The organism is Chitinophaga sp. CC14 (genome assembly GCF_048957795.1).
Classification (GTDB): Bacteria; Bacteroidota; Bacteroidia; order Chitinophagales; family Chitinophagaceae; genus Chitinophaga; species Chitinophaga ginsengisegetis.
The window spans coordinates 346,028-461,370 of sequence record NZ_JARBFY010000001.1; the positions used below are offsets into that span (position 1 = coordinate 346,028).

The window sequence follows — 115,343 nt, forward strand, 5'->3', positions numbered from 1 at the left end:
TCGCAGATTGGGTTCAAACGTCAGGTTCTTATTTGTAAATAATTCAGCGCCAAATATCTTCCTTCGTTTAATGTCCGAGGGACTTACATTTTGCCTGAATAAATCAACCTTACTTGTATCCGAATCATTGAATGATCTTCCTGAATATTGGTTATCCTGCTGAAAGATCTCTGTACTTTTCTTTTTATCCAATGATTTATCCAACCCAAGCATCTGTATCCGGCTCTTCAACTTTTCCGCCTCACTTGACGGAATACCTTTCTCTTCCGCATAGGAATCTATATCATCCATTCCCAGATTGTTCTGTTTCATCTCAGCAACAATCCGCCTGATCTGATCATCTGATAAATTATCTACGTTTACTTGCTTTATCTGAGCTGGGGACGGTACCTGTGCCATTACACAAAACCCTACAAACAGGAACAGTTGGACCAACAGTATTTTTCTTAACATGTATAATAGGATCTAAACTTTCTCGAATACCTTTTTGGAAACAATCTTATCCGGCGCCGGCCAAATAAGGTGCAAATCTATTAAAAATAACATATAAATGTTAGTTCCTAACACTTTTAACCTGAAAACCTTATGAGCTGTCTGATATACGTTTAAACATCTTTCCGGGTGTTGGACTCACCCTTACGCAAATAAGGGTCCAAATATCACCTGGCCGCTAATTTTAAGTTATTTATAATATGTGAATATTGTTAATACAATAACCCAATCTTTTTTTCTCTCTTTTACGTTAATGTATATAGAGAGTCACCTGTATTTACCTGTTTTAGAAAATTTGGATCACAACTTAAACTACCACCTGTTTTACCGATCTAAGTACTGGCATAAGACGAATTGCTTGAGAATCAATTAAAATAACGGAAAAAAAATCATGTATTAACTGCCCCCAAGGCATCCTTAGAAAACGTCTTTTACCCCCTTTTTTGTTTAAATTAGTTAAGGCAAAACTTAAACATTATGTCGTCTGTTGAATTTAACACCTTGCTTGTCGGAAACGCTGATTTCCTGAAACCCTTTGCTTTTACACTCACCAAAGATGCCGAACAGGCAAAAGATCTTTATCAGGAAACCCTTTTCAGAGCCCTGTCCAACCGGGAAAAATACCTGGAAGGCACAAATATCCGCGCCTGGCTATTCACCATTATGCGGAATATCTTTATAAATCATTACCGGAAAAAATTGAAACATCGCACCGTCGCAGAACCCAGCGCCAGCGAATTCTTTATAAACCACCAACAGAATATAGTCAGCAATAAAGCGGCCTCTAACTTACAAATGAAAGATATCCATGTGGCGGTTTACCATCTGCCGGGCATCTTTAAGAAGCCATTTATGCTTTACTATGAGGGTTACAAATACTTCGAAATTGCCAATATGCTGAAAGAACCACTGGGCACCATCAAAAGCAGAATACACTTCGCCCGGAAAATTCTCAAATCACAGGTCCCCAGGCAATAATCCCCTACCAGTACCGGAAATCCCAACACGCAGCTATCCAGCCCAAAACGCCGGAACAGCACTGCTATGAACGGGGATAACCATACACCAGCCGCAGATAATGCTCTTTGAGGTGCGACTGGAAATAAAAAGCAGTAATCATTATAATAGCAGCTGCACAGAGAAATGCAGGATGAGGCCAAACATAATAACCCGCCAGGCAAAATACCAGGTAACGGGCATACTCCAGGTAAAAGACCCATTTCTTCTGCTCCATAATTGCTCCGCAGTTGATCAGTGTAAGCAGGATCAGCAGGGTTACGCATACCTGTATAAATACCGGCACATAATGCTCCAGCAGCAGGAAGGAAAACAATACAATCAAGGTGGCCACAATCTGCCACAACACATAATTAAATAGTTTGGGCGCTTCCGTGATATGAGGATTACGCAGCAGGAACTTTTCTTCCAGGATCTGCCGCGCCCCGGGATCTACATTATCCGGTTTGCCAAAAACGATCCGCAACTTGTTCCTCCAGCCTTTCGCCTGCCGGGCGGAATACAACATCTCCAGGATAAAGTGGAAATGCTGCCATAAAAAGCTATTACTTTCCAATGGCTTGGTTAAACCATACACCGGCTCCTCTTCTTCCTTTACAAAAGTGCCAAATAATTTATCCCATATTATAAATACATCACCGTAATTCTTATCAAGGTATTGCGGATTGCTCGCATGATGCACCCGGTGATGCGAAGGCGTTACCAATATATATTCCAGTATCCCCAGCTTGCCAATGGTGCGCGTGTGAATAAAAAAAGGATACAATCCATGCACCAGCAGCATACTGGTAATCATGGCAGGAGGAAATCCGATCACCGGAAGTATAGCCCAGAAACCGGTACGTATGAAAGCCTGGAACACCGTAATCCGCGCAGATACCGTGTAATTGAACTCCTCACTCTGATGATGCACCACATGCGCACACCAGAACACGGTCACTTCATGCGCCAGCCGGTGATACCAGTACCAGATAAAATCCGTACAGATCAGCAACGCCACCCATAACAATACACTGGATTTAATATCAAAAATGGCAAAATGACGATACAGGTAGTCGTATACAAAATAAAAAAGACCTACTGTAAACATATCCAGTAAGCGCTCTGCAATACCCACACTCAGGTTGGTAATAGAATCATTAAACTTGAAATAAGTCTTTCCGTTTTTTCGCGCCACCAGGTATTCTAACCCAATAAAAGTCAGGAAAAAAGGAACTGCCAATGCCAGGTAGTTTAAATGCACTTGATATAATTTTAAATCCGGAAATCCAAATAGTAAGACATAGGCTAATACACGGTGCCAGCCCATGCATAGGTTTACTGGTAAAAACTGGTGGTGGTAAATTACCACAATGATAAGCAATAAAATTTAATTATCCTACTATTTTAATAGACTAATAAAAACGAAAGGCGGAAACAACTTTCGCCGTTATCCGCCTTCGCTTCATTGCATATATTTTCATCAGTCTTCCGGAGGTCCGCCATCAGCCATCCGCACCACTTTGGGCACAAACTGACCAATCACTTCCACCAGCGCTGTTTGCGCGGCCATTACCGTATCAATATTTTTATACGCGCCTGGCGCTTCATCCAATCCGCCTCCGATCAGTGTTACACCATGTTCCTGTAACTGCTGTTTCAACACTTCGTTAGTGATAGATGACTTTGCCTTCGTACGCGACATTAATCTTCCGGCGCCATGCGAAGCCGATTGTAAACTACCCTCTTCACCCTTTCCACGCACAATGAATCCCGGCGCTGTCATGGATCCGGGGATTACCCCCAGTACTCCCTTTCCGGCTGGTGTAGCCCCTTTCCGGTGTACAATCACTTCTTTCCCCTGGTACATTTCTTTCCAGGCAAAATTATGATGATTCTCCACCCTTGCCAGCAAAGTGGCGCCCATCGCATTAATCAGCCGTTTGTGAATCAGGTGGTGACAGGCAGACGCATAGTCACCCGCCAGGTTCATCGCCAGCCAGTACTCCTGCCCTTCCGCTGTATCCAGATCCAGGTAAGCCAGGTGCTTTGCATGTTCCGGTAACGGGCAGATCTCTTTTGCAAGCTGCGTATAATGCCCCGCTATCTGCGCACCCATTCCGCGCGAACCGGAGTGGGATAGTAATGCCACATACTCACCGGGCGCCAGCTGCCATTCATTCTGCGGATCAGTAATCGTTGCAATTCCCCATTCCACGAAATGGTTGCCGGAACCAGATGTTCCAAGCTGCCCCGCCGCTTTATCAAACAGGTTCTTAACAAACTTTATCTCCTTAAATTCACTTCTCTCCAGCACCGGGTCCGCCTCCCGTTTCTTCCACTCCGCACCGGCGCCGAATTTGGTGAAAGTCATCAGCTGCTTTGTATACGATGTTTCGTTCATCAACAACGTTTGCACCGGCAAATCCAGTACGCTCAAACACATACGGCAACCAATATCCACGCCTACGCCGTATGGTATCACCGCGTTATCTGCAGCCAATACACCGCCTATCGGTAATCCATATCCCTGGTGGGCATCCGGCATTAAGGAACCAGCAACGGCAACGGGTAAACGAACAGCGTTATTCAACTGCTTCACCGCGCCTTCTTCTATATATGATTCTCCGTAAACGGAATAAGGCACAGGCGTTTCACGCAAGGCAATCACTGCCGGCGCAGCAGGAACCAACAGTTCCTGTGCTATTTCGCCCAGTATAGCGTCATCTGCATATGCGGCAGGATCCGCCAGCACTTTGGTTAACAACGCAATTGCTTCTTCTTCCGTATAGTGTCCGTAATGTTTTTCTATAACATCCATAGCTATACGAAAAACAGGGCTTTGAGGGTAACCTATCTCCAGTAATTTTTTACCATTGATTTTTAAACTTGACATAAAGGGTTAATTTTATTCGTACCATTCTTCCTGCAGCAGCTGCTGCAGGGTATACTGCTTAAATTGATATTTTATCTTATACTCCGGCAACCATTTTCTCCAGCCAGCCTGCTTGCTCCTCGTAAGGCTCCAGATCTTAGGTTCCAGCTGATTGCGTTTCAGGAAATTATCCAGCTGATCTATCTCAGAACGCAGCTCCGGCGCCGTTACCCGCTGTTTGGTGATCATATTGGGACGCACCTGTAATACAAATCTCCAGGGTTCTTTTACAACAAAATACTTAATCTGATCAATACCGTTTTTACAATAACGTACCCGTTCTTCAAAACAATTCCTCTCTTTTGGGGTGAGTTTCATTTTCTTAAAATGATAATCCACGGGTTGCAACAATTGCTGTTCTCTCAGCACATGTATCTTTCTCCCTCTCCTTCGTTTTTTAACCTTAAAATCTTTACGGTGACTATAATCATACGTATTGATTTTTTTTAACAGCTCCTGGAAAAATTCACCATCCCGGCTTCTGGCCACATCCCCCCGTAAAACAAAGTAACGCTTGTAACCTTTCATTACCGGTGGATCCAGCTCTGTATAGCCCCGCCGATTCCATGCCTGCCACAATTCCTTTTTCTTTCTGTTGTATTGCAGTAGTTGTTTGTCGTATTGTTTAAGCGCATCGCGCTTTCTGCGCCTGCACGTTCTTATCCGTGAGGCAGCCATATAATTTTCGATCTCCTGATTGTCCATAATCAGTAATTAAATTTTCAATATTGTTTACGCTGCTGATATATATGGACAATTGATTTCTTTTCATTTTTATTAATTTTTTAAGATGAATAAATAATATTACGCGATCTCTTCCAGCATTTCCCGCCTGAACCCGATCACATGTTGCCTGGTTTCAAAAGAAGGCTCATGCTGATTTGCAATTTCTGCAATGGTCATCGCCTTGTTGACTACCGTATCAAAACCCATGTGTTTTGATAACGCCTGTGCTTTAGCGGCAGACAAGCGTTTGAACTCATACTTTGCGATCAGCCTGCCTTTGCGTAGCAAGGCGCTGTCAATAGCGGATAAATCACTGTTGAAAGAACATACCAGTTGTATATTCAAACAATCTGCCAGTAATCCATCCGACAGGTTCAGCAGGTTGGAAACGGAGGAGTTTCCGGAAAACTTACGATCCATTATTACATTTTCGGCATCTTCAATGATCACCACGCAATTGGGATTATCGATCAGCAGCTCCATGAACTCAGGATTCATAATGTTGTTCGCCAGGTCCGGTGAAACAAAAAGCACGCGCTTTTTTATCCGGCCTATCAGGTAACGCAGGTAGGTAGTTTTACCTGTTCCCGGCAAGCCATGCAGCAACACGATCCCCTTGTCTTTATCCTTCTTCAGCCGCTGTTGTATCACCTTATCTATCTCCTTAAAATCATCTTCATAAAACTTACCTATATCCAGCTTGGTGCGTTTTATTTCCAGGCTTTTAAGCTCCAGTCCTTTACGTCCGCTGGTGATCAGGTTAATTTCATGCGGCTCCCTGCGTTGTTTCTCTTTATATCGTGTAGCCATTTCCGTTACTTCAGATACAAATGCAGGAATAGTGCCGTTATGCAATATCTCACACCACGATTGCCAGAACGCCACCACGCTGTTATTATTCAGTACAAACAGCGTCTGGTTATGTTTATACTTTTTCTTTTTATTATCGTAATCAGTATAGCGGTGTGTATGCACAATCATACTTTCATATTTCTTCGCAAAAGCAGCGGTGGCTTTATCACCATCTACTTCATAAATGTTATTGATATCGGGAATAGCATTAAAATTAACAGTATATACTCCCTTCGGGGCAAAATGTTCGCCGTCTGTTATATCGATGTTATTATTAACTATATGCTCCATATTTCTTGATCTCTTTAATGTGATTGCCTCCTGATGATAAAGATTTCCCGGAACCAGGCCGGTCCCGGGTAAATCGTATTTATCATGGGGTAAATTACAGGTTATCCTTCTGATAACCTGATGATAAGGGGTTAAAAATGCAAACAGAGACGAAAAAAAATATCTTAAAAAGGAGATGAAAGCGGAGCAGGATTACTCCGCCTGCCTGTTTTTTATGTACCTCCTCAAATAATCTTTATACTGCCGCATAAAAAAACCCGGTCTGTTTAAAACGGACCGGGTCATATAACGTTAACGCATACACTACGTTAAGACATACCTCGTCCGTTTAGCATTAATTGAATTAATGCTATCTCTAAACCATTTGCTGCGGCGGATTTGAATCCGTTCTGTTATTTCCGGTAAACTCATCATTTCAATAAATCGATAACAAAAAAGCCCGGATCCAAAGACCCGGGCTTCTGTTATACTTACAAATATTTTTTATCTACCTGTAACCATAAAACGCCCGGAATCCGCTGCCATCTTGCCCGAGGCAGGATGTTGCGTTGTCCATATGTAGATTAATGCGTTTCATGTTTATCAATTTGTTTTATTATCAATTTTAACGATGCAAAGATAACAGGATATATTTTGAATTTGCAAATTTTTAACAAAATATTTTCAACTATTTTATTTATGCTTTCTTAAACAACACTTTCTGATTTTCAAAATCCGCGGCTGCATCTATGACCTGGAGCAGGTCTGCAAAATACAAGAGCACTAAAAAGCCGGAAGTCTTTTCACTTCCGGCTGTAGTTATGATCAGGATTAACAAAAACAGATGGTGGTGGTCGACCTAAGTTATATTAACACCGCACTTTCTTCGAATTCCTTCTGAAGACGCTGCATCTGGCGGATATGCCGCTCAATATGCTTGGTGAGGAAATAGATGTACTGATAGATATCCAGCTTACCCAGCTGATTCACAGACATATTTGTAAATACCAGCACCCCTTCGCCGTTTTTCAGTAAAGACAGGTTGTACATGCACTGTGCATACTGTTGCTTCAGGAGGGCTTTTACTTCCTGCATATTTTTAAGTCCGGTAGGTTCCATATGTTCGGGTCTTACCCAACCAAAGGATTTACTGCCGATGACGTCTATCTGTTCTAATTTATTGGCATAATCTGCCGGGAGTATCACGGAGTGTCCGGTTTTCTTACGTTCCAGCGCACGGCGGGTACTCTTATTGATGATCAGCAGCAAAAAGTAATTGGTGAGCGTAATATGCTCCAATACTTCCCGTATGCTCCATTGATCACGGTCTGGTTTGAAATCCAGTAATGCCGGTTCTTTTTCAAACCACTGATCCAACTCCCTGAAATTGGTGAGTAAGGCCTCTCTTACAACTTGAATAACGTTTCTCATCATCTAACGTTTTTGGGATTATGCACTTTACTTTTTTGCTAATCAAACGGGTTAGCGCATAACATCTTTGAATAAATATTTTGTTTGCCATTTTTATGCCGGATTTGGCCACAAAAAAACCCGGCCGTATTTACGGACCGGGATAAATAATGTAGAGGGTTATCTCACATTACCGCATACCTTGTCCGTATGGCCTTTTTAAGGCAAGACCATTCCGTTTACACCATGAGGTGTATTTTTTTTGCATTACAGTTATCGCTTGAAATTCTTTCAATGTCGTCATTTCATTACTGCTTCAAAAGCAAAAAGTCCCACACTTTTCTCTAGTGCGGGACTCTTGTTTATATCGTTTGATAACTTTTTCTATCGTTAACAATCGGTGCAACATGCCCGCATTCCGGCCTTGACCTGCTTGTGTTGGCAGGCCATCGCTGAAATCTCGTATGTTGATATAAGTTGCACAGTTATTTTTGTTCTTGAAGCAAAGGTAATTTTTATTTTTTTTATTACACAAAAAAACACCCTACTTTTTTCCTAGACTTAACAATTAGTTTAAAGTGCAACCAAATATCATTGATTATCAGAACAGACTTAATTGTGAATTGGGCCGGCGGAAGGCTGCTGTATTGAATTCAAAGCGTTCCTGATTCAAACCGTTCTTCTTTGTGTGAATTTTAAACTGCTGCTTTATCAGGTCTGCGATGTTACCTTCTCCCCTCATTCTCCGCCCAAAATCGCTGTCATTCACCTTTCCACCGTGCATACTTTCTATATGATGCCATACTTTATCCGCCCGGTCAGGGAAGTTTTTATAGAGCCAGTCGTTGAAAATGACCTTCACCGCGTCATTGAGCCTCACCACCGTATACCCTGCATACTTAGCCCCATTGGCCGCTGCAGCTTCCAGCAGGCGGGGAATTTCATGGTCATTGAGCCCGGGGATAAGCGGGGCTGTCATAACGCCAACGGGTATCCCAAGATCACTCAGCTCCTTCACTACCTTCAGCCGTTGCACCGCCGTGGCAGTGCGGGGTTCCATTTTTTGCCGCAGATCTTCCTGGAGGGTGGTCACAGACAGGTACACGCACACCAGGTTCTCCTGCGCCAGCTGCTGTAACAGGTAACGATCCCGCAATACCAGTGAGTTTTTTGTGATGATGCCTACCGGCTGTTTGTATTCCAGCGCTACTTCCAGCAGCTGCCGGGTGAGCCACATCTTACGCTCTACCGGCTGATAGCAGTCCGTATTCCCCGAAAGGGAAATCGGCTTGGGATCCCATTTCTTATTATCCAGGAACCTGCGCAGCAGTTCCGGGGCGTTATGTTTTACAATAATCTTTCTCTCAAAATCCAAACCCGCACTCAAACCCCAATACTGGTGGGTGTTACGGGCATAACAGTAAATGCAGCCATGCTCGCAGCCCTGGTAGGGATTCATGGAGTACCACATTCCCACATCGGGACTATCCACCTTATTGACGAGGTTTTTAGCATGTTCCTCAAACACCTGGGTAGGTACATCTGCCTGCCACCATTCATCAATACCTTCTGCATGCTCCTGCGCATATTCGTCTGCCAGGTATTTATTCTTGGGATTAATCTGTGCTCCGCGCCCTTTATAGTATGGATTTTCCGGTGCGCCCTCCTGGAATGGCAAAGTCATAGACTAAATATTTTAGTAAAAATACTAAAATATTTAGGATTTAAATAATTTCCATTTGCTTCATCAGGAAAGTGGCGTTTTTATTCCGGGCAATGCCCACCCGGATGCGGTAATCGAAGAAGAGATGATTATCCTGTATGGTGCTTTCAAAGCAGTAGTTCCTGATCTGACCGGGATAGGCCGCTTCCAGTTGCCCCAGCTCCAGGTCGTGCGTGGCAATCATGCCCAGGCAGTTATATTGCAGGAAATGCTCTATCAGGCTGCGTGAGCCCGATAATTTATCTTCAGAATTGGTGCCTTTGAGAATTTCATCTAACAAAATAAATACCCGCGCACCGGTTTTCAGGTGACGGATAATATGTTGTAACCGCAGCAACTCCGCCTGGAAATAAGAGGTGTGACTGGCGATAGAATCCTTGATACGCATGGAAGTCATGATACGCATAGGGCTGAACACAAAACGGTCGGCACACACCGGTGCGCCGCACATAGCCATCAACAGGTTGGAGCCTACGCTCCGCAGGAAGGTACTTTTACCGGACATATTAGACCCGGTAATGATCAGGAAATGATCCTTGCTGCCGGCGGCGCCATCGTTCTTCACGCATTCGCCGGCCGGGATCAGGGGATGCCCAAGCGCCGTAGCCTCCAGGATGCGGCCTTCTGCCTGCGGCGCAGGCCACGAAAATTCCGGATGATTAAAGGCATAAGTAGCCAGGCTATTCCACACTTCCAGCTGGGTAATCACATCAAACCACTGGGTGATGTGCTGCTTATGCTGCTTTTTCCATCGTTCCAAACGCAGGATGCAATGGAGATCATACAGCATCAGGGAATTGAGCCCCAGCGCCACCAAAAGGTTCAGCCGCTGGTCAAATGCATTGCATACTTTAGATAACTGCCGCAGTGCTACATCGGCCTCTTTGGCCATATCCTGCTGCTGTTGCAGTAAAGCGGATTTTTTGAAACTGCCGTTTTTTATAAGATGTAATAAGATAGAGAACTTATCCAGTATCCGTTCCTTGTGGGAAATCAGGACATATTGCGCCATGATCTTTTTCTGACTGCCGCCCAGCAGCAACCAGTTCAACATAATCAGTATTAACAACGGGTAATACTTGCCGGTGGTGGCATACACCACAATGGAGCCGGTTACCAGCAAAGGACTCAGCCAGATAACCACATTTATAAATTTGTTGTGCAGAAAATGGAAAGGCATTTCCAGCCAAGCGCTGATTTCCCTGCGATCGCTTTCTTCCTCTTTTGCCAGCGTGGCATTGGCGGTGAGCAGCTGCCGGAACTCCAGCTCCGGTGTAAGCACCTGCAAAGCCTCCTGTGTGGCCAGTATAGCGGGAGCATCTTCCAGCGGGTTTCTCAATGCGGCGGCCAGCTGCCGCCTGCCGGACAAAGTACCCGTGCGGTTAATATGCTGAAAAATAGAAGACGGCCCGAAAACATCCAGGTCGCTGCTGAAATCATGCTTGTCGTCCACAAACTCATTCCCGTCGTCAAAGGCCGATTGCCAGGTAGTTACCACCTGCAATTCCTTCTCATTCAGCTCCAGCAGGGATTTGAAGAGCTGCAGCTTCTGCTGTGCCCTGGAATACAACACCAGTAATACTATAAACGCAATCATACCGGCAGCTGTAACCAGCAACCACGGCGCCTCCCAGCCGCTCCGGATAAAAAACACGATGCCGGCTACTATCGCCAGGAAACAGATCAGCCGTGCCCACGACAGGCTGGCGGTTAACCGTTTCTCTTTTTTTATCGCTTCCCGGAACTGGTGGATCTTTTGCTGGTACGTATCTGCTGGTGTCATTTATCTGGTATTTATAACTAAAAAAATCAGGGATTTCATGGTGTATGTTCGCAATATATTGAACATAAACCACAAAATCCCTGGTAGAAATATCTGGATTATCTATGCGTATTGCCTCTTCAGCAGATCAGGATACTCCTGGCTTACTTTCAGGATCAGCTCTCCAAAAAGTGTATTCACCCAGGCAAACCACGGACGGGTAAACTTCGACGGATCATCTTTATGATAAGATTCATGAATAAACCCGGTTTCACCATCGGTATTGCGTAAGGTTTTAATACAGGAAGCTATTTCCTCCTTATCATGACTGGTTAAAGCTCTCATGATAATGCTCATCGGCCAGATATAGTCGTTACCGGTATGCGGGCTACCTACTCCATCACCATATTTGCCCCTGTAAAACCAGGGCTGGAAATTGCTCCATACAAAGTGGCGGGAAGCCTGGTACAACGGATCATCAATGCCGGTATAGCCCAGGTAAGGAATAGACAGGAGACTGGGCACATTGGTATCGTCAAGGAATAAACGGTTGCCGAAACCATCTACCTCGAAACCATACATCATACCCAGCTTGGGATGTTCCACAATAGCATGGGCCTTAATAGCGCGGTCTACTTCATCTGCCAGCGCAATACATTCATGTGCAAAGGCTGGATCTTTATAAATGGTTTCGCTGATTTCCGCCAGCTGACGCAGAGATACTACGGCAAACATGTTGGACGGAATCAGGAAAGGAAATACCGTAGCATCATCAGACGGACGGAAAATAGAAACGATCAGCCCTACCGGGGAAATGGGATTACCCCAGCCTCCATTGGCAACGGTATCCGACTGTACGGGTGAGTTACGCTGAAATTTATACGGACCGTGACCGTCTTTACGTTGCTGTTCCTTAAATGTTTTCACGATGAGCTGAGCGGCCTGTTTGTATTTATCATCAAAGGGCGTATTGTCACCGCTGATCTTCCAGTAGTTATAAGACAGGCGAACCGGGTAACAAAGAGAATCAATTTCCCATTTGCGTTCATGCAGTTCAGGCTTCATGGTGGTCAAATCCTTATCCCATTCGCTGCCGGTAGGACCTTCATTGAAGGCATTGGCATACGGATCAATGAGGATACATTTTGTTTGACGGTTGATGACGCCCACCACCATTTCTTTCAGCTTTGCATCATCCTTTACCAGTGGCAGGTAAGGCCATACCTGGGCAGAGGAGTCGCGCAGCCACATGGCGTTAATATCTCCGGTGATCACGAAAGTATCGGGCCGGCCGTTTTCTTTCTTAAAATTAACCGTTGTGTCGAGCGTATTAGGGAAACAGTTTTCGAACAGCCATCCCAATTTGGTATCCGCAATCTGGGATTTCACCTTTATAATTGTCTTTTCCACCGCCTCACTGGTGAATTTCCGCTTTGCCAGGGGCGGACGTTGGGAGGTATACCCACTCCAGCCAAACACTGTTTTGGGCAATCCAAGCCCAACAACGCCTGCTACCAGGGCGCTGTTCTTAAGAAAATCTCTCCTTGCAACCATAACGTTTTTGAATTTAGGAAACCCTAAAATAGAAAAGTTTTGTGGATTTGCTTAATCGATTTATCAGTCGTCCTCATCTTCAGCGGCCTGCAACTTCACAAAAGCGCTTCTTCTGGGCGCCGGCATCACCGCCTGCTCGCCACGAATGGCCTTCCACACTACCTCATTCAGCTCCAGGTCCGGCACCCTGTCTTCATGCGCCAGGTCGAAGCTGGCAGACCGGCGGGCACTTTCATTCCAGGCAGTATTTCTTTCGTTGATATCCACATTCGCAGATAATACCGTGTACGGCCGGAGATCGGGCGTAGCTGAAAATAATTCCCACATCGGAGTAGCAGCAGCATCGTACTGGCTCATAGGCGGCAAACCCAGGATCAGCTCCATTGTACGCAGCATGCCGGATGTGGAATACATGGTATGATTTACGGTATTTCTTTTTACATACGGACTAATCACATAAGCAGGAGAACGATGTGCATCCACATGATCAGGTCCATTCTGTGCGTCATCTTCCAGTATAAAAATGGCGCTCTCCTTCCATATTTTACTATGGGAGATGTATTCCACCAGCCGGCCCACTGCCAGATCATTGTCGGCCACAGAGGCATAAGGCGAATAGGCGCCCTTCCGCATACCGCTGGTATGATCATTCCCTAAACGGATGCTGTTAAAATGCGGCACAGCATCTATCGCCAGCAACGAATCGAAATCACGCTGCCAGATTTGTTGCCGCGCAACATCCTGTATGGTAAGATCGAATGAAGGATAGTCAGTGCAGAAATACTTTTCCAGCGATTTCAACGTCGCCTTTCCCTTCCCCGCAAACTCGCCGTAGGTGCGGTAGCTAACACCGGCGCGCTGACAGTAATCCCAAATGAATCCTTTCTCCGGGTAAGCCACCTTGCGGCTGCCTTCATAGTCATAAGTACCACCCCGGCCACCGTAGCTGGTGGGCCACGTTTTTTCCACATAATCGGTGGCATAGGCTGCCATGCTCCAGTTATGCCCATCGGCGCTTACTTCTGCATCTACATAAAAATTATCCAGCAATACAAAATCATTGGATAAACGATGCTGGTTAGGCGTAATGCGTTCCGGGAAAATACATAAGCTGCTGTCGCCGTTGCCATGCGGCATATCACCTAACACCTGGTCATAAGTACGGTTTTCCTTGATGATATAAAATACATACTTAATGGGAGATGATTGCCCTGCAGCTCGTGGAATAGGGTTCCCTGCTTCTCCGGCAGCATGCTGTTCTTTCTCTTTTGTGTAAGGCGTATTCTCATACACCTGCTTGGACCAGCGGCCCAGCAGCGCTTCTCCGGGTTCGTTGAACATCGACAGGGTGCCTTTGAATAAACCGGCGATATACTGCACCGGCCTATCCTTACGGGTATTCGCCAGGTGCGATCCGCTTTCATCCTTCCTGCTCACCGGGTTGGGGCCTTCCGGGTTGGCCATAGAAGTAAATCCCTTGCCATTGGCCACAAATAATTTTTTGCCGATCCTTCTTACACAGGTAGGATACCAACCCACCGGGATAAACCCCTCCGATCTGCTCTTTCCCGGTGTTTCCACATCAAAAACCGCCAGGCAGTTATTATCTGCATTGGCAATATAAAGCGTGTTGTTATTGGCAGATAATGCCAGGCCATTAGTGGTGGAGCCCGCCGGCGCATCCGGATACAAGGCCGTTTGCAGCGATTCAATAACCCGTTGACCGGCAGTGCTGATCACCGATACCGAATTGTCATTGGCATTGGCTACATATAAATATTTTTCATTGGCAGACAAAATCATTTCGTTAGGATGACTGCCCGTTTTGATAGTATTGGTAATTTTACTGGAGGCAACATCAAATACCGCCACCGCATCGCCTCCCCAGAGAGAGATGTATAACAGGTTCCTGTTTTTAGATAAAGTAACGGTGTATGCTTCCGCTCCCAGCGCTACTTTGCTGATTACCTTATTGGTGAGCAGGTCGATAATATACAAACTGTTGTCTTCCTTGGTTACTACGTATAGCCGGTTACGTGAGTAGTCGATAGTCATCCCGGTAGGACAGATTTTTTCTTTTGGCCACGACAATCCCAACCGGATACTATCTGTTACCAGTAATTTATTATGGCTGATAGTATACTGCCATATTACGTTATCATTGGCGCCGGAGGCATACAGTTTCTTTTCGTCCCTGCTGAACGCAAGTCCCAGCCAGGCTTTGGGGATACTTACTTCATCGAGTACAATCTCCTTTCCGGCATCTATCAGCTGTATGGTTTGTTTGCTTTGACCATTGTTGGTAACCGCTATCAGTTTTTCTGATGGAGATACCACCATATTCAGGGGTAAATCCCCCAGCGGCAATGAATGCCCCACCGGCGTTAAAGCCCAGCCATTGGGCAGCAACACCCGCTTTGCGGCGGTATCTGCTGTTTGGGCATTTGCCTGCAAAGCGCCCAGTAAAGCCAAACCAACAAGTATTCTTTTCATAGTAATTCCGATAAGTGAAGCTGTAAAAATAGGACAGACAGACCCGGCTGATAACGGCCATCAAAAAGGTAATACTAATATAATACAAAAAGCCTGTATCAGTAGCTGATACAGGCTTTTATAACAGTATTAAGATTACATATTTCTCCGGTACTGCCCTCCTACTTCATACAGTGCATGCGTGATCTGCCCTAATGAGCAATGCTTCACCGTTTCCATCAGTTCCGCAAAGAGGTTGCCATTGCTAACAGCCACCTGCTGTAATTGTTTAAGTGCAGCGGCGCTCTTATGCTGATGCCTTTGCTGGAAGGCTTCGAGGGTATGGATCTGGAATTCCTTTTCCTCTGTGGTAGAGCGGATCACTTCTGCCGGGATAATAGTAGGCGATCCGTTTTTATTCAGGAAAGTATTTACGCCTACGATCGGGAATTCACCGGTATGTTTCAGCGATTCATAGTACAGGCTTTCCTCCTGTATTTTGTTACGCTGATACATTCTTTCCATAGCGCCTAATACGCCGCCACGTTCGGTGATGCGGTTAAATTCCGTTAACACGGCTTCTTCCACCAGGTCGGTAAGTTCTTCGATGAAGAACGCTCCCTGTACCGGGTTTTCGTTTTTAGCGGTACCCAGTTCACGGTTAATGATGAGCTGTATGGCCATTGCCCTTCTCACACTTTCTTCCGTAGGTGTGGTAATGGCTTCATCATATGCGTTGGTGTGCAGGGAATTACAGTTATCGTAAATCGCATACAGTGCCTGCAGCGTAGTGCGGATATCGTTAAAATCAATTTCCTGTGCGTGTAAACTGCGACCGGAAGTTTGAATGTGATACTTCAGTTTCTGGGAGCGGTCGTTTCCTTTGTATTTATACTTAATGGCCTTAGCCCAGATACGGCGGGCCACACGTCCGATCACCGCATACTCAGGGTCCATACCATTGCTGAAGAAGAACGACAGGTTGGGCGCAAAATCATCGATGTTCATGCCGCGGCTCAGGTAATACTCTACGTAGGTAAAACCGTTTGCCAGGGTAAACGCCAGTTGCGTGATAGGATTGGCGCCGGCTTCTGCAATATGGTAGCCGGAAATGCTGACAGAATAGAAGTTGCGGACTTTTTGCGTAATGAAATATTCCTGTACATCTCCCATCAGTTTTAATGCAAATTCTGTAGAGAAGATACAGGTGTTTTGCGCCTGGTCTTCCTTCAGGATATCTGCCTGCACGGTGCCACGAACTGTGCTGAGGGCATGCGCTTTGATCTTTTCATATACATCTTTGTCCAGTACTTCTTCTCCCGAAATCCCCAACAGCTGTAAACCCAGGCCATCGTTACCTGCCGGCAGATCGCCGCTGTAGTGTGGCAGCGGATGATCTTTGAATTTAGTTTTGATGAGGGCCTTTACTTTTTCGGTAAGACCCTGCTCTTTGATATATTTTTCGCATTGCTGATCAATGGCTGCATTCATGAAAAACGCCAGCAGTATGGGCGCAGGACCGTTGATGGTCATGGATACCGACGTTTTCGGATCGCAGAGATCGAAGCCGCTGTATAACTTTTTGGCGTCGTCTACGGTGGCGATGCTCACGCCGGAGTTGCCTACTTTACCGTAGATATCAGGACGCACTGCCGGATCTTCGCCGTAAAGGGTAACACTGTCGAATGCAGTAGACAGCCGCTTTGCCGGCTGGTCGAGTGATACGTAGTGAAAACGTTTGTTCGTCCTTTCCGGACCGCCTTCCCCTGCAAACATGCGGGTAGGGTCTTCTCCTTCGCGCTTCAACGGGAACACGCCTGCCGCATAAGGGAATTCACCGGGCAGGTTTTCGGTGAGCTGCCAGCGCAGAATATCGCCCCAGTCTTTATACTTAGGCAGCGACACCTTTGGAATACGGCTGTGGCTGAGGCTTTCGCTGTACAGCGGTAGTTTGATCACTTTGTCCCTTACCTGGAACTCGTAAAAGTCGGCGGTATATTTCTTCACCAGTGCAGGCCAGTCCTCCACCAGTTTTTTACATTCCGGGTGTAATGATTTTTCCAGGTGTGCTTTGATGTCGGCCAGTGCGGCGGCAGATGCCGGATGCAGGGCCATTACACCTTCCACCTGGTATAGCTGTGTAGCCAGTTTGCATTGCTCATCCACCCATTTGCTGTAATCGCCGATGGCTTCGGAGATCTCCGCCAGGTAACGTACCCTCGCCGGTGGGATGATCTGTGATTTGGTAGAAGTGGACTTAATGCTTTCATGCGCCATAGGTCCGAAGCTGGCGCCGGTTTTCTCTTCCACTTTTTCCATTACTTTTTCAAACAGCAGGTTGATGCCTGCGTCATTGAACTGGGAAGCAATGGAGCCTACCACCGGCAATTCTTCTTCTTTGGCGTTCCAGAGGTTGTGGTTACGCTTATATTGTTTACGCACATCGTGCAGGGCATCCAGTGCGCCGGCCTTGTCAAATTTGTTGATGGCAATTACATCGGCATAGTCCAGCATATTGATCTTCTCCAGCTGGGAAGCGGCGCCATATTCCGGTGTCATCACATACAGCGAAACATCGCAATAGTCTGTGATGGCGGTATCGCTCTGACCAATACCGGATGTTTCCAGGATAATAAAATCGTATGCTGCCAGTTTGCAGATATCGATGGCTTCCTGGATATGTTCGCTGATGGCTTTGTCGCTTTCGCGGGTGGCCAGTGAGCGCATGTAGGCGCGTGGGTGGTGGATGGAATTCATCCGGATCCGGTCGCCCAGCAAAGCGCCGCCGGTCTTCTTCTTGGAAGGGTCCACCGAAATCACGGCTACGGTTTTATCGGTAGTATGATTGAGGTAGCGGCGAACCAGTTCATCTGTTACGCTGCTTTTACCGGCGCCGCCTGTTCCGGTGATACCGAGTACAGGCGATCTTTCAGGATCTGCGGCGGTGTGGGTAATGTGAGTGCCGGCCGCTTCATCTACTGTAACAGCAGTTCTTGCTTTTTGCCCGGTGAGCATAGCCACCGGCATATCGTTTTCTGCCAGGCTGATGGCCCTCGCAATGATCTTAGGATTTTTGTCGGCCTGCAGTTGCGGGATGTCTTCCACGCCGGCGCCGGCAGCTAATGGTTTGATAGCAATATCGCACTGGCTGATCAGGTCTTCAATCATGCCTTCCAGTCCCATTTGCCGGCCATCGTCCGGTGAGTAGAGGCGGGCAATGCCGTAGGCATGCAGTTCTGCTATTTCTACCGGGAGAATGGTACCGCCACCGCCGCCAAAGATTTTGATGTGGCCGCAACCTTTTTCCTGGAGCAGGTCGTACATGTATTTAAAGAATTCCACGTGGCCTCCCTGGTAGGAGGTTACGGCTATACCCTGTGCATCTTCCTGGATGGCACAGTCTACGATTTCTGCTGCAGAGCGGTTATGTCCCAGGTGAATCACCTCGGCTCCTTTTGCCTGCATAATGCGCCGCATGATATTGATGGCCGCATCATGCCCGTCGAATAAAGCTGCTGCTGTTACAATGCGAACCTTATGTTGTGGTGTATAAGACATATCAATTACCGGATTTTTGACCAGGGGTTTCATGCTTCCTGCATGAAATCCGCGAAGAATGCAAGTTACGGAAAAACCAGCTGAACTGCCGGTATAGCGTGGGTTTGCCCAGAATTAGAATTGATTGAACAGGCGCCGGATCTTATTGCAAAATATTTAACTGATCCCGGATCAGGTTAGTATTTCCCTAAAACAACTTTCCCCTGTACATTACCTGTACAAGGGAAAGCGTAAAGTAAGACACAAGGCATTAATGCTTAGCAGTCTTATGTTTCATAACGTGGAACTATAAAATCAAACTAGTGATAAATGATTTATAGTCTTCAAATCTGTTAAATGGAATTTTCTACATACGGCAATAAAACAAACGAAAAAAAATGCTTTTGGCGAACAAGTTAAATTTTGGTTTTATAACTGACGGTTGTTTGCTTCTTAAGATGTGTATATCTTACACAATCTTACTTAAAATTTTGTTAAAAACAAACTTTTTTTTCTATTTAGATAGAAAATTAACACAGCTGTTTTTGGGCATGCGAGAGCAATGTCAAATCCTCCGTGGCAGAGGATTTTGGTCTCACTTAAATTAACCGAAATGGCAGAGATTGCAAAAGTGAAGGAGAAAAAAATATTACAACAGCAGTTTTAGAAGCCTATCCCGAGATAACGCTTCTTTCTTTGGTCATATTTATCAAAATTAAATTTATAGAGCTTCGCCGGACGATGAGGCACATCTTCTTCTTCTTCATTCAAATCCATCAGTAAATCCATCGATAAAAACTTCTTCCTGAAATTACGACGGTCCAGTTCCATATCCAGGATAGCTTCGTACAAATTCTGTAATTCGCGGAGGGAAAACTTGCGGGGCAACAGGTTGAATCCAATAGGCTGTACCAGCACCTGCTGTTTAAGCCGCTCGTGACAGGTATCCAGGATCTGTTTGTGGTCAAAGGCCATTTCATGCAGCTCTTTCACGCTGTGCCAGTGCAGTTCATTATTACTCATTTTCAGCTCCACATGCTCAATGTTCACCAGCGAATAATAGGCCACGGTAATCACCCGGCCCGCAGGATGCCGCTCCACTGCCCCAAAGGTTTGCACCTGCTCCATGTATACATTATCCAGCCCGGTGCGCGCTTTAAGCACCCGGTAAGCTGCTTCATCCAGCTCTTCCTCCGGCCGCACAATGTCGCCCAGCAACGACCACTTCCCCTTAAACTCTTTGAGATCCGATTCTATTAACAGTACTTTCAACTCATCGTTGTTGAATCCGAAAATGACGCAGTCAACCGAAATGGCTACCTTGAAATAATCCTTTATTTCAACGAGGTGCGTGTTGAGGTTCTTGGTGTACATAGACATCATAAAGACGTGGAATTACAGTAAACTCAGTTAATTCGATAACGCGTGGAACTATATTCAAATGAAAGAAAAAAATATCACATTTAAAACAAAAGTGCCCGGATTTTTTTCAACAGATATCCCTAACCTGAAAGATAAGTTTAAATTTACGGCTCAGTTATACCAATTATGTACACAAAGGAGATAGAAATAACCCTGACGCAGCTGGCCAAAAAGCTGCTCAGCCATTTACAGCAGGAAAAACTACTGCAATCCATTGATGAAACCCTGGATGCCCTTCGTCGTGTAATCAGTTATAACGACTGGCGCTACTACGTGGAAAGTGAACCCGTGATCAGCGACTATGAATACGACCAGTTGTTTGCCTGGCTGAAAAAACTCGAACTGGAACATCCGGACCTCGTTACATCCGACTCTCCCACCCAGCGGGTAGCACAGGGACTCACCAAAGAATTTATCACTGTACCACACCTGGTACCCATGCTCAGCCTGGAAAACTCCTACAATGCAGATGACCTGCTGGATTGGGACCGCAAAGCACGCGAAAGCGCCGGCCTTGCTGAAATTGAATACTGCATTGAACCCAAGTTCGATGGCGCCAGTATTTCACTGATCTATGAAGACGACCGGCTGACACGCGGCGCTACCCGCGGCGATGGCGTTGCAGGAGAAGACATCACCACCAATATCAAACAGATCCGCTCTATCCCCCTGTCGGCCTCCTTCTCAAAATATGGCATTCACCAGATAGAAATACGCGGGGAAGTGCTCATCAATAAAAACACCTTCAAAGCCTTTAACGATAAACGCATCGCCGACAACCAGCCCCCGCTGGCCAATCCGCGTAATGCCGCCTCCGGCTCGTTGCGGATGGTAGATCCCAATGAAGTAGCCAAACGCGGACTGGAAGCATTCCTCTATCACATGAGTTACCATAACATGAACCCGGGAAAAACAGAACCCGATGCACTCAAAACGCATAGCGGTACGCTGGAACTGTTATCTACCCTCGGTTTCCGCAGCCCGGCCAAAGAAAAGAAAGTGATAAAAGGCATACAGGGCGTTATTGACTACGTGCTGAAATTTGAAACAGAACGAGATAACCTGCCTTATGAAATAGACGGCATGGTGATCAAAGTAAACGACTATAACCTGCAGGACCGGCTGGGTATGACCACCCATCACCCGCGCTGGGCCATTGCCTATAAATTCAAGGCACGGCAGGCCACCAGTAAACTCCGCAGCGTAGAGTTCCAGGTGGGCCGCACCGGCTCTATCACGCCCGTGGCAAAGATCGACCCTGTGCCCATTGGCGGCGTAACCGTAGGGTCTATTTCTCTTTTTAATGAAGAAGTAATTAAAGAGAAAGACCTGAAACTGGGAGATACCGTGCTGGTGGAAAGAGCAGGAGACGTGATCCCTTATATCGTGAAATCCGTGGCCGACCTACGCGATGGCAGCGAGCAGGACATCATCTTTCCTACACACTGCCCCGTGTGTCATGATAAGCTCGTAAAGCCGGAAGGGGAAAGCGTTTGGCGCTGCACCAACATCAGCTGTGAAGCACAGGTAGTAGAAAGAATGATTCACTTCGTGAGCAAGGATGCAATGGATATCAAAAGCTTTGGCGAAAGTAATGTGCGCAAATTCTTTTCATTAGGACTACTAAAAGATATACCCGGTATTTATGAACTGGATTTTGAGAAGATAGGCGCGCTGGAAGGCTTTGGTAAAAAATCACTGACCAATCTTCAATCGGCTATTGAGCAATCAAAAACGCAGCCGCTGCACCGCCTGATATTTGGCCTGGGTATCCGTTATGTAGGTGAAACCACCGCCAAAACACTCGCCAATGCAGTGAACCATATCATGGACCTGCAAAACTGGACGGAAGAACAGATCCTCGCACTGGAAGATATAGGACCGAAAGTAGCGGGCTCCATCCGGCTGTTTTTTGCCAACAATGATAATATTGAAATGCTGAACAAGCTGGCAGCCTTAGGTATCAGCATGACGAATACAAAAAAGGAAACACATACCTCGGGTAACCTCAACGGGCAAACGTTTTTGTTCACCGGCACCCTGCATAAGCTGAAACGCACCGAGGCAGAGGAAATGGTGGAACAGGAAGGTGGTAAAATAGTGAGCGGCGTGAGCAGCAAACTCAACTACCTGGTAGTAGGCGATGATGCCGGCAGTAAGCTGGAAAAGGCCAAGAAAATTAATACCATTAAGATCCTGTCGGAAGATGAGTTTCTGGCAATGATCAACAAATAATTTTTAGCCTTTGGTTGTTTTGCAATCAAAGGCTGAATACTAACAGTTATGACAGACGAACATTTTATGCGGCAGGCGATGCAGGAAGCACGCAAAGCCTTTGAAGACGGAGAAGTACCCATTGGTGCGGTAGTAGTGCTGAACAACCGCATTATTGGCCGTGGCTATAACCATGTGGAAAGATTGAACGACTGTACCGCACACGCAGAAATGATTGCGCTGACGGCCGCATTCAATACGCTCGGTAGTAAATACCTGATGGAAGCTACTTTGTATGTAACAGTGGAACCCTGCCTGATGTGTGCCGGGGCGCTATACTGGAGTAAAATAGGCAGGATTGTTTATGCCGCGGCAGATGACAAGAACAGCTACCGGAGAGCTACCGGCGACCGGTCCCCGTTTCATCCCAAAACAAAACTGGAGGCCGGTCCGTGCAGCGAAGAAAGTTTACAGCTGATGAAAACCTTCTTTGAACAAAGGAGATAATTACTTTTTGGTGGAATCCATCAGCTTATTCATGCCCATCATTTGCTTCATGGTATGATCCATCCCTTCGGAAGAACCGTCCAGGAAGATGACGTTTCCTTTTGAGTTTTCGGCAAAGTGTTTAATAGCTTCAGTCCACATGGAGAAGAGGATTACCGAGGTATCCAGGTTGGCCTGCTGCATTTCTTTGGCGGCCATACTCATACCCTTGGCTACTTCTTCACGGAACAAAGCCACACCCATACCACGCAACTGCGCGGCCTGGCGCTCTGCTTCTGCTGCGATCTTGATCGCATTACCATCTGCTTCTGCCGCTTTTGTTTTGGTGATCAGTAAAGCCTGACCTTCATTTTCAGCAGCTGCTTTCAGGTTATTGGAAGCCACTACCTGTGCCATCGACTTCATGATCACTTCATCAAAAGTGATGTCATTCATCTGCAGATCCAGCAGGTGGAAACCCCATTCTTCCAGGGTTTTGTCGATCTGTTCTTTTACGTGTTCCGTAATATCTTTACGGAGTCCTAACACCTCTGCCTGTCTTTTAGTAGCTACAAATCCACGGATAGAACCTTCAATGGTGCGAACCAGCGCCTGCATAAAGCTTCTTTCATCCATAAATTTGAATGCCACATTCTTAAGCGTTTCTTCTTCCTGATTCCACACGGCATACAACAGCATGGCCTTGAAATACACATTCGCCTGGTCAATGGTGATGGCCTGGAATTCCAGTTCCACAGATCTGTTCTGGATGGATACCCTTTTAAATACCTTTTCAATGATGGGTATTTTCCAGTTCAGTCCGGGGAAAAGCACCCGGTTGTATTTTCCGAAGATAGTAGTGACAGCAATGTTTCCCTGCTGCACCGTTACAAACGATGATAGTATGACGACTAAAGCCAGTACTATCAAAACGATCAAGATAACATTCATAGAATGATTGTTTAGGTAGGGTTTAGGCTGGTAAATATAATGAATTAAAGCCAACGGGCAGATGAGGGCATAGTTTTCCCTGTGGATATATAAAGGAAGAATACCGGTGGTTCTTTTATATTCTTTGTTTCCTTCTGAAATATATAAATACGTCGTCCAGTTCTATTTGTTTCAACTGGTACGCCAGCCGTGTTCTCAGGTCTTCCGTTTCATCTTTTATTTTTCTGTATTGATCTTTAAGGATTTCGTAGCGTGCCACAATTTCGTCCGCAGTTGCAGATTCTTCCAGTTGTAAGATGTCAAATGCTCTTTCCTCGGTTATCATAGTCATAGGGGTGTTTCAGCTAATAATCATAGCGGATGTTTAAAAAACACATATAATATTTAATTCACTAAATTAGTGGAGTTTGAAAAACGAGCAAATACCCAATGTTGGGTATTTTTGAAATATTTAGCAATTTTTAGCAAATATTCTGCAACCAGATATTTCTCCTTAAAAGTTGGCTATCAGGAAAATACAATTTTATTCAAATCCTATCTTACGGGCAATTGCTACCAGTTCTGAGGTGTTACGCACTTTCAGTTTCAGCCGGATGTTTTTCCGGTGGGTTTCCACGGTATAACGGCTAAGGTTCAACGATTGGGCTATTTCTTTGTTGTTCAGTCCTTTTACAGCCATTCCTAATACATCTTTCTCCCGCGGGGTGAGTTTGTTGAAAAGGGTTTCATTCTGGCGGCGCATGATGGCTGCCAATGCTTCAGACAGTTGAGCATTGGTATCAATGGCATTGGTAAGATCTAAAAAGGCACAGATGATTTCCACCACCCTTCCGTTCTTATCGTGCGTAAATGGCACTTCCAGCCCAAGCAGCCACCGGTAGTCAATTTCTCCTTTTTTGCGGATGCGGGCCAGGCCGCCAAACTGTGCTTTGTTATTGATAAAGGATTGCTGTGCTACAGCTGCCAGTTTAAAGTCTTCAGGATGCATGATGTGCCGGAAAAATTCTATTCCCATCCCGGTCATCTCATCAGCAGAAAATCCAACCGTTTCTGCGAGACGGTCGTTGCACCATGTCACACATTTATTATTGTTATCGTAACTGTAAATCATGGCGGGTACATGATGTAAAACGCTCTCCAACCAATGGATACGATTTTTTAAATGCTCATTTTCCTTCTGTAAGGCATTGAGGGAAAAATGTAGCCCCGAGTCCGAGCCTGTCTGCATACTATAAGTTTTAAACAAACAATAGGTAAACAACAACCGGGCATACCTGAAAAATATGCCTGATGTTACGTCCTGTTAAACCGAGTATCCGTAAATATAAAATAATTTTCCATATGATCAAGCCCAGGCATTGATTGATTTCACTAATTATCCTGTTACCCCATTCCCTTTTTACAGTCGCCTGCAGAACATCTGGTTAACTTAATAATAAATATCTAAATTTTAACGGATTGGCAGTAAATTTGGCGACTATCAAGAAATCATATTTTAAAACCCATAAAAATTAGAGTTATGGCATTTACACTTCCGAGCTTACCCTACGCTACCGATGCGTTAGAGCCGAATTTCGATAAACTGACAATGGAAATTCATCATGGTAAGCACCACCAGGCTTATGTAGACAATCTGAACAAAGCAGTAGCAGGCACAGAAAATGAGAACAAATCGCTGGAAGAACTGGTAGCTAACGCCGGTAAAATCAGCCCGGCAGTAAGAAACAATGGCGGTGGTCACTGGAATCACAGTTTCTTCTGGACCAGCCTGGCGCCAAACGCCGGCGGTGCACCAACCGGTAAACTGGCAGATGCTATCAACAGCACCTTTGGATCTTTCGAAGCATTCCAGGAAAAATTCAGCACTGCCGGCGCTACCCGCTTCGGCTCTGGCTGGGCATGGTTAACCGTAAAGGATGGCAAACTGGAAGTTTCTTCCACGCCAAACCAGGACAACCCGCTGATGGATGTTGCTGAAGTAAAAGGCACGCCTATCCTCGGTGTAGACGTATGGGAACATGCTTACTACCTGAAATATCAGAACCGCCGTCCGGAATACCTGAAAGCATTCTGGAACGTTGTAGACTGGAACGCCATCAGCAAACGCTACGAAGCAGCTGTATAAGCTCTCCCCGGTTCATCAAACTGTATAAAAAAATCCCGTCAGGTAAACCTTGACGGGATTTTTTATATGCTTGACCAATTGTTTATAGTTCCCTGATCTTTAAATTTTTGAACCATATTTCGCTGCCATGATCCTGCAACGCAATGTGGCCTTTTTTAGACAACCCATAACCTTTGGCATCTTTCCATTTGCCTTCCTCCTTGTGTTTCTTCCATTCAGGCGTCCACAACTCGTAGTCGGCCGTTTTCTTCCCGTTCAGCCAATGTTCCACATGACCTTTGTTCACAATGATCTTTGTCGTGTTCCATTCACCAATGGGATTGGCAGCATCTGCCAAAGGAGGATTCATAGCGTAGTTGGCGCCTGTGCGCTGCCAGGGCTCCAGCTTCTCCGGGAAATTTTTATCATCAATGATCTGGTATTCCGGACCACTCAGCTGAGGGGTTTCAAATTCTTCCGTTACCATATACATGATGCCGCTGTTGCCTTGCGGCGACAGCCTCCAGTCGGCTGTCAGTTCAAAGTTCTCAAACTGTTTATCTGTGATCAGGTTACCCCGTTTATCAGACTTGTCTGTTTTATTACCCAGGCAATGCAGGATCCCTTTCTCCGCCACCCACGAATCTGCCGGTTTATTTTTGTAAGTCCGCCAGCCTTCCAGTGTATGGCCATTAAACAACAGTTGCCAGCCTTCCGCCTTTTCCGCCTCACTTAATACGGCTCCTGTAGAATCCGCAAGCGCAGTGCTTACAAGGGAATCCGCCACCGCAATGGCGTTCTTGTTATCGTTACTTACCGTATTGCTTCCGCAAGACGCGGCCGCGATAGTTAACACCGACAACGCAGGAACCAAAAGGTGCTTCATATATACCGTGTTTAATTACTTGTTCACTACTTTCAGATTCTTCGGATCCCAGTGGATGATCTTATTATCGAAATAGCTTTCGTTACACAGCAGCGCCGGTGCGGCAGCACGGAAACCGAAGGTAGGATCTTCCGCTACTTTGCCATTGGTACGCATTGCATTAAACAGGTTGTAGAAGTGATCAAAGTGCGCGCCTTTGTATCCTTTCTCTGCTTCATAGATCATCTTTTCAGGATCCAGCATGTTCGCACGGTGATAGGCGTACGATTTTCCATTGTTGGAAGCAGCTGCATTGGCAGCAGCCAGCGGATCGTTTTCATCTACCTGTACGTTATTGCGGAACAGGGTTACCTTATCCCATTCTACCGTCATGGAGCCTTCGCTGCCTACCATGCGCAGGTAGTTGGTACCGCCGGTACCATCCACAAAGTTTACGCGGAGCGACAGGTTGAATGCAGGATGTATTTCTGTTTCAGGATAATCAAACATCCCCAGCATAATATCCGGTACTTCCCTGCCGTCTTTCCAGTAACGTAATCCACCCGTAGCCATTACTTTGTTGGGCCCGAGGGAACCGGTTACCAGGTGAAGACTGGAAAACAGGTGAACGAACAGATCGCCGGAAACGCCGGTACCATAGTCTTTATAATTACGCCAGCGGAAGAAACGTAACGGGTCAAAATCGCGCTTGGGCGCATTTTTGAGGTAAGCGGTCCAGTCTACTGTTTTAGTGGAAGCATCCGCAGGAATAGGATATTGCCATGCGCCGGTGGGCGACATACGTGCCCAGAAGCCTTCTGCATAATTAAGTTTACCGATAGCGCCATCTTTCAGCAGCTGCCGGGCTTTTTCATTACCCAGGGAGCTCATGCCCTGGCTGCCTACCTGGTATACTACCTTTCCGTTGCGTTGCTGCGCTTCCACTACTGCGGGGCCTTCGGTGATATCATGTACCATCGGTTTTTCGCAATACACGGATTTGCCTTTATTCATGGCTGCCACAGAAATATCTTTGTGCCAGAAGTCCGGCACTGCGATGATCACGGCATCAATGTCTTTTCTGTCCAGGATATCCTGGTAGCTGCGGGTAGTGTAAATATCATTACCCCATTTCTTTTTTGCATCAGCCAAACGGCCATCATACAAATCACAGGCGGCTATCAGCTTTACACCGGGCACGGTGATCGCCGTATTGGCATCTGCTGTTCCCATACCACCCGCACCTATCAGTGCAATCTGTATCTGGTCGTTCGGACTGTATTTTTCTTTCAGGCGGGAAAGTGATTGAATGTTTCTTTGTTTATCAGCTGCGGTCAGGATACTTGGCAGCAGTGATGCTCCTACTACTCCTTTGGCAAATTTACTGATGAAACTCCGGCGAGAGTCTTCATTGGAATTTACTGGCATGATAACCCATTTAGATTGAGAAATGATATGTGTTTATTATTCACTGGACTCTCAAAATATAATTATTCTACCGGAATTCATAATTTATATGAGAATTGGAAAAGGAGGAATAATGAAGCCTGCAAACAAACTCCGGTGGCAACCGGGGCATGTTTGCAGGCTTCAATGTTATCAGCAACGGGGGCGATTACTTCGCTACCGCAAGCAGTTGCTTATATTTTGATGGATTATGCAATAAGTCGATAGCGGTATTTACTTCATTATCCCATTCGAGCGACCTGATAATACGGCCTCTCTGCAAATAATAGCGGTTCACTATTTCTTCTTCCAGTAACCGTTTTATTTCTGTTTTATTCTTCAGCAGATCCTGCTTCTTATCGTGTTTCATTTTCGCTTCGAGTGTTTCCAGCTCTTTGGCGATGGCATCATAATACTTCTCTTTTTTTGCGGTGCTTTTGAAAGAATCCAGGGCTTCTTCGCTACGTGTTTTGTAGCTGTAATCTTTGTTCTCAAGATAGCGTTCAAAATCTTCGAAGTCGCTTTCAGAGAGCGCAAAAGAGCCGGCAGCAGCTATTTTCGGATGACGATAGTAGTAGCTGGTGGCGTAATCAAAAATAAATTGTTTGCGGATGAGAGTAATGGCTACCTGGCTGATGTAGGTAGGATCTACCTTTGCATCCGGTTCAATGCCGCCGCCATCTTTTACGGCGCGGCCACCTGCGGTGGTAAATGATTTACGGAGGGAATCCGGCACATAGTCTACACTGCCATCATCGTTGCGGTGTGAGTAGTCGATAGCCTGGATACAGCGGCCACTTGGCGTATAATATTTAGCAGTAGTTACTTTCAGTTTGGTATTGTAGGGCAGCTGACGGGTGGTTTGCACCAGGCCTTTCCCGTAGGAGCGTTGTCCTATTACCAGTCCGCGATCGAGATCCTGTACGCTGCCGGCCACTATTTCAGCGGCAGAAGCAGAGGAGTGATTGGTGAGCACAGTCAACGGGAGGTGCAGGTCTACCGGTTGTTCGGATGTTTCGTAGTTGCGGTCCCAGTTCTTTACTTTTCCTTTGGTGCTTACAATGAGTTTATTTTTATCTACAAAGATGTTGGCTACCACAACGGCTTCATCCAGTAATCCACCGGGGTTGCCGCGCAGGTCGAGGATCATGCCTTTTAAAGCGGGGTTGGTTTGTTTCAGTTGTTCCACTGCTTTGCGTACCATAGCGCCGCTGTTCTCTGTGAACTGGGTCATTTTGATATAGCCGATATCATTTTTCAGGATGCCTGCATAGCTGACAGCCTTCACATTAATTTCCTCGCGGATGATCTTTTTAGGGGTTTCCACACCGGTTACCGGGTTGCGGAACACCATGTCCAGCGGGGTACCGGCAGCGCCTTTAAGCTGCCTGCTGATTTCTTCCTGGGCTACATTTTTGCTGGACTTGCCATCCATGCTCACGATGATATCGCCTGGTTTTACGCCGGCCCTGTCCATAGGGCTGCCTTCGTATACATCGGTGATGGAGGTCCATTCACCGCTGGTGTTGATGGAGGCGCCTACACCGCCGTATTTACCGGTGGCCATAAATTTAAGATCGTCCAGGTTTTCTTCGGAAACAAAATCTGTAAATGGATCTGTTTCCTCCAGCATAGCTTCAATGCCTTTCCGCATCACTTTTTCAGGAGGGAGGTCATCTACGTAATACGTATTCAGTTCCCGGTAGAAAGCGGCGAATATGTCCAGGTTTTTGGCAATCTGGAAATACTTATCGTTTTCATTGAAAGCGAAGATCCCTGCTGTTGTAATGATCAGGAGCAGGGCCGCTGTCAGTTTCCTTCTTTTATTAAAAAACGCACGCATGCAACGAGTGTATAAGATGAATGATAGTAGTTGGCAACCGGTAATAATTATGGTACCGGATCATATCCATGTCCACCCCAGGGGTGGCATGACAAGATACGCTTTATGGTGAGATAGCCGCCTTTGAAAGGGCCATATTTTTTAAATGCTTCCAGCCCGTATTGTGAGCAGGTGGGGGTATAACGGCATTTACTGCCCAGGAGGGGCGAGATAAACCATTGATAAATTTTTATCAGGAAGATAAAAGGGAAACTAAGCCAGCGCACAACACGATTCATAAGCAGCTTTTAGCAGTTAGCTTTTCGCCAGTAAAAAATAAGCAGGCCATTTAACGGAGTGTCAAATACCGGTTTTGCTGCAATCAGCTAAAAGCTAACTACTAAGTACTAAATGCTGGTTTGCAGCTTTTTTAAAATTACCGAAATTTTGTCTTTCAGGGTAGAAAAACCGGCGATTTTTTTGTCGGTGTAGATGAGGAAAACGGCGATCTGTTTTGATTCAGACCGGAGGTGATCGTAGAGTTCCTGCTTTTGCAGGCGCCAGGCTTCACGGCCCAGGCGTTTGATGCGGTTCCGGTCTACCGCATGGGGAAACCGGCGGGTAGCGGCGCTAAAGCCTACCTGCACGGGGTATTTACCCGGTTCTTTTAACGGCATGTAAACAACCCGGTAGGGAAAAACAGAAAACGCTTTTCCTTCACGAAAAAGCGTTTCAATAAGTTTTCTGCTTTTTAACCTTTCTTCCTTAGTAAAAGAATAAGTTTTTATGGCAAATAGTATTTAGCTACTACAATTATTTCAGCTTACGCTCGTCAGAAACAGTCAGCTTCTTACGACCTTTTGCTCTACGGGAAGCCAATACCTTACGGCCATTAGCAGTTTCCATTCTCTTTCTGAAGCCGTGAACGCTCTTTCTGCGTCTGTTATGCGGTTGAAAAGTACGTTTCATTTCTTTTTTTTGTTTTTACCTGTACTATACTAAAACTCCCGTGTTAAAGGATTGTGGTTTTTAAAACGGAAGGCAAAGGTAGCAGAAAATATTTGAAAAGTAAAATTAAAATACGAATTCTTAAATGTAAAGGTGGAATGCAGCTTTCACCACATTCCACCTTTAAGTATTAAGAATTTTAATTATTTAACTCCCAGTTTGGTCTTTACAGCAGCCAGGATATCGTCTGCAGCAGGAGAAACCAGCAGCATACCGGCAGAGCTGTCGATTACGTAGTTGTAACCTTTTTCTTTTGCTACATCTTCAATTGCCTTACGGGCTTTATCGTAGATGGGTTTCAGCAGTTCCTGCTGTTTAGCCTGTACTTTCTGTTCAGCGCCTTCACGGTAGTCCTGGATACGTTTCTGGGCATCCTGGATTTCACGGCCTTTGATTTCTTTCATGTTGTCGGTCATAGTGGCCGCTTTATCATCGAATTCCTTCATTTTCTTCGTATACTCATCTACCAGTGCTTTTCCATCACCTTCCAGTCCCTGTGCAAAAGTTTGCAGATCAGTTTCTGCCTTTTTGGCTTCCGGCATGCTTGCTACCAGTGCCTGTGCATTGATATGCGCTACTTTGGATTGTGCCATTGCATTCACGCTGAACAAACCGGTAACCGCCACAAAAGCAATAATTACGTACTTCTTCATGATGTTGTCTGTGTTTAAAAAAATTTAAATACTTATAGTTAAAAAATAGGTACGGGTTTATTTCTTGACTCCCAATGATTTCAGGATTTCTTCGCTTTTATCCAGCTTGGGATCAGAAAATATAACGGTGGCGCCTGCAGCCTTATCCAGTACAAAATCATACATCCTGCCCGCAGAAAGCTTCTGCACCGCATTGTAAATCTTATCCTGAATGGGCTTTACCAGTTCTTCCCTCTTTTTGAAAAGATCACCTTCGTAACCGAAACGCTTCTTCTGCAAATCCTTTGCCTCTTTTTCCCGGGCTACTATTTCATCCTCCCGTTTACGTTTCAATTCTTCTGTGAGCATTACCTGTTCTGCCTGGTAAGACTTATACATCTTATCCACTTCCTGGAACTTAGCGTCAATTTCCTTCTGCCATTGCTCCGCAACTGCGTCCAGCTTTTTCTGTGACTCCTTGTATTCCGGAATGCTTTCCAGGATATATTTTGTATCTATCACGCAATAGCGCTGTGCACTTGCTGCACCGCCCATAGCCAGCACAATAGCGGCTGTAATAAATAATTTCTTCATGCTACAATAATTTTTCGCAAAACCAAATGACGGTTAAACTTGCAATATATAATTATTTTCCACATTATTCTGGTTCAAACCCGAGCATAAATGTAAACTTAGCAGCGTCTTTTAAACCACCACCCGGCTGGAGACGGTCAAACCCGATACCATAGTCAAATCCAAGCAATCCAAACATCGGCAGGTAGAAACGCATACCAATACCGGCAGAACGGCGTAATCTGAACGGGTTGTATTCATTCAGGTCTTTATAACCGTTGGCTGCTTCCAGGAAGGCCAAACCAAAGATGGTGGAGCTGGGATTCAAACTGAACGGATACCGCAGTTCCATCACATACTTATTAAATACGGTAAAGCCGGAATAGTTGGCAGGCTGACCGTTTTCAGGATTGATGCTCGGATCGGAGGTGTAATACACCGGGTAACCTCTCTGGGAGATGATATCACGGTCGTAGATAGCGAAGTTACTCAAACCATCACCACCCATTTCAAACCGGCCGAAAGGCGACAGGGTTGTACGGTTGTTGTAACGGCCGATGTAACCAAATTTCGCAGCTACTTTCAATACAAACGTTTTGTTATCGCTACCCATCGGACGGCTCAAAGGCACGTACCACTCTGCGTTAAAGCGGTATTTCTGGTACTCAATAAATTTAAACTGCTCTGAAGCCGGCTCCTTGGAGTAATCCTTGTCGGGATTAAACAGGGAGTATGGTGGCGTATACTGCGCAGATACCATGAAGTTGGAACCACTGCGCGGGAAGATCTGCTGATCCACAGAAGAACGGGACAGCGTCAGTTTGATGTTGACGTTGTTGGACGTACCGCTTTCAAACCCGGGAATACCAAAGTAGTTATAGTTCTTCAGCTTATACTGCTGATAGTTCACGGAATAGATCAGGGTGAAATAGTCATCCGGCCATTTCAATTGTTTACCCAGTGATACAGAGGCGCCCAGCACTTTAAAGTGACCATTTGTAGAGGTGGTGGTATCGCCCGGCAGCTTATAATAATCGTTGTATGCGTAAGGGTTCTGGTAACTGCTGTAGAGACTTACCGAAAACTGGTTCCTTTTTTTACCTCCCAGCCACGGTTCTGTGAAGGAGAAGTTGTAGGAACGGTATGCTTTACCATTGGAAGATACACGTACAGACAGTTTCTGTCCGTCGCCGCTTGGCAATGGATCCCAGGTTTCTTTTTTGAAGATATTACGCAGGGAGAAGTTGTTGAAGGTAACACCGAGGGTACCGGTTAAACCGATATAACCACCCCAACCGGCTGATAGTTCCAGCTGGTCATTGGCTTTTTCTTCCACGGTATAATCAATATCCACGGTACCATCCTGAACGTTTGGTACGGGGTTCATGCCGATCTTTTCCGGGTTGAAGAAGCCGAGATTGGCAATTTCACGGTTGGAACGGATCAGATCCTGGCGGCTGAATTTTTCACCCGGAATGGTACGCAGTTCACGGCGGATAACGTGTTCGTTGGTTTTTTCGTTACCGGCTATACGTACTTCCTTGATGGTTGCCTGCGGTCCTTCACGTAAACGGATTTCGTAATCGATGGTATCGCCACGGATGCCGACTTCCACCGGATCAATCTGGAAGAAGAGGTAGCCATAGTCCATGTAGTAGCCGCTGATATCGCCGCCTTCCTGTGACATTTGTTTACCGATTCTTTTTTCCAGCAGTTCCAGGTTATAGATATCTCCTTTTTTGATGCCGAGGATACGGGTCAGTACGGAGTCGGAATAACGGGTATTTCCTTTCCAGGTAATATCACCGAAATAATATTTTTTACCTTCAGAAATCTGCATGTCTACATTCAGATTCTGTGAGTGGGTTTTATAGGTGGTATCTCTTACAATCACCGCATCACGATAACCTTTGGAGTTATAGAGCCCGATCACTTTACCTTTATCTTCGAGGTATTTGTTTTCGTTGAATTTGGCAGAACTGAACAGTTTAAAGCGGAAATAAGGATCCAGTTTCTCAAATGCGCGTGTAGGCTGCAGGAAGCCATAGGTTTGCCAGAAATCATCCGGCTGGGCCAGGGAATCCACATATACGTGTTCCATGTCCGGGTGAAGCGTGAAGCGGGAACGTTCTTTGGTTCCTTTCATCTTCTTCTTGATCTTGGAGTCGGCTATGCTTTCGTTGCCTACTATGTTGATATCCTGGATACGTACTTTACTGCCTTTGGTAACGTTAAAGATCAGGTGTTTGGAGTTTACCTGGCCGGTATCCCCTCTTTCCTCGATTTTCACGGTAGCATTTCCAAATCCTTTATCTGCATAAAATTTATGAACTACCCCGATTACGTTTTGTTTCAGGGCCTGTGTGATCACATTTCCTTTACGTAAACCGGCTTTGGTAGTAATATCGTCTGCTTCTGTTTTTTTGATTCCCCTGAAAACGAAGGAGGACATGCGGGGCATTTCCGTTAATCCTATTTCCAGCCAGATCTTATTGTCTTCTATTTTGGTCACATAAATGGTTACATCGGCAAACAGTCTTTGTGACCAGAGGCTCTGAATTGCCTTTGTGAACTGGTCACCGCCCGGATAAGTAACCTTATCGCCGACAGTGAGGCCGGAGAGCGACAACAGCAGTGATTTATCCAGGTATTGAGTACCGGCAACGGTGATATCGGCAATTTCGTACTGTTGCGGAATACCTGTGTTGATAGGAGAAACGGCCGGCGGATTAGCAGGGGGCTGCGTAGGAGGCACGGTATCTTTTTGCTGAGCGGATACACGAATGCCTGCACTGCAACATAATGCTATAGCCAGAAGGCCCTTAGGAAATAATTTCTTCATTCTGCTGAATTTGTTCGCTTGTTTTGCCAAAGCGCCGTTCTCTGGTTTGGTAATTTAAGATGGCTTGGTAAAGATGTTCATTGCGGAAGTCCGGCCAGCGGGTATCTGTAAAATACAGTTCCGCATAGGCCAGTTGATATAGTAGAAAGTTACTGATCCTGCATTCTCCACTGGTACGAATCATTAATTCAGGGTCCGGCAGGCCGGCGGTACAGAGATATTTTTCCCATACCTCTGGCGTCACAGCTACCGGGTCCAGGGCTCCATTTTTCACATCCAGGGCTATTTTCCTGGCTGCATTCACGATTTCCCACCTTGCACTGTAGCTAAGAGCCATAATGAGATTGAGGCCGGTATTCTGGCTGGTAAGGGCAATGGCCTCCTCCATTTCCCGCTGGCATTGGGGAGGTAACATTTCCATGTCGCCTATTACGCTCAGCCGGATATTATTTTTTGATAACGTATTCACTTCCATGCGGATAGTGTTTACGAGTAGTTCCATAATGCCATTAACTTCATAAACCGGGCGGTCCCAGTTTTCAGTAGAAAACGCGTATAGGGTCAGATAACCTATTCCCAGTTCTGCACAGGTGGTCACTATATTACGCACACTTTCTACCCCTTCGTGGTGCCCGTACAGCCTGTCTTGTCCCCGCTCCTTTGCCCAACGGCCGTTCCCGTCCATAATAATGGCTATATGGCGCGGCAACCGTTGTAAGTCCAATTTTTCCTTCAAGCTCATTTGTGTCAGGCGTATTATAACAGATTATAACAGATTAACTAAAAGGGTGCAAAGATACAAAAATAGAGTAATGACTTTTTTGGCAAAGCCTAAGAAGTTGTTTTAACGTAGTTTTAACAGCGAATTCAATACCAGTGGGGATTTTAGCAAATTCGGAGACTTATCATGGCGGTTGGCAGGTACGGAAAGGCCACCCGCAGAAAGGATTTTTTATTGTAAATTAAAATTTACAGTTGTAAGAAGTGAAAAGAATGCTGATCGTTAATTCGATGGTCACGAACTGATCCTTATCCCGGCTGTTTCCTCTTTGCCGCCCTATCACCCCGATGGGACTGCCTTTTACAGACGACCTGTCCTGCAACTGAGCCGCCACCGTGGGCTGGCTGCTGGGAAGCGCAGGAAAAGCCGCAGGGCCGGCATAAGTAGTGCTTACGTCGTCGAGATAATCCGTTTGGGTGAAGCGGTATAAAGCTTCCAGGCCCACATTTACTTTTTTGGAAATATTATATTTAAACCCTCCCCCGATCAGCCAGGCATAGGAAACCAGGCTATAGGGCTTCCGGTCCGGATACAGGGCCGTGCCCTGCCCCTCCGTGCCCAGGGGCTGCAAAAAATATTTAACCCCATTCAGATAGGCATATGGGTTATAATGAAAAATACTGGCGCCACCCGTCAGATAGGGCGAAAAACGCTCATATAAGCTGCCCGGTTCAAACCGGAAAAAATTGAAATCCCCCTGGAGCGACAGCTCCCATAAATTAGTATTGAAACTGAGATTACGGCGGTTCTGGAACTCATTTTTATTGTAAACGTCGGAATAGCCAAGTTGCATAAACCGGGCATGAGCGCGGAGGCCCACATAGTCGTTCATGTATTTGCGGTAGTAAATCCCAATGGCAGGCTTCAGGGTGTTTAAAGCCCCCCGGGTGTTCAGGTCCCCGAAATATTGCGCGCCTCCCACGGAAAAACCCAGCTCTCCCACATATTCCAGCTCATTTTGTGCCGCAGCACGTTCCGCAAACAAACAACCGGCCGACACCAGCCATATAAAAACGATGTATTTGGAATATAGAATAGGTTTCAGCATAAATCAGTTCTACTTAAACGCTAAAATGCCGGATTTATTTAATGTATGGCTGATGATTATGCTTACTTATTTGGCGTTTGCTTTCCTCACGGGGCATAATTTCTATTACAATCAGCATGAAATGTATTTGTAAATGTAACAATATATTTTACATTTCTATATTTTAATCGTGTTCCGGGCGTCAATGCCCCAGAGTAATTTATTGCGGAGGGTATGCAGGAAATTGCTGTCGTCCAGCCGGAGCAGGCTCAGTTTGAACTCTTCTTTTTTAACGGCCAGCTGCACTCGGTTATCGATGGTTTCCATGCGGCTGTCGAGGGTACAGAGAAACTGATCGCTGCGTCCTTCCACTTCAAAGGAAATGATATTGTTGTTGGGAACAATGATGGGCCGTACGTTCAGGTTATGCGGCGCCACAGGCGTGATCACAAAGTTGCCGGCGTCGGGGAATACGATGGGGCCGCCGCAGCTCAGGGAATAGCCGGTGGAGCCGGTGGGGGTGGCTACAATTAATCCATCAGCCCAGTAGGTGTTCAGGAATTCGCCGTTCAGGTAAGTATGGATCTTTACCATGGCGGAAGTATCCTTTTTATGGATGGTAAACTCGTTGAGGGCGTAAGGTACATCGCCAAATAAGGGGATGTTGGCATCCAGGTGGAGCAGCGACCGCTGGTCTACCACATACGTGCGGTTCAGCAGTGCCTGTACCAGTGCATGGATCTCTTCTTTACCGATGCTGGCCAGGAAGCCGAGGCGGCCAAAGTTGATCCCTATTACGGGAATATTGGTATCGCGTACATAACAAACGGTATCCAGCAGGGTACCGTCTCCACCGAGGCTCACCAGGAAGTCTATTTTTCCCGGCAGGTCTTCCGCGGAAGAAAACAGCGTTGGTGCGTTATCGAAAGGAATGTGTTGCTCCAGCGTATGAAAAAAAGGCTCATAGATGATGGCCTCTATCTCTGCCCGCTTTAATTCCTCCAGCAATAAGCGGATGTTTGAAATATCTTCTGTAATAAATCCCCTGCTATAAAGTGCTACCTGCATAATTTTTTAAGCTTTTTACGATCGGCTCTGAAGTGCTACATATCCACGCTCGTGTGTAAAAATAGTCCTTTTTGCCCTAACTGGTTAAAGCTGTATTCGATCCGCAGGCAGGTATCATAGAAGGAAACGATGTCCAGTCCGATGCCGCCGGTATACAGGAAACGGTTATTGAGGAAGCTGTCGCCGGGGAATTTGTTATAGGCGTAACCGGCGTCGCCAAAGGCTTTGGCGAAGATACGCACCGGAACGGTATTAAATTTCTTTGGAACAATGGGCAGCTTTACTTTAAAAGAAAGGAGTTCCTGCCGGAGCGTTGATTTGAGAATGGCAAAGCTGGTACCATCTATCACGTAATATTCCAGTCCGCGCAGGTAATCATCGCGGTAGCCCAGCGCCTGCTGGTTAATATACGGCTGTTCATTGGAGAGTTTGGCCACGCTGCGGATACCCAGTGCTGCAAAGGTTTTGGGCCGCAGCTGCCAGTATTTGGCCATATTGAGCCGGAAGTGAACATCATCCACATCATTGAGGGAGCCTATTCCTTTTTTACCTGCTTCTGCCAGTATCCGGAATCCTTTGAGGGGATACACCCAGCTATCTGCCTTAATATAAGTAAAACGGTAGGTGATATCTATGAAACGTACGTTGGTGCGGCCTTTCCCCAGGTAGTTAGGGTTGATGATGGCTACTGAATCCGCTACTTTTTCATAGTTATAATTTACAAATACCTGGTGCCGGGTGTTGATGGCCCGGCGGTAGCTATAGTTAAGCCCGATGATGTATACCTGGCGCAGGAAATCATCTTTCCGGAAAAACTGCTGTTTATTATTGCTGGTACTGTCGTTCACCTCACGGTTACGGTTATAGGACGCGATGATACCGAGGCCGTGACGGAAACGTTTATCGATATACGGTATATTATACTGGAGGGCGAAGCGCTGGGTGTAACCGAACTGCAGCGCGGCGTTCAGCGCATCGTTGCGGCCGGTCAGGTTTTCCTGGGTGCCGCTTACGCCAAGATTGATGCGGCTAAGGCTGTGATTTTTTTCCACCCACCACTGGTTGAAGTTACGGTCTGCCAGTTTGAAAATGGGATAGGCGAAGGTGTACCAGCGTTCCCATACTTCAAATACGAGGTCGGCTTCGTTACCGGTCCAGTTTTTTACGTTGGCGGTAACATTGAGGAAGAGGGAGGTATTAAGTAATTGTTTTCTTCTTTCTTCCAGGGTAGCGGAGAGGTCGCGGAGATAGATGGTATCTCCTGGTACGGTGCTTATTTCCCGGAGAATGATGGAAGTCCGGGTTTTCTTATTACCGGAAACGAGGATGTTACGCACTACCAGGTAGCTGGTATCCATTACAGACACAGACTGTCCTTCAGCATTTTCCGGTATCACAATTCCCAACAGGCAGACCAGGGCCAGCAGGTAGTAACAGCATCTCAGCATGTAGGTCCTTAAAGCATTTTAAAAGTTGACAATGCGGATTTTGTCTTTCTCAGGATTAACCTGATTATACTGATTTTTTTTTAAGATTAGGGAAGATATAAGCAGAATACATCTGCTTATATCTTCCCTAATCTTCTTTAATCATTTATAAAATCCAAAAATCAGTATAATCAGGTTAATCCTGAGAAAGACAAAATCCGCTTACATACCGATATAATTCATCAGCAGGTCGTAGTTTTTCTTCAGCAGTTCTTCTTCCGGCTCTTCTGCAAAAATGTATTTGATCACATAGTTGAAGCGTTCGAAAGTGGCTACCAGACCTTGCAGTTCCTGCCGGTTTGTTTTCAGCACTACTTCAAGTTTGCCGGTAACGGGGTTGGTGATGGTGTTTACGCTCAGGAGGGTCACATCATTTGATTCAGCGATACGGGCAATTTCGCTGAGGGCGTAATCGCGCGGATCTACTTCAAACGCGATGATACCACCGGGTTCCTTCACCCCGTTATATCTTGCTAAAGCTGCCAGCAGGTTATCTTTGGTAATAATACCGAGGTATTCATTTTCCTTGGTTACTACCGGGAGGGCAGACAATTTAAAGTCGTAAAAAAGTTTGAGTGCTTCAAATAGATGAGCGTATTCCATGACAGCCGGGCGGGTACTGCTGTACTCCATAGATTCCAGGGGTACATCCGGATCTTCGAGATCCATGATATCGTCTTCTTCCACCAGGGCCAGGTATTTGCTATCTACAACCATCGGGAGCTGCGTAAGATGATACTCGTTCATCAGGCGCAGTGCCTTTGTTCCTGAATCCGAGGGATGCAGAACAGGTACTGAAGATATGAGTTCTCTGGCGATCATGTTAGCGTATTCTGATACAATAATAGTAAAGAATATGCCAACAGAAAAAGAAATTACATGTACGCGAAATCACTGCACCTGTTGGTACAGTTACCGTGATGCCGGGAAAGTGCCGGTTTAACTGGCAGGTTGAAACTTCAGTTTCTCCAGGAAAGCGTGCAGAATTTTGTTGAATTCTTCCGGCACCTCCATCATGGGAGCGTGTCCGCATTTGTCAATAAACTGCAGTTCAGAATTAGGTATCAGCTTTTTAAATTCTTCGCCCACCATAGGAGGAGTAACGGTATCGTTCTGGCCCCAGATCAGTAAGGTTGGTTGTTGGATATCTTTCAGTTCATCTCCCAGGTTGTGGCGGATGGCTGATTTTGCCAGTGTGATGATCTTGATCACTTTCAGGCGGTTGTTCACTATCTCAAACATTTCGTCTACCAGTTCTTTGGTAGCTATTTTCGGATCATAGAAAGTAAGTTCTGCTTTTTTGCGGATGTATTCATAGTCGCCGCGTTTAGGATAGGTTTCGCCCATTCCATTTTCGAACAAGCCGGAGCTGCCGGTAAGGATCAGGGATTTTACGGGTGCTTCAGGGTGTTTTAACAGGTATACGATGGCTACGTGACCTCCCAGTGAATTGCCCAGCAGGTGTACATTTTTGTATCCCCTGGCTTCAATAAACTTGTGCACATATTTGGCCAGTCCGCCTACCGATGTTTCCAGGATGTTTAAATCGTACAGGGGTAACATCGGAATCACAACCTTGTTATACTGCCGGAAATATTCGATCATGTGCGAGAAATTGCTCAAAGCACCAAAAAGTCCATGCAATAATACCAGTGGTTCTCCTTCTCCTTCTTCTATAAAATTAAACTTACCCTGTGTTTTGATTTCGTAATCCATTGCCAAATCTTGAAAGTCAATTTTACGCTAAAATAATTCTTTTTATTAATCTAAATAATCTTTGGAACGAGTTATCCAGGTTGAATATGCCGGGCTGCCTGCTCAAAAAAAGATTGTAACTCAGTGAACATATTCTTAAAAACCGGGATCACACTTCCTATATGATCCAATACCCACGGGCCAATATTCTCAATATAAGGATATACCACAGATTGCAGCTTTGTTTCAGGACTCAGCCAGTATACCTGGTTGGCCATCCACAGCACTACACTATAAATTATTATAAATATAACGCTATACAACAGTATTCCGCCCAGTTTATTCAGCCAGCCCAACATTACCAGCTCTACCAACTTCTGTAATGCCCCGGCTCCCAACCTTACAAGTAATATTACTCCCAGGAAAAGGCACACGAAGCAGATCACAGGTACCCAGCGGGAATGCATTTCCCAGTGTTCCTGTACATATAAGGCGGTAATTGCTGTTAGTTTCAGGGCCGCCGCTAATCCCAATATGGCGGCTACCAAAGAAAATAAGGCTACTATCAAACCCCGGGTGTAGCCCCGGTAGATGGCAAAAACCATGATGATAGCAAAAATAATGTCTATAGGCATGATAGAAATATAGGGAATCTGGTATTTAACTACCTGATTTTTTAGTTTCCGGGAGATGTTTACCTGCCCGGTTACCGCTCTTCAACCAGTTAAATACCAGACAGCACTATTTAGTAAGCAGTTCTTTCACCAGGGCGGAAATGGCCTTTCCGTCGGCTTTACCGGCCAGTTGTTTGGTGGCAACGCCCATTACTTTACCCATATCAGCGGGTGAGCTGGCGCCGGTGGAAGCAATAATATCTGTAATGGCTGTACGTAGTTCTGCTTCATCCATTTGTTTGGGAAGGAAGCGTTCAATTACTACCAGCTCCTCTTCTTCTTTCACGGCAAGGTCTTCACGGTTCTGGGCACGGAAAATTTCGAGAGAATCCTTTCTTTGCTTGGCGAGCTTCTGCAACAGTTTGGACTCGTCCGCTTCGGTAAGGTCTCCGTGGGCGCCTTCTGCTGTTTTGGCTACCAGGATAGCCGCCTTGATAGCACGCAGTGCACGCAGGTCAGCTTCCTTTTTACCCAGCATCGCAGCTTTGATTTCTGCGTTGATATTTAGTTCTAATGACATATGGTTAGGTTTAATGGATTATTTACCTGCTTCTTCGGCAGCCTGCCTGTCCTGGAATTTCTTAAAGAAATCCTTTGCAAAAGCACGCATATCGTCTGCCTGATCTTTATAAGGGGTGGCCCTTCCGTAGGTGTCAGCCATTGTCATCATGGTCTGAAAAAAGAAATCCGCCATTTCATCCACCATCATGTCTTTTGTCCACAGGTCAATACGCAGCGCAACCTTTTCAGCCGGATCCCAGAAAGATACGATCATGCCTTTGGCCTTGACCATTCTTTCTTCCTTACTATCTGTAGCGCTCCACTCTATCGACTCGGGCACCTTCTGATCGTCCAGTCCAACCTGGATCTTTATGGTAGATACTTTACTCATGATTTTCAATTAAAGCGCAAAAATAGCCATCATTTACTGATTTTGGAAAAACCCGTGCCGGTGAGATGATTCCACAGCTGTTCCGCAGCATGTTCCCAGCTGCTGAAAGGCTTCGCCGCAGGGATCTTAGCCAGTAAACGGGATCTTAATTGTTCATCTTTATATAAAAGACTCATTTTTTCTGATAAATCGTCCAAACTCGCCGGATCAGCGTATAATACCGCGTCTCCGCCTGCCTCCCGGGCAGCTGCCCCCTCCAGGGCAATCACCGGCACCTCACACCGCTGCGCGGCATATACCGGCAGGGCAAGCCCTTCCAACCTCGACGGATACACGACGGCATAAGCGCCACCGGTGAGCCGGGCAAGGGTATCTTCGTCCGCATCTTCTATACACACCACATCCTGCCTGAACTTATAGCTCTGCAAAGCAGTGGCAATATCCGCTCCCGCCGGGGTTACACTCCCCGCCAGCACCAGTTTGATATTACTCCGCTGCCGTTTCTTCAGCGCTGAAAATGCTTTCAGCACCGGTATAATATTATTCCGGGGATGCATACTGCCCGTTACCAGGAAATACTCCGCCCCACCGGAAAAAGCCCGCTTCACGGTTTCGCGCTGCTCCCACTCCAGGGGCTTATACAGCTCACTGATACCGGTTTCCAGCCGGACCAGCTTATCTTTTACGCCGGGTGCGTAACGCAGCACCTCATCCTGTGCTGCATCCGACAACACGGCTATACGCCGCGCCCGGTCGAGATACTTCGTGATATTGTTTTTAAGCGACCGCTGTTGCACACCCGGCTGCAAACCGGCATCACGTAAAAACGAAAGATCTCTCAGCAACAGTCCCGCAGGGATTTTACTACGCAAAGGCAGCGTGCCATCCAGCCCCAGGAACAGGTCCGGGCGGAATGGCTTCATAGCCCGCACCAGCTGCCACTCCTGCCACCAGTACAAATGCCAGGGCTTATTGCCTTTCAGGGGCAATACCACATTGGTCACATTGGCCGGTACCTTCAAACCGGCAGGTACTTTTCCGTCAAAAAAAAATGTGAACTGATGCGCTGGCTGCTGCCGGCACATCGCCAGTATTATTTCCGTTGCCACATTCCCGGTATCGGCAGGCATGTCCTGTCGTAAACAAGCGGCATTAACAGCAATTTGCATAAACGATTCCTTTGTCTGCGAGCTTGCAAACCTACACAATTTTAGATTCGGGACTGATGGATTTTAATCGCCCGCCTATTCCGCAGACTTATTGGTAAGGAAAAACACCTGTGGGGGAGTTACATTGCCGGTGTTACCCAAAGACGCCAGCCTGATAGTTACCTCGTAGGTTTTTAATGGCTTCAGATGACGGAGCGTAATAGTAAAGGGAGTAGTGCTGATATCCGCTATATCGTCCTGCGGCAGCGGGATAAGACCTGTTTCTGTGGCTACATTCAGCGTTACCTTCACCCCCTTCTCTGGCAGTTTGCTGGTAACATTTACTTTCAGGGCATAGGTGCTGTCCTGCGCCATATTATATTTCCCTACCTGTACTTCGGGCAGTTCGAAAGCCAGTGTTTCTTCCTGCACATTGGGTGCAGGATTATCTTTTTTCTTCTTTTTACAGGAAGAAAAAGTAAGCATTGCAATAGCTAAGAAGGCAGGGAGACAGGTTTTCAATAACATATTTCTAGTTATATAGGAGCATGAAATTAGCTTTTTTTAATATGCAAATCAAATTTTACTTCTTACATCCAGCGCATCCCGCAATCCATTACCTAACAGGTTGAAAGCCAATACCAGCAGCATAATCGCAACGCCCGGCGCCAATGCCAGCAGGGGATTATGCGTGATAATGAAATTGTAGTTCTCTTTGATCATCAGCCCCCACGATGGCTGTGGCGGCTGCACCCCCACCCCCAGGAAGCTGAGTCCTGCCTCCACCACAATAGCGGTGGCAAAATTACCGGCGGCTACTACCATCACCGGCCCCATGATATTTGGCAAGATATGTTTCACAATAATCCGTACATGTCCATAACCCAATGCCCTCGCGGCTTCCACGTATTCCAGCTCCCGGATGCCCAGCACCTGCCCGCGGATAATACGGGCAACGCCCACCCACATAGTGAGTCCCACGGCAATGAACACCTGCCAGAACCCCTTTCCCAGCGCCAGCGTAAGTGCAAATACCAGCAGCAGCGTTGGCATGGACCATACCACGTTCACCAGCCACATCACCACATCATCGGTACGGCCTTTGAAATAGCCGGCTACGGCACCCAGCAGCACGCCAATGCTCAGGGAAATGACTACAGCAATACAGCCTACGCCTAAACTTACCCGCGTGCCAATCAGCAGCCGGCTCAGGATATCCCGGCCAAACTTGTCGGTACCCAGCCAGTAAGTGCGGGAGAAAATCCGTTCGGCCAGTATCTTCTCCTGTAACGCTTTTGATGACAGGGGGTTGGCCGGCGCATTGCCGTACCAGATCTTCGTGAGAGCATAGGTTTCTTCCCGGCTGGTAGATTCATCCACATACCGCTGCACTACCAATACGCTGTCCCTGAACTGCCACGACCGGATAGGTATCCAGCTGAGATCGGATTCCTGGCCGTACAGCAGTCGCTGGTAAACGGATACCTTTTTTACGGGCTGCTCTTTCCACACCGCCAGCATATTGATCCGGAAACCAGGGTGTTGCCCCTCTATTTCCAGCACCATCCTGTTGGCATTGGGCGTATGATCCGGCGCAATAAAATAGGCGGTGATACTGATAAACACCGCCACCGCAATAACCAGTAAACCGGCCACTGCACCTTTATTCCGGTATAACTTTTTCCAATAAGGCTGCATGTCTGACAAAGGAACCAGGATTTAATTTACCTGCCGGCCTTTCCACTGATAACTGCCAAACTTCCCAAGCCACCCGGCAACAACAATATAAGGAATATGAAATATCTGTCCCGGAATAAACCATAACAGCAGTTCTGTTTTATTAAAAAACCTGGCTACGGGGAGCAGGAAATAAAGCTCCAGGGTTATTTTGAATAGTAAAATGATAAGGAACCACGGCCACCATACCGGCAGAAACACGGCCATTACCGCCAGCGCCAGCAAGCCGGCGTTGAACAGGTATACCAGCAGCAGTACCCAGGTGAGTCGTTTATCCTCATACTTATCTGCTTTCGACGACCAGCGGATCCGCTGGTTCATAAAGTCTCTCAGCGTATCCACGGCGAGTGTACGCACTACTGCGTCTTCACACTTCAGGTAGCTCACCTTATCGGGATATGCGCTGTAAATTTTATACATCAGCAGCATATCATCGCCGGAGGCGATATTATCGATGCCATTGAAGCCGCCTACTTCCAGGAAGGCTTTTTTCTCATAGGCGAGGTTAGCGCCATTACACATGGTACCGGAAGCCAGTTGTGCGGCTGCGCCGGTAATACCCTGCATGGTCATGAAATCGAGCGACTGTAAGCGCTTAAAAAAGTTATGTTCTTTATAGAAGCTGACCGGTGCGGCTATAAATTTAGGTTGATGATGTTCGTAAAACTGCACCAGTGTTTCAATCCAGCGCGGCCCCATTACACAATCGGCATCGGTGGTTACAATAAGGTCGCCGGTGGCTTTTGAGATCGCAATTTCTATAGCTTTTTTCTTGAAAGAATTCAGCCGTTCTTCTTCATTGAGATACTGTTTTAATTCCAGCAGGTGAATATTTTCTGCCGGGAAATTGCGCACTACCGCCGCTGTTTCATCTGTAGAAAAATCATCTATTACTATCACTTCCAGCAAGGCCGGGTTATAGGTTTGCTTCTTCAATGCTTCCAGCAGGGCTGGCAGATTGGCGGCTTCATTCCGGGCAGGAATGATCACGGTAACGGCAGTACGGCAGGCCGATGGCGCTGCCGGTGAAAAACTTTTCAGGCGCTTCCAGCCCAGGCTATACCATAACATCAGTATACCATACCCTAAAGCCAACACCAATAATATAATTACAAAAAGATACATCCGGGTTAAAGATTTGTTTTGATGATAAGCCCCAGTTGAGCAGAAATCAGCTGATGGCCTTTTTCCATTACCAGTATTTTGCAGGGAAAAGAACCATCTGAAAAACGGGTACCCAGCACAGGTGGAATTACACGGTCGTATTTCCCGAATATCAGGAGAGTTAGAACGTTATATCTGGATAATAATTGTTTACACAATTTTTTATCCGGCATCATCCGCCGCAAATTGGTCCATACGTTGTACACCAATTCCCTTTTTTCCGTTTCATTCATACGGTGCAGCGCAAATTTGTACACGCTCTGGTTCAGCAACCCCAATCGTCTCCAGGTATGCAATAACGTAAAAAACAACCGGGGATGGTAGGTATTATATTTAAACAGCCTGTTTCCGGCAGTGGTTTGGGTTACAAACATATGCCAGGGGTTATTTCTCAGGCCATCTCCGGCAGCAATGATCAGGTGATTGATTCTGTCTGCCATCCTTTCCACGAGGCAAAGCGACAGTCGCCCGCCCATGCTGTAGCCGAGCAGGGAAAAGCGCTCCTTCCCGTGCTGCTGCAGTAATAACTCCACCAGCGCCACCAGGTCGTCTTTCTCCAACACCCGGTTTTCCTCCCATTGGGTGCTGCCGTGCAGGGGCATGTCCAGCGCCACTAAAGTGAAGGTATCCCCCAATGTGGCGGTTAACGGGTGAAAATGGGCCGCACTTTCGCCAAAACCGTGTAAACAGATCAATAGCTCCTCCCCGGCACCTTCCACGGTGCCGTGAAACCGGCTTTTCAAATATGACAGATAAAAATCAGGCATAAAGGGCAACAATGATACAGAATAAATGCCTAATGGCGATGGATATGATTATAGGGAAAGGCATTGATCCGGCTATAAGGCGGCACACATCCGGGATTGTTACTATGTGACTTCCCTGGTTGCATTCATATTATACCAGTAATAAAGACAGTGATAAGCCATAGATAACCAGCATCTTTATAGATACGGGTTATCTACGGCTTAAATACGGCTCATATACGGCTTATCTACGGCTTATCCCTAAATGGCGGGTACCTGGCACCCGGCAGTCTATTTATTTTTTGTTAAAAATAGCGGCCTCCCAACAGGAGTGCCGCATTTAACTTACATTCAGTAAGTTAATACAGCAGGTATCAGGGAAATCAGTTTAGCCCTCCCGGTGACCGGTTTTGCTTAATGCTTTTTTCAGTAAATTACAGAACTACCAAAAATACAGTAACATGGACGCAACAGTTGAAAATAAGACTGCGTTAAAAGGCGCAGAGTTCCTGGTTAAGGAGAGTGCTCCTGAGGAAGTGTTTACTCCCGAAGATTTTTCGGAAGAACAGCTGATGATTAAAGACATGGCAGATCAGTTCATCAGTAAAGAGATAACACCGATAGTGGAGCGGATAGATAAGCTGGAAGAAGGATTGATGCCCTCGTTGTTGGAGAAAGCGGGCGAACAGGGATTGCTGGGCGCTTCTTTCCCGGAGGAATATGGTGGTTTAGGTAAAGATTTTGTGACCGCAACAATCATCAACGAAGGACTGGGTGCTGGTCACTCTTTCTCCGTTGCTATGGCGGCCCACACGGGCATCGGCTCTTTACCGATCCTTTACTTTGGTACTGCAGAACAAAAACAAAAGTATATACCCAAGCTGGCTACCGGTGAAATGAAAGGCGCTTATGCCCTCACAGAGCCTGATTCCGGCTCTGATGCACTGGGTGCTAAAACCACCGCCAAATTAACGGACGATGGTAAATACTATATTTTAAACGGGCAAAAAAGCTGGATCACCAACTCCGGTTTCGCGGACGTGTTTACCGTGTTTGCAAAAATTGACGGGGACAAGTTCACCGCCTTTATTGTGGACAAAGGAACACCCGGATTCACGCTGGGTGCAGAAGAACACAAAATGGGGATCAAAGGATCTTCTACCCGCCAGATCTATTTCCAGGACGCCAAAGTACCGGCAGAAAATGTGCTGGGCGTAATTGGAAAAGGCCACCTCATTGCTTTCAACATCCTGAACATAGGCCGTTTGAAACTTTGTGCAGCCGCTCTGGGCGCCTCCAAAAAATGTATCAATACCTCCGTACAATACGCCAATACCCGTACACAGTTTAAACAACCGATCGCCAACTTTGGCGCTATCAAACATAAACTGGCGGAAATGGCTATCCGTACCTGGACATCAGAATCAGCCCTGTTCCGTACAGCACAGCTGATCGATGAAAAGGAAAAAGAACTGCTGGCAGAAGGCAAACCCTTCAACGAAGCCTTACTGGGCGCCGCGGAAGAATATGCAGTGGAATGCGCCATCCTGAAAGTAAACGGCTCTGAAGTGCTGGACTACGTAGTGGATGAAGGCGTACAGATTCACGGTGGTAACGGTTTCAGCGATGAATACATCATTTCAAAAGCCTACCGCGATTCCCGGATCAACCGCATCTTTGAAGGCACCAATGAAATCAACCGGTTACTGACCCTGGATATGACACTGAAACGTGCCCTGAAAGGTAAACTGGACCTGATGACGCCTGCCATGAATGTAATGAAGGAACTGATGAGTATTCCCGACTTTGGCAACGATGATGAAAGTGCTTTCAGCAAGGAAAGGAAGATGATCGTTAACTTCAAAAAAGCCATCCTGATGGCTGCCGGCGCCGCTGCGCAGAAGCTGATGGTGAAGCTGGAAAACGAACAGGAAATCCTGATGGATATTGCCGATATGGCCATTGAAACCTTTGTGGCTGAAAGCGCCCTGCTGCGCTTAATCAAGCTTACCAACAGCAAGGGCGAAAGCGCCGCTTCACTCCAGGCAGATATTGTACGCACCTTTATTTACGATGCGGCCGACCGTATCAATAAATCCGGTAAAGATGCCATCAATGCCTTTGCAGAAGGCGATGAACAACGTATGATGCTGCTGGGCCTCAAACGCTTTACCAAAGCAGAACCATTTAATGCAAAAGATGCCCGCAGAAGAATTGCGGACAAACTGATTGCAGATAATAAATACAGCTGGTAACAACCAGCTTAAGCACTTGAAAAAATGCAGCGGAGTACTATATTTCGCTGCATTTTTTCTAAATGCTTTTTTCCTATTCCCCTCACCTGCTTATCTTTACCATCTTTCAAAGATATTGATGACAGGGTATGACGCTATCAGCAAAGTTTTTTTCTACGTTTCTTATTACCATTGCTATCCCCTTTCTTGCAAGCAGTCAGGCAACACTGCGTATCAGTCAGCCTTCAAGGGATCAGAATAATGTAAACACACCCAGGCAATTTATTGCCGGCCGCACCTGCGTTGGCTGTACGGTGAAGATTAATAACGATACCGTACACGTTTATACCACCGGCACTTTTGCTGCAAAATATGAACTGACCACCGGCAGAAATTCCTTTTCCGTTACCGCTACCACACCTAACGGAGAAACATATACGAAGAACATTACCTATTACTATAACCAGCCTCCGGCGCCTGCTGCCACCAGTATTTTCCGGATAGATTTTATGGAGATATCGCCCTCCGGGAACCTTCAGCTTTCCGAAGGAGATACGCTGCGGATAAAGATGAAAGGCTATCCCGGCCAAAGCGCCAGCTGGTTCAACGACGTACCCCTAAAGGAAATGCCCGTTTCGCAAACAGGCGGGGTACCGGGCTATTACAGCGGCAGCTATATCATACAGCCACGCGACTCCCTGCTGAATGGAAAAATTATGGTGCGCCTCCGCAAACAAAGCGGCGAAACTGCTATCCTGGGTAGCACCTACCGCTACAGCGTAATGCACAATGAAATACCATTCACCGGCCGTACCATCGACAATATGACCTACCTCACTGCCAGTCCGAATGGCGACCGGCTGGGACCCGACAAAATCGGTTACCTGGATAAAGATGTGCTTTTACATATTGTGGGCAGACAGGGAGACTATTACAAAGTAAGGCTATCCTCCCGCACCACCGCCTTTATTCCGGAGCCGTTATTGGACACGGAGATCCCCCAGGAAGAGCTTCCCGTAAGCATTGCAGACGATGCCAAAATATGGGGAGATGAAAAATATGATTATGTGTCGGTAGCCTTATCTGATAAACTGCCGTATACTTCCACGCAACTGGTTTCTTCCAAAAAGATCATCATCGATATACATGGCGCTTATGCAGAGAAAGGACTAAACTCTTTGCTGCAAAACACCAAAGAAATTACGTCTGTAGCATGGGGGCAGCCATCGCCCGATGTATGCCGCATGGTAATTTCCCTGCAACATGCGCCCTGGGGCTACCAGGTGTATTACGATAATAACCGTATAACGGTAAAGGTTAAACGTGTGCCGCAAAACTTATCGCTGAAAAACCTGGTGATAGGCCTGGACCCTGGCCACGGTGGCGGCAACCCCGGAGCTACCGGTCTTACCGGCGCGGTGGAAAAAAACATGACCCTGGTGCTTTCGCTGCAACTGAAAGCGCTGCTGGAAAGAGAAGGAGCTACCGTAATCATGTCGCGCACTACAGAAAAATTTGTTGCCAACGAAGACCGGCTTTCTTTTTTCCGCAGGGCCAACCCCGACCTGCTGCTGAGTATTCACCTCAATGCTTCCGGCAACCCTGTTGATGTGTATGGCACTGCCACCTACTATAAACAACCTTTCTGCGAACCGCTCAACGCAGCCATCCATGAGCGTTTGCTGCAAACCGGCCTTTATGATTTCGGCAATAACTCCGGCTTCAACTTCATCCTTAACAACCCTACCGAGTTCCCCGACGCTTTAGTGGAAACGCTTTTCCTCAGCAACCCCGGCGACGAAGAAAAAGTGCTGGACCCTGCGTTTCAGCGGGAACTGGTTACAGGCATCGTGGAAGGCGTGAAGGATTATCTCCGCGAAGCAGTGAAATAGTGCGGAGGACCGCCTTCGGCGGTGGTAAATTGTCTTGGAGCAGGATTACACTGACTAACCGTGATTAACCTGATTTTTATTATAATGATTAAGGGAGATACAGGCGAATCTATTCGCTTATATCTCCCTTAATCTGTTAAAATCAAATATGATCAAATCTTAGTAATCAGTATAATCAGTGTAATCCTGCTCCAAGACAATTTACCACCGCCGAAGGCGGTTAATGAATGTTCCCTAAGTAAGCAGACAGCCGGTTGATGGCCGCAGCTACTATTCCAATCTGTTCCTGTGCTTCCTTCCAGCGGCGTTGCTCAATGGCTTCTCTTACGCCAGGAATGGTTTTAACGCCATAGCCGGTATAAAATCCGGGAGCATACAAGGTATGCTTATACCAGCTGCGCGCAGGCAGACCGGCATCGTTAAGCAGTTGTTGCTCGCCCTGGTACAGCGCTTTGTTGGCAGCAGCGGAGAGTTGCTTCTTCGCAGCAAGCGATGCGGTAACGGTGTCTAAACCGGTGAGGGCATTCTGCAAAGGAGAAAAATCGAGATATGGCACTTCTGATTTGAGAAGTGGAGGCGACAAATGTTTGGCTGTATCCGTAGTGAGCTGGTATTTGCGGTCACGGATCAGCTGATTTTCGATAGTGGTGGACTCGCGCAGGCTGCTGGTGAGTTCCGTTAACTCATTCACATAACCGTTTACGGTTTCATAGAGCTTGCGGTAATCGAATGGCAGGTTAACGGTGTTGGCTACACGTAAAGCCGTATGACCTGCAGTTTGTGAAAGTGCCACGCCGTAATTAAAGCCGGGATCTTTAAACCGGGTATAGTCGTCGTAGGAATCGTAGATGGAGTGGTATTCGCCGCCTGCATCTTCTCCCCCAAAACCAAAATCAAGAGAAGGTACGCCCAGGTGCTGGAGAAAAGAAGAATAGTCAGAACCCGAGCCCATAGCGCCGATTGCGATGCCTTGCTTCGCCAGCTTTTCCTTTTTCAGTTTAGGAGTAGCAGCCTTTAACACCTCTGACGCCTGTTTGCGGGCAAGGATGCTGACCTGTGTTTGCGGATCAGTAATATCACGCGCCACTTCATTCACGAGGGTTTCCAGGGCATGAGAGCCACTGGCATTGAGGAAACCACGGCCATTGTTATCAGAGTTGATGTATACCACTGCTTTTTCCTTCAGTTCGGCGGCATGGTCTTCCACCCATTCGGTAGAACCCAGCAGGCCGGGTTCTTCTCCGTCCCAGGCGCAGTAAACCAGTGTACGTTTTGGCTGGTAGCCTTGCTTATGAAGCGCGCCGATGGCTTTGGCTTCTTCCAGGAGAGCGGCCAGTCCGCTGATAGGATCGGCGGCGCCATTTACCCAGGCATCGTGGTGATTACCGCGGATCACCCATTGATCGGGTTGTTCGCTGCCTTTCAGTTTGGCGATTACATTATAGCAGGGGCGTATCTGCCAGTCGAATGACAGCTTCAGGTGTACCCTGGCTTTACCGCCGCCGATATGATAGGTAAATGGCAGGGCGCCTTTCCATTCGTCCGGTGCCACGGGACCTTCCAGTGCCTGCAGCAGTGGCGTGGCATCGTGGTAGCTGATGGGCAGCACCGGTATTTTCAGGAGATTGGGCGCCTGCAGGCGATCGAGCCGTTGCGCGTTGGCGGTAGCGCCGGTGTTGGGGGTGAGCGGGTCGCCGGGATAGATCACGATATCCATTACGGAGCCACGTTGCACGCCGTATTCATTTTTGAACGCTCCTTTGGGGTATACGTCACCGCTGTAGTAGCCATCGTCTTTCGGGTCAGAGTAGATGATGCAACCGGCGGCGCCGTGTTCCTGCGCTACTTTTGGCTTGCTGCCGCGCCAGGAGCGGCCGTATTTGGCGATTACTATTTTGCCTTTTACGTTGATGCCTGCGCGGTCGAGGTATTCATAATCTTCCGGGAGGCCGTAATTCACGTATACCAGTTCCCCTTCCACGTCGCCATCGGCGCTCCAGGCGTTATAGGTAGGCAATTGGCCTTCCTGGCCGGAGGTGGCATCTTCTTTCAGGGCGGGTTCTTTCAGCAGGGCTTTGTAGGCGACAGGTCCTTTAAGTTCTACCAGGCGCTCTTTCGGGGTGGGGAAAAGTACCTGGTAGGTTACAATTTCCGCGTCCCAGCCGTAGCTTTTGAAGCGTTGCAGGATATCTTCCGCTACGGCTTTGCCGCGGGCGGAGCCAATGTGATGTGGTTGGGAAGATAATGCTTTGATGGTTTCGCCTATGTGGCTGCTGCTTAACTGTTTATCGAAGCGGTTTTCCAGTTCCAGCTGTTGGGTGGCGACATTGCCGGTATACCCGGTGAGCTTTTTGTCCTGCGCCCGTGCTGCCCCGCCTGTGCACAGTAGCAGCGCCATGAGCAGGGAGAAGTTGGTTGTTGTCATAATTTCGATCCAGATCTTGTTGAAAAAGAGGGTTTATCCACTCAATATACAAATAGTCTATTATATCAATAGACTAATTTGACGAATGCTTTTAGCGCAATAACTTTTGGTTATGATCCATAAATATAGGTTATAGGCCAAATAGTCTACTTAACCAGTAGATTAATCTATATTTGTAAATCCTTTCATAGCTTTATTGGGTGAAACGATAAACATAACACATAAACAGCAGTTATATGGCCAATGCGATTCAGGAGTTTAACGACTACCGGGCTAAGATGAACGAGGTAATACTTGGAAAGCAGAACAAAGTGATTAACAGGCTTTTCAACCTGGATACCAACACCTATGCAGAAGGAGCGCTGAGCACCAAAACGAAAGAGATGCTGGGATTGGTAGCTTCTATGGTACTCCGTTGTGACGATTGTATCAAATATCACCTGGAGAAGTCGTTTGAGCAGGGTGTTACCACCGAAGAAATGTATGAAATCTTTGCAGTAGCCAACATTGTAGGCGGCACCATAGTGATTCCGCATACCCGCCGGGCGGCAGAATTTTGGGAAGAATTACAGGCACAGTGAGCTGATAATTACAGCTATCTATCGTAACTTTACGGACTCTATAATATATTATTTTAACTCATACTAATGTCAACAGCAACTATAGCCCCGCAGGCGCCACTTACGTCGAAAGACTTTGCAACGGACCAGGAAGTACGCTGGTGCCCTGGCTGCGGCGACTACTCTATACTTAAGCAGGTACAAACTATTATGCCTACGCTGGGCGTACCCCGCGAAAACATTGTGATCGTTTCCGGTATCGGTTGTTCTTCGCGCTTTCCATACTATATGAATACCTATGGTATGCACTCTATCCACGGCCGTGCCACGGCGATTGCTTCCGGTTTGAAAGCAGCCCGCCCCGAACTGAGCGTGTGGATTGTAACAGGCGATGGTGATGGCTTATCCATTGGCGGTAACCATACCATTCACCTGCTGCGCCGTAACTTTGATGTGAACATCATGTTGTTCAACAACCAGATCTACGGTTTAACAAAAGGACAATACTCTCCTACTTCAGAAGAAAATAAAGTAACCAAATCTACCCCGATGGGTAGTATTGACCATCCGTTTAACCCAATGGCCCTGGCCCTGGGAGCAGATGCTACTTTTATTGCCCGCAGTATGGACCGCGACCCCAAACACCTGCAGGAAATGCTGAAACGCAGCCATGCACATAAGGGCGCTTCCTTCCTGGAAATATACCAGAACTGTAATATCTTCAATGACGGCGCTTTTGAAGCCTTCACAGAAAAAAGCAGCAAAGCCGATGAAACCATTTTTGTGGAACACGGCAAACCACTGGTATTTGGCGCTACCAAAAACAAAGGTATCCGCCTCGATGGTTTAAGGCCAGTGGCAGTGGAACTGGGCAGTGAGTATACGGAAAGCGACCTGTGGATCCATGATGAAAATGATTTCTACAAAGCACAACTGCTCACCCGTATGTTTGATGATGTGCGTATTGAGGGACATTTACCCCGTCCGTTCGGTATCTTCTACGAGGCTTTCCGTCCTACTTATGAAGATATCATGGGCTTCCAGTTAACAGAAGCGCTGGCTAAAAAAGGCCCCGGCGACCTGGATAAATTACTGGCAGGCAGCGAAACCTGGACTATCAAAGGATAATAAACACCTCCAATAAAAGAAAAAGCCTTCCGTGATACACGGAAGGCTTTTTTGTATGTCAGTATTTTTAGTGTCCCATAGCGCCTACGTCGAACAGTACTTTATAAAGCAACACCACGCCAAAAATGATCATGCTGGCCCCGGCAATACGGTTCAGCCATTCTACATTGGCAAGCGTTAATTTATGACGGATTTTATCAGATACAAATACCTTCAGGATATCTGCCGACAACACCAGGCTTAGGCAAACTGCGTACATGATGATCCGGTGCCCGGCTGTGGTAGCACTATTGGCCACACAAACTCCTAACCAGAAGATGATAACACCGGGATTCAGGGTGTTCATTAAAAACCCGGCGAGCCATATCTTGAGGTAGTCGTGGGTGCGGAACATTTCCGGTTTTTCATCTCCCGTACTGATCTTTACCTTTTTAAACAACAGTCCGTATACACCCATGCCTATCAGCAAACAACCTCCCACAATACCTATCGATCTTTTATATTCTTCCAGGCCGCTGATAAAAGAAGTGGCCAGGTTACCTGTCAACACAAAAATGATATCGCTGAAAGACACGCCCAGCGCGAAACTGATCCCTGCCTTAAAGCCGTTATTGATGCTATATTTTATAATTGCGAATATTACCGGGCCTACTGATAAAGAAAGAAATAATCCCAGTCCCAGTCCCGCTACAATTGATGCTATCATGCGTATAATTTCCGTGTCACAGGTGCAACTTAACTCTTAACGGTTTTTCCCGCAAGAAATTTCTCCCAGTCTTTCAGTTTCTCGCCTTTCATTACACGGGGAAATTTATTCATGGCGCCTTCCTTGCCTTTGCAACGGAGGTAATCTATAAATGCATCATTGGGTAATATCTCCACAAATACTTCCTTCAGCGCAGCAGAACGTTCCACAGCATAGTCATCGTTTACCTCTGCGAGGGTTTGGTCGATGATTTCGCGTACTTTTTCCGCATCCACACCTGGCGTATCCGTACCTACATACCAGCGGTGGGCAAACAGGTTCTGATAAGGGAACCCGGCTACCGTAAACTCACGGACGTTTATACCCAGTTTCTTCTGAACGTTATCTATCGCTTTGTTCATGTTGTCGATACTCATGTGCTCCCCGCAAAGGCTGAGGAACTGTTTGGTACGGCCAACAATCACTATTTCATGTTCTTTTACGGAAGTAAATTTCACCACGTCACCGATCAGGTAACGCCATGCTCCTGCACAGGTAGACAGCATCACTGCATACTCCACATCTTCCACTACCTCATGGATCATGTAAGATTTAGGATTGGGTTTTACTTCTCCTTCGGCATCAAAGTTTTCTTCATTAAAAGGAATAAACTCATAGAAGATCCCTGCATTCAGGACCAGTTTAATACCTTTTGTACCCGGGCGCGCCTGGAAGCCAAAAGAACCTTCAGAAGCCATATAGGTTTCAATGAACGCAATGGGCTTTCCGAGCAGCTTCTGGAAGCTGTCGCGGTACGGTTCAAAAGATACGCCGCCATGAATATATACCGCCAGATTTGGCCATATTTCATGGATATTTTTAACCCCGTGATATTTGATGATTTCTTCCAGTACAATCTGTACCCAGGCAGGTACGCCGCAAACAGTACCTACGTCCCACTCCTTCGCTTTGCGCACGATTAATTTGATACGCTGCTCCCAGTTGGGTTTGCGGGATATTTTACCACCCGGCTTATAAAAACGGCGGAACCATTTCGGGATATTCTTGGCCTGGATGCCGCTCATATCACCTTCATAATAGTCGCCTTTCTCAAACAATGAAGTAGTACCCCCCAGCATCAGGATGCCTTTTTCAAAAGATCGGGGCGGGATATTAAAGTTGGCCATAGAATACAGCTGCTTCACGCCCACCTTCTTCACTGTTTTCAGCATGGCTTTGGTAACAGGTATATGTTTACTGGCAGATTCAGAAGTACCTGAACTCAATGCAAAGTATTTGATCTTCTCGGGCCAGCTCACGTTTGCTTCACCTTCCAGGCAGCGGTACCACCACTCTGCGTGCATTTTGGTATAGTTATGCACGGGAACATTTTCGCGGTAGTGACTAATGAAATTAGCCCCATCCAATACTTCCTGAAATTGGTAGTGGCGGCCAAACTCTGTATCCTTGGCCTTCTCCAGCAACCGATGCAGCACCTGCATCTGGTATTGGCGCGGTGTTCCTAATTTAAATGTGAACTTCTTCCTGATGCGTAGTGACCTGGAAATAAGATTACCTATGATGGCCATTAACTTTCCCTCTCTTTAATTGAACTACAAAAATAAGTGGAATATTGAATATAAGTTGACTGATAATTCGGAATTACAGATTATGTAGTATCATTAAGTCATCTATACATATAAAATATCCAAAACATGTAGGTTATAATTCGCAATTCATAATTCGTAATTCGTAATTACCTTTGCGGCATGTTAAAAACAACTTTACTCAAAGCTACTGAAGCCAGCGGAAAAATACTGCAACAATATTTCAACGGTCCTTTCGAGGTGAGCAGTAAAAGTACGATTAACGACCTGGTAACGGAAGTGGATAAAAAATCTGAAACCGCTATCATCAACATTATCAGGGAAACTTATCCAGATCATTTTATCCTGAGCGAAGAAGTAGGGGAGATGAAGACGGATTCTTCCGTGAAATGGATCATTGACCCTATCGATGGTACGGTTAACTACGCCAATGGTATTCCCCTCTGTTGCGTATCCATAGGCGTGGAAAAAGACGGAGAAATGATACTGGGAGCCGTATACAACCCTTTTATGAACGAGTTGTTTGTGGCAGAAAAAGGACAGGGCGCTACGCTGAACGGCAAGCCGATCAATGTTTCTGTCAAAGCCGATGTGTCAACCTCCTGCCTGGTAACAGGTTTTGCCTATCAATGGCAGGATAGTGCCAACAATCCCTTACAGGTACTTGAGCGCGTTATCAAAGAGGGCATTCCCGTTCGCAGGCTGGGTTCTGCAGCCATAGATCTTTGCTGGGTGGCCTGCGGCCGCTTTGATGGATTTTATGAACACCACCTCCAGGCATGGGATTCCGCCGCCGGCTACCTCATTGTAGAAGAAGCGGGTGGAAAGGTAACAGACTTTTCAGGCAACCGTTACTCCCCCTATCAGAAAGAAATACTGGCCACCAATGGCCGTATCCATAGTGCATTACAAGATCTTGTTAACGGTAAATAAGTATTGGGAAGATGGAACAGGAAAGAACTGAAATACAGGACCTGGGAGAATTCGGATTGATCGATTATCTCACCAGGAACATAGAAATACAAAACGCCAGCACCGTACTCGGTGTGGGCGACGATGCCGCTGTGATTGATCACTTCGGCAAACAAACGGTGATCAGCACCGATATGCTGGTGGAAGGCATTCACTTCGACCTGATGTACACGCCGCTGAAACACCTCGGGTATAAAGCGGTAGTGGTAAACCTGTCGGACATCTACGCGATGAATGCCACGCCAACGCAGATCACGGTCAGCATTGCCTTCTCTAACCGTTTCTCCCTGGAAGCGCTCAACGAATTCTACGAAGGCGTGTACGCTGCCTGCGAAAAGTATGGCGTAGACCTGATCGGCGGCGATACCAGCAACTCACAGAAAGGTTTTATCATCAGTGTTACCGCCATCGGCGAAGTAACCCCCGACCAGTTTGTAAAACGGTCCACCGCTGAAAAGGGCGACCTGCTCTGCGTTACCGGCGACCTGGGCGCGGCCTACCTCGGCCTCACCCTCCTGGAAAGAGAGAAAAAGATTTACCTGGAAAGCCCGGAAGTAAAGCCCGACCTGGAAGACCAGACCTATATCATAGGCCGCCAGCTGAAACCGGAAGCCCGTAAGGATATCATCGAATTCCTGCAACAGGAAGATATTAAACCTACTTCCATGATGGATGTAAGCGATGGCCTCAGCTCCGAAATACTGCATATCGCCAAACAGAGTAACCTGGGTGTTGTGCTGTACGAAGAAAAGATCCCCATTGCCCAGGAAAGCAAGGAAATAGCCATGAAATTTGGCCTGGACCCTACTGCCTGTGCGCTGAGTGGCGGCGAAGACTATGAGCTGTTGTTTACCATGAAGCAGGCCGACTACGACAAAATTGTACTCAATGAGCAGATCAGCGTGATCGGCTACATGACCGATATTACCGAAGGAGCACATATCCTTACCAAAGGCGGCAACAAGTATAAACTGGTGGCGCAGGGCTGGAATGCGTTTCAGCAGTAAAGCACGGCATCATACAAAAGAGAAAGGCGCATCGGTGATGCGCCTTTCTCTTTTATTTTTCTACAATCACCGGTATCACCGGGCTGTTGTGCGTGGGTGGCAAATCGCCTGCAAACACCGAGAATTTCAGCTGGTAATTACCTGGCTTGTCGGGCATTACCACTTCCAGGTTGATGAGACGCCTTAGCACGGCCCTTTCCAGGGTCATGGAGGATTTCACCGGTGGCAGCGCTTCATCTTTCGCCATAAATCCGTAGCCAAGCACCGGTTCATTGGACCTGTCCAGCCGGATAGGCTGGTGGTAACCGTTGGTAGGTTGCAGGATCACATTTACATGTTCGCCACGTTTTGCCCGGATGCTTTTCAGCGCGGGTTTCAGCTGTATCAGTGAGTAAGAGTAATAATCGGATTGAATGTAATAATCCCATGTGCCATGAACCGTTTTCAGGCTATCCGTGATAGGTATTCCTGAACCCGGATCAGATACCACCATTACAGGCTTGCCCCAGAGCTGCGTTTCGGTATCCCAGAAATTATACTGGCTCCTGCGGGAATAGCGGCTGTTGAGGCTATAGGAAAGTTGCCCGGTATAAAACATGTACTTCGAGGGCCGCTGATAGCTGTTCACAAAAACCACTGGCTTGCCCTGGGCACGGGCGGCTACCTGTGAAGTCCATTCTTTGTTATGATGAATTTCAGGTCTTATTTCCACTCCCGGCATAAAATCCCACACCATGTATACCCGCACCACCAATACCAGCAGCAAAGTAACCGGCAATGTATACAGCAGCCATTTCTGCGACCACCCTTTCCTTACAATGGCCTGGTGCGCCAGTATTACCACCGGTGTAAAGAGCATCACCGTCCAGTTGGCCTCTACCCTGCCTTTGAAAGTACTGAGCAGGAAAAAGGACAACACCCCTATCACGCAAAATTTCAGGGCGCGTTCAAAGGAGTTGGTGATCGGGCTGCGGAACGCATAATACAGTATGAGCCAGCCCAGCAAAGGACCGAATAATAATAGTTGCCCTCCGAGATAATCGAGCGAGTAATTAATGCTATAGGAAGATGCGTTCCTGTCTACCAGGTGATATTGCAGCGAAGGGAAGCCGTGGGTATATTGCCAGTAAATATGCGGCAGAAACAGCACTGTAGTGAGTATGCAGGCCACATAAAACTTAAATACCTTTAACAGGTTCACGTTGGATAATACGGTGAAAAATACCAACAGAATGCCGTGGTATTTACTATAAAACATCAATGCCATTGAAATGCCCAGCAGCAGGGTGTTTCTCCAGGTTTGCTCGTTCACGAAATTCCGGTAGACCCAGAAAAATACGGCTGCAAAAAAGATCAGGGGAACATCCGGCACTGCCAGTATACCACCAATCTGCATGGCGCCCATAGATCCTATGAGCAGGTAAAAGAGTTTATTGTCTTTTGAAGCAATCAGTTTAGCGGTAATCCACAGGGTGAGTGTATTTACCACCACGATGAGCAGCCTTACTCCCAGTTCATTATGAAAGATCCCGTATCCTATTTTGATCAACAGCGCAATCATAGGCGGATGATCAAAGTAGCCCCAATCCATATGACGTGAATACACCCAATAATAGGCTTCATCATCCCATAGTTCAGAGAAGCATGCCTGTAGCAGGCCCAGTACCAGCCAGGAGAGCAGGAACAGATTTTTATACCGGTCTTTTTTCAGGAAGCGAGTTAGTGCACTCATGCGGATATACAGTATTATTAATCCTGCGAAGATAGGGCTATTAACAGTATACTGTAGTTTCCCAGTTAGAGTCGATGGCAACCAATGCCGCGTCGTAGCCTACTGCAATACGGCCTAATGCCTGCTCACGGCCAATTACACGGGCCGGATACAGGGATGCCATGCGTAAAGCTTCCTCCAGCGGAATGCCTACCTGCTCCACACAGTTGCGGACGGCTTTAGTCATTGTGAGCCGTGAGCCGGACAAAACACCCGAGGCGCTTACATAGCGGTCTGTCTCCTTAATATATACATACCCGCCTTCTTTATTCTCCTCTACCGCGTCTGTGATCAGGAACAAACGATCTTTCATGATCTTTTTGCTGATCCTGATGGAGGCAAAGTCCACATGTACGCCATCCGCCACAATGCTGGCGGATACCCGCGGGTGATCATAAATGGCTCCTACCAGGCCGGGAGCGCGGCTTTCCAGCGGTGACATGGCATTAAAAAGATGCGTGGCATGGTGAATACCACTGTCGAACGACGTATAGGCCTGCGCGTAAGTGGCGTTACTATGACCTGCAAATATCACGATACCGGCTGCTTCCAGCTGTCTTACCAGTTCGGGATCACAGCATTCCGGCGCCAGGGTCATGATCTTCACCACATCGCGGCCGTTTTCCAGGATCCAGTTAATATCCTCCTGGGTAGGGGCATGAATATATTGCTCGAGGTGTGCGCCTTTTTTCTTAGGGTTGATAAAAGGTCCTTCCAGGTGCAGTCCCAGCACGCCTTGTCCGCCCTGCTCCCAATAAGCCTTTACTGCATTCATGGCTTCCAGCATAATTTCGGGGCTGATGGTAGCCACGGTGGGCATGATCCACGCCGCGCCGCCGCCTTTGCTGTACGCCACGGTAGCCGCCAGCGAAGTAACTGAAGGATACATGGAAAACACGTGGCTGTTGCCGCCATAGATCTGCAGATCTATAAAAGCAGGGGCCAGCAGGCCTCCTTTCAGGTCTGTTTCACTACCGGTTTTTTTCCATTCGGAGACAGGAACAATACTGGTAATTTTCCCTCCTTGTGTAATCACTGCATGATCATCCAATATCTCTTCCCCGGTAAAGATCCGGGCATTGATGTAGGCAACAGACATAGCAATAAAATTTTACGGGTGTTAAATGACTTCGTATAACTCTAAAGGCAGCCCGTCGGGGTCTGCAAAAAAGGTAAATCGTTGTTGGGTATGGGGATCAATGCGCAGGGGTTCGGTACTCACCCCTTTTTGCTGTAGCTGCGCAACGGCAGCTTCGATATCAGCCACCGCAAAAGCCAGGTGGCGAAGCCCGCAGGCCTCCGGGTGACTTGGCCGTGGTGGCGGGTCCGGGAAAGAAAACAGCTCAATAATGTACTGGTTGCCCAGTGCCAGGTCCAGTTTCCAGGAGTCCCGTTCTTCCCGGTATACTTCACGTATTACCTGCAGGCCCAGCACATCGGTATAAAATGCTTTACTCCGGGAGTAATCTGCACAAATAACCGCGATGTGATGGACTGCCTGTAACAACATATCAGAATTTGTTTAGTTAGTTATCCCTTTGGGAGAATTGTAAATGCGTCGGCATCCTTCAGGAAAGGAATATTCTTTCTCACTTCTTCCAGCCGCTCACGTTGAAGGGTATACGTAAATACATCTTCATCGTGCGATTTGCGGTAGATGATTTCTCCCATCGGATCAATAAGACTGGTTTCCCCGCTGTGATAAATATTGTTACCATCGTTGCCTACCCGGTTTACACCGATGGCAAATGCCTGGTTTTCAATAGCACGGGCCTGTAGCAGCGTGGTCCAGGCGGTTTTACGTCTTTCCGGCCAGTTGGCTACATACACGAGCAGGTCGTACGCGGCTTCGTTGGTATCCGGCTGGATGGTATTGCGCGCCCATACCGGGAAACGCATATCGTAACAGATGTTCAGATTGATTTTCCAGCCCTTTACCTGTGCAATGAGGCGTTTATTACCGGGTGTGTAGTGCTCGTGTTCTCCTGCATAACCAAACAGGTGACGCTTATCATAAGTGCCATAGGTGCCATTGGGCAACATCCAGATCAGGCGGTTCAGGTATTCGCCGTTTTCCTCAATGATCAGGCTGCCGGTGATGATGATATTCTTCTCCGCCGCCTTCTTCTTCATCCACTGCACTGCGGTTCCATCCATTGTTTCAGCCAGGAGCGCTGACTGCATACTGAAGCCGGTACTGAACATTTCGGGTAAAAATACCACTTCAGTCCTTTCCTTGATGCTGTTGATTTTCTCATCAAACATACGGAGGTTGGCTTCCTTATCTTCCCAGTGCAATTGGGTTTGTATGAGTGTTACTTTCAGATCTGACATTATCGGTTATTGTGGTCACAAAATTACGGCCTGACGGGTTAGAAACTTTTCAAATTATTGCCCGCTTAAGCCTCATTCTTTGCGATTTGTTCAAGTGCTTCGTTGATGAGTTCAGATTCAAAGCCTCTTTGCAGGAGGTATTGCATGGTCTTGTACTTCCGTTTCATACCTGTTTCTCCTTTCAGCGACAGGTATTTTTTCTCTGCCAGCTTATGAAGTACCGCTATATAATCATCTTCATCAATTTCTTCCATTCCTTTTTTGATGCAGTAAGCAGACACCTGTTTCTGCTTCAGCTCCATCATAATCTTTTTGCGTCCCCATTGCTTGATCCGGAATTTACCGCCGGCGTAGGCTTTGGCAAACCTTTCCTCGTTGAGGAAATTTTCAGCGATGAGCTCAGAAATGGCTTCGTCTACTTCCTCTCCCCTCAGGCCAAGCTCCAGGCATTTATATTTTGTTTCCTGGTGGCTCCGTTCCTGGTAGGCGCAAAACTGCCGGAGTTTTAACATCGCGGTTTTCATGTCACTTATCTTACTATTCTCAGCTTGGCGTAGTTCAGCATAATTTTCTTTTCACCGCCGCCTTTAGGGAAATTGATGGTAGCGATCCTGTTGTTAGGCGCTCCTTCCATTGCCGCGATGATACCGAATCCAAATTTCTGATGCTCTACCTGCATGCCGGGCTCCATGCCAGCCGGATCGTCCGGGGCAAAGTCAGCAGAAGGCACATGGGTAGTGGCAGGAGAAAAGGTTGGTTTGGCAGCAGGCTTCTGCGTTACCGGCTGGGAAGGCTGCGACGGCGCCTTTTTCCGGTCAAACATATTATTACTGTTGCTCCATCCGGAGGTGCTGCCTCCGCCAAAGGCGTTGCGCACGCTGCCTCCGCCGGCATAGCTGCGGTCGATGAATTTCTCCGGCATTTCTTCCAGGAAACGGCTCGGTTCATTCTGTACCAGGTTACCAAAGCGGTAACGGCTATTGGCGTAGGTGAGCCATAAGCGCGCTTTTGCACGGGTAATGGCTACATAAAACAGTCTTCTTTCTTCTTCCAGCTCTTCCCGGGTGTTGATAGACATACCGCTGGGGAACAATGTTTCTTCCAGTCCTACAGTGAATACCACCGGGAACTCCAGGCCTTTTGCGGCGTGGATAGTCATCAATTTCACCACATCGCTGTTTTCATCATTGCCCTGATCAGCATCGGTGAGCAGGGTGATTTGCTGGAGATAGGAGCCCATGCTTTTATCGAGCAGTTCTCCTTCTTCGTCGGGGGTTTCTGTAAACTCTTTGATGGAGTTCAGGAGTTCCTGCACGTTTTCATAACGGGCAAGCCCCTCCGTAGTTTTATCGTTAAACAGTTCTTTTACAATGTTGGTAGACTTGCCCACCGCAACAGCCACATCATAGGCGTTGTGCGAGGTGAGCATTGCCTGGAAGCTTTTGATCATGATCACAAACGCTTCGATGGCTTCCACGGTACCGCCTTTGAAACCAAACTCCCTGGCTCTTTCCAGTACTTCCCACATGGTGATATTGTGTTCATTACTGAGCACAATTGTTTTTTCGATGGTGGTTTTACCGATACCGCGAACGGGGTAGTTGATGATCCTTTTCAGGCTTTCTTCATCGCGGGTGTTCATGGTGATGCGCAGGTAAGCTACGTAGTCTTTGATTTCCTTGCGCTGGTAGAACGACAGCCCCCCGAAGATGCGGTAGGGAATGGCTTTACGGCGCAGGCTTTCTTCAAAGGAGCGGCTTTGGGCGTTGGTACGGTACAGGATCACGAAATCGCGGTTGTCGTAATGATTCCGCAGCTTCTGTTCCGAAATAGTGTCGGCTACGAATTTACCTTCTTCGTTGTCGGTCATGGTGCGCACCAGTTTAATGGTATCGCCTTCGGTGTTATCTGTCCAGAGGTTCTTTTCTATCTGTCCTTTGTTGTGTGCAATTACTTCATTGGCTACATTCAGGATGGACTTGGTACTACGGTAATTTTGTTCCAGTTTTACCACTTTCACATCATCATAATCTTTTTCAAACTGGAGGATATTTTCGATGGTCGCGCCGCGGAAGGAATAGATACTCTGGGCATCATCTCCCACTACGCAAATATTTTCATTGACAGCACCGAGTAATTTGATGATTTCGTACTGGGCGGGGTTGGTATCCTGGTACTCATCGATCATAATGTATTTGAACTTGTGCTGGTATTTATGCAGCACTTCCGGGAATGTTTTGAGGAGGATATACATTTTAAACAACAGGTCATCGAAGTCCATTGCGCCGTTTTTGAACGTGCGTTTGGCGTACATGTCGTAGATTTTGCCAATCAGTGGCCTGTTGGCGCGCATATCTTCCTGTTGCACCAGGTTATCCAACTGGTATTCTTCCGGTCCCATGAGGCTGTTTTTGGCAGCGGAGATGCGGTTGTAAACGAAGTTGGGTTTATAGTGTTTATCATCGAGATTCAGCTCGTTGATAATGGTTTTGATAACACTTTTGGCGTCGTCGGTATCGTAGATGGTAAAATCGTTGGGATAGCCGAGGCGGTGCGCTTCTGCGCGCAGGAGACGGGCAAATACGGAGTGGAAGGTACCGATGTAAAGATTACGGGCTTCGCTGCCACCGAGAATCTTTTCCACACGTTCCTTCATTTCACGGGCAGCCTTGTTGGTAAAGGTGAGGGATAAAATATTAAACGCATCCACGCCATTCCGCATCAGGTGTGCGATACGGGTGGTAAGCACCTTCGTTTTTCCCGAACCGGCGCCTGCTACAATCATCAAAGGGCCGTTGATATGTATTACTGCTTCCCGCTGTTGTTCGTTAAGCTCGTCTAAATAATTTGCCTTCATCACGACTGCTGTTTATATTTTATATGTAGAAAAGATGTAGTATTTCTGAAGGGTGTAAAAGTACGAAAAAGGAAGAGAATAGAATCGCCTTCGGCGATTGTAAATTGTCTTGGAACAGGATTACACTGATTATACTGATTCTTTTGATTTTATTTTTGGGGATTTTTATAATGATTAAGGGAGATATAAGCGAACATGTATCCACTTATATCTCCCTTAATCTATTAAAATCAGAAGTGATCAAATCTATGAAATCAGTATAATCAGCGTAATCCTGTTCCAAGACAATTTACAACCGCCGAAGGCGGTCACCCAACACTACGGTTTAGCACCGAGTGCTTTCATGAAACGGAAATGAGATATTACTGCTCCCTGCATGGTAGGGATGGAATTGTAAGTAAGATTGTGTTCTGCACATTTCGCGGCCACTATTTTGCTGAGGGCCGGGTAATGCACATGGCTGATCCTCGGGAACAGGTGATGTTCTACCTGGTAATTGAGGCCCCCTACGAACCAGGAGATGATTTTATGTCCGGGTGCAAAGTTAGCGGTGGTTTTGATCTGGTGGATAGCCCATTCGTTTTCGATGACTTTGGCATCTTCACCAACTACTTCAAATTCGGTTTCTTCCACTACGTGCGCCAGCTGGAATACAATGGCCAGGGTAAAGCCCATTACCACGTGCATTACTGCAAAGCCGATGGCCCACGCCTGCCAGCCTACCAATGCAATGGGAAGTGCGATATAAAACGCCAGGTATAATACTTTGCTGCCCCAGAACACCATATGATCGGTTAATTTCATGGGCTGCAGCGGAGTGGTATATACTTTCCGGCTCAGGTATTTCACAAAATCCATAATAAACACCCAGGCGAAAGAGGAGATAGCGTATATCAGTATTACATAAATATGCTGAATCCGGTGCATGGGCACCCATTTCTGGGTGCTGCACTGCCGCATGAGCGGGCTTTTGCCGATATCGTCGTCCAGGCCGTCTACGTTTGTGTAGGTGTGGTGAATGATATTGTGCTTCTGTTTCCAGATGAAAGCGTTGCCACCCAATGCGTTAAGGGTAAGGCCGAGGGTGTCGTTCACTTTGCTGTTGGTGGAATAGCTGCCATGACATGCGTCATGCATTACGTTGAACCCGATACTTGCCAGTACAAACCCCAGTAAAGCGCATAAAGTTACCGAGAGGATGGCCGGCATCGATATAAATAATACCGAAACATACAAGGCTACCGCTACCGGAATAAGGACGGCGGTTTTAATATATAATTTCCAGTTACCTGTTTTTTGAATGTTGTTTGATTTGAAATAGTCCTCTACAGCGGATTTGAGCGCCGGAAAGAATAATGCATTCTTGTTGTTGAAAGTTACTTTAGGCATAAAAAAATAAGCATTGTTGTTGCCGGGCGTACAGTAAGTTGTAGAGAATCCGGGAAAAAAATTGAAAAGTCTACGCTAATAAACGGCTTTAAACCGGTTTTTATATATTTCCCGGGATAATAAACGGTTATTTAACAAAGATTTGTGCTTATATGGGGATTTGGCAGTAGAGGGGATGACAATCGGAGGAGAAAGGGATAACGGAAGTCTGCAAACAAGCATACAGCAATAATCGCTCACCTGACAGGGTAATTACAGGCAATACGATATACAAACAATCACAATTTTCGCCTGCTACGGCTTTCAATGGCCATATTGAGGGTTTGCAGACTTCTGTTATCCAAAAGTCTGAGAATAGTATTGTATGGTTAATAGCCGTTAATGCCTTGTAATACGGGTCTTCAGCATTTTCCGGGCAAAGTGGATACGGCTTTTTACCGTGCCCAATGGTTCATTGAGTATAGCTGCAATTTCATAATATTTATAACCTTCAAAGTACAACAGGAATGGTTGTTTAAAAATAACCGGCAGATTGTATACGGCCATCTGCACGTCTTTCACCCGCAGGTCTGATTCTGCAAAATTTCCGATGGCAGAAGGCTGGTGGCTCAGCAGGTAATCTCCTACCGCATTATCCAATAGCCGGTACTGGCGGTTACCGCGACGGTAGTTGTTAATGAAGATGTTTCTCATGATCGTATACAGCCAGGCGCGGATGTTAGTGCCGGCAAGGTATTTATCACGATTAGACAGTGCTCTGAATAAGGTTTCCTGGTAGAGATCTTTTGCAGATTCAGAGTCTTTAGTTAAGGTTACTGCATACGGCCGCAGGAAGTCGGCGTTTCCAAGTAATAAGTTGTTAAATTCGGTGGATGACATAACGGTTAACTTTAAATTATTCACAATTAGCTAGAACAACAGCCTGTAAATCTGGCCGGGAGAAATAGAGTTTGAGGCAGTAGTGGTAAAGCCGCGGGTCTCCTTCCGGGTACTGCCGGCACCTGCCACGTAATTTAAAAGGGAGGTATCAACACCCTGATAAATGGCGGCAACAGGCGCCCTAACCAGGTGTTGCGACAATCATAAAAAAGGTTTTAGTTAAAGAATAAGCTTGCATAATGGGGTACTTTAAAAAATAGTAAAACAGGGTACCGTATTCTTCAGTTATATCAATATAGCTATCGTTTAACTCCTGCTGCGCAATCTGAATGAAAGCAATACGAGCATGATTCCTGTGAAGATGGCATATATACCAAAGATCCAGGTAAGTGTAACCGCCGCTGCTACAGGGTTTGCAACCAGGAGAATTCCAAAGATGATAGTCAGCAAACCACCTGCAATATACCAGCCCTCGCCTGTTATCACTTTCCTTAACCTGATGGCAATAATCAGTTCAAACAGGCCCGCCAGCATAGCCCAGAAAGCAACCACGTAAATGAGTGCTGCGCCGGTGGCAAAAGGATTGTAAAAAGTGAGGATACCTAATATCACGCCTAACAGCCCTGAGAGCAGGAAAATACCCCAGTTTTCGTTCGTTTTCCGGGCAGCTATTGCGCCGGCAACAGCAAAAAGGCCGGCGATAAAAAGATAGGCGCCTAAGAAAACGATCAATGTGGTAAAAGTAGCACCAGGCCAACCAACGGCCAGTACTCCCAATACCAGGGCGAAAATTCCTCTTAACAAAAAGAGCCACCAATAAGCGTTATAAAAATCAGGCATGCATTCTCAGTTTTAGGTTTCCACTACGAGTGCTGTATTTATGGCAGGGTATACCATTACGTGCTGTAAGCATCTCCGTTTCTCAACATTCTGAACAACCAGGATAATTAATAATAACAATACTACAAGACATGTAACCAGGTGTTTCCGTTGCAACATCGATCAGGGCACAAGGGTGCTCTCCTTGTGGGATAGTACTTTTTTAAAACAGAAAAGGTGGCAGGTGTTTCCATACTGGTAAGTTTATATGGTTACGAATAGTGGGAACCGGCTCTGCTTTCCATTACCGTTAAAATTCCACTTGATCCTATAAATACCGATTGAACAACAACAGCTTAGTTAAAAATGTTTAATGGGGAGGCCTGCTCTCAGTGAAATAATTGCCTTATAACACCTTAACTAATCTTGATTCACCTGTTCATTTAAATACAAAAAAGAAATATGTATTTATTGCCTTCTAAAAAAATAAGACTCTATACACAATTTAAAAAATTTTGTTAAAAAAAACAAAAAGGATTTAACCGGTACTTCTATACCGGAAATAAGGGATTTTTGGAAGATTTGAGCTGATCGGGTTATTTTTCGTGCCGGTCTACTACCAGTTTCTGCTCGCGGTTGGCAATGTCCCAGGCGGTGTAGAAAACCAGGCGTGCTCTTTTCGCCAGGAGGTTGTAACTGATTTTATCAACTGTATCCGTAGGCGCGTGATAATCAGCGTGTGTGCCATTGAAATAAAAAATGATCGGAATACCGTGTTGGGCAAACATATAATGATCTGAGCGGTAGTAGAATCCTTCCGGATCGTTGGGGTCGTTGTATTTATAGTCCAGTTTAAGATGGGTATAGGTATCATTGGCCTTTTCATTAATGGGCCGCAGTTCAGAGCTCAGTTTATTATCGCCGATAATATACACATAGTTGGTATCTCTTTCATGTGCAGGATCAATGCGTCCTATCATATCAATATTCAGATCGGTGACGGTATTGGCTAACGGGTAAATGGGATGTTCCGTATAATACTGGGAGCCGAGCAGTCCTTTTTCCTCACCGGACACGGTCATAAATACCATGCTTCTCCGTGGGCCGTTGCCGGCTTTTTTTGCGCGGGCAAATGCAGCGGCTATTTCTATCACCGCGCTGGTACCTGATCCGTCGTCATCTGCACCATAAAAGATCTCATCATCTTTTTTGCCGAGATGATCATAGTGGGCGGTAACGAAAACAATTTCGTCTTTTTTATCCGTGCCTTCCAGGTAGGCGAGTACGTTGGAGGGTTGTAATACGGTGGCTGCTTTATCAAAAACAAGATGAACCGGCGTTTGCGTAACGGCAGCTGGTTTCCAGCCCCTGTCTATTTCTTCGAGGAGGTTATCTCCTTTGTCGGTATTGAGTATATCGGCGGCAAGTGCAGGTGTGATGTAGTAGATATTCGGATTCCAGGAGGTATCCTTCTGCCAGTAGAGACCGGTGGTATGCAGTTTCTTTTGCTCCAGGGAACGGTATCTGCCGGCAGCGGGGCTGATGATCAGCAGGGCGGCCACGCCTTTACTTTTTGCAGTGCTGATTCTTTCATCGAGGCTACGGCGGTCCCGTTGTAGCCCTCTCCTCATGTCATCCCGGATCATTACTACCTGCCCCTTTACATCCATGTTCTGGTAGTCGTTATGATCTGCAGTTACTACTCCTGCATCTGCATAAAATACGCGGGATACGCGTAAGTCCTGTTTGTTGCCGGAGCGCAGATCAGCGAGAAAATCCTGTGCAAATGAATACGTTTTATTACGAACAGTGATGGTGCTTTTAAGCAAACTATCTGAATAGATAGGATAATATTGTTCCCATTTCCCATTGGCGCCGGGTTGAAGTCCTGCGGCTGAAAACTGGCTGATAATATAAGCGGCAGCCCTCTCCTGCCCTCTTGTAGCGGTTTCCCTTCCTTCCATTTCCGGTCCTGCAATGATGTGCAGTTGCCGGCTAAGACCGCCGGCGGTTATGGTTTCACCATATTCTGCAGCCACCCCGTTATTGGTTTGTGCCTGCACAACATTCATCAGCAACAGAAAAGCAACAGCAAAGGGAACTCTCATGGAGTATTTTTTTATAGTCAGATTCACATGTATATTAAAAAAAAGAGCCGGTTGGAAGCCGGCTCTTTAATATTACCACAATTTCGTGTATTCGTTACAGTAAAAAATGATATATGGCTTAAAACCGTTACAGGCAAACCATTTTACGTACCCGGTCCTGGTGACGGCCGCCTTCAAACGGTGTACCGATAAACACTTCTACCATTTGATTGGCAGCGGGAATATCCACAAAACGGGCGGGGATACATAACACGTTTGCGTTGTTGTGTGAACGTGCCAGTCGCGCCAGCTCTTCTCCCCAGCAGATCGCAGCGCGGATTCCCTGGTGTTTGTTGGCGGTAATGGCTACTCCGTTGGCGCTGCCGCAGATCAGGATCCCGAAGGCGGCTTGTTCCCTTTCCACTGCTGTAGATACCGGGTGTGCATAATCAGGATAGTCCACGGAATCTTTCGAGTGAGTGCCGTAATCCTTTACCTGCAAGCCTTTCGACTCCAGGAAAGAAATCACTTCTTCTTTATATTCATATCCTGCATGATCAGAACCGATAGCCACTGGCAATGTCAGGTTAAATATGGCATTTTCCATTTTCAATATCTTATTAACTGTTAGTGAGAACTAGGACCACTCTTCCACCTCTGTTTTAGTCATCTTGTCTTCACGGTCTTTCAGCGCCTTTTTCGATATAAAGATACTGATTTCATACAGACAGTATAAGGGAACGAATACAATCAGCTGATCTATGAGATCCGGCGGTGTGATTACTGCAGCCAGGATCAGGATCACCACGATAGCATGGCGTCTGTAAGATTTGAGGAATTCCGGTGTGAGGATGCCCAGTTTAGTGAGGAAAAATACGAGGATAGGCAGCTCAAACAAGATGCCCATACCCAGTACGATCTGTGTCATCAGATCAAAGTAATCATCTATAAAAAACTGGTTTACAGCTTTTGCGGTAACGGTGTAGGAAGCGAGGAAGTTGATAGTGAAAGGCGCCATCAGGAAATAGGCAAATCCGATCCCGAGGAAAAATTGAAAAGATACCCAGAAGATCACGCCTCTTGCTCCTTTCAGTTCTTTTTCTTTCAGTGCCGGTTTTACGAAGCGCCAGAACTCCCAGAAAATGTAAGGAAAGGCACAAATAAAGCCGATCATGAACGCCAGTTTAAATTGCAACATGATCTGCCCCACCATCTTATAATTCAAAAACTGGACCTTTACAGGCGTAATACAGAGCTGATCTCCCAGTCCTACCCAATGACTGATTTTACATAATGCCACATAAGAGGGAAAATCGGCGTTGGTAGGTCCGAAAATTACGTTATCCAGAATTTCCTGTGTATATAAAAAGCCGAATACGCTGAATGCAACAAGTGCCAGGGCCGATCTGACAAGGTGCCACCGGAGATCTTCCAGGTGGTCGAAAAAGGACATTTCTGCCTTATCCTCATTGCTTGCGAACAATTTCTTTAACATACTTTATACGGTCGAACGATGTTGAATACAGTTTCTTATTAAGGATCACAAATATAGCTGTTGCATACTACAAATTACAGTGTACCGCGTATAAAGTGCCCTATTTTAATATTGCTTTAAGCAGAGTGGTGTTCATGCTCACTGCATGTATGTAAAAAGAAAAAATCAGGAAGAAGAAAAAGGGAGAAAGTGTGAGAGCAGTTGGGAGAAAAAAAAGAGCCAGCCCGAGAAGAATCAAGAGCCGGCCTTTCATCCATTGTTTGTTAACCCCAAAAAAGTTGAATTCGAGAATGTCTTTAGCTTCCAGTTAAACTACTTACCTAATTGATGGCAAGCGTTCAGAATAAGTAAGAATCCCTGGTTGCGTTTTATATTGTAATACAAAAATAACAAGAATTATTTTATTATCAATGTTGGAACACTTTTTTTACAACCTTTTAACAAAAATCAAATCATTGTGTTACATCATCTGGAGCAAATGTATACAATCCGTGTTAAATTCCTACTACTTTTTTTAAAAACGTTTTAGCAAAATTGTTATTGTATCGTTAAGCGTTACATTAAGGAAATAATTATATCATATTAATATCTGATAAGTCAACCAGTTTAACGGTGAGTCTTAAACTAACATCTTCATCTTCACCATTTCGATCCTGGTATCCGTAACATTCAGAATATCAAACTCATAATCGTCGATTATAATGCGTTCTTTGATCTTCGGGATGGTTTCGTGATGGTTGATGATGTAGCCTGATAAGGTTTCACTTTCATCTTCCGGAAAATCCAGTCCATATCTCTCGTTCAAATAATCGAGTTCTAATCTTCCTGAAAAAATATATTCTTTTTCGGCGATCTGCTTCTCTACGAATTCTTCTTCATCATGTTCATCTTTGATTTCTCCGAAAATTTCTTCCAGTACATCTTCAATTGTTACAATACCTGCTGTTCCTCCGAACTCATCTACTACCCAGGCAATGCTTTTGCGTTCTTTATTAAACTTGCTGAGGAGATCGATGGCGCTCATTGTTTCGGGCACAGCCAATATCGGATGAATGATGCTTTTGATATCCGGCGGGCTTTTAAACATATCCAGCTGGTGGATATAGCCCAGGATATTATCGATGGTACCTTCGTAAATAATGATCTTAGATAGTTTGGTATCCATAAATTTATTCCTGGCGTCGCTGAGGGGCCGGTGTATTTCCAGCGCTTCTATTTCCTTGCGGGGAATAAGACAGCCACGGATTTTTACGTGTGCAAGTGACAATGCATTTTCAAACAGTTCTGTATTCAGCTCCTGGTTATTTTCCCCAAAATGCTGTTGCGACTGCCGGATAAAATGCTCTACATCCACGCGGGTAAAGGATTCACCGTTTTCCACGATACGGACATTGAACAAATATTTCAGCATCCATTCTGAGATGGAAGCAAGTACATTACCGATCACATACAGCGGCTTAGCCACTATAGACACGGGTAGTGCAAAGAAACTGAGTAATGTTTCCGGTCTTGACCGGAAAATTGCCCGTGGGATAAAAAAGCCCAGGAATAATACCAACAGGGTAGCCAGTATTATTTCAACGAAAATAATAAAGGGTTGAATGCTGGCTGAATCAGGCTTCCGCATAATAGTGTCCAGTGCCGGCTGAAATACGCCTGCCACGAGGATCCCATAAACGACTATGGTAATTGTGAATCCTACCAGGCTGGTAGCCAGGAAGCGACTGGGGTTTTCGTTCAGACTGGCCAATATTTTGCCAGTAGCCCTGCCTTGCTTTTTTTTGAGCTCAATGCTAAGTTTGTTAACATTGGCAAATGCAGCTTCGATACCTGAAAAGAAGCCTGCCAGCAATACCAGGAAAACCAAAATAATTATAGTGTATCCGTCCATCCTAACAAAAATAACGAATTAGGAAAACCAACGATCACGTCGCTATTTTATATTTAAAAAATCTGTCACCAGCCTTTTCACTTCCTGGTAGGCGTGCTCCAGTTCGTCGTTTACTACAATCTCGTCGAATTCATGGGAAAACGACAGCTCATAGCGGGCTTTGGCGAGCCGTTCGTCCAGGGAAGACTGTGTTTCCGTACCTCTTTCGCTGAGTCGGACGCGCAGGGCATCTAACGAGGGGGGCTGTATGAAAATAGTGAGTGCGTTGTTGTGATATTTTTCTTTGATAGATAAAGCGCCTTTTACATCAATATCCACCATCGGGATCTGGTTGTTGTTCCAGATACGCTCCAGTTCACTTTTCAGGGTACCGTAATATTTACCGGCATACACCATTTCATATTCTGCAAAGGCGTTTTCTTCAATCCGCTGATGAAATTCATCGGAAGACAGGAAGTAGTAGTCTTTTCCGTGTACTTCGCTGGCACGCGGGGTGCGGGTGCTGGCGGAAATAGAAAAGGACAGTACCGGCATATTGGCCAGCAGCTTTTTTACGATAGTGGTTTTACCGGCGCCTGAAGGAGCGGTAACGATGATGATCTTTCTTTCCATTATTTATTACAATCAAGGTAGCGGTTACTCCAAATGCAAAACCCAAAAACCAGTAAAATGTTTTGCTGGTATTTGGGTTTTGATGAAGTATGAACAACTGTTTATACTCTCTTTATGTCTGCTCCCAGTTTTCTCAACCTCTCGTCGATGTACTGGTAGCCACGGTCTATCTGGTCAATGTTCTGAATGGTGCTCTTTCCTTCTGCGCTGAGTGCAGCGATCAGCAGGGATACGCCGGCACGGATATCGGGAGACGACATGGTGATACCGCGCAGGTTGTGCTGACGGCCCAAACCGATTACCACGGCACGGTGCGGATCGCATAATACGATCTGAGCGCCCATGTCTATCAGTTTATCTACGAAAAACAGGCGGCTTTCAAACATTTTCTGGTGGATCATCACGCTGCCTTTTGCCTGTGTGGCTACAACCAGCACAATGCTCAGCAGATCCGGTGTAAATCCGGGCCAGGGATGATCAGAAATAGTAAGAATGGAGCCATCCAGGAATGTCTGGATTTCGTAGGAGTCCTGGGAAGGAATATAGATATCGTTTCCCCTGATTTCCAGTTGGATACCTAACTGCCGGAATTTCTCCGGGATGATACCCAGGTTATCTACGCCTGCATTCTTAATCGTGATTTCGCTTTGCGTCATGGCGGCCAGGCCAATGAAGGAGCCTATTTCAATCATATCCGGGAGCATGCTGTGTTCGCAGCCGCCCAGGTATTTTACGCCTTCAATGGTGAGGAGGTTGGAGCCTACTCCGCTGATGCGGGCGCCCATCCGGTTCAGCATTTTACACAGCTGCTGCAGGTATGGTTCGCAGGCAGCGTTGTAAATAGTGGTGGTTCCTTCAGCCATTACGGCTGCCATTACAATATTGGCGGTACCGGTAACGCTTGGCTCATCCAGCAGCATATAAGTGCCTTTGAGCCCTCCGGAAGATTCCAGGCGGAAGTAGTTATCATCCGCATCATATACAAACCTGGCTCCCAGTTTCTCGAACCCGATGATATGGGTATCCAGTCTGCGACGGCCTATTTTATCGCCACCGGGTTTTGGGATGAAGGCACGTCCGAACCTTGCCAGCAGCGGACCTGCAATCATCACCGAACCACGGAGGCGGCCGGATTTCTTTTTAAATTCAGGGCTTTCCAGGTACTTCAGGTCTACTGCATCTGCCTGAAATTCGCAGGTGTCCCTGCTGATACGATTCAATTTTACGCCAGCATCTCCTAACAACTCTATCAGCAGATTTACATCTACTATATCCGGAATATTGGTGATAGTAACCTTTTCGGGGGTTAGCATCACGGCACTGATGATTTGTAAAGCTTCGTTTTTGGCACCCTGGGGTATAATTTCCCCCTTTAAGCGGTTGCCGCCTCTTACTTCAAAAGCACTACTCACTTGTTCCTGTTTTTGTTGTATTTGTTATTGTGCTTATTGTTATTATCCCGGCTTTTGCTGCCGCCACTGCCGCTGTTGCTGCTTTTGAACTTGTTTTGCTGGAAGTTTTTGCGCTTATTGGAGCGGAACTGGTCGCCGGCACCTGCTACGTTACCGCTTGGTGCGAAGCTTACAGGGCCTGGAATATGGGCAGTATGGCCCGGGTGGTATTCCAGCTGGTTGTCTGTAATGGCCAGTAATTCTGCCTTGATGGCATCATCGTGTACACTTTCCTTATGCCAGTTACTGTAGGCCAGTTTCATATAGTTACCGATACACTGGGTAAATCCTTCTTTTTTTTCAGGATTATCTTCATGTACGGCTTTATCAATGATCATTTCCAGGTTTTTGCCGAAGTGGCGGTTCCTTGGATATTTTTTGGGATAAGGAAGTCTGTCGGGTTTGGCTCTGAGCTTTTCAATAGTGGGGATTGGATATGGTGATTCCACCTTCAGGGTAAAGCCGGAGATATTAAAAATATGATCCCATAATTTATGCCTGAAGTCTTCCACATTGCGTAAATGCGGGTTCAGCGTACCCATCAGCTCTATTACAGCCATAGCATTACGCTGGCGCTCTTCGTCGTCTTCTATGGTTACCAGGTACTCCACCATTTTCTGGATATTCCTGCCATATTCCTTCATTATCAGGTAATTGCGCGTGGTATTGTATTCCATTACTAGTATTTAAAAAAACATGATTTGATGATGGGACATCTTAAGTGAAGAAAATTAATCGGCAACATCTATGCAAACATAATAAAAAAATATGAGGAACATTTCATTGGGCTGTATTGTTTATTAGAGCAAAAAACATTGTTATGGACCAATTGAAAAACAAGGTAGCGCTGGTTACAGGCGCCGGTTCCGGCATTGGTAAATGTGTGGCCGAACTGTATGCAGCCAATGGCGCGGCTGTAGTGATCAGCGATATTGATGAAAAGGGCGGAAACGCAGTGGCAGATGGCATCAGGAGTAAAGGTGGCAAGGCCATTTTTGTAAAATCGGATACCAGCAGTCCGTCTGATTGTGAGCAACTCGTATCCAAAACCCTGGCCGAGTTCAAACAACTGGACATTGCCTGCAATAATGCCGGGATTGGCGGCGCGGCGGCGCCCACCGGCGAATACAAGCTGGAGGACTGGCAAAAAGTTATTAACATAAATCTCAACGGCGTTTTTTATGGCATGCGTTACCAATTGCCTGTGATGGGAAAGGCCGGCAGCGGCGTAATTGTGAACATGGCATCCATACTGGGAGCGGTAGGCTTTGCCGGTTCCTGCGCCTATGTAGCCGCCAAACATGGCGTGGTAGGGCTTACGCAGGCGGCAGCGGTAGAATATTCGGCCAAAGGCATCCGGGTAAACGCCGTGGGGCCGGGATTTATTGAAACCCCATTATTAACCAAACATCTGAGCCAGCAGGAGATGCAGGCACTTGTGGGTTTGCATCCCATAGGCCGGCTAGGCAAGCCGGAAGAGGTAGCAGAACTGGTATTATGGCTCAGTTCTCCGCAATCCTCTTTCGTAACCGGCAGCTACTATCCCATTGATGGAGCATACCTGGCCAGATGATTTGGTTATGCTGTTTTTTGAGCATTTCAGGGAGATAAAAAAATGTTATCTCCCTGAAAAATTCAAACAATCAAACAGGCAAATCCAAAATGTTTGCTAGTTTTAGTCAATGCAAACACATAAACTCCCCATACTTTTTTTACATGGCGCACTGGGCGCCTCTTCCCAATTTGAACCACTGGCTAAGGAAATGTCCGACCATTACGATGTGCACCTGATTAATTTCAGCGGGCATGGTGATGTGCCTTTTTCCGAGCAGGGGTTCAGCATCCAGGTATTTGCGGCGGAAGTATTATCCTATCTGGAAACCCATCAACTCGACTTTGTACACATTTTCGGATACAGCATGGGCGGCTATGTGGCGATGTACCTGGCGAGACATTACCCCGAAAAAACAGGGCGTGTAATTACGCTGGCCACCAAGTTCAACTGGAATGAGGCTACCGCCGGTAAAGAGATACGGCAGCTGAACCCGGATTTAATTGAAGAGAAAGTTCCCGCCTTTGCACGGGTGCTGGAGGCAAGGCATACCGCCAGCGACTGGAAAACCGTGGTAACGCGCACGGCGCAGCTGATAGAAGAGCTGGGACATCAGTCGCTGCTGAAACCGGCAGATTATGCCCGGGTGGTAACCCCCTGCATGCTGATGATGGGCGACCGCGACAACATGGTGTCTTTCCAGGAAACCATCGAGGTATACAACGCCCTTCCATTGGCGCAGCTAACGGTGATGCCGGATACCCCGCATCCACTGGAAAAAGCGGATGTACCGCTACTGGCTTACTATTTAAGAAGATTTACTACGCAGGATATCTGATATCAGTTACTCTCCCATCGCAATTTTGCCCCAGTTGCTGAGTTCTTCATCCGTCCATAGTTCGGGGAAGAAAACGATCCGTTTATTTTTCGGCGGCAGGAATTGCTGCCAGTTGGTACCTCCTGTGGCGACGATGTCTTCCGGTTTTTTATGCAGGTATCTTACCGCGGATTTGTAGTGCATCAGCGGCCAGCGCACGTTTACATTGAGATCGTATTCCTTTAGCAGGGGAATCAATTCCGTTTGTTCTGCGGGAGAAAGCTTTTTATAGCTGGCGAGCAGGTTATTGTCTTTGTACTCAGTAGCCAGTTTGAGGAAGGTATCCATATATTTCAGCTCAAACTGGCGGAGGGTGAGTGTTTTTTTACCGGTAGCCAGTTCCGTGGCGCCGCTTCTCCAGTAAATTTTGTCCAGCACATCTTTTAGTTCCAGCCCTTCCACTTCCGGGCGCTGGGGTTCGTATACCAGGTTGTTTAACCGGGTAGAGCAGATTTCGATCATGCGGAATTGTCCGCTCTGGAAGCCACTGGCAGGCAACAGCGCCATGCGGAATTGCAGGAACTGTTCCTTATCCATCCCATCCACCATTATTTCAAATGAGCTGATAAGGCTGTGGAAATAGTTGTTGATCCTTTTAAGCTGGGTTTTAAATATCTCAGCTGACAGTACGGGTGCGAGGCTGATTTGCTCGATTGCCTGCAACGATAATTTCAGATACAATTCCGTGATCTGGTGATAGATGATGAAAATCCTTTCATCAGGAATTGGTGTGCGTGGATGTTGCAGATTAAGCAGTACATCAAGTTGAATATAGTCCCAATAAGTGAGGTAGTCCGCATACAGAAGGCCATCCAGGTAGGACGACAGGTTCTGCCCCATAGCGGCATACTTTTCTTCCAGCCGTTGAATTTTTTCGGCAATTTCTGTTGTAACCATGATGAAAATTAATAATTAAGAATGAAATAGCAACAGGGTAAACTTTCCATTCTTAAAAACCAATTATTCCACCACGTTAATTGTTCTGTAGAAGCTTTCTTCGAGGGAAATCAGGGTTTCAGTTCTCTCAATACCTTTAATTTTCTGCAGTTCATCGTGGAGGATACGGCGGAGTTGGGTGATATCTTTACAGATGATCTCAGCAAACATGCTATAACTGCCTGTTGTATAATTAAGGCGTACCATTTCGGGTATTTTCCTTAATTCCTTGGCGACAGTGTCGTACATGGAGCTTTTTTCCAGATAAATGCCGATAAAAGCGATCACATCATAGCCGATCATTTTTAAATCTACATGTAATTTAGTACCTTTAACTACACCCAGTTCTTGTAATTTCTTCATTCTCACGTGGATAGTCCCGCCGGAAACGAACAATTTCTTCCCCAGGTCGGCGTAGGAGATCTCAGCATTAGACATCATCTCGCTGATAATCTGCAAATCTAGTTTGTCAATATTCAAATTGTGGCTCATTTTTACAATTTGTTTTTGAATGTTTTAAAGTTATATGCAAATATTTAAAAAATATCGAAAATTCCAAAATTCTTCTTAAAAAATTTGCAAGAAAGTCACCTTCTCTTTAGATTTGCATCATAATCATTACGACAACGGCTAACGAAAAGCAATAGCTGGTAACGATTCAAACACATTGTGGGATGATGAAATTGGCAGACATGCCCTCTTGTCTCGGGGGTGGGGATCACAGGATAAACGTAGTATAATTGGGTTGACCACTAATCTTACTTGTGCTATAGCTAACTGCCCCGTGGAGGTTCGACTCCTCCTCCTACAGCTTAATTGGTTTAAAGAGCTCGTAAGTTATCATGCTTACGGGCTTTTTTTATTTTATATCACGATGTTTTATATTTGAATTAATTCAAATATAAAGTTATCATGAAAAAGCTTTTATTAGGTACCGTAGCCCTCTTAGCCTTTAATGCAGCGGTTATCATCACCCAGATGAGCTGTAAAAAAGAAGCCAATGCCGAAACTCCTGTTACCGGCACCACATTAAGACAACTGGATATTGTGTTATACATTAACTATGTTAAAACCGGCCCAGGCACTACGGCATCCGAAATCTGGATCTGTAAGCTGGACGGCAGTAACAAACACAAAATAAATGTCACCTTACCGCCCAATATCGTGGTAGGAGATGAAGCTTCCCTCACACCGGATGGCCAAACCGTGGTATTCAGCACCTACGAAATGTCAGGTACAAGTGGAAAAGACGGTGGCATCTATACCTGTAAAACAGACGGCACAAACGCAAAAAAGATAGTAGACGGCAATACGGACGGGAACTATGTGACCGTGCAAGGTGCTTACTAATTTCTGTACTTACTTATAAAAGATGCTGCCGGCTAGCCGGCAGCATCTTTCTTTTTTATATCCCGGCCTCAAAGCGGCAAGTTCCCCATTATCCCTCCCCCATTCAAAAAATCGCCCTATTTTTGCGGCAAATGGGACAAAAAAAACTACAACGATTTGCTGAAATCGAAACCTTCCCCAATGTATTGATATACCCGGAAGGTATGCAGGGAAAATGGAATGAGTTCTTCAAAAACAGCCACCCTGTTACATTAGAGCTGGCCTGTGGTAAAGGAGACTATACCCTGGGCATGGCCCGGCTGTTTCCTGATCAGAACTTTTTAGGCGTGGATCTCAAGGGCAACCGCATCTGGAGAGGCGCTAAAACCGCCATGGAAGAACCGCTGCCAAACGCTGCTTTCCTGCGTACACAAATAGATAAGCTCAATAATTACTTTGCGCCGGGAGAAATAAAGGACATCTGGATTACCTTCCCTGACCCTTTCCTGCGCAACTCCAAGTCGAAGAAAAGGTTAACGCATCCTAAGTTCCTGCAGCTGTTCCAGCCTTTGCTGGCGCCCGGAGCCACCATTAACCTGAAAACAGACTCCCCGCAGCTGTATGCTTTCACACAGGAAGTAATTGCCGCGGCCGGATGCACGTTAATAGAAGATATTCCTGATGTATACGCATTACCGGAAGTACCGCCGCTGCTGAGGATCCAGACCTTTTATGAAGGCATGCACCTCGCCGATGGCAGAACAATCCGTTATCTCAAATTTCAATTGCCTGCTGCACCGTTGAACTGGCAAAGCATTAAACTGCCTTCCGATGAAGCAACCGTTGGTGGAGAAGATTGATTTCTACTATAATGCCCAGGGCTATATGGTATTTACCGAAAAATTCCACCTCGACCGGGGCTTCTGTTGCGGCAACGGCTGTAAGCACTGTCCATTTAATTATGAAAAAGTACCCGAACCCGAAAGATCAGCACTCCTTGCCCGCCGCAGGGACGAAGGAAAAGAAGGCCGCTGAGCCGGTTTCTTTTTTTGAAACGGTTTTTAAAATTGCACGCACCATACCCCGCGGCCGGGTAACCTCCTATGGCGCCATTGCAGACGCTTCCGGCTTAAAACTCACCGGCCGCATGGTTGGCTGGGCCATGAATGCAGCCGGCAGCGCCAAACCGCCTGTTCCCGCGCATCGTGTGGTAAACAGCAAAGGAGAACTAAGCGGCCGGAGTCATTTTGCCACCCCTACCCTGATGCAGGAATTACTGGAACAGGAAGGGATAGTTGTAAAAGAAGATAAAATAGAAAATTTTAAAGCCGTATTTTGGGACCCGGGACAACCTTTAAAAAAGGGCAGTAAAAAGAAAGGATAAAATATTAATTCAACATCCGGACAGGGTGCAGCGCTACTTTTCCATATGACAATACTCAAGCTTAAACTGGACAACGACCAATTGGTAGAGGACTTCTTTGAAAGCACCTACGTAATCGGCATCGCTTCCACTACGCGGGATTATCAGTTGTGCTGGCATATTAACCGGCAGTTGCATACCAACTTCCGGGTGAATAACAACCTGGAAATTACCCTGTCTAAAAAAACAAGATCTTTTCATTTCCCCGTATTTGAGTTTCACGAACCAACCAATTCAGTAGCACACTACCTTTATAACAATCGTTGCCAGGCAGAATTCCTGCTGCCCGAACTTAAACAGATCAATTTTCTGTGGATGATCAAGGGTGATTACTACCAACCCGGCGATGTAAAAAAATTATTAGAAGAATTACGCCTTGTTCCGCTTGTACAATTAGTATCTTTACTTGATATCAGAGAGATCAAGAATAAGATGAACCTTATTTTTTAGGAGAGGCACGACGCACCAGCGGTAATATTTTGACCAGATTCCATGACAGACCCGATGTTTTACCTTTAAATTCCTGATTTTTTTATGTGGGAAGAAAGAAATAAACAGCTTTACCGGGCTTTTGAATTCAAAGACTTTCGGGATGCGTTTGCATTTATGACCAAGGTTGCACTGATCGCAGAGAAAATGGATCACCATCCCAACTGGAGCAACGTTTATAATAAAGTGGAAATATTCCTGTGCACACATGATGCCGGTGATATCGTCACCGCTAAGGATGAAGCAATGGCAAAAGCTATTGACAAATTGCTATAACCAAACTTATATTACACTTTGTGAAGCGCATTATTCTAATGCTGCTGTTGTATTGTTACACTGCAGAATCCTTTGCCACTGTAGATCGTACCCCAGTAGACACACTGATCACTGATACTGCTTTCGCCCCTGCGAATCTGGACCTGCGGCCTTTTTTATATGTGCTGACAGCCGATGAGCAGCACCTGACCCCGGAGCAGGCAGCCACTATGCCGTTTGCCCGGCAGGAAAGCATCTTTCATAGTAATCCCCAGAATAACGGACGGGTTAATAACTGCTGGCTACGGCTTACTGTAAAAAATAAAAGCAATAAACCGCTATCGTACCACCTGTTTTCCGGCTGGCACGACTATATGTACTGGTACGCGCAATCTCCGGGCGATAAGCCCCGGCTGCTGATGCAAACCGGTTTAATGCTGGACAAAGGTGGCGTGGAAAGATGGAACCATTACGCATTTGCCGTACAGGTACCAGCAGGGGAACTCCGCACGTTTTACCTTCATATCATCAATAAGTCTTACAATGAAGGCGCCCTGATGCCTGCACTTTTCAGCACCGAAGCCTATGGCACCTTCCGCGACAAACAACTGGACGGCTTCCGCAAAGAAGCCGTAGTAATCCAGGTACTGCTGGGTATGCTGCTCGTATTTTTTAGTATTTCCATTATTAACTATATCCAGCTACCCGACAAATCGTATATCTATTTTGCAGCCTATATACTTGGACTGATCCTCTTCTTTGCATTGCGGCTGGATGATAAGCCTTACCAGTTGTCGTTTTTCCACCGCTGGCCCATGCTGAAATATTATTGGGACATCCCCGGCCTGTTGTTTTGCTTTTACCTGATGTACCTGTTATTTGGCAATGCCTTTCTTAACCTTACCGAGCGATATCCTTTTATGGAGCGCGCGTTTACCTGGGTAGCGGCGATAGTGGGCGGGCTGATCATTTTATGCGTGTATTTTATCAGGATAGGTCAGTACCACATGCCTACCATCATATACAGCTATGTGTATTTTGTAACGCTGGTACCGCTGCTGGCGGTATTTGTGGCATTGGCACGGCGTTCCCGTCACCATCCGCTGGTACGGTTCTTTTTGTATGGATCGGTATGTTTATACCTTGCCTGCCTGGGCTCCTTCCTTATGCATGTGCGGCCGCTGGGCTTACTCAGCGCCCTGGGCGAACTGGCAGCGCCTACTATCCTGCTGATAGGCGGTGTACTGTTGCAGGCCATGTTTTTTCTTGCCGGGTTGAGCTACCGCAATAAACTGGTACACCTGGAAAGAACCCGTACCCAGGAGCTGCTGATTAAGCAGCTGAATAAAAACAAAGAGCTGCAGCGCAAGCTGAATGAGCAACTGGAAGAACTGGTAAAAGAGCAAACCACCGAGATCCTGCGCAAAAAGCAGGAACTGGAAGAGCAGCGAAAGAAGCAGCTGGAAACAGAATATGATAAAAAGCTGACAGAAATTGAACTCAAAGCCATCCGGGCACAGATCAATCCGCACTTCATTTTCAACTGCCTGAATTCCATACAATTGTTTGTGATGCAGCGGGATTATGAGTATGCACAGAAATATCTTTCTGACTTTTCTTACCTGATCCGCAAAACGCTGGACTTCTCCCGGCGTAATTTTATATCCCTGGCAGATGAAATTACCTATCTGAATACTTATCTTGGGTTAGAAAAGATGCGGTTTGAAAACCGGATGGAGTATGAAATAGTAGTAGACCCCGTGATTGCCACCGCCGAACTGGAAATCCCCGCGATGCTGTTGCAACCTTACGTGGAAAATGCCGTAAAGCATGGCATGACGAATCCCAAACAGCCAACAGGAAAGCTTTCCATCTATTTTAACCAGGTGGCTTCAGATATGCTGGAGTGCGTGATTGCAGATAACGGAATTGGCATTGCCCGTTCCAAATCATTGCGTATGCTGCCAAAACATCATCAGTCGTCCGGCATGGAAATAAGCCAGAACCGCGCTGAGTTACTGAACAAAATGTATAATACTGAAATCCATATAGAAATTATTGACAGATCATCTGAGGATGAATCGGATAGCGGCACGATCGTTAAAATACTGATCCCCCAGTTATAATTTTAGTGTATCCGTTAATGTTACTTTTTATGATAAAGGCTATTATAATCGATGATGAGAGAAACAGCCGGGACATAATCGCGTTAATGCTCGGTAAATACTGCCCTGAAATTACGATTGCCGACATGGCCTCCGACTGTGCGGATGGCATAGAAAAAATAAAACAGCATCGCCCCGAACTGGTATTTCTTGACCTGGAAATGCCTGATGGTACCGGCTTTGACGTACTGGCCGGCACTTTACCGGACATCCCTTTTGAAGCGGTGTTTGTAACTGCATTTGAAAAGAAGTTCCTGCATGTAATCCGTTTCAGTGACGTGGAGCTGATACTGAAGCCTATCGACAAAGAAAGCCTGTTGCAGGCAGTGGCACTGATCACAGAGCGGATTAACACCGGCAGCAGTAAAGACCGCTACCGCGTATTGCTGGAAAATTTCAATAACAGCAAGCCGGTGGCCTGGCAGCTGCTGATCCCTGCTACTAACGGGGAAGCCTATACTATTAATATCCCCGCTATTGAATACCTGGAAGTAAAAGGCGATAACTGTATGTTCCGCTTAAACTCCGGTAAGCTGATTACAGCGGTGCAGTCGTTCCGCTACTATGCCGATCTTTTTACTTCCCTTCACTTCTACCAGATCAACAACAACCAGATGATACAGATATCCAACATCAGCCACCTGGATGGTTCTTCCGGGAAGGTGGTGCTGAAAGGCGGTACTACACTGGATATTACCGAAAAAAGGCAACGTGATCTGCTGCATAAAATGGCGCATCATTAGCCGTTCCGTTTCGTGTATCCCTCCCCGGTAATTATACAATTTCAATTTTTCCGCGGACATGTTTTCGATTTAGTTAACGATTTGCCAACGTTTTTGTGAACGTGTTAGTATTTCTATGACTTTCCATTCGTTTTAATGTATTGCGCGAAGGGTACGTAACAATTTCTTAACAAAAAAATTTGGTGGTTTTAGTTTTGGTCGTACATTTGACCCGCAAAACAAAATAGTCAAACAGTCAGTTTTGTTTAGCAGTACACTATGGCAGAGCAGGACCTGAAACGAACGATGATTCTGGAAGCGGCGTTAAAGCGCTTCAAGCGGTTTGGGTTGTCTAAAACTACCATGGAGGAGATAGCCAGGGATCTGGAAATTTCCAAAGGCTCTTTGTATTATTATTTTTCAGATAAAGAATCCATCTATGCGGCGGTGGTAGAGCGTATGATAGCCGATTGTTTCATTGACATGTCGGCATATGTGGAAGAGGCGCGTTGTACCGCAGACATCATGGATCGCTACCTGGCGCTGAAAGAAAAAATGTTGCTGGAGTATCATTTTCTGTTTGGTGTAAACGAATGGATTAAAGATGTTCCTTCCAGCAGGATGCGGCAAACGATTGAGTTACTGCAGCAGGTGGAAATTTCTTTTCTTTCTGCTACTATCTCAAAAGGGGTGAGCAGCGGGGAACTTAACAAGGATACGGATACAGCACTCACGGCGCAGCTACTGGTAAATGTATTATTCGGATTATGGGTAATATGGTGCAAGTGGCAGGCAGCAGGTTTTGATCCGCACGACCGGGAAGCGCTGAAATGCTTTATGGATCGTGAAAAACAAGTACTGACCATTTTTTTTAATGGCTTAAGATATCGACCAAACATCAACAAGGATTGCTAAGAATGTATGTAGAAGAACCAATAACACAGGAATAGTTTTAATGAATATTTAAATTTAACGACAGATGAAAAAGTTGATTGTATTGGCCGCAGTAGCACTGTTCGGCACACAAGTAGCAAAGGCTCAGTTTTCGAAAGGCGATGTAATTTTAGGAGGTAATCTGAATGTTACGACCAGCTCACAAAAAGTAAAAGACACAGACAACAAAACCACCAGCACTTCCTTCGGTATCAGCCCGAAAGTTGGTGTGGCACTGACTCCTAACTGGGTTATCGGTGTATTCGCAAGATCAGAATTCAGCAACGACAAAAATGTTGCAGGTGTTAAAACCAAATCATCCGATATCACTCCGGGCGTTTTTGTTCGTAACTACCACATGATCGGTGAAAGCAAATTTGCATTCTTCGCTGAAGCCAATGCCGGCTACCACTTTGGTACAGACAAAACTGATGATACCAAAACAGCTACTTACAACGGTTTCTCCGTTAGAGTATTGCCTGGTATCACTTACTTCGTAACCAAACGTTTCATGCTGGAAGGCGCATTCGGTGGTCTGAGCTACGCTTACGATCAGAAGAAAGCAGAACCAACAGGTGTTAAAACCAACACCAGCACTTTTAACTTCGATTTCCCTAAAGAATTTCAAGTTGGTGTAAACTGGATATTCTAAGCATCGTATGATGTTTTATGTAAGATAGTTATAAGGTTAGATAGATTGGATAATCCCGCCGCAGTACTACTGTGGCGGGATTTTTGCATTATAGCAGTAATTCTGTTTAAAATAACTGTTATGCGAAACCTAAAATTAGTACTGTCGCTTTTTACCGCCGCCATCATTTACAGCGGTTGTGTAACTACTCATCCGGGAGGCAATCCACATGGGTTACCACCGGGACAGCAAAAAAAGATCTATGGCACTAAGTCGGCCAAACCATTTGCACCCGGGCAACAGAAAAAACAATAGCATTCTATAAAAGCAAAAACCCGTTACGGATAACCGTAACGGGTTTTTGCTTTTATAAGATAACCTGTTTCTAGCTATTCATAGAGATCAGGAATTCTTCGTTGTTTTTAGTTCCGCGCATGTGTTGCAGCATGAAGTGCATAGACTCATCTGTGTTCATATCGCCCAGGTGATTACGCAGGATGTGGATACGTTTCAGGGAATCTTTATCCAGCAACAGATCATCACGACGGGTAGAGGATGCAGAAACATCGATCGCCGGGAAGATACGTTTGTTAGCCAGTTTACGATCCAGCAACAGTTCCATGTTACCGGTACCTTTAAATTCTTCGAAGATCACCTCATCCATTTTAGAACCGGTATCGATCAATGCGGTAGCCAGGATGGTCAGTGAACCACCATGTTCTATTTTACGTGCCGCACCGAAGAACTGTTTTGGTTTCTGCATGGCGTTAGCTTCCACACCACCGCTCAGTACTTTACCGGAAGCAGGTGCCACGGTGTTGTGCGCTCTGGCGAGACGGGTAATGGAATCGAGGAGGATCACCACATCATGACCGCATTCTACCAGGCGTTTCGCTTTTTGCAGTGCGATGGCAGATACTTTCACGTGTTTTTCAGCCGGTTCATCGAAGGTAGAGGCAATTACTTCTGCCTTTACGCTACGTTCCATATCTGTTACCTCTTCCGGACGTTCATCGATCAGCACCACCATGAGGTAAATTTCGGGGTGGTTGGTAGCGATGGCGTTGGCTACTTCCTTGAGTAACATGGTTTTACCTACTTTAGGCTGCGCTACAATCAGTCCGCGTTGTCCTTTACCGATAGGCGTAAACATATCCATGATACGCGTGGAGTAGTTATTGGAAGTAGTAGTTAATCTCAGTTTTTCGAAAGGAAACAGTGGTGTCAGGTAATCGAAAGGTACACGGTCGCGTACTTCTTCCGGTGACTTGTTATTAATTGTTTCCACTTTCAGCAAAGCAAAGTACTTCTCCCCTTCTTTAGGCGGGCGTACAGAGCCTTTCACGGTATCGCCGGTTTTGAGGCCGAAGAGTTTAATCTGCGACGGAGACACATAAATATCATCCGGGGAACTGAGGTAGTTATAATCGGAAGAGCGGAGGAAACCGTAGCCGTCGGGCATCATTTCCAGTACGCCTTCACTTACAATAACGCCATCAAATTCTATATTGAAAACTGGTTCTTTCTTATTAGGGAAGCGGTTCTTCTGCGCTGCAGGCACTATCGGAATTTCTCCGGGCACTACAAAATCGTCGTCTTCGTCCAGCTCATCTTCTGCCGGAGGAATTACTACCACTTCTTCTTCCTCTTCCGGTTCTTCATCTTCTGTAAAAGAAGGGATAATGATATCGTCATCATCATCGAAAGTGAGGGAAGGGATACTGTCCAGGTCTATCTCAAAGTCTTTTATTTTAGGCTTGGCGGAAGTTACCGGTTTCTCGTCTTCGTCATGATCTTTTGATTTATTACCGGTAGCTTTTTTTGCTGCTGGTTTCTTAGCAGCTGGTTTTTCTTCAGCGTGAGCAGGTTCTTCAGCAGCGTTGTTTGCTTCGTCTTTCTTTACAGGTTTGCGTTTCCGTGCTTTCTTTTCGTCTCCGTTGGCTTGGTTATCTTCTGAGGCTAATACTGCTTGTTTATCAAGAATTTTGTAGATGAGGTCCTGTTTGTTCAGTTTTTTTGCGTTGGGAACGTCCAGTTTCTCTGCAATATCAAGCAGCTCAGGAACGAGCATGTCGTTCAGTTGTAAGATGTCGTACATCATCTGTGTTGTCAAATTTTAGAAGTGTTGTGAGGCGGGTACCACTGCATACCAACATACACCAATTACAAATAATTGTTTTTGAGTCAATAAATTTAATTAGCTTATTAAATTTGATAGGGAATGATTGAGTTTAGGAACTGCTGATGAAGATGGAAAAATGAACTTAATCAGGCAGAATATACCGCAAGATTAAAACAAGTTTTACTATTATCCAAAAATATTTAAGTGCAAATTGCCCCAAAGTAGCCCCTAAAACCGCTCTTCCCCGGGCTGTACCCTACTGTTAGCCGAACGCTCAAACCCTTGTTTGTACAGGGGTAGCGCCTGTTTGCCCCTCTTTTTTAACATTTCCTTTGCAGTAGCAGCCCGGAAAAAGGCCGGAGCCCGTACTACATACTATGAAGTTTTCCACTTATTTTTGCAATCCTAAAATTATATATATCATGAGCCAAAGGGTGAAAGTCAAGCAAATCTTGTCAGACGACAAGGCGCATTACGAAGTTACAGTTAAGGGTTGGGTGCGTTCATTCCGCAACAATCAGTTTATAGCTTTGAACGATGGCTCCACCAATAATAATTTACAAATAGTAATTAATACTGAGAATACGGATGCCGCGCTGCTGAAGCGTATCACTACCGGTGCGGCTATCAGCGCTACCGGCGAAATTATTCCTTCCCTGGGTAAAGGACAGAAAGTAGAATTAAAAGCGGCTACCCTGGAAATACTGGGCGACTGCGATCCGGAAAAATATCCGCTGCAGCTGAAGAACAAGCCCAGCCTGGAATACCTGCGTGAAATAGCGCATCTGCGTTTCCGCACCAATACCTTCGGCGCCATCTTCCGTGTACGCCACGCACTGGCATTTGCAGTACACCGCTTCTTTAACGAACGTGGATTTGTGTACCTGCACACGCCTATCATTACCGCTTCCGACGCAGAAGGCGCCGGTGAAATGTTCCGCGTAACCACACTGGACATGAAAAAACCGCCACTGAACGAAAACGGCGATATTGATTACAAGGAAGATTTCTTCGGCAAATCCACCAACCTCACTGTTTCCGGGCAACTGGAAGGAGAACTGGGCGCTATGGCCTTTGGCGACATCTACACCTTTGGCCCAACTTTCCGTGCTGAAAACTCCAATACAGCCCGCCACCTGGCAGAGTTCTGGATGATTGAACCGGAAATGGCCTTCTATGAGCTGGAGGAAAACATGGACCTCGCGGAAGCATTTATCAAATCTGTTATCGGCTATATACTTGATAACAATCGTGATGACCTCGACTTCCTGGCCAACCGCCTCGCGGAAGAAGAGAAACAAAAACCACAGCAGGAACGCAGTGAAATGGGACTGATTGAAAAGCTGGAATTTGTGCTGAACAACGAGTTTGTACGTATTACCTATACAGAAGCCATCGACATTCTAAAAAACAGCAAGCATAATAAAAACAAAAAGTTCCAGTACCTGATCGAAGACTGGGGCGCCGATCTGCAGAGCGAACACGAACGCTACCTGGTAGAAAAACACTTTAAGAAACCGGTGATCTTAACCGATTATCCTAAAGAGATCAAGTCTTTCTACATGAAGCTCAACGACGACAATAAAACCGTACGGGCAATGGATATCCTGTTCCCCGGCATCGGTGAAATGGTAGGCGGTTCGCAGCGTGAAGAGGACTACGACAAACTGGTAAAACGTATGCAGGAAATGCATGTGCCGGTAGAAGAACTGAGCTGGTACCTGGATACCCGCCGTTTTGGTACCGCGCCACACGCCGGGTTTGGCTTAGGCTTTGAGCGCCTGATGTTGTTTGTTACCGGTATGACGAACATCCGCGATGTAATTGCATTCCCGCGGACACCGAAGAGCGCAGAGTTTTAAGCGGAGGGCGCCTTCGGCGCCTTAAATTGTCTTGGTCCAGGATTAGGATGATTATGTTGATTTCGCAGATTTTCCCACCTTTTGTTGTTTGATTTTTTTGGGGAGATAAAAGTGTGATGCTTTTGTCTCCCTTTATTTTTTAAATTTTATAGGATTTTTATAGATGAAGAAGGGAGGTGGAAGCGTGCTGCTTTTATCTCCCTTCATTATTTTAATCATCTTTAAAATCTAAAAAATAAAATCAGCGAAATCAACATAACCATCCTAATCCTGGACCAAGACAATTTAAAAGCGCCGAAGGCGCCAACTCCCCATTTATGGAAACTCCCCTTCTCCGCATCTATACTCCTGAAAGCGCTTTCAACCAATTTCGTTTAACCTAAACCGTTATTTATGGCTGAAATAAACACCGCTACGCAGGGGAGCAAAAGAGGCACCCGCAGCAACAAAAAATCTACACGTGTGGATATGACACCTATGGTAGACCTGGGATTCCTGCTGATCACTTTTTTCATGCTCACCACCACCATGGCCAAACCCAAAACAATGGATCTTATCATGCCCAAAGAAGACGGTGATCCGATGTCGTTGCCGGCCAAAAAAGCACTGACCGTAATCCTTGGTCCGGACAACCGTATTGCCTGGTACGAAGGCATTGGCGACGACCCCGCAATGCCGCCGCAGGTGCATTACAGCACCTATGCCAACCGTAACGGGATCCGGGATGTGATCATCGCAAAAAAGGCCGCCGTATACGAAGCTTTCCACAAGAATGAGCTGATGGTACTGATCAAAGCAGACAAGGCATCAAACTATAAGAATGTGGTGGATATTATGGATGAAATGCTCATCAATAAAGTAGACCGCTACGCAATGGTAGATATTAACGATAAAGAGGCCGGCTACTTCAAATGAGCTATTTTTCCCTACCTTTATCGCTCCAAAACAATTATTCAATATGGCAACTACCCACTCTATCCCCTCAGTGGATCTTGCAGACTTCACATCCGGAGATGCAGGACGAAAGGCAGCCTTTGTGCAGCAGTTAGGTAAGGCTTATGAAGAAGTTGGTTTTGTAGCGGTAAAGAATCATGGGATTCCTGACGAACTGATTGCGGACCTCTACAAATACGTACAACAATTCTTCAAGCTTCCCGCTGACACCAAACATCAGTACGAAATTCCGGAACTGGCCGGGCAACGCGGTTATACTTCCTTTGGTAAAGAACACGCCAAAGGTTATGACGCCCCGGACCTGAAGGAGTTTTTCCAGTTTGGTCAAACTGTGGAAGATAAAGATCCTATCAGTTCGGAATACCCTGCCAACGTACAGGTAGCGGAAGTGCCGGAGTTTACGCCAACTTTCTTTAAAGCATACCGTGGGTTTGAAAAATCCGGTAAATACCTGTTACAGGCCATCGCCCTGTTCCTGGGACTGGAGGAAACCTATTTTGATGATAAAATCCATAATGGCAATTCCATCCTGAGAGCCATCCATTACCCGCCTATCACGCAGGAGCCTAAATCGGCCATCCGTGCGGAGCAGCATGAAGATATCAATCTCATCACTTTACTGGTGGGCGCCTCTGCGGATGGTTTGCAGATCCTGGATAAACAAGATAACTGGGTACCGGTTACCTCCCTGCCGGAACAGATTGTGGTAAATGTGGGAGATATGTTGCAGCGGTTAACAAACAACCGTTTAAAATCTACCACACACCGGGTGGTGAATCCTCCCCGCGAAATGTGGAATACTTCCCGCTATTCGATTCCTTTCTTCCTGCATCCAAAATCCAATATGAAACTGGACAGCCTGGAAAGCTGCGTTACTGCACAGAACCCGCTGGCATATGAACCCATCACTGCCGGTGAGTACCTGGATGAGCGCTTACGCGAAATAGGCTTGAAAAAATAAGGACTATACATAGCAAAGTCCCGGTAAAATTGTTACCGGGACTTTGTAAATATCCTGCGTATAAGCAAGTCTCTTCTTTAACGGTTCTTCCTGATATGGTTATTCTTTAGATCCGAACATTTCTCATGTTGGTGGGTAATTAACCTGTCTGATAAAATTGATCACAACGGACAAAAGGCCATATTCGTTATAATAATCACCGATATTACAAGTATTGTGCCTTTATTATTTTGGGGATTACCGATATTAGCAACACGGTTGTATTTTGTCCGGATATTTGAGTACCTTATAACCTGTCCAATCGGCATACACTAAAATAAACTGTGCTTCTACGTCATATACCTTTTCTTAAAGCTGTGCTATTACATAGCATCACTGCCTACGGAGGCCCGCAGGGTCATCTGGCCATGATGATGAAAACATTTGTACAGCAACGGAAGGATGTAACGGAACAGGAGCTGATGGAATACAATGCTTTCTGCCAGCTGCTTCCCGGCGCTTCTTCTTCCCAAACCCTTACCTTAATCGGCTATAAACGCGGCGGCGCAATACTGGCTATTATTACCCTGCTCATCTGGATTTCCCCGGCCTGTTTGATCATGGGTTCCCTGAGTTTCCTGTTGCAATATTTCGGCAAAAATGCCCTGCATACTGATATTTTCAAGTACGTACAGCCGATGGCGGTAGGCTTCCTCGCGTACGGGGGCATCCGTGCTTTCCGGATCAGTATTAACAGCGTGGCCACTTTTGCCATCATGGTGGTATCCATGTTCACTGCCTTCTTCCTGAAATCGCCGTGGACCTTTCCCGCGCTGATCATCCTGGGGGGTATTGTATCCAACTTCAGTAACAAACGTATTCCCGGTGTGGCGGAAAAGCCCCGTAAAATACAGTGGGGAAATATCTGGCTATTTGTGTCGTTGTTTATACTCGCCGGATTCCTTTCTGAGCTGGCGCGTACCCACGAGTGGATTACCAGGCGGCCATTTAACCTCTTTGAAAACTTTTACCGTTTCGGCAGCCTTGTATTTGGCGGAGGGGATATCCTGATTGCGATGATGCTGGAACAGTATGTAACCCGCGCCAAATCGCAATACCTTTCTGCGGAAGAGTTACTTACCGGCGCCGGTATTATGCGGGCACTCCCCGGTCCTACCTTTTCCATATCTGCGTATGTAGGCGGTATGGCCATGCGTAACCTGGGTATGGGTTACCAGTTCCTGGGGTGTATTATAGCGCCAATTGCCATCTTCCTGCCCAGCCTGTTGCTGGTATTGTTTTTCTTCCCTATCTGGAATAACCTGAAAAGATACGTGGTGATATACCGTGCCCTCGAGGGGATCAATGCCGTGGTAGTGGGTATTATGTGGGCAGCCACTTTTATTCTCTTCTTTGTGATCCCGGTCAACTGGTACAACCTGCTGATCATGGCCAGCACCCTGGCATTGCTGTGCCTTACCAAGGTGCCTTCCCCTTTTATCGTACTGGCGTGCCTGTTACTGGGCTGGCTGTTATGATGCGCTGATATTGTATTCTTTAATTTTATTGTAAAGCGTGGTTAACCCGATGCCCATCAGCTCTGCGGCCCTGGTTTTATTGCCTTTGGCGTGGGCCAGCACCCGGATAATGTGTGTTTTTTCCATATCTGCCAGTTTAAGGGAAGATGCATCTTCCGCGTTCCCTTGCTGAAAATCGAACGGCAGCACGGGGGTATCCAGTATGTCCGTGTCCGTTAGGATGGCGGCCCTTTCGATCACATTACGCAGTTCGCGGATATTTCCCTTCCAGCTGTGCTGTTGCAGCGCCTGCAGGAAAGCGGGCGTCATCCCGGTGATACGTTTATTCATTTTAGGCGCTATCTGCTGAAGAAACCAGGTGGCCAGCAATGGGATATCCTTCCGGCGTTCGTTTAGTGATGGCAGGGAAATCTGAAAGGCCGACAGCCGGTAGTAGAGATCGGACCGGAAATGCCCGGCTTCGATTTCCTGCTCCAGTTGCCGGTTGGTGGCGGCAATGATCCGTACATTTGTTTTAGTGGGTTTTGTTTCGCCCACTTTATAAAACTCCTGCGTTTCCAGCACGCGGAGCATTTTGGCCTGCAACTCTATGGCCATCTCTCCTATTTCATCGAGGAAAATGGTACCGCCGCGGGCTTCTTCAAAAAAGCCTTTTTTATCTTTTACGGCACCAGTAAAGGCGCCGGCTACGTGCCCGAATAATTCGCTTTCGAGGATCTCTTTTCCAAAGGCGCTGCAGTTAACGGCTACAAAGGGTTGTTGCCGCCGCTGGCTCCCCTGGTGAATGGCCTGTGCAAATACTTCCTTACCGGCGCCGGTTTCTCCCAGCAACAGTACAGTCATATCTGACGGCGCCACTTTTTCCGCCAATGCAATGGCGGCGCGTATTTCAGGGGATTCGCCCAGGATGCTGCCGAAATTATATTTACCGCTGATCTTCTTTTCCAGGTCGCGGATGCGGAACTGCAGGTGTGCCTTATCCAACGCTTTGCTCACCAACGGAAGGATCCGGTTGTTATCGTCTCCTTTGGTGATATAGTCAAAAGCGCCGTTTTTAATGGCTTGTACCCCATCGGCGATGTTACCATATGCCGTGAGCACAATGGTTTCAATTTCGGGGTACCTGGCGCGTATCTGCTGCACCAGCTCCACCCCGTTGCCATCCGGCAGCTTTACATCAGACAGGATCACCTGTATTTCTTCTTTTTCCAGGATCTTTAAGGCAGACCTTATATTGCCCGCCTCATGAAGTGTATATCCTTCCAGGGCCAGCAGGCGGCTTAAAAGCCTGCGGAGCTGGTCCTCATCATCGATTATTAAAATATGGCCTTTAGACATAGCCATGCAAAGATAATAGTTCCTATGGCTTCCGTGATTTATCTGTTTTCTGATTGGGTTTAAAAACCATAGCACCCAGCAGGGCTGCCACTACGCCAACAAAAATATTTACAAATAAAGCATTCCCCAGGAAGTAGATCCAGAAACTACTTTTTACCGTGTCTTCCTCCTGCAGGGCGTGCGATGGGTTTCCACCCACTACCAGGTGAAAAATGAGCAGGAATATAGCATACATAATAGTGGCTGTGATAGTAGTGCGTAAACCCATATTAAAAGACGTCATAGCAGAGTTCTTATCTTTATGTACCCTGTTATAATGAATAATGGAGATCAGCACACCGAGGAACATGATGAGGTTGCCAAAATATCCCATCCACAAATTGCCGTACAACTTTGTTACATAAAAGAGGAGGGTAAAAACGATGCATATGGCGCCAAGAATGAAACCATACGCCGGTAGCGCTTTTGAAGATAAAGGCCTTTCCATAACTCAGTATTTAAATGAACAAAATGATCAGGCGTGCGCATTGCTTTCTATTTCACGGATCACTTTACGCAAGTCATTCTTAATACTTTTAATATCGTGCCACAAGTCGCCAGTTTCGTTTAGCCGTTCCAGTGAGTTATGAATATTAAAATCGCTGATACGGAGTTTTTCATTCACTTCTTCCCACAAAAGCGGCATAGATACCGTAGCACCGGGTTTTGGACGGGCGGAATAAGGAGATGCGACCGTTTGTCCTTTACTGTTTTGCAAAAAGTCGATATACACTTTTTTATTCCGGGCAGATTTGGCGCGAACCACACTGGTGCTTTTTGGCAACTCCTCATTAACATGACGTGCAATATATTCCGCAAGCAGCCGGGTAGTATCATAAGAATGCTTTGCCCCAACAGGCACATAGATATGTAAACCGGTAGAGCCGGAAGTTTTACAAAAAGAAGTGATGCTGAAATTATCCAGCATGTTTTTGATATGCAGGGCCGTTTCTACCACGTATTTAAAATCAATGTCTTCCGGGTCAAGATCCAGTATCATAAAGTCCGGTTTGTCGAGGCTGCTTAACCTCGACAGCCAGGGGTTTATTTCTATACAGCCGAGGTTTACCATATAGGCCAGCGTGGCTTCGTTATTACATACCAGATAGTCTACATCCTTACCGGTAGAATCTGCGTGCAGCGGCACGCTCTTAATCCATGCGGGGGTTTGTTCCAGGTCAAGATCCTTCTGGTAAAAAGAAGGTCCTTTGATACCGTTGGGAAAACGGTGCAGCGACAGCGGCCGGTCTTTCAAATGAGGCAGCATATATTTTGCCACCGACAGGTAATAATCTATCAGTTGTCCCTTTGAGATCTGCTCATCCGGCCAGTATAATTTCGTTTGATTGGTGAGGGATACTTTCTTGCTGTTGAGCGTCAGGGTGCGTTCTTTTTCAATAGTAGTAGCCATGTTTATTTTTTTTGCGGTTTCAGGATGTACTTCTTTTGCCGGTTTATCTTCCCGGAGGCCGAGGAAAACTGGTTGCCTCAGATGTCCGTCGCCGGTCCATTCCTGGAATTTCACTTCACATACCAGCTTCGGCTTTACCCAGGTAACAGGCATATTGGTGGCCACCTTTTCTGAGAAAGGCGACGTTTTGCTGATCAGCGGCTGCAGCCGGTTGTAAAGTTCACCGATAGTGGCTTCGTTTAATCCGCCTCCACAATGCCCGATGTATTTCAGTTTTTTGTTCTCATACATGCCCAGCACCAGGGCACCTATCTGTTTCCTGCTGCCGCGGGGAGCTGTATACCCGCAGATCAGCGCTTCCTGTTCGTTCACAATTTTTATCTTCAGCCACGACATCCCTCTTCTTCCCTCTTCATACACGCTGTCTGTTTTCTTGGCAATGATGCCCTCCCACTGTTGCTTCCGGGCTTTCTCAAAAAAGCTGGTCCCTTTTTTAAGCACATGAGAAGAGAAACGGACTGTTTTATCATCTAATTCTGCTATCACATCTTTCAGCAGGCTTTTCCGTTCCAGCAGGCTCAGGTGCTGCAGTTCATTTCCATCGAGATGAAGCAGGTCGAACACCACGTATACCAGTTTCCCTTTACCTGTAGTCCGGTAATTCTGCAGGGTTTGAAAGTGGGATCTGCCTTTATTATCCAGTACAATAATCTCTCCGTCCAGCACCACATTGTGCGAAATTTTCTCTACGGCAGCCACTACCGCGGGATAGTCATTGTTGAATGATTTCTCATTGCGCGAATATAAAGTTGCCTTGTGTTTTTCCACGCTGGCAATGGCCCGGTAGCCATCCCACTTCGTTTCAAAGAGCCAGCCGTCCCCATCAAATGGTTCACTGACAAGGGTTGTAAGCATGGGCTTATATACTTTCTTTATCCGGTGAACAGCCCGTGCTGTTTTATTTTTTGACTCACTACGTACTACTGCTGTTACTTTTTTTTTTGCCACCTTCGTGGCTGCTTTATTCTTTTCTCCCTGCGCTTTTATTCTTTCCGGCGTATAGTCTTCACTGTTATATTCATCTACTGCGTACTTATCTTTATGTTTGATCAGCAGCCACGCATTTTCTTCGCGTCCTTTCATCTTCACAAGGGCAAATTCTCCCTTTAGCTTTTTCCCTTTCATTACAATTTTAAGATCGCCGGATTTCAGCTCCCGGAGGGCTTCTTTATCAAAACTTTTCCCATCGGGATTCATCAGTTCAAAGGTGCCTTTGTCCCAGATGTATACCGTACCTGCGCCATAGTTGCCTGCCGGGATGGTGCCTTCAAAATCCTTGTAATCGTAGGGATGGTCTTCTACTTCCATTGCCAGCCGTTTATCTGCCGGGTTCATGGACGGACCTTTTGGTATTGCCCAGCTTTTCAGCACGCCATTTACTTCCAGTCTGAAATCATAGTGCAGCCGGGAAGCATGATGGCGTTGTACCACAAAGATGTGTTTCCCTGCCACCGGTTTACCGGTAGCAGGTTCGGTAGTTTCCGTGAAGTTTCGTTTCTTTTTGTATTCCGACAGGCTCATGATGCGCGTTTTTTAGTGGCGGTGGGTTTACCACCCAGACTGGCTTTCAGCTGATCGAACAGGTTATCGCTCTTGGTGTGTACCACACGCATTTTCTTCACTACGGTTTTCTTACCACCGGCTTTGGCCTTGATAATTTTCAGGAGTTCCGCTTTATATTCATCTTTATACTGACTGATATCAAATTCGGTCGTGTATTGTTTTACCAGTTCTATGGCCATATCCAGCTCCTTCTTTGCCAGTTTTATATGTGTTGGCAGGGTGAGGTCGCCGGAAGGGCGGATTTCTTCCGCAAAGCGGAGTTGTTGCAGCAGCAGGTAATTTTCCCGCGGCCGGATTACGGCCAGGTGTTCCTGGGTACGCAGCACAAACCTGCTGATACCCGCCTTACCCGTTTTTTCCAGGGTTTGTTGCAGTAAGGCATAGGCCTTTTCGCCTCCTTTGGCGGGTTCAATGAAATAAGGATTTTCAAAATAGATGTCATCGATTTCTGTTTCTTCCACAAAAGATTCTATTTCGATGATCTTACTTTTTTTAGGGCTGGCTGCTTCAAAATCTTCATCTTCCAGTATAACATACTCATCTTTATACAGATAGCCTTTTACGATCTGTTCCCAGGGTACTTCTTTACCTGTATTTTCATTGATGCGCTGGTATTTGATGTGCGCCCCGTTTTTGCTATCCAGCATGTCCAGGTCCAGGCGGCTGTCCTGTGTGGCGCTGAATAGTTTTACCGGGATATTTACCAACCCGAATCCGATGGATCCTGACCATATAGCTCGCATAAAATGATAGTTTTGGTATTAAATAAAAGTTAACACAAATGGTACCATGATCTTAAAACATCGCGGCATAACTTTTGGTTTTTTAAGTTTAACTAAAACCTTATTTTATGGAAAAGCCAGGCGAAATGACAACTTTATCAAGGGTATTGGAAAAGCTGCATGAGAAAGGGTTTGATCATGAGTTAAAGATGAGTGATCACGGCAGGTTACAGAATACGGATGAGCAGAAGATCTATAACCCGGAAGACCTGACTATCATTAAAACCTATCGTTTTGAGGGAGAGTCAGATCCTTCAGATTCCTCCATTTTGTATGTAATGGAAGACCAGGATGGCAATAAGGGCTACATACTGGACGCTTACGGCGCTTACAGTTCACACGAAGAGGCAGGTTTTGACGAATTTATCCAGAAGATTAAAGTAGAAGACAGAGAAGATCAGCTGATATTCGGGTAGCCGGGCATAGCAGGCGCCTTTACCTGCTACAGGGCTTCCTTCAGAAATTGCATGAGCAACTTTTCATCCGCATGTAACCCGCCACTGGCGGGTTTACTGCGTTTAGCCCTCAGCTGTTGCAGCCAGGGTTCCAACTCGCCGGTTTCGTAGCTGTTAAGGATTTGCGGATGAATGTAATATTTCCTGCACACGGCGCGGGTATTCCCCAACTTGCCCGCCACACCGTCGATTATCGCTACAATATTCCGGCGGCATTCTGTAACGGATTCAAAGGGTGTGAGGTCTGCCAGAAGATTTAATGCGTTTACCGTACCGGCCCAGGTGCGGAAGTCTTTACAGGTAAATTCATTTTCTGCGCAGCACTGCTTTATATATTCATTTACTTCTCCGGAATCGAGGGCTTTGTGTTCGCCGTTTTCATCGTAATACTGAAACAATACCTGGCCGGGAATGTCCTGTACTTTTTTCAGCAGTTTTGCAAGTGCGGCGTCGTGAAGTTCAATTTTATGCTCCACCCCTTTTTTTCCCCGGAACTGAAAGAATGCTTTGTTACCATTGATCTTCACATGTTTATTCCGCAGGGTGGTAAGTCCGTGTGAGCCGTATAACCTTTCATAAGAAGCATTGCCCACGCGGATCAGTGTTTCCTCCATCACGGACAAAGCAATGGCAATCACCTTATTTTTATCCAGTGATGTTCGTTTTAAATCTTCGTGTATACGTTTCCGTATCCCCGGTAACTTTTCGCCGAACTGCCGGAGGCGGTAGTACTTGGTTTCATTGCGGGCTTTGCCCCATTCAAGATGATAACGGTACTGTTTGCGTCCTTTCACATCGGTGCCGGTGGCCTGCAGGTGGCCATTGGCCCAGGTGCAGATCCATACATTTTCCCAGGCGGGCGGCAGCACCAGTTTCCGGATACGGTCCAGCACTTCAGGGTCTTTTACTTTTTTGCCGGCGGGGTCGAGGTAGATAAAGTCCTTCCCTTTGCGGACGCGTGTATACCCGGGTGTATTTGCTGTAACGTACCGCAGTTTCACTGACCGGGCTACGGCCACGGGGTCTGTTATCAGATCTATGCTAACCATTTATGATTTCCCCTCCATTGGGATGCAGGATCTGACCGGTGAGATAACTGGCTTCATTGCTGGCCAGGAATACGTAGCAGGGGGCTACTTCCACGGGCTGGCCGGCGCGTTTCAGCGGCACATCTGTACCAAACTTTGCCACTTCTTCCGCGGTAAAAGTAGCGGGGATGAGCGGGGTCCAGATGGGGCCGGGCGCCACGCCGTTTACCCGGATTCCTTTTTCAGACAGGGAGGCGGATAAAGACCTGACAAAAGAAACGATGGCGCCTTTGGTGGAACTGTAATCAATAAGATGGCTACTGCCCCGGTAAGCGGTTACAGAAGTGGTGCAAATAATACTTCCGCCTTTGGGAATATACGGCAGGGCCGCTTTCGTAAGATAAAAGTGCGGATAAATATTAGTTTCAAAAGTTTTGTGCAGCTGGGCGGCGCTGATATCCGTGATACTTTCCTGCGGGTATTGTACCGCTGCATTATTTACCAGGATATCTATCTTTTTAAACTTCTTTATTACCTTTTTAACAATATCGTTGCAATGCTTTTCATTGCTGATATCGCCTGCAATGAGCATACATTCCCGGCCGGCGAGGGTAATGTGTTCGCAGGTAATTTCTGCGTCTGTATGCTCATTAAAATAAGCAATGGCTACGTCTGCGCCTTCTTTGGCAAAGGCTACCGCTACTGCGCGGCCAATACCACTGTCGCCGCCGGTAATAACGGCCACCTTGTTATGCAGTTTACCATTTTTTGTATTGCTTTTTTCGAACACCGGGGCCGGGTTCATCACTTCTTCCAGGCCGGGTTGTACGGATTGTTTCCGGGCCGGCCTCACTGGTTTTTTGGGATTGGATTTTTGCATATCAACGGGTTAAAAAAAGTCCCTGTTTATGCAGGGACTTTTGCAGTTTTCATTAACACAATTATACAAATCATCGTTAACCTATTCTGCCGCAGCTTCTTCGTTTACAGTAGATTCAGCTACTTCTGTGAGTAAGCTGTCGGCATTCTTTTCTTCTTTCAAAGTTTGCTCCAGTAATTTCGCAACCTGGGAATGGCCCATTACATTGGCGAGTGTGCGTAAACTGCCATAGGCGGATATTTCGTAGTGCTCAATTTTCTGGGAAGCAATGATAATACCAGCGTCTCTTACGGCCGTGTCTTCGTCGGTATCTGCTACAACTTCCTGTCCTTCGGCAATCAATCCTTCCATCGCTTCGCATTTTTTTGCCTGTGGTTTTTTGCCGAGTAATTCGAATACCTGTTCCAGCCTGGCTACATGTTCTTTTGTTTCTTCCAGGTGGTTTCCTATGCAGGTACTTAATTCTTCCGAGGTAGCAGCTTTCTGCATTTTGGGCAGTGCTTTTACCAGGTTCTTTTCTGCCCAGTAGATGTCTTTTAATTCATCCATAAACAGTTCATGGAATTTGGAGTCCGGCATTTTTTCGCTGGCTGTTCTTCTTGCGGTGCCGTTGCCGGCTGATTTTGTGGTAGGCATTGTAACAGATTTTTTTAGATGAAAGAATGGTTAATGTTTATCAGGTGATTGTCTTTTAAACGCTTCTTCTTTTTCCTCTACCGCCTGCGGATTGGCGGGGGTATGAGGAGTATCCCTGTCCGGTATCTCCTGCGGGATGGGTTCAATTTCCGGCTTGTCCGGTGGCGGTTGAACCGGTATTGGGTCTTCTTTTCCCGGCTGTTGTTTATCTGGAGTTGGATCAGGAATCGGCTGTTTATTTCTATCCGGATTATTCATACCTCACAAGTTTATTGGTTAAGAACTATAGTTAGTTGTCCAAAGTTCATTCCACTAGTTAGACCTGTTGTTTTTACCACAAAAACGCGTTTCTCAAACCCGCTACGGGAAAGCATTCCAGCGTACCTGTATCTCTGCGGTAACAGTAAGGCGCCACTGCTTCCGGTGCTTGTAGAATTTACCGTCATTCTGTGGAATATGTTGCTCAGAAAGCCCTTCACGGGAAAAGGGTATTTTTTAGTAGTGAAATTCAGGCAGAAATAGTAACTTGAAATGCTTTCTCAAGATCTCATACATACAGATGCATTTTTCAGTACACAAAAAAATACGACTTGGCTTTTTCATTGCATTTACCGTTATCGTGGCAGCCTCCGTGTTCTCGTACCTGGTGGCCAAAAACCTGCTGGATAACGCCGGCAGGCTGAATCATGCCATTGAAGTATCCAAACGGCTGGAGGTAATTACCCGGCAGCTTAAGGAAGCGGAAGCTGCGATCAGGGGATATACGCTTACCAAAGACAGCTCTTTCCTGGACCCCAGTATGCAGGAACGCAGCAACAGGATTGAGCGGGAATATCTCCTGCTCCGGAAAATAACGGCCGAAAATCCAGTTCAGCAAAAACACCTGGATACCCTTCGTCTGTTACTGGCCATCAAATACCAGCAACTGCAACTGGGCGAGGAGAATTCCACCCAGCTGAAACAACTCTCCGATGTGAAAGAAGGAGAAAAATCAATGGATATCATCGACATTAAGGTGCGTGACATGATCCGGATTGAAGAAAGCCTGGTACAGGAAAAATCGGAACTGTTCCATTTCTTTGCGGTGATGTGGGTACCCATGATCTTTATATCCTCGCTGGTGGCCATCCTGATAGGCATCTATTCCTATATTACCCTCACCAGGGAATTCAAACTACAGTTACATATTGAAAGCCGGATGAAGTCCTACCAGCGTGATCTGCAACAGAATATCTCCCTCCTGAATAAAACCAACCAGGAGCTGGAGCAGTTTGCCTATGTGGCTTCGCACGATTTGCAGGAACCCTTACGCAAGATATCTACCTTCAGCGACCGGCTGCAGATGAAATATAAAGACCAGCTGCCGCCGGATGCCACGCAGCTGATAGACCGCATGGTGTCTGCCGTTTCCCGGATGCGGGTGCTGATCAACGACCTCCTCATTTTTTCCAGGGCAGGCCGTATTACGCCGGAAAGCATTACCCCCGTGGATATGACCAGGCTGTTGCAGGAAGTGCTCAGCGACCTGGAGGTTACACTGGAAGAAAAAAATGTACAGGTTACATACGACCAGCTGCCAGTTATAGAAGGCAGCGATACTTCTTTCCACCAGCTGTTTCAGAACCTGCTGGCCAATTCTATTAAGTTTGCCAGCCCCGACAGGCGCCTGGAAATCAATATCCATCATCAGTTACTGCTCGGAAAGGAACTGGGTATTGTAAAAGAAAGCCGGTGGAACGAGAGCTACTGCCGCATCAGCCTGGACGACAATGGTATTGGGTTTGAGCAGGCTTATGCCGATCGCATTTTTCTTATTTTCCAGCGGCTGCATGGCATCAGCGAATATTCCGGTACAGGGATAGGACTCGCCATCTGCAAAAAAATTGTAGACAGCCACAATGGTTTCATACAAGCCCACGGATACCCGGGGAAAGGAGCCTCCTTTGTGATTATTCTACCCCTGCGACAGAGAAACAGGAATGATGGACCTACAGATTGATAAAAGGTTAGCACCTTTATTGCTGTGGATTTTGTCATTAATTGCCAAAACTCCTAATCTATTCTATTGCGATGAGCGAGCGACCGATACACATTTTAATGATAGACGATGATGAAGACGATTTCTTTCTCGTAACAGAACTACTTCATGATATTTCACCAGGTCAATATGTGCTTGAATGGGCTTCTACCTATCAGAAGGGGCTGGTTGCCATAGCCGACAATACGTATGATGTATTCCTGGTAGATTACCGGCTGGGACCCAATACCGGTATCGATATCCTTCGCAGGTTACACCAGATGCATCATCAGCCGCCGGTAATTATGCTTACCGGTAAAGGCGATTATAATATTGACCGGGAAGCCATGCAGGCCGGTGCTTACGATTACCTGGTGAAAGGAGAAATGACTGCCGACCTGCTGGAAAGATCCATCCGCTATGCGCTCGATGAATTCAACCATCGCCGGTCTATTGAAGAAAGCGAGAAAAAATATTACGGCATCTTCGAAAAAGCGCACGACCTGATTGTACTGGCCGATTGCGACCGGAATATTATTGACGCTAATCCCGCTGCATTAAAAACCCTTCGTTACAACCGGGAACAGATACTGAAATTACATCTGCGCGATCTCTTCATCTCCAAAGATCAAAGCGAGAATTTCCTGAACAACATCTGTAACAGTGGTATTGCCAATTTACAGGAATATGATTTCAAAACTGCCGATAACAAAAAGCTGGTGGTATTGATCAATGCCGTTATGCTGGACGAAGCAGCGCAGATATTCCTTTGTGTAATCCAGGATATCACCGATAAAAAGAGAGAAGAACAGGAGAAACAACACCAGGAAAAATTTGTAATCACCGGGCGTATTGCCAGGGTAATTGCACATGAAGTAAGAAACCCGCTAACCAATATATTGCTGGCCGTAAGCCAGTTTAAGGAAGAAGAAGAAGTGGCCGCCAATGATGATACACTGATGTATACAGATATCATTGAACGGAACTGCACCCGTATTAACCAGTTGATTACAGAGCTGCTGCACAGCACCCGTATGATTGAACTGCATATGGAACCTGTAGGTATCAACGAGCTTATAGAGAAAGCGCTGCAGCTATCCAACGACCGGCTGCAACTGAATGAAATCCGTGTGGAAAGAAACCTGGTATCGCCGGATGTGATGATTAATGCGGATGAAGAAAAAGTAGTGATTGCCTTTCTGAATATTATCATCAACGCCATTGAGGCAATGGTACCCGGCAAAGGCGTACTCACCATCAGTACAAAGCTTAGCCAGGACAAGGCGAAGCTGATGATCCGTGATAATGGCGCCGGTATTGCGGAAGACAAGCTGGCGCGTTTGTTTGATCCTTTCTATACCAGTAAGGCGAAAGGCACAGGTCTTGGCCTGACCAGCACACAGAATATTCTATTAAATCACAAAGGAACTATACACGTGGATAGTGAACCCGGGAAGGGAGCGGTATTTACGATTGCAATACCTGCAATAGGATAATTTATTCCCTGGAGACGGATGTCTGCCAGGGAATAAACTGCTAATAATTTATATTCAGCAACCGTAATTTGTTATACAGGGTTTTACGGTCGATATTCAATACCTGCGCTGCTTTTGTTTTATTATACTTCACTTCTTTCAGCACATTGATAATCTTATTGTATTCTGCCTGAAGGGCTACTGTTTTCAGATCATTATCGTTGGAAAGCAGCGCCAGTTCACCGGAAACGTGTACTTCTTCCGGAATCTGGTTAAAAGATTCTTTCATTTCCAGCGGCAAAGCAATCATGGTAATATCTTCCATTTCAGGCGTAAGCAAACAGGCTCTCCTGATTACATTTTTCAGTTCGCGGATATTACCGGGCCAGTTGTATTGCTGGAAGCAATCCCACACTTCAGAAGAAATTTTACCACATGATTTATCCAGTTCCTTTTCCACCTGGTTTACAAAGGCGGTGGTGAACAGTGGTAAATCTTCGCGGCGCTCACGTAAAGGCGGAATATAAATGGTGAATTCATTGAGGCGATGGAACAGGTCTTCCCTGAATTTGCCGCGCTGTACTGATTCAGAGAGCTTTTCGTTGGATGCTACAATGATGCGTACATCAATTGGTATTTCTTTTAAACTTCCTACCCGGCGAATTAATTTTTCCTGAAGAACGCGTAGCAGGGCTACCTGTATGTCGTACGATAAATTGGAGATTTCATCCAGGAACAGGGTACCTCCCTGTGCCTGTTCAAAGGCGCCTATTTTGGTATTGATAGCGCCGGTAAAAGAGCCTTTTTCATGACCAAACAATTCACTGGCGGCCAGTTCCTTGGAGAGGCTGCCGCAATCCAGCGCAACAAATGGTTGCTGGTTTCTTTTACTGTGATGGTGAATAAGATGTGCTACGGATTCCTTACCGGTACCGGTTTCCCCGAAAATGATAACGCTGTAATCGGTAGGCGCCACCAGTTTAATCTGTCTTATTAATTCTTTCGCTCCTTCGCTTTCACCGTATACGTATTTATTATTTTTGTCGTCCTGGTTACGTGATAATAACGTTTCACGTACTGCTTCGGGCTCACTGCCCGACTCTACTGGTCTGGATGCGCGCCGTTCCTGTTCTGCGTCTTTATGCGCAAAGGCTTTATGTACGAGGTTCAGAATTTCATCCGGGTACAGCGGTTTGGAAAGATAATCGTATGCGCCGTTTTTCACCATTTCCACCGCTACTCTTACATCTGTATAACCTGTAATAATAATTACAATAGTAGAAGGATTGATCTGATGGATATCCTGCAGCAGTTGTGCTCCATCTGTATCTTTCAGCCTGTAATCACAGAGTACAAGGTCATAGGTTTTCTCTTTCATCATTTTAAGTGCAGCGCCACCCGTCATGGTGGTATCTACATCAAAGCCATGTTTCCCGAGGAATTTGCTCAGGAGTGTACAGATATTAATTTCGTCGTCTATTATTAGAATATTTTTCATACTTCTTTAATATAGTGGTAATTGGCAACAGAATAGCTGGTTAAAATTACTGATTATAACCAAGAGGGCGTTATCAGCTTTTTATTTTGATACTGTCGATCAGTTCATCTACGTTCTTGAGACTGAAAGGTTTAGCCAGGAAAAAGGCGGCTCCTGCTTTCAGTGCGGTTTGCTTTTCCATCGCATTATCATAGGCGCTGATGGTGATTACTGGTAACGTGGGACAACGTTCCTTGATCACAGGCAAAGCCTCGAGGCCCGATCCGTCGGGCAGGTGGATGTCCAGAAAAAGGAGATCGGGCTGATGTCTGAAAATGGACTTCATCCCTTCTCCCAATTCATGTACGTATTTTACATTATATCCGTGACGTACCAGCGTAAGTTGCAATAGTCTGCATATATCCGGCTCATCATCTATAATCAATATGCTGGGATACTTCATGTTATTCTCAGTTGTAGCCAAGTCTGACTGGTGCCAGGCTGTTTTGTTTCGGTGTAACATACTTATGCTTATTCCATTGTTCCATTAATAATCTGGCAATCAGGTAACATACAGTAGATTCGGCGCCCTGGTTCTGGTTTATATTGTTTTTTTCAAGGCCATCGTAGCAACCGTAAGTTAATGGATTATAAACAAGTTGTTTCAGGTGATTATTACCTAAATACCAACTGAATGCCAAACGCATCTTTTCCAAATATGATTTATTCTTTGTGGTATTATAAAAAGTATTCAATGCCAGCATGGTATAGGCTACTTCTATAGATTGTTCGCCGCCGTCTTCCTGTTGCTGGGTGTTATTCCTGTGGTACCATGTTTTATTGCTGATCACCTTCATATGGCTGTCTGTAAAGGTTTTGCCACAAAGGAAAGCGAGGCTGTTTTCCGCGGTTCTGCGGTAGGCATCTATCCCGGTTACCTGGTAGGCCATCATCATTGCCTCGGGCAATACGGCGTTACCGTAGGTGAGGTAGGATTCGTACCAATGCCAGGTTTCATCCGCTTCCTGTTTGTAATGTTCATACAATTTTGCAGCCAGATGTTGTAAAATTTCCACTGCTTTGCCACCGGGCTTATAGGCGAGGAAGTAATACAGTCCTTTGATGGTGAAAGCCATTGCCCTGGGTGAGTTCAGTGACTCCATCCAGGTGAAGCATTTTGTGAATATGGCTGCTACATCCTGAACCGCATCAAAAGGCAGGTGGCGGTGCGAAGCGAGGGCGTAGCCCAGCGCCCATACAGCGCGGCCATTGGCGTCTTCCAGGTTTACTTCGTCATTCATTTTATTGAACTGGCGATCGATATCCACATAGTTAAGAAACTTGCCGGAAGGCTGCTGACAGTAGGCAATAAAATCGATGTATTTACGGGTCAGTGAGTTCACGAAGCTGCTGGATTTTAATTCGCTGCTGTACATGCAGGTAGCAATAAGTGCGCGTGCATTGTCGTCGAGCGTATATCCGAACGCAGGATCAGGAATATCATGTTTGGAAAATTGCAGCATCGCTGTTTCATCGGTCATGCGATCGATGTGATCGAGGTAAGGCGGCGGCAGGTTAGGCAGGATCTTATCTTCTGCCAGTGCTTCGCTGATTACGCTCATATGTGCGATAGCTACATTTTCCCAGATGGAGTTACGTGTTTTTTCAATAGCCGACTGGCTCATCTGCGCGCGCAGTTCCGGATCGCCGAGCAGCTGTAACGCGCATGCGGCAATTTGTTCCGGGTTATTGAAATCTACCAGGCAACCGGCTCCGTCTTCCAGCATTTCGCGGGCCTGCACAAAGGAGGTGGAGATCACCGCGCAGCCGGCGCTCATGGCGTATACGAAAGTACCGCTTACTGCCTGATGCGGATCTTTTGACGTAAAAAGGTATATATCTGTAAGAGATAAATAATCGAGTAATGTTTTCAGGGAAAGATAATTATTGACGAATCTCACGTTGTTTTCCAGGCCGAGTTCTTTCACCAGTTGTTCCAGTGAATCACGGTATTTTTCTCCTTCGCGGGAACATACTACCGGATGGGTTTTTCCCAGCACCAGGTAAATGGCATCGGGATATTGCTTTACAATATCCTTCATTGCCCGGATACCAGTTTCAATCCCTTTGTTTTCGCTGAGCAGACCAAAGGTGCTCAGTACCATCCTGTTTTCTACATTATATTGTCTTTTCAGTGTATCTACATCTTCTACGATGTGCGCGTGTGTACCATGCGGGATATGCACAATTTTTTCTGCAGGCACATGATATACATTCTGCAGTAAGTCGGCGGACGAGCGGGTCATTACAATCACTTTTGCCGCCAGTGCGCTGATCAGGCTTACTACTTTAGTGCATTTATGATCGGGGTAAGGCAGTACGGTATGGAAACGGACTACGAAAGGCTTATCCAGTAAGGAAAGCATAGCCAGGAGGTTATGACCGTATTCTCCGCCATACAGGCCAAATTCGTGTTCAAAACAAACCAGGTCTATTTTGTCGTTCTCATTTATTTTCTGTGCAAAATCGATACAATTATCAATATCAAACGGGTTGACCGAGTAAGTAACAGGTGTTTCTTTTACATTGGCAGGTTTGCCTGATTCTTCCAGTGCTGCCACCTCAATATTCAGGTTACCGGCAAAGTTCTTATTCATTGCGTTTACCAGGTCCTGTGCAAAAGTTGCGATCCCACATTCACGGGGCGGGTAAGATGTAACAAAAAGCAAAGTTCTAATCTTCATGGCAAAAATTTTATACTACGCAGTTAACAAGTAACCAGGTCCTCAATTTTGCGGATCGGGACATAGGATGTTTCAAATATCAATCCAATGCCTGCTGTAGGGGGTTTCACCGGATTTGGACGCAAGAAAGTGTGGATATAATTCCACACATTTTATCCCGTATCCACAGGTAAGGTCTGTGAATAAAATAAAAGCGGACCATTTACATTCTATTAACAGTCCATATAATCATAATTGTTTACAATTGTAATGTAATTTGCTGATTACAGGGTTATTAGTGACACAAATAGCAATATTATTACCATACCAGGTAAACAATAATGTTTCTTTGTCCATTTCAGCTTATTTTAGCTAAAGTAAGCACCCAAGCTACCATGTGAAGAGCAAATTTTAACCATTCCATTTTTTCTCATTTAAACCCAATGGCCGTTATGCGAAACATTGCATGTACATTTAATGTAGATGGTGTTCCTACCAAAATCAGTTTGAGAAAACTTCCCCGGCAAAGGCGCTTTCAAGCCATCATTGACCGTAATATCACGGAGTATATCATCTCAGACGAGACCAATGAGATTGAGTATTATGAGGGACCGGTGTTAAGCGAATATCTTTTCACCCGGATTGCCAGTCTTATTAAACAGTATTTCCCGAATGTGCGGGCAATTATGAAGATTGGGGAAGATAATTATGAAGATTACGACGATTTTTAGACACCTGGCAGACGGCTGTTAGCCTGGCAAGACTAACAGCCGGCCGTTCTTTATATGAAGCCTTTTTCGAGAGACAGGAACGCCTCTGAGGGATGCACCTGCTGCCATAAAATAGCATATACGGCTTCGGCAACCGGCATATACGCCCCTATATTCCTGTTCATTTCATGCATACATTTACTGGCGTAATAACCTTCTGCAATCATATTCAACTCCAGCTGGGCAGCTTTTACGCTGTACCCTTTCCCGATCATATTACCAAAAGTACGGTTACGGCTATGCAGTGAGTAGCAGGTAACCAGCAAATCGCCCAGGTAGGCGCTGGCGCTGTAGTTATGCACCACTGGCTCTGTTCCGGCTATTGCAGCTTTCTGTTCTTCATATTTTTCGAGGAAACTTTGCATTTCCCGGAAGCAGTTGGTAATAAATACACTCAGGAAGTTATCCCCGTATTCCTGTCCGTGTGCAATACCGGCGCCCATTGCGTAAATATTTTTGAGTACCGCGGCCAGTTGTACGCCTATTACATCTGTGTTTACAATTGTTTGCAGGTAGCTGCCGGTAAATTTGTCGGCGATAGACTGGGTAGTATCCAGGTGGGCGCCTGAAAAGGTAAGGTACGACAGCTTTTCGCTGGCTACTTCCTCCGCATGGCAGGGGCCTGTAATGGTGAAATACTGGCTGGCCGGTAAATTAAATTGTTTAAGAAGATATTCTCCAATCAGGTCGTTGGTACTTGGTACCAGCCCTTTAATAGCAGAAATGACTCTTTTATTGATCAGCGCATCTGCAGGCAACATGCTTAACACATCTTCCAAAAAAGCACTGGGAACAGCCAATACCAGCTCATCACAGGCAGCCACTACTGCTTTCACATCACTACTGAGGCTCAGCAGGCTGGTATCAAAATATACGGAGGTGAGATAATGTTTGTTATGATGCCGTAGCTGCATATGGCGGATGGTATCATCGTTCCTTATCCACCAATGTATATGATGCCCGTTATCAGTCAGTATTTTAGCCAGGGCAGTAGCCCAGCTGCCACTGCCTATAATTCCAATGCTATTGCTCACAATGCAAATTTTTATGCAATGTAATTAAAAAGCAATAAAGCAGTTTTGCGGGCGGGGGATATTCGCGGATGTTGTCTTTCTCCGGATTACGCTGATTTTGCTGATTTTACTTTTTGGATTTTATAAATGATTTATGCCTGATCATGATATAGGTCATGCTTGGCAGTTGCCTTGCACATGCTTGGCAGATACTTAGGACATGCCTTTGATGTGGAGATAACACGGACTTGATGTGGAGGTGATGTGGACTTGATCGGTAACGTATTGGATATCAATGCGCTATACAGAGTCCGCTTGCGTTCTTTGTATAAATTTTTCGGAGAAACATGTTGTATATCAACGCTTTATGCATATCATAAAGATAACCCTGATCAGCGGAAATACCAAAAGCAAAGAGGTTGTATCAAGTAATTTGATACAACCTCTTTGCTTTATATAAAGTTGTGTAACTGCGTTATTTTGCCTGACCTTCAAACAGCTCGGCCTTTGGTACCACCTTTACTTTTTTGCCGTTTTCCAGGTTGCGGGAAATGGCAGTATAAGGAGCGCTGATTACCTGGTCGCCGGCGCTGAGGCCGGAAGTGATCTGGATCCAGGCATCATCCTGTACACCGGTTTTAACGGGTACCATTTTAACGCTGCCATCTTTCTGCAATACAAATACTACCTCGTTTAACACGGGTTTGGTATCGGCAGAAGAACCTGGTGTAGTGTTATCCTGTACCGGCGCTTCTTTCTTTTTGTCGCCTTTTGCTTTCGTAGAATCGCCGTCGCGGGTAGTAACGGAGTTAATTGGAATGGCCAGTACATTATTTACATGCCTGGTTTGAATATCCACGCTGGCACTCATACCCGGGCGGAATGGGAAGGTCTTCTTGTTTTTATCAAGGAGATCCTGGTAGCTTTCCTGCAGGATGCGGATATGTACAATATAGCTGGTTACCTGCTCTGCAGAGGAGGCGGTGCTTACCGTAGCAGTAGCGGCGCCTTTACTGGAGCTGGCAATTTGTGTTACAATGCCTTTAAACTGACGGCTGTTATACGCATCCACTTCAATGATGGCAGTGTCACCGTATTTTACTTTTGGAATATCGTTTTCACCTACGTCTACCTGTACTTCCATGGTGTTCATATCAGCGATACGCAGCATTTCGGTACCGGTCATTTGTGCGGTACCCACCACGCGTTCTCCTTTCTTTACAGAAAGCAGGGAAACGATACCACCCATAGGAGCGGAAATAGTGGTACGACCCAGGTTTTTATTGGCTTCATTCAGGTTGGCCTGCGCGCTGGCAACGGCAAACTTATTTCCGTTGATC

At 46.2% G+C, this 115,343-nt stretch carries 105 protein-coding genes (2 of these 105 running past the window's edge); 31 read left to right on the forward strand and 74 right to left on the reverse strand.

Annotated features, from left to right (window positions below):
- A protein-coding gene (locus PV783_RS01445; RefSeq protein ID WP_420986928.1) for an SLBB domain-containing protein crosses the window boundary here: on the reverse strand, positions 1–453 show its 5' end (the start). 2,013 nt of this gene lie to the left of the window's left edge; only the first 453 of its 2,466 coding nucleotides appear in the window; the start codon lies at positions 451–453; the stop codon falls past the left edge of the window.
- Between the two features lie 516 nt (positions 454–969).
- On the opposite strand from PV783_RS01445, the gene PV783_RS01450 reads away from it, so the two are divergent.
- Positions 970–1,470, forward strand: a complete 501-nt coding sequence (locus PV783_RS01450) for an RNA polymerase sigma factor (protein WP_420986929.1) — start codon at positions 970–972, stop codon at positions 1,468–1,470.
- Between the two features lie 64 nt (positions 1,471–1,534).
- Here the strand turns inward: PV783_RS01450 and PV783_RS01455 are convergent, their stop codons facing one another.
- From PV783_RS01455 to PV783_RS01505, 11 genes are all read right to left on the reverse strand, one after another.
- Positions 1,535–2,752: a sterol desaturase family protein gene (locus PV783_RS01455; RefSeq protein ID WP_420986930.1), complete on the reverse strand. Its 1,218-nt coding sequence runs from the start codon at positions 2,750–2,752 to the stop codon at positions 1,535–1,537.
- 219 nt (positions 2,753–2,971) lie between these two features.
- Positions 2,972–4,384 (reverse strand): RtcB family protein, encoded by a 1,413-nt coding sequence (locus PV783_RS01460; RefSeq protein ID WP_420986931.1) that lies wholly within the window; start codon positions 4,382–4,384, stop codon positions 2,972–2,974.
- Positions 4,385–4,396: 12 nt separating this feature from the next.
- The gene (locus PV783_RS01465) at positions 4,397–5,128 is read right to left on the reverse strand and encodes a hypothetical protein (protein ID WP_420986932.1); all 732 of its coding nucleotides are present in this window, start codon (positions 5,126–5,128) and stop codon (positions 4,397–4,399) included.
- 99 nt (positions 5,129–5,227) lie between these two features.
- Positions 5,228–6,292 (reverse strand): AAA family ATPase, encoded by a 1,065-nt coding sequence (locus PV783_RS01470; RefSeq protein WP_420986933.1) that lies wholly within the window; start codon positions 6,290–6,292, stop codon positions 5,228–5,230.
- An 843-nt stretch (positions 6,293–7,135) separates the two neighbouring features.
- Positions 7,136–7,702, reverse strand: a complete 567-nt coding sequence (locus PV783_RS01475) for a DinB family protein (RefSeq protein WP_200817306.1) — start codon at positions 7,700–7,702, stop codon at positions 7,136–7,138.
- A gap of 580 nt (positions 7,703–8,282) precedes the next feature.
- Positions 8,283–9,365: a PA0069 family radical SAM protein gene (locus PV783_RS01480; RefSeq protein ID WP_420986934.1), complete on the reverse strand. Its 1,083-nt coding sequence runs from the start codon at positions 9,363–9,365 to the stop codon at positions 8,283–8,285.
- A 40-nt stretch (positions 9,366–9,405) separates the two neighbouring features.
- Positions 9,406–11,187 carry a MutS-related protein gene (locus PV783_RS01485; protein WP_420986935.1) on the reverse strand — a complete coding sequence of 594 codons (1,782 nt, stop codon included), beginning with the start codon at positions 11,185–11,187 and terminating at the stop codon, positions 9,406–9,408.
- Between the two features lie 102 nt (positions 11,188–11,289).
- The gene (locus PV783_RS01490) at positions 11,290–12,720 is read right to left on the reverse strand and encodes a glycoside hydrolase family 125 protein (RefSeq protein ID WP_420986936.1); all 1,431 of its coding nucleotides are present in this window, start codon (positions 12,718–12,720) and stop codon (positions 11,290–11,292) included.
- 63 nt (positions 12,721–12,783) lie between these two features.
- A complete protein-coding gene (locus tag PV783_RS01495; RefSeq protein ID WP_420986937.1) occupies positions 12,784–15,213 on the reverse strand; it encodes a beta-propeller fold lactonase family protein in 2,430 nt (809 codons plus the stop codon).
- Between the two features lie 135 nt (positions 15,214–15,348).
- Positions 15,349–18,750 carry a methylmalonyl-CoA mutase family protein gene (locus tag PV783_RS01500; RefSeq protein ID WP_111577453.1) on the reverse strand — a complete coding sequence of 1,134 codons (3,402 nt, stop codon included), beginning with the start codon at positions 18,748–18,750 and terminating at the stop codon, positions 15,349–15,351.
- A gap of 642 nt (positions 18,751–19,392) precedes the next feature.
- Positions 19,393–20,112 carry an NUDIX hydrolase gene (locus PV783_RS01505; protein WP_079471168.1) on the reverse strand — a complete coding sequence of 240 codons (720 nt, stop codon included), beginning with the start codon at positions 20,110–20,112 and terminating at the stop codon, positions 19,393–19,395.
- Positions 20,113–20,277: 165 nt separating this feature from the next.
- Between PV783_RS01505 and ligA the strand changes: the two genes are divergently transcribed.
- Positions 20,278–22,386 (forward strand): NAD-dependent DNA ligase LigA, encoded by a 2,109-nt coding sequence (gene ligA / locus PV783_RS01510; RefSeq protein ID WP_420986938.1) that lies wholly within the window; start codon positions 20,278–20,280, stop codon positions 22,384–22,386.
- A gap of 48 nt (positions 22,387–22,434) precedes the next feature.
- A complete protein-coding gene (locus tag PV783_RS01515; protein ID WP_079471170.1) occupies positions 22,435–22,872 on the forward strand; it encodes a nucleoside deaminase in 438 nt (145 codons plus the stop codon).
- Here PV783_RS01515 and PV783_RS01520 read toward each other — a convergent pair whose 3' ends face one another.
- The 3 genes from PV783_RS01520 to PV783_RS01530 all read right to left on the reverse strand — a co-directional run bounded on the left by PV783_RS01520 (position 22,873) and on the right by PV783_RS01530 (position 25,030).
- Positions 22,873–23,802, reverse strand: coding sequence for an SPFH domain-containing protein (locus PV783_RS01520; RefSeq protein WP_142684834.1), 930 nt, complete (start codon positions 23,800–23,802; stop codon positions 22,873–22,875).
- 115 nt (positions 23,803–23,917) lie between these two features.
- On the reverse strand, positions 23,918–24,133 hold the full coding sequence (locus tag PV783_RS01525) for a hypothetical protein (protein WP_079471172.1): 216 nt from the start codon (positions 24,131–24,133) through the stop codon (positions 23,918–23,920).
- Between the two features lie 192 nt (positions 24,134–24,325).
- Positions 24,326–25,030 (reverse strand): LuxR C-terminal-related transcriptional regulator, encoded by a 705-nt coding sequence (locus PV783_RS01530; RefSeq protein WP_079471173.1) that lies wholly within the window; start codon positions 25,028–25,030, stop codon positions 24,326–24,328.
- A gap of 291 nt (positions 25,031–25,321) precedes the next feature.
- Here PV783_RS01530 and PV783_RS01535 point away from each other — a divergent pair, with 291 nt between their 5' ends.
- Positions 25,322–25,927, forward strand: a complete 606-nt coding sequence (locus tag PV783_RS01535) for a superoxide dismutase (protein WP_079471174.1) — start codon at positions 25,322–25,324, stop codon at positions 25,925–25,927.
- 82 nt (positions 25,928–26,009) lie between these two features.
- Here the strand turns inward: PV783_RS01535 and PV783_RS01540 are convergent, their stop codons facing one another.
- From PV783_RS01540 to PV783_RS01650, 23 genes are all read right to left on the reverse strand, one after another.
- Positions 26,010–26,792: a 3-keto-disaccharide hydrolase gene (locus PV783_RS01540; protein WP_420986939.1), complete on the reverse strand. Its 783-nt coding sequence runs from the start codon at positions 26,790–26,792 to the stop codon at positions 26,010–26,012.
- A gap of 15 nt (positions 26,793–26,807) precedes the next feature.
- Positions 26,808–28,199, reverse strand: coding sequence for a Gfo/Idh/MocA family protein (locus PV783_RS01545; RefSeq protein WP_111577356.1), 1,392 nt, complete (start codon positions 28,197–28,199; stop codon positions 26,808–26,810).
- Between the two features lie 187 nt (positions 28,200–28,386).
- Positions 28,387–30,060 (reverse strand): S41 family peptidase, encoded by a 1,674-nt coding sequence (locus PV783_RS01550; protein ID WP_079471176.1) that lies wholly within the window; start codon positions 30,058–30,060, stop codon positions 28,387–28,389.
- A gap of 47 nt (positions 30,061–30,107) precedes the next feature.
- On the reverse strand, positions 30,108–30,338 hold the full coding sequence (gene yidD, locus PV783_RS01555; protein WP_079471177.1) for a membrane protein insertion efficiency factor YidD: 231 nt from the start codon (positions 30,336–30,338) through the stop codon (positions 30,108–30,110).
- Between the two features lie 108 nt (positions 30,339–30,446).
- On the reverse strand, positions 30,447–30,839 hold the full coding sequence (locus tag PV783_RS01560; RefSeq protein WP_079471178.1) for a ribonuclease P protein component: 393 nt from the start codon (positions 30,837–30,839) through the stop codon (positions 30,447–30,449).
- Between the two features lie 13 nt (positions 30,840–30,852).
- A complete protein-coding gene (gene rpmH, locus PV783_RS01565; RefSeq protein ID WP_012788729.1) occupies positions 30,853–31,008 on the reverse strand; it encodes a 50S ribosomal protein L34 in 156 nt (51 codons plus the stop codon).
- 182 nt (positions 31,009–31,190) lie between these two features.
- Complete coding sequence (locus tag PV783_RS01570; protein ID WP_079471179.1) at positions 31,191–31,700, reverse strand: OmpH family outer membrane protein; 510 nt, start codon at positions 31,698–31,700, stop codon at positions 31,191–31,193.
- Positions 31,701–31,757: 57 nt separating this feature from the next.
- The gene (locus PV783_RS01575; protein WP_079471180.1) at positions 31,758–32,273 is read right to left on the reverse strand and encodes an OmpH family outer membrane protein; all 516 of its coding nucleotides are present in this window, start codon (positions 32,271–32,273) and stop codon (positions 31,758–31,760) included.
- A gap of 64 nt (positions 32,274–32,337) precedes the next feature.
- A complete protein-coding gene (locus PV783_RS01580) occupies positions 32,338–35,094 on the reverse strand; it encodes a BamA/OMP85 family outer membrane protein (protein ID WP_420986940.1) in 2,757 nt (918 codons plus the stop codon).
- Positions 35,075–35,836, reverse strand: coding sequence for an isoprenyl transferase (locus PV783_RS01585; protein WP_181784980.1), 762 nt, complete (start codon positions 35,834–35,836; stop codon positions 35,075–35,077). Before PV783_RS01585 ends, PV783_RS01580 begins: the two co-directional genes overlap by 20 nt.
- 220 nt (positions 35,837–36,056) lie before the next feature.
- Positions 36,057–36,923, reverse strand: a complete 867-nt coding sequence (locus tag PV783_RS01590; RefSeq protein ID WP_420986941.1) for a DUF6089 family protein — start codon at positions 36,921–36,923, stop codon at positions 36,057–36,059.
- A gap of 156 nt (positions 36,924–37,079) precedes the next feature.
- Positions 37,080–37,970 (reverse strand): NAD kinase, encoded by an 891-nt coding sequence (locus PV783_RS01595; RefSeq protein ID WP_079471183.1) that lies wholly within the window; start codon positions 37,968–37,970, stop codon positions 37,080–37,082.
- A gap of 35 nt (positions 37,971–38,005) precedes the next feature.
- Entirely contained in the window at positions 38,006–39,418 is a 1,413-nt protein-coding gene (locus tag PV783_RS01600) for a POTRA domain-containing protein (protein ID WP_420986942.1), read from the reverse strand.
- Between the two features lie 201 nt (positions 39,419–39,619).
- Positions 39,620–40,279 carry a CBS domain-containing protein gene (locus tag PV783_RS01605; protein ID WP_079471185.1) on the reverse strand — a complete coding sequence of 220 codons (660 nt, stop codon included), beginning with the start codon at positions 40,277–40,279 and terminating at the stop codon, positions 39,620–39,622.
- 117 nt (positions 40,280–40,396) lie between these two features.
- On the reverse strand, positions 40,397–41,173 hold the full coding sequence (locus PV783_RS01610; protein WP_079471186.1) for an alpha/beta fold hydrolase: 777 nt from the start codon (positions 41,171–41,173) through the stop codon (positions 40,397–40,399).
- Between the two features lie 71 nt (positions 41,174–41,244).
- Positions 41,245–41,787, reverse strand: a complete 543-nt coding sequence (locus PV783_RS01615) for a CvpA family protein (protein ID WP_420986943.1) — start codon at positions 41,785–41,787, stop codon at positions 41,245–41,247.
- Positions 41,788–41,893: 106 nt separating this feature from the next.
- The gene (locus tag PV783_RS01620; protein ID WP_079471188.1) at positions 41,894–42,346 is read right to left on the reverse strand and encodes a GatB/YqeY domain-containing protein; all 453 of its coding nucleotides are present in this window, start codon (positions 42,344–42,346) and stop codon (positions 41,894–41,896) included.
- Positions 42,347–42,364: 18 nt separating this feature from the next.
- Positions 42,365–42,718: a gliding motility protein GldC gene (gene gldC, locus PV783_RS01625; RefSeq protein WP_420986944.1), complete on the reverse strand. Its 354-nt coding sequence runs from the start codon at positions 42,716–42,718 to the stop codon at positions 42,365–42,367.
- A 29-nt stretch (positions 42,719–42,747) separates the two neighbouring features.
- Entirely contained in the window at positions 42,748–43,887 is a 1,140-nt protein-coding gene (locus tag PV783_RS01630; protein WP_079471190.1) for a glycosyltransferase family 4 protein, read from the reverse strand.
- 75 nt (positions 43,888–43,962) lie between these two features.
- Positions 43,963–44,394, reverse strand: coding sequence for a hypothetical protein (locus tag PV783_RS01635; protein WP_420986945.1), 432 nt, complete (start codon positions 44,392–44,394; stop codon positions 43,963–43,965).
- 48 nt (positions 44,395–44,442) lie between these two features.
- A complete protein-coding gene (locus PV783_RS01640) occupies positions 44,443–45,564 on the reverse strand; it encodes an ABC transporter permease (RefSeq protein WP_420987807.1) in 1,122 nt (373 codons plus the stop codon).
- A 21-nt stretch (positions 45,565–45,585) separates the two neighbouring features.
- The gene (locus PV783_RS01645; RefSeq protein WP_079471193.1) at positions 45,586–46,728 is read right to left on the reverse strand and encodes a glycosyltransferase; all 1,143 of its coding nucleotides are present in this window, start codon (positions 46,726–46,728) and stop codon (positions 45,586–45,588) included.
- Between the two features lie 5 nt (positions 46,729–46,733).
- Complete coding sequence (locus PV783_RS01650) at positions 46,734–47,510, reverse strand: alpha/beta hydrolase (protein ID WP_420986946.1); 777 nt, start codon at positions 47,508–47,510, stop codon at positions 46,734–46,736.
- A 464-nt stretch (positions 47,511–47,974) separates the two neighbouring features.
- On the opposite strand from PV783_RS01650, the gene PV783_RS01655 reads away from it, so the two are divergent.
- Positions 47,975–49,768: an acyl-CoA dehydrogenase family protein gene (locus PV783_RS01655; protein WP_079471195.1), complete on the forward strand. Its 1,794-nt coding sequence runs from the start codon at positions 47,975–47,977 to the stop codon at positions 49,766–49,768.
- A 128-nt stretch (positions 49,769–49,896) separates the two neighbouring features.
- On the forward strand, positions 49,897–51,639 hold the full coding sequence (locus PV783_RS01660; protein ID WP_420986947.1) for an N-acetylmuramoyl-L-alanine amidase: 1,743 nt from the start codon (positions 49,897–49,899) through the stop codon (positions 51,637–51,639).
- Between the two features lie 220 nt (positions 51,640–51,859).
- Here the strand turns inward: PV783_RS01660 and PV783_RS01665 are convergent, their stop codons facing one another.
- Positions 51,860–54,064, reverse strand: a complete 2,205-nt coding sequence (locus tag PV783_RS01665; protein ID WP_420986948.1) for a transferrin receptor-like dimerization domain-containing protein — start codon at positions 54,062–54,064, stop codon at positions 51,860–51,862.
- A 236-nt stretch (positions 54,065–54,300) separates the two neighbouring features.
- On the opposite strand from PV783_RS01665, the gene PV783_RS01670 reads away from it, so the two are divergent.
- Positions 54,301–54,645, forward strand: a complete 345-nt coding sequence (locus PV783_RS01670) for a carboxymuconolactone decarboxylase family protein (RefSeq protein ID WP_079471198.1) — start codon at positions 54,301–54,303, stop codon at positions 54,643–54,645.
- A gap of 66 nt (positions 54,646–54,711) precedes the next feature.
- Complete coding sequence (locus tag PV783_RS01675; protein ID WP_079471199.1) at positions 54,712–55,752, forward strand: 2-oxoacid:ferredoxin oxidoreductase subunit beta; 1,041 nt, start codon at positions 54,712–54,714, stop codon at positions 55,750–55,752.
- Positions 55,753–55,819: 67 nt separating this feature from the next.
- On the opposite strand, the gene PV783_RS01680 is transcribed toward PV783_RS01675, so the two are convergent.
- Complete coding sequence (locus tag PV783_RS01680; RefSeq protein ID WP_079471200.1) at positions 55,820–56,458, reverse strand: LysE family translocator; 639 nt, start codon at positions 56,456–56,458, stop codon at positions 55,820–55,822.
- A 29-nt stretch (positions 56,459–56,487) separates the two neighbouring features.
- Positions 56,488–58,026 (reverse strand): GH3 family domain-containing protein, encoded by a 1,539-nt coding sequence (locus PV783_RS01685; protein ID WP_079471201.1) that lies wholly within the window; start codon positions 58,024–58,026, stop codon positions 56,488–56,490.
- Positions 58,027–58,206: 180 nt separating this feature from the next.
- Between PV783_RS01685 and PV783_RS01690 the strand changes: the two genes are divergently transcribed.
- Both PV783_RS01690 and thiL read left to right on the forward strand, forming a co-directional pair.
- Positions 58,207–58,977, forward strand: a complete 771-nt coding sequence (locus tag PV783_RS01690) for an inositol monophosphatase family protein (RefSeq protein WP_079471202.1) — start codon at positions 58,207–58,209, stop codon at positions 58,975–58,977.
- Between the two features lie 11 nt (positions 58,978–58,988).
- Complete coding sequence (thiL, locus tag PV783_RS01695) at positions 58,989–60,023, forward strand: thiamine-phosphate kinase (protein ID WP_111577350.1); 1,035 nt, start codon at positions 58,989–58,991, stop codon at positions 60,021–60,023.
- A gap of 52 nt (positions 60,024–60,075) precedes the next feature.
- Here the strand turns inward: thiL and PV783_RS01700 are convergent, their stop codons facing one another.
- The 17 genes from PV783_RS01700 to PV783_RS01780 form a co-directional block, all read right to left on the reverse strand.
- Positions 60,076–61,755, reverse strand: coding sequence for an ArnT family glycosyltransferase (locus tag PV783_RS01700; protein WP_420986949.1), 1,680 nt, complete (start codon positions 61,753–61,755; stop codon positions 60,076–60,078).
- Between the two features lie 40 nt (positions 61,756–61,795).
- Positions 61,796–62,893, reverse strand: coding sequence for an N-acetylglucosamine-6-phosphate deacetylase (gene nagA, locus PV783_RS01705; protein ID WP_420986950.1), 1,098 nt, complete (start codon positions 62,891–62,893; stop codon positions 61,796–61,798).
- A 21-nt stretch (positions 62,894–62,914) separates the two neighbouring features.
- A complete protein-coding gene (locus PV783_RS01710) occupies positions 62,915–63,304 on the reverse strand; it encodes a VOC family protein (protein WP_079471206.1) in 390 nt (129 codons plus the stop codon).
- Positions 63,305–63,324: 20 nt separating this feature from the next.
- Positions 63,325–64,128 carry an amidohydrolase gene (locus tag PV783_RS01715; protein WP_079471207.1) on the reverse strand — a complete coding sequence of 268 codons (804 nt, stop codon included), beginning with the start codon at positions 64,126–64,128 and terminating at the stop codon, positions 63,325–63,327.
- A 65-nt stretch (positions 64,129–64,193) separates the two neighbouring features.
- Positions 64,194–64,652, reverse strand: a complete 459-nt coding sequence (locus tag PV783_RS01720; RefSeq protein ID WP_111577346.1) for a regulatory protein RecX — start codon at positions 64,650–64,652, stop codon at positions 64,194–64,196.
- Between the two features lie 5 nt (positions 64,653–64,657).
- Positions 64,658–66,985, reverse strand: coding sequence for an ATP-dependent helicase (locus tag PV783_RS01725; RefSeq protein ID WP_079471209.1), 2,328 nt, complete (start codon positions 66,983–66,985; stop codon positions 64,658–64,660).
- A gap of 318 nt (positions 66,986–67,303) precedes the next feature.
- Positions 67,304–68,374, reverse strand: coding sequence for a fatty acid desaturase family protein (locus PV783_RS01730; protein ID WP_079471210.1), 1,071 nt, complete (start codon positions 68,372–68,374; stop codon positions 67,304–67,306).
- Positions 68,375–68,752: 378 nt separating this feature from the next.
- Positions 68,753–69,253, reverse strand: coding sequence for an RNA polymerase sigma factor (locus PV783_RS01735; RefSeq protein WP_079471211.1), 501 nt, complete (start codon positions 69,251–69,253; stop codon positions 68,753–68,755).
- Between the two features lie 30 nt (positions 69,254–69,283).
- A complete protein-coding gene (locus PV783_RS01740; RefSeq protein WP_420986951.1) occupies positions 69,284–69,454 on the reverse strand; it encodes a hypothetical protein in 171 nt (56 codons plus the stop codon).
- A gap of 105 nt (positions 69,455–69,559) precedes the next feature.
- Positions 69,560–70,093, reverse strand: a complete 534-nt coding sequence (locus PV783_RS01745; RefSeq protein WP_420986952.1) for an HdeD family acid-resistance protein — start codon at positions 70,091–70,093, stop codon at positions 69,560–69,562.
- Positions 70,094–70,668: 575 nt separating this feature from the next.
- A complete protein-coding gene (locus tag PV783_RS01750) occupies positions 70,669–72,180 on the reverse strand; it encodes a M28 family peptidase (protein WP_420986953.1) in 1,512 nt (503 codons plus the stop codon).
- A 127-nt stretch (positions 72,181–72,307) separates the two neighbouring features.
- Positions 72,308–72,766 (reverse strand): ribose 5-phosphate isomerase B, encoded by a 459-nt coding sequence (gene rpiB, locus PV783_RS01755; protein WP_420986954.1) that lies wholly within the window; start codon positions 72,764–72,766, stop codon positions 72,308–72,310.
- 30 nt (positions 72,767–72,796) lie between these two features.
- Positions 72,797–73,654, reverse strand: a complete 858-nt coding sequence (tatC, locus tag PV783_RS01760) for a twin-arginine translocase subunit TatC (protein WP_079471215.1) — start codon at positions 73,652–73,654, stop codon at positions 72,797–72,799.
- Positions 73,655–74,273: 619 nt separating this feature from the next.
- Positions 74,274–75,545, reverse strand: coding sequence for a hemolysin family protein (locus PV783_RS01765; protein ID WP_420986955.1), 1,272 nt, complete (start codon positions 75,543–75,545; stop codon positions 74,274–74,276).
- A 42-nt stretch (positions 75,546–75,587) separates the two neighbouring features.
- Complete coding sequence (gene gmk / locus PV783_RS01770; RefSeq protein ID WP_420986956.1) at positions 75,588–76,157, reverse strand: guanylate kinase; 570 nt, start codon at positions 76,155–76,157, stop codon at positions 75,588–75,590.
- A gap of 101 nt (positions 76,158–76,258) precedes the next feature.
- On the reverse strand, positions 76,259–77,569 hold the full coding sequence (gene murA / locus PV783_RS01775) for a UDP-N-acetylglucosamine 1-carboxyvinyltransferase (protein ID WP_079471218.1): 1,311 nt from the start codon (positions 77,567–77,569) through the stop codon (positions 76,259–76,261).
- Complete coding sequence (locus PV783_RS01780; RefSeq protein ID WP_079471219.1) at positions 77,566–78,285, reverse strand: DUF4290 domain-containing protein; 720 nt, start codon at positions 78,283–78,285, stop codon at positions 77,566–77,568. Before PV783_RS01780 ends, murA begins: the two co-directional genes overlap by 4 nt.
- A 143-nt stretch (positions 78,286–78,428) precedes the next feature.
- Here PV783_RS01780 and PV783_RS01785 point away from each other — a divergent pair, with 143 nt between their 5' ends.
- Together PV783_RS01785 and PV783_RS01790 are read left to right on the forward strand one after the other, a co-directional pair.
- On the forward strand, positions 78,429–79,181 hold the full coding sequence (locus PV783_RS01785; RefSeq protein WP_420986957.1) for an SDR family NAD(P)-dependent oxidoreductase: 753 nt from the start codon (positions 78,429–78,431) through the stop codon (positions 79,179–79,181).
- 109 nt (positions 79,182–79,290) lie between these two features.
- On the forward strand, positions 79,291–79,998 hold the full coding sequence (locus tag PV783_RS01790) for an alpha/beta fold hydrolase (RefSeq protein WP_111577342.1): 708 nt from the start codon (positions 79,291–79,293) through the stop codon (positions 79,996–79,998).
- Positions 79,999–80,004: 6 nt separating this feature from the next.
- Here PV783_RS01790 and PV783_RS01795 read toward each other — a convergent pair whose 3' ends face one another.
- Entirely contained in the window at positions 80,005–80,934 is a 930-nt protein-coding gene (locus PV783_RS01795; RefSeq protein ID WP_420986958.1) for a tryptophan 2,3-dioxygenase family protein, read from the reverse strand.
- Positions 80,935–80,997: 63 nt separating this feature from the next.
- On the reverse strand, positions 80,998–81,465 hold the full coding sequence (locus tag PV783_RS01800; RefSeq protein WP_079471223.1) for an Lrp/AsnC ligand binding domain-containing protein: 468 nt from the start codon (positions 81,463–81,465) through the stop codon (positions 80,998–81,000).
- Between the two features lie 420 nt (positions 81,466–81,885).
- Between PV783_RS01800 and PV783_RS01805 the strand changes: the two genes are divergently transcribed.
- The 11 genes from PV783_RS01805 to PV783_RS01855 all read left to right on the forward strand — a co-directional run bounded on the left by PV783_RS01805 (position 81,886) and on the right by PV783_RS01855 (position 89,235).
- Positions 81,886–82,323: a hypothetical protein gene (locus tag PV783_RS01805; protein ID WP_079471224.1), complete on the forward strand. Its 438-nt coding sequence runs from the start codon at positions 81,886–81,888 to the stop codon at positions 82,321–82,323.
- A gap of 131 nt (positions 82,324–82,454) precedes the next feature.
- Positions 82,455–83,162 carry a tRNA (guanosine(46)-N7)-methyltransferase TrmB gene (gene trmB / locus PV783_RS01810; RefSeq protein ID WP_079471225.1) on the forward strand — a complete coding sequence of 236 codons (708 nt, stop codon included), beginning with the start codon at positions 82,455–82,457 and terminating at the stop codon, positions 83,160–83,162.
- Positions 83,134–83,337, forward strand: a complete 204-nt coding sequence (locus PV783_RS01815; RefSeq protein WP_079471226.1) for a DUF5522 domain-containing protein — start codon at positions 83,134–83,136, stop codon at positions 83,335–83,337. The genes trmB and PV783_RS01815 overlap by 29 nt, the downstream gene beginning before the upstream one ends.
- Positions 83,264–83,686 carry an MGMT family protein gene (locus PV783_RS01820; RefSeq protein ID WP_079471227.1) on the forward strand — a complete coding sequence of 141 codons (423 nt, stop codon included), beginning with the start codon at positions 83,264–83,266 and terminating at the stop codon, positions 83,684–83,686. The genes PV783_RS01815 and PV783_RS01820 overlap by 74 nt, the downstream gene beginning before the upstream one ends.
- Before the next feature lie 45 nt (positions 83,687–83,731).
- Positions 83,732–84,175, forward strand: coding sequence for an IPExxxVDY family protein (locus PV783_RS01825; RefSeq protein WP_079471228.1), 444 nt, complete (start codon positions 83,732–83,734; stop codon positions 84,173–84,175).
- An 84-nt stretch (positions 84,176–84,259) separates the two neighbouring features.
- A complete protein-coding gene (locus PV783_RS01830; protein ID WP_336388915.1) occupies positions 84,260–84,490 on the forward strand; it encodes a 4a-hydroxytetrahydrobiopterin dehydratase in 231 nt (76 codons plus the stop codon).
- Positions 84,491–84,510: 20 nt separating this feature from the next.
- Positions 84,511–86,595: a histidine kinase gene (locus tag PV783_RS01835; protein WP_420986959.1), complete on the forward strand. Its 2,085-nt coding sequence runs from the start codon at positions 84,511–84,513 to the stop codon at positions 86,593–86,595.
- 29 nt (positions 86,596–86,624) lie between these two features.
- Positions 86,625–87,377 carry a LytR/AlgR family response regulator transcription factor gene (locus PV783_RS01840; RefSeq protein ID WP_168771288.1) on the forward strand — a complete coding sequence of 251 codons (753 nt, stop codon included), beginning with the start codon at positions 86,625–86,627 and terminating at the stop codon, positions 87,375–87,377.
- 258 nt (positions 87,378–87,635) lie between these two features.
- Complete coding sequence (locus PV783_RS01845) at positions 87,636–88,271, forward strand: TetR/AcrR family transcriptional regulator (RefSeq protein ID WP_079471232.1); 636 nt, start codon at positions 87,636–87,638, stop codon at positions 88,269–88,271.
- A gap of 64 nt (positions 88,272–88,335) precedes the next feature.
- Positions 88,336–88,941, forward strand: coding sequence for an outer membrane beta-barrel protein (locus PV783_RS01850; protein WP_079471233.1), 606 nt, complete (start codon positions 88,336–88,338; stop codon positions 88,939–88,941).
- 120 nt (positions 88,942–89,061) lie between these two features.
- Positions 89,062–89,235, forward strand: coding sequence for a hypothetical protein (locus PV783_RS01855; protein ID WP_168771287.1), 174 nt, complete (start codon positions 89,062–89,064; stop codon positions 89,233–89,235).
- Between the two features lie 70 nt (positions 89,236–89,305).
- On the opposite strand, the gene rho is transcribed toward PV783_RS01855, so the two are convergent.
- Positions 89,306–91,021, reverse strand: a complete 1,716-nt coding sequence (gene rho, locus PV783_RS01860) for a transcription termination factor Rho (RefSeq protein WP_310006439.1) — start codon at positions 91,019–91,021, stop codon at positions 89,306–89,308.
- Between the two features lie 443 nt (positions 91,022–91,464).
- Here rho and asnS point away from each other — a divergent pair, with 443 nt between their 5' ends.
- From asnS to chrA, 4 genes are all read left to right on the forward strand, one after another.
- Entirely contained in the window at positions 91,465–92,904 is a 1,440-nt protein-coding gene (gene asnS / locus PV783_RS01865) for an asparagine--tRNA ligase (RefSeq protein ID WP_420986960.1), read from the forward strand.
- 393 nt (positions 92,905–93,297) lie between these two features.
- Positions 93,298–93,819, forward strand: a complete 522-nt coding sequence (locus tag PV783_RS01870) for an ExbD/TolR family protein (protein ID WP_420986961.1) — start codon at positions 93,298–93,300, stop codon at positions 93,817–93,819.
- A 43-nt stretch (positions 93,820–93,862) separates the two neighbouring features.
- Positions 93,863–94,819 carry an isopenicillin N synthase family dioxygenase gene (locus PV783_RS01875; protein WP_079471236.1) on the forward strand — a complete coding sequence of 319 codons (957 nt, stop codon included), beginning with the start codon at positions 93,863–93,865 and terminating at the stop codon, positions 94,817–94,819.
- A gap of 356 nt (positions 94,820–95,175) precedes the next feature.
- The gene (chrA, locus tag PV783_RS01880) at positions 95,176–96,336 is read left to right on the forward strand and encodes a chromate efflux transporter (RefSeq protein ID WP_227024460.1); all 1,161 of its coding nucleotides are present in this window, start codon (positions 95,176–95,178) and stop codon (positions 96,334–96,336) included.
- Here chrA and PV783_RS01885 read toward each other — a convergent pair.
- Genes PV783_RS01885 through PV783_RS01900 form a run of 4 tightly spaced genes read right to left on the reverse strand, consistent with a single transcriptional unit; the run spans position 96,331 to position 101,490 of the window.
- Positions 96,331–97,680 carry a sigma-54-dependent transcriptional regulator gene (locus tag PV783_RS01885; RefSeq protein ID WP_420986962.1) on the reverse strand — a complete coding sequence of 450 codons (1,350 nt, stop codon included), beginning with the start codon at positions 97,678–97,680 and terminating at the stop codon, positions 96,331–96,333. The genes chrA and PV783_RS01885 overlap by 6 nt on opposite strands.
- 16 nt (positions 97,681–97,696) lie before the next feature.
- A complete protein-coding gene (locus tag PV783_RS01890) occupies positions 97,697–98,161 on the reverse strand; it encodes a hypothetical protein (protein WP_420986963.1) in 465 nt (154 codons plus the stop codon).
- A gap of 27 nt (positions 98,162–98,188) precedes the next feature.
- The gene (gene ligD / locus PV783_RS01895) at positions 98,189–100,705 is read right to left on the reverse strand and encodes a DNA ligase D (protein ID WP_420986964.1); all 2,517 of its coding nucleotides are present in this window, start codon (positions 100,703–100,705) and stop codon (positions 98,189–98,191) included.
- On the reverse strand, positions 100,702–101,490 hold the full coding sequence (locus PV783_RS01900) for a Ku protein (protein WP_079471242.1): 789 nt from the start codon (positions 101,488–101,490) through the stop codon (positions 100,702–100,704). The genes ligD and PV783_RS01900 overlap by 4 nt, the downstream gene beginning before the upstream one ends.
- Before the next feature lie 107 nt (positions 101,491–101,597).
- Between PV783_RS01900 and PV783_RS01905 the strand changes: the two genes are divergently transcribed.
- On the forward strand, positions 101,598–101,945 hold the full coding sequence (locus PV783_RS01905) for a hypothetical protein (protein WP_079471244.1): 348 nt from the start codon (positions 101,598–101,600) through the stop codon (positions 101,943–101,945).
- Between the two features lie 26 nt (positions 101,946–101,971).
- Here PV783_RS01905 and PV783_RS01910 read toward each other — a convergent pair whose 3' ends face one another.
- The 4 genes from PV783_RS01910 to PV783_RS01925 all read right to left on the reverse strand — a co-directional run bounded on the left by PV783_RS01910 (position 101,972) and on the right by PV783_RS01925 (position 104,786).
- Positions 101,972–103,033, reverse strand: coding sequence for a DNA topoisomerase IB (locus PV783_RS01910; protein WP_420986965.1), 1,062 nt, complete (start codon positions 103,031–103,033; stop codon positions 101,972–101,974).
- Positions 103,026–103,892 (reverse strand): SDR family oxidoreductase, encoded by an 867-nt coding sequence (locus tag PV783_RS01915; protein WP_420986966.1) that lies wholly within the window; start codon positions 103,890–103,892, stop codon positions 103,026–103,028. The genes PV783_RS01910 and PV783_RS01915 overlap by 8 nt, the downstream gene beginning before the upstream one ends.
- Before the next feature lie 81 nt (positions 103,893–103,973).
- Positions 103,974–104,528: a ferritin-like domain-containing protein gene (locus tag PV783_RS01920; RefSeq protein WP_079471247.1), complete on the reverse strand. Its 555-nt coding sequence runs from the start codon at positions 104,526–104,528 to the stop codon at positions 103,974–103,976.
- Positions 104,529–104,558: 30 nt separating this feature from the next.
- Positions 104,559–104,786: a hypothetical protein gene (locus PV783_RS01925; RefSeq protein WP_079471248.1), complete on the reverse strand. Its 228-nt coding sequence runs from the start codon at positions 104,784–104,786 to the stop codon at positions 104,559–104,561.
- A gap of 301 nt (positions 104,787–105,087) precedes the next feature.
- On the opposite strand from PV783_RS01925, the gene PV783_RS01930 reads away from it, so the two are divergent.
- Both PV783_RS01930 and PV783_RS01935 read left to right on the forward strand, forming a co-directional pair.
- Entirely contained in the window at positions 105,088–106,527 is a 1,440-nt protein-coding gene (locus tag PV783_RS01930) for a sensor histidine kinase (protein ID WP_336388908.1), read from the forward strand.
- Between the two features lie 71 nt (positions 106,528–106,598).
- Entirely contained in the window at positions 106,599–108,041 is a 1,443-nt protein-coding gene (locus PV783_RS01935) for an ATP-binding protein (protein WP_420986967.1), read from the forward strand.
- Between the two features lie 40 nt (positions 108,042–108,081).
- On the opposite strand, the gene PV783_RS01940 is transcribed toward PV783_RS01935, so the two are convergent.
- The 3 genes from PV783_RS01940 to PV783_RS01950 form a co-directional block, all read right to left on the reverse strand.
- Positions 108,082–109,518 carry a sigma-54-dependent transcriptional regulator gene (locus PV783_RS01940; protein WP_079471251.1) on the reverse strand — a complete coding sequence of 479 codons (1,437 nt, stop codon included), beginning with the start codon at positions 109,516–109,518 and terminating at the stop codon, positions 108,082–108,084.
- A 73-nt stretch (positions 109,519–109,591) separates the two neighbouring features.
- Positions 109,592–109,960 carry a response regulator gene (locus tag PV783_RS01945; RefSeq protein ID WP_227024459.1) on the reverse strand — a complete coding sequence of 123 codons (369 nt, stop codon included), beginning with the start codon at positions 109,958–109,960 and terminating at the stop codon, positions 109,592–109,594.
- Positions 109,961–109,967: 7 nt separating this feature from the next.
- Positions 109,968–112,241: a glycosyltransferase gene (locus PV783_RS01950; protein WP_420986968.1), complete on the reverse strand. Its 2,274-nt coding sequence runs from the start codon at positions 112,239–112,241 to the stop codon at positions 109,968–109,970.
- Between the two features lie 431 nt (positions 112,242–112,672).
- Between PV783_RS01950 and PV783_RS01955 the strand changes: the two genes are divergently transcribed.
- Entirely contained in the window at positions 112,673–112,951 is a 279-nt protein-coding gene (locus tag PV783_RS01955) for a hypothetical protein (protein WP_079471254.1), read from the forward strand.
- Positions 112,952–113,001: 50 nt separating this feature from the next.
- On the opposite strand, the gene PV783_RS01960 is transcribed toward PV783_RS01955, so the two are convergent.
- A complete protein-coding gene (locus tag PV783_RS01960; protein ID WP_420986969.1) occupies positions 113,002–114,024 on the reverse strand; it encodes an NAD(P)H-dependent glycerol-3-phosphate dehydrogenase in 1,023 nt (340 codons plus the stop codon).
- Positions 114,025–114,478: 454 nt separating this feature from the next.
- Positions 114,479–115,343 carry the 3' portion of an efflux RND transporter periplasmic adaptor subunit gene (locus PV783_RS01965; RefSeq protein ID WP_079471256.1) on the reverse strand. It continues 521 nt past the right edge of the window, so 865 of the gene's 1,386 nt are visible here — the last part of the coding sequence; its start codon lies beyond the right edge, outside the window; it ends in the stop codon at positions 114,479–114,481.

Bases quoted from the DNA above. Each gene is read 5' to 3' on its own strand.
- PV783_RS01450 (WP_420986929.1), top strand. From the start codon at position 970: ATGTCGTCTGTTGAATTTAACACCTTGCTTGTCGGAAACGCTGATTTC.
- PV783_RS01460 (WP_420986931.1), bottom strand. From the start codon at position 4,384: ATGTCAAGTTTAAAAATCAATGGTAAAAAATTACTGGAGATAGGTTAC.
- PV783_RS01465 (WP_420986932.1), bottom strand. From the start codon at position 5,128: ATGGACAATCAGGAGATCGAAAATTATATGGCTGCCTCACGGATAAGA.
- PV783_RS01470 (WP_420986933.1), bottom strand. From the start codon at position 6,292: ATGGAGCATATAGTTAATAATAACATCGATATAACAGACGGCGAACAT.
- PV783_RS01475 (WP_200817306.1), bottom strand. From the start codon at position 7,702: ATGAGAAACGTTATTCAAGTTGTAAGAGAGGCCTTACTCACCAATTTC.
- PV783_RS01480 (WP_420986934.1), bottom strand. From the start codon at position 9,365: ATGACTTTGCCATTCCAGGAGGGCGCACCGGAAAATCCATACTATAAA.
- PV783_RS01485 (WP_420986935.1), bottom strand. From the start codon at position 11,187: ATGACACCAGCAGATACGTACCAGCAAAAGATCCACCAGTTCCGGGAA.
- PV783_RS01490 (WP_420986936.1), bottom strand. From the start codon at position 12,720: ATGGTTGCAAGGAGAGATTTTCTTAAGAACAGCGCCCTGGTAGCAGGC.
- PV783_RS01495 (WP_420986937.1), bottom strand. From the start codon at position 15,213: ATGAAAAGAATACTTGTTGGTTTGGCTTTACTGGGCGCTTTGCAGGCA.
- PV783_RS01500 (WP_111577453.1), bottom strand. From the start codon at position 18,750: ATGTCTTATACACCACAACATAAGGTTCGCATTGTAACAGCAGCAGCT.
- PV783_RS01505 (WP_079471168.1), bottom strand. From the start codon at position 20,112: ATGATGTCTATGTACACCAAGAACCTCAACACGCACCTCGTTGAAATA.
- ligA (WP_420986938.1), top strand. From the start codon at position 20,278: ATGTACACAAAGGAGATAGAAATAACCCTGACGCAGCTGGCCAAAAAG.
- PV783_RS01515 (WP_079471170.1), top strand. From the start codon at position 22,435: ATGACAGACGAACATTTTATGCGGCAGGCGATGCAGGAAGCACGCAAA.
- PV783_RS01520 (WP_142684834.1), bottom strand. From the start codon at position 23,802: ATGAATGTTATCTTGATCGTTTTGATAGTACTGGCTTTAGTCGTCATA.
- PV783_RS01525 (WP_079471172.1), bottom strand. From the start codon at position 24,133: ATGACTATGATAACCGAGGAAAGAGCATTTGACATCTTACAACTGGAA.
- PV783_RS01530 (WP_079471173.1), bottom strand. From the start codon at position 25,030: ATGCAGACAGGCTCGGACTCGGGGCTACATTTTTCCCTCAATGCCTTA.
- PV783_RS01535 (WP_079471174.1), top strand. From the start codon at position 25,322: ATGGCATTTACACTTCCGAGCTTACCCTACGCTACCGATGCGTTAGAG.
- PV783_RS01540 (WP_420986939.1), bottom strand. From the start codon at position 26,792: ATGAAGCACCTTTTGGTTCCTGCGTTGTCGGTGTTAACTATCGCGGCC.
- PV783_RS01545 (WP_111577356.1), bottom strand. From the start codon at position 28,199: ATGCCAGTAAATTCCAATGAAGACTCTCGCCGGAGTTTCATCAGTAAA.
- PV783_RS01550 (WP_079471176.1), bottom strand. From the start codon at position 30,060: ATGCGTGCGTTTTTTAATAAAAGAAGGAAACTGACAGCGGCCCTGCTC.
- yidD (WP_079471177.1), bottom strand. From the start codon at position 30,338: ATGAATCGTGTTGTGCGCTGGCTTAGTTTCCCTTTTATCTTCCTGATA.
- rpmH (WP_012788729.1), bottom strand. From the start codon at position 31,008: ATGAAACGTACTTTTCAACCGCATAACAGACGCAGAAAGAGCGTTCAC.
- PV783_RS01570 (WP_079471179.1), bottom strand. From the start codon at position 31,700: ATGAAGAAGTACGTAATTATTGCTTTTGTGGCGGTTACCGGTTTGTTC.
- PV783_RS01575 (WP_079471180.1), bottom strand. From the start codon at position 32,273: ATGAAGAAATTATTTATTACAGCCGCTATTGTGCTGGCTATGGGCGGT.
- PV783_RS01580 (WP_420986940.1), bottom strand. From the start codon at position 35,094: ATGAAGAAATTATTTCCTAAGGGCCTTCTGGCTATAGCATTATGTTGC.
- PV783_RS01585 (WP_181784980.1), bottom strand. From the start codon at position 35,836: ATGAGCTTGAAGGAAAAATTGGACTTACAACGGTTGCCGCGCCATATA.
- PV783_RS01590 (WP_420986941.1), bottom strand. From the start codon at position 36,923: ATGCTGAAACCTATTCTATATTCCAAATACATCGTTTTTATATGGCTG.
- PV783_RS01595 (WP_079471183.1), bottom strand. From the start codon at position 37,970: ATGCAGGTAGCACTTTATAGCAGGGGATTTATTACAGAAGATATTTCA.
- PV783_RS01600 (WP_420986942.1), bottom strand. From the start codon at position 39,418: ATGCTGAGATGCTGTTACTACCTGCTGGCCCTGGTCTGCCTGTTGGGA.
- PV783_RS01605 (WP_079471185.1), bottom strand. From the start codon at position 40,279: ATGATCGCCAGAGAACTCATATCTTCAGTACCTGTTCTGCATCCCTCG.
- PV783_RS01610 (WP_079471186.1), bottom strand. From the start codon at position 41,173: ATGGATTACGAAATCAAAACACAGGGTAAGTTTAATTTTATAGAAGAA.
- PV783_RS01615 (WP_420986943.1), bottom strand. From the start codon at position 41,787: ATGCCTATAGACATTATTTTTGCTATCATCATGGTTTTTGCCATCTAC.
- PV783_RS01620 (WP_079471188.1), bottom strand. From the start codon at position 42,346: ATGTCATTAGAACTAAATATCAACGCAGAAATCAAAGCTGCGATGCTG.
- gldC (WP_420986944.1), bottom strand. From the start codon at position 42,718: ATGAGTAAAGTATCTACCATAAAGATCCAGGTTGGACTGGACGATCAG.
- PV783_RS01630 (WP_079471190.1), bottom strand. From the start codon at position 43,887: ATGCAAATTGCTGTTAATGCCGCTTGTTTACGACAGGACATGCCTGCC.
- PV783_RS01635 (WP_420986945.1), bottom strand. From the start codon at position 44,394: ATGTTATTGAAAACCTGTCTCCCTGCCTTCTTAGCTATTGCAATGCTT.
- PV783_RS01640 (WP_420987807.1), bottom strand. From the start codon at position 45,564: ATGCAGCCTTATTGGAAAAAGTTATACCGGAATAAAGGTGCAGTGGCC.
- PV783_RS01645 (WP_079471193.1), bottom strand. From the start codon at position 46,728: ATGTATCTTTTTGTAATTATATTATTGGTGTTGGCTTTAGGGTATGGT.
- PV783_RS01655 (WP_079471195.1), top strand. From the start codon at position 47,975: ATGGACGCAACAGTTGAAAATAAGACTGCGTTAAAAGGCGCAGAGTTC.
- PV783_RS01660 (WP_420986947.1), top strand. From the start codon at position 49,897: ATGACGCTATCAGCAAAGTTTTTTTCTACGTTTCTTATTACCATTGCT.
- PV783_RS01665 (WP_420986948.1), bottom strand. From the start codon at position 54,064: ATGACAACAACCAACTTCTCCCTGCTCATGGCGCTGCTACTGTGCACA.
- PV783_RS01670 (WP_079471198.1), top strand. From the start codon at position 54,301: ATGGCCAATGCGATTCAGGAGTTTAACGACTACCGGGCTAAGATGAAC.
- PV783_RS01675 (WP_079471199.1), top strand. From the start codon at position 54,712: ATGTCAACAGCAACTATAGCCCCGCAGGCGCCACTTACGTCGAAAGAC.
- PV783_RS01680 (WP_079471200.1), bottom strand. From the start codon at position 56,458: ATGATAGCATCAATTGTAGCGGGACTGGGACTGGGATTATTTCTTTCT.
- PV783_RS01685 (WP_079471201.1), bottom strand. From the start codon at position 58,026: ATGGCCATCATAGGTAATCTTATTTCCAGGTCACTACGCATCAGGAAG.
- PV783_RS01690 (WP_079471202.1), top strand. From the start codon at position 58,207: ATGTTAAAAACAACTTTACTCAAAGCTACTGAAGCCAGCGGAAAAATA.
- thiL (WP_111577350.1), top strand. From the start codon at position 58,989: ATGGAACAGGAAAGAACTGAAATACAGGACCTGGGAGAATTCGGATTG.
- PV783_RS01700 (WP_420986949.1), bottom strand. From the start codon at position 61,755: ATGAGTGCACTAACTCGCTTCCTGAAAAAAGACCGGTATAAAAATCTG.
- nagA (WP_420986950.1), bottom strand. From the start codon at position 62,893: ATGTCTGTTGCCTACATCAATGCCCGGATCTTTACCGGGGAAGAGATA.
- PV783_RS01710 (WP_079471206.1), bottom strand. From the start codon at position 63,304: ATGTTGTTACAGGCAGTCCATCACATCGCGGTTATTTGTGCAGATTAC.
- PV783_RS01715 (WP_079471207.1), bottom strand. From the start codon at position 64,128: ATGTCAGATCTGAAAGTAACACTCATACAAACCCAATTGCACTGGGAA.
- PV783_RS01720 (WP_111577346.1), bottom strand. From the start codon at position 64,652: ATGAAAACCGCGATGTTAAAACTCCGGCAGTTTTGCGCCTACCAGGAA.
- PV783_RS01725 (WP_079471209.1), bottom strand. From the start codon at position 66,985: ATGAAGGCAAATTATTTAGACGAGCTTAACGAACAACAGCGGGAAGCA.
- PV783_RS01730 (WP_079471210.1), bottom strand. From the start codon at position 68,374: ATGCCTAAAGTAACTTTCAACAACAAGAATGCATTATTCTTTCCGGCG.
- PV783_RS01735 (WP_079471211.1), bottom strand. From the start codon at position 69,253: ATGTCATCCACCGAATTTAACAACTTATTACTTGGAAACGCCGACTTC.
- PV783_RS01745 (WP_420986952.1), bottom strand. From the start codon at position 70,093: ATGCCTGATTTTTATAACGCTTATTGGTGGCTCTTTTTGTTAAGAGGA.
- PV783_RS01750 (WP_420986953.1), bottom strand. From the start codon at position 72,180: ATGAGAGTTCCCTTTGCTGTTGCTTTTCTGTTGCTGATGAATGTTGTG.
- rpiB (WP_420986954.1), bottom strand. From the start codon at position 72,766: ATGGAAAATGCCATATTTAACCTGACATTGCCAGTGGCTATCGGTTCT.
- tatC (WP_079471215.1), bottom strand. From the start codon at position 73,654: ATGTTAAAGAAATTGTTCGCAAGCAATGAGGATAAGGCAGAAATGTCC.
- PV783_RS01765 (WP_420986955.1), bottom strand. From the start codon at position 75,545: ATGGACGGATACACTATAATTATTTTGGTTTTCCTGGTATTGCTGGCA.
- gmk (WP_420986956.1), bottom strand. From the start codon at position 76,157: ATGGAAAGAAAGATCATCATCGTTACCGCTCCTTCAGGCGCCGGTAAA.
- PV783_RS01780 (WP_079471219.1), bottom strand. From the start codon at position 78,285: ATGGAATACAATACCACGCGCAATTACCTGATAATGAAGGAATATGGC.
- PV783_RS01785 (WP_420986957.1), top strand. From the start codon at position 78,429: ATGGACCAATTGAAAAACAAGGTAGCGCTGGTTACAGGCGCCGGTTCC.
- PV783_RS01790 (WP_111577342.1), top strand. From the start codon at position 79,291: ATGCAAACACATAAACTCCCCATACTTTTTTTACATGGCGCACTGGGC.
- PV783_RS01795 (WP_420986958.1), bottom strand. From the start codon at position 80,934: ATGGTTACAACAGAAATTGCCGAAAAAATTCAACGGCTGGAAGAAAAG.
- PV783_RS01800 (WP_079471223.1), bottom strand. From the start codon at position 81,465: ATGAGCCACAATTTGAATATTGACAAACTAGATTTGCAGATTATCAGC.
- PV783_RS01805 (WP_079471224.1), top strand. From the start codon at position 81,886: ATGAAAAAGCTTTTATTAGGTACCGTAGCCCTCTTAGCCTTTAATGCA.
- trmB (WP_079471225.1), top strand. From the start codon at position 82,455: ATGGGACAAAAAAAACTACAACGATTTGCTGAAATCGAAACCTTCCCC.
- PV783_RS01815 (WP_079471226.1), top strand. From the start codon at position 83,134: ATGAAGCAACCGTTGGTGGAGAAGATTGATTTCTACTATAATGCCCAG.
- PV783_RS01820 (WP_079471227.1), top strand. From the start codon at position 83,264: ATGAAAAAGTACCCGAACCCGAAAGATCAGCACTCCTTGCCCGCCGCA.
- PV783_RS01825 (WP_079471228.1), top strand. From the start codon at position 83,732: ATGACAATACTCAAGCTTAAACTGGACAACGACCAATTGGTAGAGGAC.
- PV783_RS01830 (WP_336388915.1), top strand. From the start codon at position 84,260: ATGTGGGAAGAAAGAAATAAACAGCTTTACCGGGCTTTTGAATTCAAA.
- PV783_RS01840 (WP_168771288.1), top strand. From the start codon at position 86,625: ATGATAAAGGCTATTATAATCGATGATGAGAGAAACAGCCGGGACATA.
- PV783_RS01845 (WP_079471232.1), top strand. From the start codon at position 87,636: ATGGCAGAGCAGGACCTGAAACGAACGATGATTCTGGAAGCGGCGTTA.
- PV783_RS01850 (WP_079471233.1), top strand. From the start codon at position 88,336: ATGAAAAAGTTGATTGTATTGGCCGCAGTAGCACTGTTCGGCACACAA.
- PV783_RS01855 (WP_168771287.1), top strand. From the start codon at position 89,062: ATGCGAAACCTAAAATTAGTACTGTCGCTTTTTACCGCCGCCATCATT.
- rho (WP_310006439.1), bottom strand. From the start codon at position 91,021: ATGATGTACGACATCTTACAACTGAACGACATGCTCGTTCCTGAGCTG.
- asnS (WP_420986960.1), top strand. From the start codon at position 91,465: ATGAGCCAAAGGGTGAAAGTCAAGCAAATCTTGTCAGACGACAAGGCG.
- PV783_RS01870 (WP_420986961.1), top strand. From the start codon at position 93,298: ATGGCTGAAATAAACACCGCTACGCAGGGGAGCAAAAGAGGCACCCGC.
- PV783_RS01875 (WP_079471236.1), top strand. From the start codon at position 93,863: ATGGCAACTACCCACTCTATCCCCTCAGTGGATCTTGCAGACTTCACA.
- PV783_RS01885 (WP_420986962.1), bottom strand. From the start codon at position 97,680: ATGGCTATGTCTAAAGGCCATATTTTAATAATCGATGATGAGGACCAG.
- PV783_RS01890 (WP_420986963.1), bottom strand. From the start codon at position 98,161: ATGGAAAGGCCTTTATCTTCAAAAGCGCTACCGGCGTATGGTTTCATT.
- ligD (WP_420986964.1), bottom strand. From the start codon at position 100,705: ATGAGCCTGTCGGAATACAAAAAGAAACGAAACTTCACGGAAACTACC.
- PV783_RS01900 (WP_079471242.1), bottom strand. From the start codon at position 101,490: ATGCGAGCTATATGGTCAGGATCCATCGGATTCGGGTTGGTAAATATC.
- PV783_RS01905 (WP_079471244.1), top strand. From the start codon at position 101,598: ATGGAAAAGCCAGGCGAAATGACAACTTTATCAAGGGTATTGGAAAAG.
- PV783_RS01910 (WP_420986965.1), bottom strand. From the start codon at position 103,033: ATGGTTAGCATAGATCTGATAACAGACCCCGTGGCCGTAGCCCGGTCA.
- PV783_RS01915 (WP_420986966.1), bottom strand. From the start codon at position 103,892: ATGCAAAAATCCAATCCCAAAAAACCAGTGAGGCCGGCCCGGAAACAA.
- PV783_RS01920 (WP_079471247.1), bottom strand. From the start codon at position 104,528: ATGCCTACCACAAAATCAGCCGGCAACGGCACCGCAAGAAGAACAGCC.
- PV783_RS01925 (WP_079471248.1), bottom strand. From the start codon at position 104,786: ATGAATAATCCGGATAGAAATAAACAGCCGATTCCTGATCCAACTCCA.
- PV783_RS01930 (WP_336388908.1), top strand. From the start codon at position 105,088: ATGCATTTTTCAGTACACAAAAAAATACGACTTGGCTTTTTCATTGCA.
- PV783_RS01935 (WP_420986967.1), top strand. From the start codon at position 106,599: ATGAGCGAGCGACCGATACACATTTTAATGATAGACGATGATGAAGAC.
- PV783_RS01940 (WP_079471251.1), bottom strand. From the start codon at position 109,518: ATGAAAAATATTCTAATAATAGACGACGAAATTAATATCTGTACACTC.
- PV783_RS01945 (WP_227024459.1), bottom strand. From the start codon at position 109,960: ATGAAGTATCCCAGCATATTGATTATAGATGATGAGCCGGATATATGC.
- PV783_RS01950 (WP_420986968.1), bottom strand. From the start codon at position 112,241: ATGAAGATTAGAACTTTGCTTTTTGTTACATCTTACCCGCCCCGTGAA.
- PV783_RS01955 (WP_079471254.1), top strand. From the start codon at position 112,673: ATGCGAAACATTGCATGTACATTTAATGTAGATGGTGTTCCTACCAAA.